The 80953-nt window shown below is 51.3% G+C and carries 77 protein-coding genes and 1 tRNA gene (1 of these 78 running past the window's edge); 19 read left to right on the forward strand and 59 right to left on the reverse strand.

Annotation, left to right across the window (positions count from 1 at the left end):
* From LKD70_RS04920 to rho, 11 genes are all read right to left on the reverse strand, one after another.
* A protein-coding gene (locus LKD70_RS04920) for a PolC-type DNA polymerase III (RefSeq protein ID WP_227706922.1) crosses the window boundary here: on the reverse strand, positions 1 to 2324 show its 5' portion. The gene continues 2260 nt to the left of window position 1, outside the view; the window shows 2324 of its 4584 coding nt (coding positions 1-2324); its start codon is at positions 2322 to 2324; the stop codon falls past the left edge of the window.
* Positions 2325 to 2350: 26 nt separating this feature from the next.
* Positions 2351 to 3406, reverse strand: coding sequence for a flavodoxin-dependent (E)-4-hydroxy-3-methylbut-2-enyl-diphosphate synthase (gene ispG, locus LKD70_RS04925; RefSeq protein WP_227706923.1), 1056 nt, complete (start codon positions 3404 to 3406; stop codon positions 2351 to 2353).
* 220 nt (positions 3407 to 3626) lie between these two features.
* Positions 3627 to 4031 carry a hypothetical protein gene (locus LKD70_RS04930; protein ID WP_227706924.1) on the reverse strand — a complete coding sequence of 135 codons (405 nt, stop codon included), beginning with the start codon at positions 4029 to 4031 and terminating at the stop codon, positions 3627 to 3629.
* A gap of 162 nt (positions 4032 to 4193) precedes the next feature.
* Positions 4194 to 5258, reverse strand: coding sequence for a histidinol-phosphate transaminase (hisC, locus tag LKD70_RS04935; RefSeq protein ID WP_227706925.1), 1065 nt, complete (start codon positions 5256 to 5258; stop codon positions 4194 to 4196).
* Between the two features lie 130 nt (positions 5259 to 5388).
* Complete coding sequence (locus LKD70_RS04940) at positions 5389 to 6576, reverse strand: pyridoxal phosphate-dependent aminotransferase (RefSeq protein WP_227706926.1); 1188 nt, start codon at positions 6574 to 6576, stop codon at positions 5389 to 5391.
* A gap of 5 nt (positions 6577 to 6581) precedes the next feature.
* Positions 6582 to 7481 (reverse strand): DUF2156 domain-containing protein, encoded by a 900-nt coding sequence (locus tag LKD70_RS04945; protein ID WP_227706927.1) that lies wholly within the window; start codon positions 7479 to 7481, stop codon positions 6582 to 6584.
* 57 nt (positions 7482 to 7538) lie between these two features.
* Positions 7539 to 8612, reverse strand: a complete 1074-nt coding sequence (gene prfA / locus LKD70_RS04950) for a peptide chain release factor 1 (RefSeq protein WP_227706928.1) — start codon at positions 8610 to 8612, stop codon at positions 7539 to 7541.
* A gap of 50 nt (positions 8613 to 8662) precedes the next feature.
* Complete coding sequence (gene prmC / locus LKD70_RS04955; RefSeq protein ID WP_227706929.1) at positions 8663 to 9583, reverse strand: peptide chain release factor N(5)-glutamine methyltransferase; 921 nt, start codon at positions 9581 to 9583, stop codon at positions 8663 to 8665.
* Complete coding sequence (locus LKD70_RS04960; protein WP_227706930.1) at positions 9580 to 10494, reverse strand: DUF1385 domain-containing protein; 915 nt, start codon at positions 10492 to 10494, stop codon at positions 9580 to 9582. The genes prmC and LKD70_RS04960 overlap by 4 nt, the downstream gene beginning before the upstream one ends.
* A gap of 94 nt (positions 10495 to 10588) precedes the next feature.
* Positions 10589 to 10789 carry a 50S ribosomal protein L31 gene (gene rpmE / locus LKD70_RS04965; protein ID WP_072525822.1) on the reverse strand — a complete coding sequence of 67 codons (201 nt, stop codon included), beginning with the start codon at positions 10787 to 10789 and terminating at the stop codon, positions 10589 to 10591.
* Between the two features lie 90 nt (positions 10790 to 10879).
* Complete coding sequence (gene rho / locus LKD70_RS04970; RefSeq protein WP_227706931.1) at positions 10880 to 12229, reverse strand: transcription termination factor Rho; 1350 nt, start codon at positions 12227 to 12229, stop codon at positions 10880 to 10882.
* 239 nt (positions 12230 to 12468) lie between these two features.
* On the opposite strand from rho, the gene LKD70_RS04975 reads away from it, so the two are divergent.
* The 3 genes from LKD70_RS04975 (at position 12469) to LKD70_RS04985 (ending at position 15140) form a co-directional block, all read left to right on the forward strand.
* Entirely contained in the window at positions 12469 to 13617 is a 1149-nt protein-coding gene (locus LKD70_RS04975; protein ID WP_227706932.1) for an NAD(P)-dependent malic enzyme, read from the forward strand.
* Between the two features lie 67 nt (positions 13618 to 13684).
* The gene (locus tag LKD70_RS04980; protein ID WP_227706999.1) at positions 13685 to 14635 is read left to right on the forward strand and encodes a TIGR01212 family radical SAM protein; all 951 of its coding nucleotides are present in this window, start codon (positions 13685 to 13687) and stop codon (positions 14633 to 14635) included.
* Entirely contained in the window at positions 14628 to 15140 is a 513-nt protein-coding gene (locus LKD70_RS04985; protein WP_227706933.1) for a DUF4364 family protein, read from the forward strand. The genes LKD70_RS04980 and LKD70_RS04985 overlap by 8 nt, the downstream gene beginning before the upstream one ends.
* Here LKD70_RS04985 and LKD70_RS04990 read toward each other — a convergent pair.
* From LKD70_RS04990 to LKD70_RS05000, 3 genes are read right to left on the reverse strand one after another with little or no spacing between them, the layout of a single operon-like run.
* Positions 15117 to 16433, reverse strand: coding sequence for a replication-associated recombination protein A (locus LKD70_RS04990; RefSeq protein ID WP_227706934.1), 1317 nt, complete (start codon positions 16431 to 16433; stop codon positions 15117 to 15119). The two genes, LKD70_RS04985 and LKD70_RS04990, sit on opposite strands and share 24 nt — an antisense overlap.
* Positions 16434 to 16444: 11 nt before the next feature.
* A complete protein-coding gene (locus LKD70_RS04995; RefSeq protein WP_227706935.1) occupies positions 16445 to 17257 on the reverse strand; it encodes a tRNA threonylcarbamoyladenosine dehydratase in 813 nt (270 codons plus the stop codon).
* Positions 17254 to 18096, reverse strand: a complete 843-nt coding sequence (locus LKD70_RS05000) for an AraC family transcriptional regulator (RefSeq protein ID WP_227706936.1) — start codon at positions 18094 to 18096, stop codon at positions 17254 to 17256. Before LKD70_RS05000 ends, LKD70_RS04995 begins: the two co-directional genes overlap by 4 nt.
* Before the next feature lie 221 nt (positions 18097 to 18317).
* Between LKD70_RS05000 and LKD70_RS05005 the strand changes: the two genes are divergently transcribed.
* The 4 genes from LKD70_RS05005 to LKD70_RS05020 all read left to right on the forward strand — a co-directional run bounded on the left by LKD70_RS05005 (position 18318) and on the right by LKD70_RS05020 (position 23459).
* Complete coding sequence (locus LKD70_RS05005) at positions 18318 to 19487, forward strand: galactokinase (protein ID WP_227706937.1); 1170 nt, start codon at positions 18318 to 18320, stop codon at positions 19485 to 19487.
* 73 nt (positions 19488 to 19560) lie between these two features.
* On the forward strand, positions 19561 to 21051 hold the full coding sequence (gene galT, locus LKD70_RS05010) for a UDP-glucose--hexose-1-phosphate uridylyltransferase (protein WP_227706938.1): 1491 nt from the start codon (positions 19561 to 19563) through the stop codon (positions 21049 to 21051).
* 150 nt (positions 21052 to 21201) lie between these two features.
* Positions 21202 to 21477 carry a metal-sensing transcriptional repressor gene (locus LKD70_RS05015; protein ID WP_227706939.1) on the forward strand — a complete coding sequence of 92 codons (276 nt, stop codon included), beginning with the start codon at positions 21202 to 21204 and terminating at the stop codon, positions 21475 to 21477.
* Positions 21478 to 21590: 113 nt separating this feature from the next.
* Positions 21591 to 23459 carry a heavy metal translocating P-type ATPase gene (locus LKD70_RS05020; protein ID WP_227706940.1) on the forward strand — a complete coding sequence of 623 codons (1869 nt, stop codon included), beginning with the start codon at positions 21591 to 21593 and terminating at the stop codon, positions 23457 to 23459.
* Between the two features lie 15 nt (positions 23460 to 23474).
* Here the strand turns inward: LKD70_RS05020 and LKD70_RS05025 are convergent, their stop codons facing one another.
* The 9 genes from LKD70_RS05025 to LKD70_RS05065 all read right to left on the reverse strand — a co-directional run bounded on the left by LKD70_RS05025 (position 23475) and on the right by LKD70_RS05065 (position 29871).
* Positions 23475 to 23930 carry a DUF5684 domain-containing protein gene (locus tag LKD70_RS05025; protein WP_227706941.1) on the reverse strand — a complete coding sequence of 152 codons (456 nt, stop codon included), beginning with the start codon at positions 23928 to 23930 and terminating at the stop codon, positions 23475 to 23477.
* Positions 23927 to 24619 carry a YkgJ family cysteine cluster protein gene (locus LKD70_RS05030; protein ID WP_227706942.1) on the reverse strand — a complete coding sequence of 231 codons (693 nt, stop codon included), beginning with the start codon at positions 24617 to 24619 and terminating at the stop codon, positions 23927 to 23929. The genes LKD70_RS05025 and LKD70_RS05030 overlap by 4 nt, the downstream gene beginning before the upstream one ends.
* The gene (locus LKD70_RS05035; RefSeq protein ID WP_227706943.1) at positions 24616 to 25098 is read right to left on the reverse strand and encodes a S24/S26 family peptidase; all 483 of its coding nucleotides are present in this window, start codon (positions 25096 to 25098) and stop codon (positions 24616 to 24618) included. The genes LKD70_RS05030 and LKD70_RS05035 overlap by 4 nt, the downstream gene beginning before the upstream one ends.
* Positions 25099 to 25989, reverse strand: coding sequence for a hypothetical protein (locus LKD70_RS05040; RefSeq protein WP_227706944.1), 891 nt, complete (start codon positions 25987 to 25989; stop codon positions 25099 to 25101). It abuts the gene before it with no gap.
* Positions 25990 to 25992: 3 nt separating this feature from the next.
* Positions 25993 to 26328: a hypothetical protein gene (locus LKD70_RS05045; protein ID WP_227706945.1), complete on the reverse strand. Its 336-nt coding sequence runs from the start codon at positions 26326 to 26328 to the stop codon at positions 25993 to 25995.
* Positions 26325 to 27443 (reverse strand): radical SAM protein, encoded by a 1119-nt coding sequence (locus LKD70_RS05050; protein ID WP_227706946.1) that lies wholly within the window; start codon positions 27441 to 27443, stop codon positions 26325 to 26327. The genes LKD70_RS05045 and LKD70_RS05050 overlap by 4 nt, the downstream gene beginning before the upstream one ends.
* Entirely contained in the window at positions 27440 to 27742 is a 303-nt protein-coding gene (locus LKD70_RS05055) for a PqqD family protein (RefSeq protein WP_227706947.1), read from the reverse strand. Before LKD70_RS05055 ends, LKD70_RS05050 begins: the two co-directional genes overlap by 4 nt.
* Positions 27743 to 27811: 69 nt before the next feature.
* Positions 27812 to 28828, reverse strand: a complete 1017-nt coding sequence (galE, locus tag LKD70_RS05060) for a UDP-glucose 4-epimerase GalE (RefSeq protein ID WP_227706948.1) — start codon at positions 28826 to 28828, stop codon at positions 27812 to 27814.
* Between the two features lie 122 nt (positions 28829 to 28950).
* Positions 28951 to 29871, reverse strand: coding sequence for a nucleotidyltransferase family protein (locus LKD70_RS05065; protein ID WP_227706949.1), 921 nt, complete (start codon positions 29869 to 29871; stop codon positions 28951 to 28953).
* A gap of 278 nt (positions 29872 to 30149) precedes the next feature.
* Here LKD70_RS05065 and LKD70_RS05070 point away from each other — a divergent pair, with 278 nt between their 5' ends.
* A complete protein-coding gene (locus LKD70_RS05070) occupies positions 30150 to 30995 on the forward strand; it encodes a DUF368 domain-containing protein (RefSeq protein ID WP_227706950.1) in 846 nt (281 codons plus the stop codon).
* Positions 30996 to 31120: 125 nt separating this feature from the next.
* Positions 31121 to 32647 (forward strand): MerR family transcriptional regulator, encoded by a 1527-nt coding sequence (locus tag LKD70_RS05075; RefSeq protein WP_227706951.1) that lies wholly within the window; start codon positions 31121 to 31123, stop codon positions 32645 to 32647.
* A 71-nt stretch (positions 32648 to 32718) separates the two neighbouring features.
* Here LKD70_RS05075 and eno read toward each other — a convergent pair whose 3' ends face one another.
* The 3 genes from eno to LKD70_RS05090 all read right to left on the reverse strand — a co-directional run bounded on the left by eno (position 32719) and on the right by LKD70_RS05090 (position 36707).
* Positions 32719 to 34017, reverse strand: coding sequence for a phosphopyruvate hydratase (gene eno, locus LKD70_RS05080; RefSeq protein ID WP_227706952.1), 1299 nt, complete (start codon positions 34015 to 34017; stop codon positions 32719 to 32721).
* A 300-nt stretch (positions 34018 to 34317) separates the two neighbouring features.
* A complete protein-coding gene (locus LKD70_RS05085) occupies positions 34318 to 34947 on the reverse strand; it encodes a flavin reductase family protein (protein WP_227706953.1) in 630 nt (209 codons plus the stop codon).
* A gap of 80 nt (positions 34948 to 35027) precedes the next feature.
* On the reverse strand, positions 35028 to 36707 hold the full coding sequence (locus LKD70_RS05090; protein WP_407690906.1) for a putative manganese-dependent inorganic diphosphatase: 1680 nt from the start codon (positions 36705 to 36707) through the stop codon (positions 35028 to 35030).
* 342 nt (positions 36708 to 37049) lie between these two features.
* Here LKD70_RS05090 and LKD70_RS05095 point away from each other — a divergent pair, with 342 nt between their 5' ends.
* On the forward strand, positions 37050 to 37802 hold the full coding sequence (locus tag LKD70_RS05095) for a S1 RNA-binding domain-containing protein (protein WP_227706954.1): 753 nt from the start codon (positions 37050 to 37052) through the stop codon (positions 37800 to 37802).
* A gap of 129 nt (positions 37803 to 37931) precedes the next feature.
* Here the strand turns inward: LKD70_RS05095 and LKD70_RS05100 are convergent, their stop codons facing one another.
* From LKD70_RS05100 to LKD70_RS05155, 10 genes are all read right to left on the reverse strand, one after another.
* Positions 37932 to 38213, reverse strand: a complete 282-nt coding sequence (locus LKD70_RS05100; RefSeq protein WP_227706955.1) for a DUF2325 domain-containing protein — start codon at positions 38211 to 38213, stop codon at positions 37932 to 37934.
* Positions 38214 to 38385: 172 nt separating this feature from the next.
* Positions 38386 to 38703, reverse strand: a complete 318-nt coding sequence (locus tag LKD70_RS05105) for a hypothetical protein (RefSeq protein ID WP_227706956.1) — start codon at positions 38701 to 38703, stop codon at positions 38386 to 38388.
* Entirely contained in the window at positions 38675 to 40819 is a 2145-nt protein-coding gene (locus LKD70_RS05110) for a M56 family metallopeptidase (protein WP_265104754.1), read from the reverse strand. Before LKD70_RS05110 ends, LKD70_RS05105 begins: the two co-directional genes overlap by 29 nt.
* 5 nt (positions 40820 to 40824) lie before the next feature.
* Positions 40825 to 41190, reverse strand: a complete 366-nt coding sequence (locus tag LKD70_RS05125; protein ID WP_227706957.1) for a BlaI/MecI/CopY family transcriptional regulator — start codon at positions 41188 to 41190, stop codon at positions 40825 to 40827.
* A 181-nt stretch (positions 41191 to 41371) separates the two neighbouring features.
* Complete coding sequence (locus LKD70_RS05130) at positions 41372 to 41779, reverse strand: YolD-like family protein (RefSeq protein WP_227706958.1); 408 nt, start codon at positions 41777 to 41779, stop codon at positions 41372 to 41374.
* A complete protein-coding gene (locus tag LKD70_RS05135; RefSeq protein WP_227706959.1) occupies positions 41776 to 43290 on the reverse strand; it encodes a Y-family DNA polymerase in 1515 nt (504 codons plus the stop codon). Before LKD70_RS05135 ends, LKD70_RS05130 begins: the two co-directional genes overlap by 4 nt.
* A gap of 143 nt (positions 43291 to 43433) precedes the next feature.
* Positions 43434 to 44321: a DMT family transporter gene (locus LKD70_RS05140; RefSeq protein WP_456115009.1), complete on the reverse strand. Its 888-nt coding sequence runs from the start codon at positions 44319 to 44321 to the stop codon at positions 43434 to 43436.
* 151 nt (positions 44322 to 44472) lie between these two features.
* Positions 44473 to 44943 (reverse strand): hypothetical protein, encoded by a 471-nt coding sequence (locus LKD70_RS05145; protein ID WP_227706961.1) that lies wholly within the window; start codon positions 44941 to 44943, stop codon positions 44473 to 44475.
* The gene (locus LKD70_RS05150; RefSeq protein ID WP_227706962.1) at positions 44874 to 45260 is read right to left on the reverse strand and encodes a hypothetical protein; all 387 of its coding nucleotides are present in this window, start codon (positions 45258 to 45260) and stop codon (positions 44874 to 44876) included. The genes LKD70_RS05145 and LKD70_RS05150 overlap by 70 nt, the downstream gene beginning before the upstream one ends.
* Before the next feature lie 82 nt (positions 45261 to 45342).
* Positions 45343 to 45546 carry a hypothetical protein gene (locus LKD70_RS05155; protein WP_227706963.1) on the reverse strand — a complete coding sequence of 68 codons (204 nt, stop codon included), beginning with the start codon at positions 45544 to 45546 and terminating at the stop codon, positions 45343 to 45345.
* A gap of 352 nt (positions 45547 to 45898) precedes the next feature.
* Here LKD70_RS05155 and LKD70_RS05160 point away from each other — a divergent pair, with 352 nt between their 5' ends.
* Positions 45899 to 46816, forward strand: a complete 918-nt coding sequence (locus tag LKD70_RS05160) for a LysR family transcriptional regulator (protein WP_227706964.1) — start codon at positions 45899 to 45901, stop codon at positions 46814 to 46816.
* A gap of 10 nt (positions 46817 to 46826) precedes the next feature.
* On the opposite strand, the gene LKD70_RS05165 is transcribed toward LKD70_RS05160, so the two are convergent.
* Together LKD70_RS05165 and LKD70_RS05170 are read right to left on the reverse strand one after the other, a co-directional pair.
* Positions 46827 to 49124, reverse strand: a complete 2298-nt coding sequence (locus LKD70_RS05165) for an adenosylcobalamin-dependent ribonucleoside-diphosphate reductase (protein ID WP_227706965.1) — start codon at positions 49122 to 49124, stop codon at positions 46827 to 46829.
* A gap of 259 nt (positions 49125 to 49383) precedes the next feature.
* Complete coding sequence (locus LKD70_RS05170) at positions 49384 to 50433, reverse strand: ATP-binding protein (RefSeq protein WP_227706966.1); 1050 nt, start codon at positions 50431 to 50433, stop codon at positions 49384 to 49386.
* 284 nt (positions 50434 to 50717) lie between these two features.
* Here LKD70_RS05170 and pepT point away from each other — a divergent pair, with 284 nt between their 5' ends.
* Entirely contained in the window at positions 50718 to 51935 is a 1218-nt protein-coding gene (gene pepT / locus LKD70_RS05175) for a peptidase T (RefSeq protein ID WP_227706967.1), read from the forward strand.
* Between the two features lie 292 nt (positions 51936 to 52227).
* Here pepT and LKD70_RS05180 read toward each other — a convergent pair whose 3' ends face one another.
* The 4 genes from LKD70_RS05180 to LKD70_RS05195 all read right to left on the reverse strand — a co-directional run bounded on the left by LKD70_RS05180 (position 52228) and on the right by LKD70_RS05195 (position 56175).
* Positions 52228 to 53181 (reverse strand): acyl-CoA dehydratase activase, encoded by a 954-nt coding sequence (locus LKD70_RS05180; RefSeq protein WP_227706968.1) that lies wholly within the window; start codon positions 53179 to 53181, stop codon positions 52228 to 52230.
* Positions 53178 to 54260: a 2-hydroxyacyl-CoA dehydratase gene (locus tag LKD70_RS05185; RefSeq protein WP_227706969.1), complete on the reverse strand. Its 1083-nt coding sequence runs from the start codon at positions 54258 to 54260 to the stop codon at positions 53178 to 53180. The genes LKD70_RS05180 and LKD70_RS05185 overlap by 4 nt, the downstream gene beginning before the upstream one ends.
* Positions 54244 to 55185 (reverse strand): acyl-CoA dehydratase activase-related protein, encoded by a 942-nt coding sequence (locus LKD70_RS05190; protein WP_227706970.1) that lies wholly within the window; start codon positions 55183 to 55185, stop codon positions 54244 to 54246. The genes LKD70_RS05185 and LKD70_RS05190 overlap by 17 nt, the downstream gene beginning before the upstream one ends.
* A 132-nt stretch (positions 55186 to 55317) precedes the next feature.
* On the reverse strand, positions 55318 to 56175 hold the full coding sequence (locus tag LKD70_RS05195) for a C39 family peptidase (RefSeq protein ID WP_227706971.1): 858 nt from the start codon (positions 56173 to 56175) through the stop codon (positions 55318 to 55320).
* Positions 56176 to 56570: 395 nt separating this feature from the next.
* On the opposite strand from LKD70_RS05195, the gene LKD70_RS05200 reads away from it, so the two are divergent.
* The 5 genes from LKD70_RS05200 to LKD70_RS05220 are packed head-to-tail and all read left to right on the forward strand — an operon-like array spanning position 56571 to position 60106.
* Positions 56571 to 57437 carry an ABC transporter ATP-binding protein gene (locus LKD70_RS05200; RefSeq protein ID WP_227706972.1) on the forward strand — a complete coding sequence of 289 codons (867 nt, stop codon included), beginning with the start codon at positions 56571 to 56573 and terminating at the stop codon, positions 57435 to 57437.
* Positions 57434 to 58180: an ABC transporter permease gene (locus LKD70_RS05205; RefSeq protein ID WP_227706973.1), complete on the forward strand. Its 747-nt coding sequence runs from the start codon at positions 57434 to 57436 to the stop codon at positions 58178 to 58180. Before LKD70_RS05200 ends, LKD70_RS05205 begins: the two co-directional genes overlap by 4 nt.
* Before the next feature lie 4 nt (positions 58181 to 58184).
* Complete coding sequence (locus LKD70_RS05210) at positions 58185 to 58559, forward strand: GntR family transcriptional regulator (RefSeq protein WP_227706974.1); 375 nt, start codon at positions 58185 to 58187, stop codon at positions 58557 to 58559.
* 33 nt (positions 58560 to 58592) lie between these two features.
* Entirely contained in the window at positions 58593 to 59456 is an 864-nt protein-coding gene (locus LKD70_RS05215; protein ID WP_227706975.1) for an ABC transporter ATP-binding protein, read from the forward strand.
* Positions 59453 to 60106: an ABC-2 transporter permease gene (locus tag LKD70_RS05220; protein ID WP_227706976.1), complete on the forward strand. Its 654-nt coding sequence runs from the start codon at positions 59453 to 59455 to the stop codon at positions 60104 to 60106. Before LKD70_RS05215 ends, LKD70_RS05220 begins: the two co-directional genes overlap by 4 nt.
* A 262-nt stretch (positions 60107 to 60368) precedes the next feature.
* Here LKD70_RS05220 and LKD70_RS05225 read toward each other — a convergent pair whose 3' ends face one another.
* The 7 genes from LKD70_RS05225 to LKD70_RS05255 form a co-directional block, all read right to left on the reverse strand.
* Entirely contained in the window at positions 60369 to 62492 is a 2124-nt protein-coding gene (locus LKD70_RS05225) for a heavy metal translocating P-type ATPase (protein ID WP_227706977.1), read from the reverse strand.
* Positions 62493 to 62498: 6 nt separating this feature from the next.
* On the reverse strand, positions 62499 to 62819 hold the full coding sequence (locus tag LKD70_RS05230) for a DUF6110 family protein (protein ID WP_227706978.1): 321 nt from the start codon (positions 62817 to 62819) through the stop codon (positions 62499 to 62501).
* Positions 62820 to 63140: 321 nt separating this feature from the next.
* The gene (locus LKD70_RS05235) at positions 63141 to 63539 is read right to left on the reverse strand and encodes a Fur family transcriptional regulator (RefSeq protein ID WP_227706979.1); all 399 of its coding nucleotides are present in this window, start codon (positions 63537 to 63539) and stop codon (positions 63141 to 63143) included.
* Positions 63540 to 63551: 12 nt separating this feature from the next.
* Complete coding sequence (locus LKD70_RS05240) at positions 63552 to 63929, reverse strand: heavy-metal-associated domain-containing protein (protein ID WP_227706980.1); 378 nt, start codon at positions 63927 to 63929, stop codon at positions 63552 to 63554.
* A 73-nt stretch (positions 63930 to 64002) separates the two neighbouring features.
* Positions 64003 to 64377, reverse strand: a complete 375-nt coding sequence (locus LKD70_RS05245) for a FeoB-associated Cys-rich membrane protein (protein ID WP_227706981.1) — start codon at positions 64375 to 64377, stop codon at positions 64003 to 64005.
* Positions 64378 to 64467: 90 nt separating this feature from the next.
* Positions 64468 to 66465, reverse strand: a complete 1998-nt coding sequence (feoB, locus tag LKD70_RS05250) for a ferrous iron transport protein B (protein ID WP_227706982.1) — start codon at positions 66463 to 66465, stop codon at positions 64468 to 64470.
* A 116-nt stretch (positions 66466 to 66581) separates the two neighbouring features.
* Positions 66582 to 66794, reverse strand: coding sequence for a FeoA family protein (locus LKD70_RS05255; RefSeq protein WP_227706983.1), 213 nt, complete (start codon positions 66792 to 66794; stop codon positions 66582 to 66584).
* A gap of 251 nt (positions 66795 to 67045) precedes the next feature.
* Here LKD70_RS05255 and LKD70_RS05260 point away from each other — a divergent pair, with 251 nt between their 5' ends.
* Positions 67046 to 67405, forward strand: coding sequence for a metal-dependent transcriptional regulator (locus LKD70_RS05260; protein WP_227706984.1), 360 nt, complete (start codon positions 67046 to 67048; stop codon positions 67403 to 67405).
* Positions 67406 to 67499: 94 nt separating this feature from the next.
* Here LKD70_RS05260 and LKD70_RS05265 read toward each other — a convergent pair whose 3' ends face one another.
* Positions 67500 to 68450 (reverse strand): L-lactate dehydrogenase, encoded by a 951-nt coding sequence (locus tag LKD70_RS05265; RefSeq protein WP_227706985.1) that lies wholly within the window; start codon positions 68448 to 68450, stop codon positions 67500 to 67502.
* Between the two features lie 260 nt (positions 68451 to 68710).
* On the opposite strand from LKD70_RS05265, the gene LKD70_RS05270 reads away from it, so the two are divergent.
* Entirely contained in the window at positions 68711 to 69223 is a 513-nt protein-coding gene (locus LKD70_RS05270; protein ID WP_227706986.1) for a ferritin, read from the forward strand.
* A gap of 67 nt (positions 69224 to 69290) precedes the next feature.
* Here the strand turns inward: LKD70_RS05270 and LKD70_RS05275 are convergent, their stop codons facing one another.
* From LKD70_RS05275 to LKD70_RS05315, 9 genes are all read right to left on the reverse strand, one after another.
* Complete coding sequence (locus LKD70_RS05275; RefSeq protein ID WP_227706987.1) at positions 69291 to 70817, reverse strand: sodium:solute symporter family protein; 1527 nt, start codon at positions 70815 to 70817, stop codon at positions 69291 to 69293.
* 227 nt (positions 70818 to 71044) lie between these two features.
* Positions 71045 to 71521, reverse strand: coding sequence for a methylglyoxal synthase (locus tag LKD70_RS05280; protein WP_227706988.1), 477 nt, complete (start codon positions 71519 to 71521; stop codon positions 71045 to 71047).
* A gap of 48 nt (positions 71522 to 71569) precedes the next feature.
* Positions 71570 to 72241 carry an acyltransferase gene (locus LKD70_RS05285; protein WP_227706989.1) on the reverse strand — a complete coding sequence of 224 codons (672 nt, stop codon included), beginning with the start codon at positions 72239 to 72241 and terminating at the stop codon, positions 71570 to 71572.
* Positions 72242 to 72246: 5 nt separating this feature from the next.
* On the reverse strand, positions 72247 to 74340 hold the full coding sequence (locus LKD70_RS05290) for a DNA topoisomerase (protein WP_227706990.1): 2094 nt from the start codon (positions 74338 to 74340) through the stop codon (positions 72247 to 72249).
* Between the two features lie 36 nt (positions 74341 to 74376).
* Positions 74377 to 75426 carry an aldose epimerase family protein gene (locus LKD70_RS05295; RefSeq protein ID WP_227706991.1) on the reverse strand — a complete coding sequence of 350 codons (1050 nt, stop codon included), beginning with the start codon at positions 75424 to 75426 and terminating at the stop codon, positions 74377 to 74379.
* Between the two features lie 139 nt (positions 75427 to 75565).
* Complete coding sequence (gene ppk1, locus LKD70_RS05300; RefSeq protein ID WP_227706992.1) at positions 75566 to 77686, reverse strand: polyphosphate kinase 1; 2121 nt, start codon at positions 77684 to 77686, stop codon at positions 75566 to 75568.
* Positions 77687 to 77781: 95 nt separating this feature from the next.
* Positions 77782 to 78663 carry a patatin-like phospholipase family protein gene (locus LKD70_RS05305; protein ID WP_227706993.1) on the reverse strand — a complete coding sequence of 294 codons (882 nt, stop codon included), beginning with the start codon at positions 78661 to 78663 and terminating at the stop codon, positions 77782 to 77784.
* A gap of 225 nt (positions 78664 to 78888) precedes the next feature.
* A tRNA-Ser gene (locus LKD70_RS05310) sits at positions 78889 to 78974 on the reverse strand.
* Between the two features lie 129 nt (positions 78975 to 79103).
* A complete protein-coding gene (locus LKD70_RS05315; RefSeq protein ID WP_227706994.1) occupies positions 79104 to 80738 on the reverse strand; it encodes an ABC-F family ATP-binding cassette domain-containing protein in 1635 nt (544 codons plus the stop codon).
* Positions 80739 to 80953 lie beyond the last annotated feature (215 nt).

An 80953-nucleotide genomic window follows, 5' to 3' on the forward strand; every position in this document is an offset into this window, starting at 1 on the left:
TCGCTCTCGATCATAAACCGGTTGTTTCCCACCGGCTGGATCTCATAGTAATCATAAAAATCCGCCAGTCTGGCGATCTGCTGTGCCGAACGCTTTTCCAGTACGGCCTGGTAGAGTTCTCCGGCCTCGCAGGCGCTTCCGATGAGAAGTCCCTCCCGGTGTTCGTTCAGAAGGCTTTTGGGAATACGCGGCCTCCTTCCGTAGTAGGTCAGATGGGACTCTGTAATCAGGTGATACAGGTTGTATCGGCCGATGTCATTTTTTGCCAGAATAATAATATGGTGGGTCGGCATCTTCCGGATCGCGTTCACATTCCGGTCGCCGTAGTGATTGACTTCCTTAAGCGTCGTGATGCCGTCCTTTTTCAGCATCTCCACAAATTTTACGAAAATCTCTGCGGTTGCGCCCGCGTCGTCCACCGCCCGGTGGTGATTCTCAAGGGAGATATTCAGCGCTTTCGCCACAATATTGAGCTTGTATTTGGACAGCGTCGGAAGCAGCACTCGCGCAAGCGCCACTGTATCCACATAGACAAAATGATCGTCAAGTCCCAGGCTGCGGCAGTTCTGCTCGATAAATCCCACGTCAAACCCTGCGTTGTGCGCCACCAGCACGCCGTCTCCGATAAACTCGAGAAACTTCGGCAGCACCTCCTCGATGGGAGGAGAATCCATAACCATCTCGTCCGTTATACTCGTCAGATTCGTGATCTCAAAGGGGATCGGACGTTTCGGGTTGACAAACGTACTGAACCGGTCTGTAATCTTTCCGCCCTCCACCCGGACCGCTCCGATCTCTATAATCCGGTCCCGGATGCTGCTGAATCCCGTCGTCTCGATATCGAATACAATGTACGTGTCATCCAGATTTTCGTCTCCCGCATTCACCGCAATCTCGGTCAGGTCGTCCACCACATAGCCTTCCACGCCGTACAGAATCTTAAACGGGTCGTCCTTGTCCAGCGTCTCTATGTAATGGTTTGCGTCAGGAAACGCCTGGGCCACGCCGTGATCTGTGATTGCGATGGCCGGATGGCCCCAGTCGTGGGCCCGCTTTACAATATTCTTCACCTCAGAGACGCCGTCCATATCGCTCATCTTCGTATGGCAGTGAAGCTCCACCCGCTTGACCGGGCTTAAGTCTTCCCTTGAGACAGTAAAGTCCCCGATCTTCTTAATTCCGGTCACAGATCCGATCGTCAGCTCTCCGTCAAACTTGTCGATGGTGGTGATTCCCTTGATCTTGACAAAAGCTCCTTTTTTCAGCTCGCCCAGTATCTCCGGGAGCTGATCGTTCCTGGTGAACATCTTTACCGTGATCGTATCCGTAAAATCCGTCACCGCGAACATGACGATGGTCTTCTCATTACGGATCTCCCGCGTGTCAAAATTAATAATCTTTCCGTGGATGGTGATCTCCCCCATCTCCGTCACAACCTGATCAAGCGTAATCGGCTCATCGTCAAAGTTTCTTCCGTAGATCAGGTTTGGATCATCTCCCACCTTGACCGGGCGGTAAAAGTCTTTCTTCCGGAACTCTCCCTTTTTCCCGAACTTCTTCCCCTGTTCTTCCCGGCCTGATTTCGCCCCCGGCGTGCTGCCCGAAGCGCTTCCCGCCTGGGAGGGAGCGGCAGACGAACCGCGGGAGACGCCGCCCTTGACCGATACGTTCTCTCCGGATGCATCCCCGTCCTCCGCCGGGCGCTCTCTCACCTCTTCGCCCCGCTGTCTCGCGCGCCGCTCAAAGATCGCATTGATCTCCTGCTGGACTCTCTGCTCGTCATATTCCCGGCTGCTGCTCTTTTCCGGCTTTCTGTAGGAGATCCGGATATCCGCCGGGATATGGAACCGTTTGGAAAAAATCTCATCCAGAAGACCGATAATCTCTTCCTTCCGCCCCTCGGATACGATCGTGTCGAGCAGTTCAAGAATGATCACACTGTCCTTCTCGTAGCTGATCTCCGCGTGAGCGAACATGCTCGACGCCAGCACGCTTGTCTCCTTGAGTTCCTCGATAATACTTTCCCGGTACTCATGCATGAGCGCCTTCGCCGTGTACTGCCCCGAAAGAGTGTACTCCTCCACAATACGGACATTCACCGCCACTGTTCCGAAAAGCTGTTCCTTGATCCGGTGTTCCATCATCCGGATCTGCTTTTTCTGAATCAGATGCCTGCTCAATATATGTACGCGGAGAAAATCACGGTTCGAGTTCGTCGTGATTTTCTTTACTTCCACATCCGCGAAAAGAATCTGTATGTCATCCTCCACTTTCAGAGTAGGGAATACATTGAAAAAAACTTTGCTGTTCTGTACCTGTTCCAATTCAAAGGCTCCTGTCTTGTTCGTTGTCAGTCATTCCAGTGCAGAAGTTCCTCCCTGAGCGTGTCAAGGAGTTCTTCTTCCTTTACCTTCTTAACGATCTCTCCCTTGCGGATCAGAAGTCCCTCTCCGACTCCTCCCGCAATTCCGATATCCGCTTCCTTCGCCTCTCCGGGGCCGTTCACCGCACATCCCATCACCGCGACTTTGATATCAAGCGGAATATCCGCGACCATCCGCTCCACCTCATTCGCAAGGCCGATCAGGTCGATCTTTGTCCGTCCGCATGTGGGACAGGAGACAACCTCGATTCCGCCTTTCTTAAGTCCAAGCGTCTTCAGGATCAGTTTCGCCGTGCGGATCTCCTCCACCGGGTCTCCCGTCAGAGAGACGCGGATCGTGTTTCCGATTCCCTTGTTGAGAATAATCCCGAGACCCACCGAGGATTTCACGTTTCCGGACCAGACCGTCCCGGACTCTGTGATTCCCACATGAAGAGGATAGGGACATTCTTTCGCGATCAGTTCATGGGCCTCGACGCACATGAGAACGTCGGAAGACTTGATGCTCACCACAAGGTTGTCATACCCCATGTCTTCGATCATATGCACTTTGTCCAGGGCGCTCTCCACGATTCCCGCCGCGGTCACGCCGCCGTACTTTTCGAGAAGCGGTTTCTCCAGGGAGCCGCTGTTTACTCCGACACGGATCGGAATCCCATGCTCTTTTGCACTGTCAACCACTGCTTTCACCCGCTCTTTTGAACCGATATTGCCCGGGTTGATCCGGATCTTGTCCGCACCGTTTTCTATTGCGGCGATGGCAAGCCGGTAGTCAAAGTGAATGTCCGCCACAAGCGGGATATGGATCCCCTTCTTTATTTCCCGCAGCGCCTCCGCAGCTTCCATTGTCGGAACCGCGCACCGGACGATCTCACATCCGGCCGCTTCAAGTTTCAGAATCTGGGATACCGTAGCCCTGACGTCCTCCGTCTTCGTGTTCGTCATGGACTGAATCGCAACCGGATTGTTCCCTCCGATTTTCACACTGCCGATGGCAATCTCTTTTGTCTGATTTCTGTACATTTTGTCTCCTCTCCTCCCTTTTCTTCCGCGTCTTTCCTGCAGTCTCTTCATCCGCTTCACATATTCCGCGCATTATTGCAGGCTCTTCATTCGCCGCATACTGCAATGATAAAATAAATCATCCCAGATGCAGGAGCGGGGCCAAATGTATGTTCCTCAGAACCCCACTTGACCCCTTTTTGATCACTACGTATTTTTATAATTCATTCCGCGTCTGCTGTCACTCTTCGCGCACAAACACCATCTGGTCTCCGTATTCGCGCTCGGTGAGCGTCAGCGTATCCTGCTCCACATTATAGTCGTAAGAGCCGGAAAGCACACCTTCCGCCTGACCGTATGCCTCCGTCTGGATAGTAAAGATCTTGTTCTTCGTGTCCACGAAATACTCCGCGGTCACATCCTGCTCCGTACCCTCGGCATCCATTCCGGTCATGGTCATCTCTCCGTCATCGCCGATCTCAATCATCGCGCCGCTGTCCTCGCTCACCCACGTTCCTTCCAGAGGATTGGAGGTGAACAGCTTAATAATAAAAAATGCTGCCACAATGATGATAATCACCGAAGAAACCGTGAGAACCGTTCTCCACAGCGTACTTCTTTTTTCTTCGTTATTCTCAAGAATCATATAATATTTCCCTTCTTTTCCTGTCTTCCATTATACGGAATTCATCCGGCACTGTCAACCGTGCGGAGCTCATCCTGTGCAGAACCCGTACCGGCTCCGCATGTCCTCACCCGGGAGTCGCTGTCCCTCTAAAAAAGGCCGGATGAGGCCGAAAAAGCAGGGTTACGACTGAAGTCTGCGCTTCAGGCAGTCGAGCAGAACATTCATCTCCTCGTCGGTACCGACGGTGATTCTCAGATACTGACCGATCTTCTCATCGTCCCAGTGTCTCACGTAAACATTCTCCTCTTTCAGCTCCTCAAACAGTCTGCCCGCATCATACTCCGGGTGGCGCGCGAAAAGGAAATTTGCCCTGGAATCCGTAAGGAGAAACCCGAGCTTTTCCAGTTCTCCCTTCACCCGCTCCCTTGTGGTTACTATTTTACGGACATTCGATTCAAAATATTCCCGGTCCTTCACAGCCGCAGCCCCGCATACCTGTGCCGCGCGGCTCATTGTGTAGGAGTTGAAGGAATATTTTACATGATTCAGACATTCGATCAGTCCCGGACTGGCCATGGCAAATCCGATTCTCATTCCTGCCATGCTTCTTGACTTTGAAAACGTCTGGGTCACAATCAGGTTGTCATAGCGGTCAATCAGCTCAGCCGCCGACCGTCCCGCAAAATCCACGTACGCCTCATCCACAATCACAATGGTATCCCTGTTGTGATGTAAGATATCCTCCACAAAGTCAAGTTCCTCATAAACCGCGGTGGGGGCGTTCGGGTTCGGGAAAATAATTCCCCCGTTCTCCCGGTAGTAGTCTTCTTTCACAAGACGGAAATTTCTGTCCAGTTCGGGACACTCATAGGGAATACCGTAGAGGGCGGCCCACACCTTGTAAAACGAGTACGTGATATCCGGAAAGAGAACCGGTTTCCCCGAATTGAAAAAGGTCAGAAAGCAAAGCGCCAGCACCTCATCCGATCCGACACCCACAAAGATCTGATCTTCACCCACTCCGTAGTTTTCCGCCAGCGCGCGGGTAAGCACACCTGACGCCGGATCCGGGTACAGTCTGAAATCGGCTGCATCAAGGTTCGCAAGCGCCTCCTTCACCCCCGGGGCCGGAGGATACGGGTTCTCGTTGGTGTTCAGCTTGACCACGCGCTTCTGGGGCTGTTCCCCCGGCACATACGGTTCCACATTCCGAATATTTTTAAGAAGTTCTGCTCTGACTGTCATGATTCACATTCTCCATTTCCGCCCAAATCTGCAGGTTTATTTCGCACTGCCGTCTTTCCTGCGCTGCCTGCATGCTTATTTCACGCTGCAGTCTTTCCTGCGCTGCCTGCAGGTTTTCTTTCACATCCGTCTATCTGTAGTTTGCCGCAAGCTCTGCAAACTTCGGCAGGGAGTTCACAATCGTCTCATAGGAGACACAGTATGCGATTCTCACGTAACCAGGGCACGCAAAGGAGCTTCCCGGCACGAGAAGGATATTGTACTCTTTCGCCTTTGCGCAGAATTCTTTTTCATCCGCCACCGGAGACTTCACGAAGAGATAGAACGCTCCCTCCGGCTTGATGCACTCAAACCCGAGTTCTTTTAATCCGTTGTAGAGGGTCTCTCTGTTTCTGTCGTAGAACGAAATGTCTGTCTTCTCGTTTAAGCACGCCTTTACAACTTTCTGCTGGAGTGTCGGAGCGTTTACAAATCCGAGGATTCTCGTGGCAACGTTGGCCGCCGCAATCACATTTTCACTGTCCGCAGCCTCATCCGGAATCACAAGGTAGCCGATCCGCTCTCCCGGAAGTGAGAGAGATTTGCTGTAGGAGTAGCCGACAACCGTATTTGCATAATATTTCGTCAGATACGGCACTTCAATCCCGTCGTAGGCCAGCTCTCTGTACGGCTCGTCCGAGATCAGATAAATATCCGTTCCGTACTCTTCCTGCTTTTTCTCCATCACAGAGGCCAGTTTTTTGATCGTCTCCTCTGAGTAGACAACACCGGTCGGGTTGTTCGGAGTATTCACGATGACTGCTCTTGTCTTCGGCGTGATCTTCTTCTCAAACTCATCCAGTCTCGGCTGGAATGTCTCCGTATCCGGGGAAATCTCCACAAGAGAACCGTCGTAATTGTTCACATAGCTTCTGTATTCTCCGAAATAGGGTGCGAACACGATCACCTCATCGCCCGGATTGATCAGCGCCTTGAGAATCACATTGAGTCCTCCGGCAGCCCCTACGGTCATGGTGATATTTCTCGCCTTAAAATTCGTTCCGAACCGGCCGTTTAACGACTCCGCCACTGCCTCACGCACATCCTCATATCCGGCATTGCTGTTCGTGTAGCCGTGGAGGACAACCGGATCTTCCCTGTTTAACAGTTCGATGATCGCATTTTTCACAGATTCCGGCGCCGGAACGTTCGGGTTTCCCAGGCTGAAATCAAACACATTCTCTGCCCCGTAGATCTTTGCCAGGCGGTTTCCCTCCTCAAACATCGCGCGGATCGCGGAACTGTTTGCCACCATGTTTTCCATTTTCTTTGATATCATTGCTGTCACTCCGTTTCTTTTACAAATCCTTTTTCTTCCAGGAAGGCCGGCCTGTATGAGAGCTTCGCCTTTCTCAATCCCTCCGCTCCCGTGTCGTCCTCTCTGTTGACGTATTTATAATTCATGCACTCATGCTGCACAAACTGCTGGTTAATCATCGGATAGGCACCCTCAACATCCGCATATGCCTTCTCGATATGCACGACAAACGTATCATCGCAAAGCGGTTCTCCCACCGTAAACGCGGCAATTTTCCCGTTCACACGCAGTACGCCGCCTGTCATGCCGAGTTCTTTGTAAAGCCGCAGCGAATTTAACGCCACGCACATCTCGGCATTTTTCTCCGGGTCGTCTTCACATCCGTTGTCGTTTCGCCACTGAAGCGCCATCTGGAAGCACTCTTCCACATTGTCATCGGAGAGCGTCTCATAGCTCCAGTCCGGATAGAGCTTCATGAATTTGTTGATATGATTTCTCTTGCCGTGGAGTTTTTTCCCTGCAAGAGTAGCCAGCTTCTCTGTCTCATACACGTAGTCCGCGTAGTCGCGGTTGTACTCGATGGAGAATCTGCCCGGATACCACTTCTCTAGCTGATCGAACATCTCCGGCGTCACATTATACAGGGCAAACGGACAGTTCTTCTCCCTGCAGTATTCCATAAGCCATTCCAGCGCCCTTCTGACATTTTCCGGCTTTCCCGCCGGATAAGAGTAAGCGCATCCGCCGCTTTCATTGCGGAACACAAGCGAGTCCTCGATTACGGCAAACTTCACATTATAATGTCTGGACCAGAGATAGCAGTTCACAAAACTTCTCTCGCAGCTCCGGCTCGGAGCCTGCTTAAAATACGATGAAATAAGATCTCTGTCCTCCAGTTCAGGCCGCTTAAAATCTGGTTCTGTCATTTTCGGTATCTGCCTCCGTCCTCAATTCTTCCAGTATTTTCCATTCGTCCATTTTTATTATTCCTCTTCCATACCGCTTAACCGCGCTGTCTGATCCGCCGCGATCAGACTGTCGATGATCTCGTCCAGATCTCCGTTTAACACGGAGTCGAGCTTGTGGAGAGTAAGCTTTATTCTGTGGTCCGTCACACGGCCCTGCGGGAAGTTGTAAGTCCGGATCTTCTCGGAGCGGTCTCCGGTACCGATCTGGCTTCTTCTCGCCTCGGCCTCAGACGCCTGCTGCTTTTCAAGTTCCAGATCATACAGCTTGGAGCGCAGCAGCCGGAATGCCTTCTCTTTGTTCTGAAGCTGAGACTTCTCTGTCTGGCTGTAAATTACGATTCCGGTCGGGAAGTGAGTCAGACGCACCGCTGAGTCCGTCGTGTTGACGCACTGTCCGCCGTTTCCGGAAGCTCTCATAACGTCGATCCGGATGTCCTTCTCATCAATCACCACATCCACTTCCTCGGCTTCCGGCATGATGGCCACAGTGATGGTGGACGTATGGATTCTTCCGCCGCTCTCCGTCTCCGGCACCCTCTGTACGCGATGCACGCCGCTTTCGTATTTCAGACGGGAGTAGGCTCCCTGTCCGGTAATCATAAAGACACACTCTTTGAAGCCGCCGATTCCGTTCTCATTTAAGGAAATCATCTCGGTTTTCCATCCCCGGCTGTCCGCGTAATGCACGTACATGCGGTAGATCTCCGCCGCAAAGAGCGCGGCCTCATCACCGCCCGCACCCGCGCGGATCTCCACGATGACGTTCTTGTCATCGTTGGGGTCTTTCGGGAGGAGAAGGATCTTCAGTTCCTTTTCCAGCTCCTCGATCCGCTTCTTTGACTCGTTTAACTCTTCCTTCGCCAGCTCGCGCATCTCCTCATCAGATTCCTCCTCGAGAAGCGACAGGCTGTCCTCCATATTCTGTTTACAGTTCTTATACTCGTTGTAAGCCTCTACGATAGGAGCGAGATCGCTCTGCTCTTTCATCAGCTTCCGGAACCGCACCGGATCGTCTGCCACGCCCGGCTCCTGCAGCTCTCCCATAATCTCCTCGTATCGGATCAGCAAATCATCCAATCTGTCAAACATGTTCCTCTGTCCTTTTCTAAAAAAATAATCTGGTGTCCAAATCTATATTCTCAACTATATCTTCCAAAAACTACCCGGTCAAGCCCTGCCAGGTCTTTTTTTACTTCAATGTCCAGGAAGCCGCCCTTTCTCATCAGATCAGCCACGTCCTCCGCCTGATCGCATCCGATCTCAAACATCAGATATCCGCCGTCTGCCAGATGCGGCCGGCACTCTCTGACAATCCTCCGGTAGAAGTAAAGGCCGTCCTCTTTTCCGTCCAGCGCCTCTCTGGGATCGTAGAGCCTGACCTCATCCTGGAGACTGTCCAGTTCCGCCGTGCGGATATAGGGCGGATTCGAGAGGATCAGTCCGAAGCTTCCCCGTACATTCTCAAACAGGTCTCCCTGCACAAACTCTGCCGGGATCTTCAGTTTCCCCGCGTTCTCTTTCGCCACGCCAAGCGCCCTCTCCGAGAGATCCGATCCGATTCCCCCGACCGGCATTTTCCCGCCGGATCTGCCGTTTTTCTTAAGCCAGTACAGGAAGCTTAAAAGTATGCATCCCGATCCCGTACACAGATCCAGCACGCGCAGGGTCCCGTTTTCCGTCGGCACAGCGCCGCTTCCGGCCGCCTTAAGCGCCTCCTCCACAAGGACTTCCGTGTCCTGCCGGGGAATGAGTACATCCCCGCTGACCCGGAACTCAAGTCCCATAAACTCCTGCACGCCTGTGATATGCTGCAGTGGAATACGTGCGCAGCGCTTCCTGATACACGATTCATATGCCGCGCTCTGGCTCTCTGTCATCTCCTGTCCGGGCCTTGCGTAATACAATGCCCTGCTGACTCCGGTCACAGATTCAAGCAGATACCACGCGTCCAGATCCGGTTCCGGCACTCCGGCCGCTTTCAGGCGCTCACGCCCTTCACTGTACGCATCGCCAAGTTTTTTCCCTGTTTTTCTCTCTTCGCATTTCTCAGAAGGCCTCATAAGTTCTCCTTCTGCCATGTTCGCCAGTCGAACACTTCCTCAACAGCCCGGATTCCCACTTCAATCATGCTGTCGTCGGGCTCTTTTGTGGTCATGTTCTGCACCCACATTCCCGGGCGGCTTAAGAGATTGATCAGTGCATTGTCGCTGTTCCCCGCCAGGCGGATAATCTCATAGGACACTCCTGCGATCAGCGGAAACAGCGCAATCCGGATCAGCACTCTCGCAATCTGGGACTCTGCTGTGATGAAGAAGCAGAAGACAATGCTCACAATCATAACGAAGAAAAGGAAGCTTGTCCCGCAGCGCTTGTGCTGCTTTGAGCTTTTTCTGACATTTTCCACGTTCAGTTCCAGGCCGTGTTCAATACAGTTGATACACTTGTGCTCTGCCCCGTGATACATAAATGTGCGTTTGATATCCTTTGTCCTTGATATAAGGAAGATATACAGCAGGAAAATCACGACGCGGATCACGCCCTCGAAGATTGTCATGAACGCTCTGGATGACGTAAGCCGCTCCACGAAACTGCTCAGAAAATAGGGAAGTACCATGAAAAGCCCCACTGCGATGATGACAGCGAGCACGACCGTCAGATTCATCAGAATCCGGTCCCGTTTTTCCTGCTTTGCAGCCGCCTCTTCGGTAAGTTCTTCCTCTTCCTCCTCTTCAAAGAAGGAAGCAGAATATGTCAGTGTCTTCATTCCCAGCACAAGGGAATCGATAAAGTTAAATATGCCCCTGATAAAAGGGATTTTAAGCGGTGTCTTCCACGGAATTACACTGTGGTATTCCTTGACATCCACGGCGATATCTCCGTCCGTTTTGCGGACAGCCACGGAATACTTTCCTCCGTTCCGCATCATAATGCCTTCGAGAACCGCCTGTCCTCCTATGTTTGATGACTTCATTGTCCCTCCAATTTTGTAAACCCAGGCTGCACTGCAGTCTGGGTTCATACAAACAGGCTGAGATGCTTCCACCTCAGCCTGCTGTGTTTGTTTCCTATTTAATACCGTATTTCTTGTTGAACTTGTCAACACGGCCGCGTGCCTGTGCAGCTTTCTGCTGTCCTGTGTAGAACGGATGGCACTTGGAGCAGATTTCAACGTGGATGCTCTCCTTTGTGGAACCTGTCACAAATGTGTTTCCACAGTTGCAGGTCACTGTAGCCTGATGATACTCCGGATGGATTCCTTCGCGCATGATATTCACCTCTCTATTTCAAATTACTTATTATTATCTCTAAACAGCTTAATCATTGTAACACAAGATATAGTGCTTTGCAACTGTTTTTTATATAAACTTCTGGCGGATCACCTGGTGCACGAGTTCCGCATTTGATTTTGTTCTCGAGAACATATTCAGAAGATTGTCAACCGCTTCCTCTGCTTTCATTCCGTTCATGGCTCTGCGCATGATGTAGATTGCTTCCTGCTCTTCCTTATTAAGAAGCAGGTCCTCTCTTCTCGTTCCGGACTTTGGAATATCGATGGCCGGGAATACTCTTCTCTCCTGAAGTTTTCTGTCCAGGATCAGCTCCATGTTGCCGGTTCCCTTGAACTCCTCGTATACCACGTCATCCATCTTGCTTCCCGTATCCACAAGCGCTGTTGCGAGAATCGTAAGGCTTCCGCCCTCTCTCATGTTTCTCGCGGCACCGAAGAACCGCTTCGGACTGTAAAGCGCAGCCGGGTCAAGTCCTCCGGAAAGTGTTCTTCCGGACGGCGGGACAATCAGGTTGTACGCGCGGGAGAGTCTCGTGATACTGTCCAGAAGAATCATTACATCCTGCCCATGCTCCACCAGTCTCTTTGCTCTCGCAATCACCATTTCAGACACTCTCTTGTGGTGCTCCGGCAGCTCATCGAATGTGGAATGAATCACTTCCACGTTGGGCCCTGAAATTGCCTCCTTGATATCTGTCACTTCCTCCGGGCGCTCGTCAATCAGCAGAATGAGCAGATGCATATGAGGCTCCGATTTCTGCACGGAAAGCGCCACCTCTTTCAAAAGCGTCGTCTTGCCGGCTTTCGGAGGAGATACGATCATTCCTCTCTGGCCCTTTCCGATCGGGGAGACCAGATCCATGATCCGCATCGCCGTGCTGCTTCCGGAATTTTCAAGGCGGATTCTCTTGTTCGGGAAGATGGGCGTCAGATCCTCAAAGTTCTTTCTCTTCATGGCCTCCGCCGGGCGCAGGCCGTTGATCGTTGACACATAAAGGAGTGCGCTGAACTTCTCTCCCTGCGTCTTTACTCTTGTGTTTCCTGTCAGGATATCACCTGTCTTCAGTCCGAATCTTCTGATCTGTGCCGGGGACACATATACATCGTTTTCTCCCGGCAGATAATTGTCGCTTCGTATGAATCCGAAGCCGTCCTGCATGACCTCCAGAATGCCGTTGGCCGTGTATCCACTGTCCAGATGCTCAATGTCTGTCTCAGCCTTCTTCTCCTTCATCTCTTCACGGACTTCCTCTTTTGCCTCCGTCGCAGCTTCTTTCTGCTCTTCTTTCTCGTCAAGCGCAAGCATCGCATCGATCAGCTCACTCTTTTTAAGTCCGGAAACGCCTCTCATTTTTCTCGCCTTCGCAAGCTCTTTTAATGTTGCCAGAGGCAGTGATTCATACTTCTCTCTCGTCATAAAAATTTTCCTTTCACAAAAATCACAAAACAAATAAAGTCAACGTATATCAAAATGCTTCGGGAATTTTCGTCTGAACAGACATAAAATCGATAATCTGCATCAAATATGCAATAATTATACATTTCCGAACCGCCCTTGTCAAGTCGGGTATGAAAGTGATATGATAAATAACAGTTCAGCTGCGGCCCTGAAAACGGCACAGGCTGAACTTCACTTCACAAAGAGAGGTATGGAAAATGTCAAACAGCGAGAAAGCACTTAAGATGCATGAACAGTGGAACGGGAAACTTGAGACTGCGGCAAAGGCACGCGTGAACAGCCGTGAAGATCTCTCCATCGCCTACACCCCCGGCGTCGCAGAGCCCTGCAAGGTCATTGCGGAGAATCCCGGTGCCGCATATAAATACACAATCAAGGCAAACACCGTCGCCGTTGTCTCCGACGGAAGCGCGGTTCTGGGACTTGGAAATATCGGCGCGCTTGCCGCCATGCCGGTCATGGAAGGAAAGGCAGTCCTTTTCAAGGAGTTCGGAGGCGTCAACGCCGTTCCGATCTGTCTGGACACTCAGGATACGGAGGAGATTATAAAGACCGTCGTCAACATTGCCCCGGCGTTCGGCGGGATCAACCTGGAGGACATCTCCGCTCCCCGCTGTTTTGAGATTGAAAACCGGTTAAAGGAGCTCCTTGACATTCCGGTTTTCCACGATGACCAGCACGGAACGGCAATTGTCGTGCTCGCCGGCATCATCAACGCCCTGAAAGTGACCGGAAAGAAAAAAGAGGAATGCCGGGTTGTCGTAAACGGTGCCGGAAGCGCCGGTGTTGCGATAACGAAGCTTCTTCTGACATACGGATTTCCTCATATTACAATGTGCGATATCAACGGAATCATCTCAAAAGAATCCGAAGGACTCAACTGGATGCAGAAAGAGATGGCTGAAGTGACAAACCTTGAAAACAGAACGGGCACGCTCTCCGACGCGCTTAAGGGTGCCGATATCTTTGTCGGCGTCTCCGCCCCGGGCATCGTATCCCAGGAGATGGTCTCTTCCATGAACCGCGACGCCATCCTCTTCGCCATGGCGAACCCGGTACCGGAGATCATGCCGGATCTGGCAAAGGCAGCCGGCGCGAAAGTCGTCGGAACAGGACGCTCGGACTTCCCGAACCAGGTCAATAACGTGATCGCTTTCCCCGGCATCTTTAAGGGAGCTCTGGAAGGCCGTGCCGCGCAGATCACCGAAGAGATGAAGCTTGCGGCCGCAGAGGCGATCGCAGGGCTCGTACCCGACGAGACGTTAAGTGAGGACAACATTCTCCCCGAAGCCTTTGATCCCCGCGTGGCCGAGACGGTAAGCAGGGCCATCCGGGAGCGGATCTGACATGACCTCTTCCGCAGACGTAAAAACGCAGAGTCCGCAGCTTAAGGCGCAGAGCCCGCAGCTGAAAATGCAGAGCCGTCTGACGCCGGGACAGACCCGCTGGGGCGAGAAGCGGTATCACTCCCTTGACTGGTTTCTCCGGAACAGGTTCGGGGAAAAGGTATACCGGATCGCCCTAAACGGAGGGATGACCTGCCCGAACCGTGACGGACATATCGGCACCGGAGGATGTATCTTCTGCAGTGCCATGGGTTCCGGGGATTTCGCCGGAGATGTGCTTCTTCCGATCCGCACACAGCTTGAAAACGGGAAAAAGGAACTTCAGAGCAAGCGCCCTGTCCAGTCGTATATCGCATATTTTCAGGCTTTTACGAACACCTATGCGCCTGTGGAATATCTGGAGAAGATTTTCACTGAGGCACTCGGCGATCCGGATGTGAAGGCACTTTCCGTCGCCACGCGCCCCGACTGTCTCGGTGATGACGTGGTCGGACTTCTCGGACGGCTGAACTCGATTCGTCCCGTATGGGTGGAGCTCGGACTTCAGACAATCCACCCGGCCACTGCACAGATGATCCGCAGGGGGTATGATCTTCCGGTGTTCGACTGTGCCGTGCGCAGGCTTCGCCGGGCCGGGATCGACGTGATCGTCCATGTCATCCTCTTCCTTCCGGGGGAGACAGAGGAAGACATGCTTAAGACCATAGACTATTTAAACCGCTGCGACATTCAGGGGATTAAGCTTCAGCTTCTCCACGTGCTCAGGGGCACTGATCTTGCAGACGTGTACGAAAGGGAACCGTTTCACGTTCCGGATCAGGATGAGTATATCCGCACGCTTGCGCGCTGTGTCTCTCATCTGCGGCCGGACATCGTAATTCACAGACTGACAGGGGACGGACCGAAAGACCTGCTCATCGCTCCCCTCTGGACCGGCGCGAAACGGACGGTTTTAAACCGGTTTCATCAGTATATGAAAGAAAATGACATATGGCAGGGAAAGGAGTACCATGGCTGAAACTTTCACGCTTTACAAACTGATCATCTTATACATGCTCAACAAAGTGGATTTTCCGCTCACGACCTCACAGATATCAGAATTTGTGCTGGACAAAGGCTATACGACATATTTTAAGCTCCAGGAAGCGCTCTCGGAGCTGGCGCAGTCCGAACTGATCCGCCCTGAGATGACGCATAACCGGACGCTGTATCATCTGACCGAAGAAGGCGGCGAGACGATTCACTATTTCAGCAACAAGATATCCCCGGCCATCCGGAAGGATATCGATGATTTTCTCCGGGAAAAACAGTACGATCTGAAAGAAGAATCTTCTGTTAAGGCTGACTATTATCTGAACACAGAGAGAGAGTATGAAGTCCGCTGCCAGATCGTGGAGAACGGGTCCAGCCTCATTGATCTGAAACTCACGGTTCCGACCGAGAAAGAGGCTGAGACGATCGCTCACCACTGGAACGGGAAGAGCCAGGAGATCTACGCGCTACTCCTGTCGAATCTTCTTTAAATACTCACCGATCTCTTTTTCGTGACCGAGGACGCCGGGTTCATAGAATCTGGCGTCTTTTATTTCGTCCGGGAGATACTGCTGTTTCACGTAGTGCCCCGGATAGTCATGGGCATACTTGTATCCGGTTCCGTGCCCAAGCTTCTGCGCCCCTTTGTAGTGGGCGTCCTTCAGATGGACCGGCACGCTCGTCTGGTATTGTTTCACCGCCTCATCTGCGGCAAATATGGCGTTTGACGCGGAATTGCTCTTCGGAGCGCAGGCGATGTACGTCACTGCCTGGGAGAGGATGATCTGGGCCTCCGGCATTCCGACCCGCTCCGCCGCCTGCGCTGCCGAGACCGCCACAACAAGGGCCATGGGATCTGCATTTCCCACATCCTCGGACGCGCAGATCATAATCCTTCGGGAGATAAACTTCACATCCTCCCCGGCATAAAGCATTTTCGCCAGATAGTAGACGGCGGCGTCCGGGTCAGATCCTCTCATGCTCTTGATGAAAGCGGAGATGATATCATAGTGGTTGTCCCCTCTTTTGTCGTAGTTCACCACTCTCTTCTGAATACACTCTGAGGCCACGTCCAGGGTAATGTGTATGATTCCGTCCGCGCTCCGCTCTGTCGTAAGTACCGCAAGCTCAATCGCATTCAGCGCGCTCCTTGCGTCCCCGCCCGCCATGTCGGAGAGAAAATCAAGGGCGTCGTCGTCGATCTGCGCCCGGAAGCTTCCCATCCCTTTTTCCGTGTCCGTGAACGCTTTTTTGAGAAGCGACCGGATATCCGCTTTTTCAAGAGGCTTCAGTTCAAAAATGCTTGACCTGGAGATCAGCGCCCCGTTCACCTCAAAATACGGGTTCTCTGTGGTCGCCCCGATGAGGATTACCGTGCCGTCCTCTACAAACGGAAGAAGGTAGTCCTGCTGTCCTTTGTTGAACCGGTGGATCTCATCGATAAAGAGGATCGTCTTCTTTCCATACATCCCCCTTAAGTTTTTTGCCTCCTGTATGACCTCCTCCATGTCCTTCTTCCCGGCGACAGTGGCATTGATCTGTTTAAACTCAGCGCTTGTCGTGTTCGCGATCACTTTTGCAAGTGTTGTCTTCCCTGTTCCCGGCGGGCCGTAAAAGATCACCGAGCTCAGCTTATCTGCCTTGATGGCCCGGTAGAGCAGCCTGTCTTTTCCGATAATGTGCTGCTGTCCGACTACTTCATCCAGCGTCGCCGGCCTCATCCGGGAGGCAAGAGGTGATTCTTTCTCCTGGTTTGTCTCTCTCATATAGTCAAAAAGATCCATTTTTCTTCCTCCTATTCTCCTGTTCCCGCCAGAGTGCGGATCACTTCCCCGGCAATCATCAGCCCCGCCGCAGGGGGCACAAAAGAAACGCTCCCCGGAGTCGACCGGCGTTCCCGCTGCGCCGCCCCCTTTTCTTCCCCGCCGCGGCTCTGCATGTCCGCAGCGGTCCCGTTCCCGCTGCCGCTGTGTACCACACACTCTCTGTTCTCACCGTTCTGCACGGTTCTCGGTTTTTCTTTTGAATATACGACTTTCAGATGCTCAATCCCTCTTTTTTTCAGCTCCCTGCGCATAACCCGGCACAGGGGGCAGACACTGGTCTCTGAGAGATCCGCGATCTCAAAAAGCTCCGGATGAAGCTTGTTTCCGGTTCCCATGCTGCTGATGATCGGAATCCCTTTCTGCGCCGCAAAGACAGCCAGGGCGATTTTCGCGCTCACCGTATCGATGGCGTCCACAATATAATCCGGCATCACCGGTCCGAAAACCGACTCGATATTGTCCGGAAGGACAAACGTCTCATACGTCTCTACTTCGGTATCCGGATCAATATCCCGGATGCGCTCCCGCATCACTTCCGTCTTGAACCGCCCCACTGTGCTGTGGTATGCGATGGACTGCCTGTTGATGTTTGATGCTGCCACCCGGTCACTGTCGATGAGCGTCAGTTTCCCCACTCCGCTTCTCGCCAGCGCTTCCACGCAGTGAGAGCCCACGCCTCCCACGCCGAAAACGGCAACCGACGACTGCCTGAGCCGGGAGACGCCGTCCTCCCCGAGCAGCATCCGCGTCCTCGTATCCTGTTCTCTGTTCTGTATCGTCATACTGATCTCCTCTTCGCCTTCCGGTACTCGGAAGGACTGATTCCCTTCTGTTTTCTGAATGCCTTTGAAAAATACAGGTTGTTCTCAAACCCTACCGAATATGCAATCGCCGACACGGACAGGCCGGTCTCTCTCAGCAGCCGGCACGCCTGTTTGATCCTGTATTCCGTCAGATACTCTTTCGGAGACTGGCGCAGGTAACTCTGAAAAGAGCGGAACAGATGGCTTCTGCTGATTCCCACATAGGCGGCAACATCTTCCACTGTAATCGGATAGGAATAGTTGTTGCCGATATAGCTCTGCGCCCGCTCCACATAGGTCTCCTGAGTGTCCGTCTGCCGGTCTTCCTTCTCCGCATACTGCATGAAAACGGCCAGCAGGCTGTACAGAGCCCCCGCCATCGCCACCGCGGACTCATAGTTATTCCCCTTCGCGCGGTAGATATTCCCGATTCCTTCCCGGATCTTCTCCCCCGGCACCCTTCCTTTAAGAATGTAGGGCGACTCCCGGCTGAATTCCGTATTCCGGATAATGGACGCCGCATCCGCTCCCATAAACCCGGCCCAGCCGTACTCCCATGGTTCCTCGCTGTCCGCCTGATACTCAAGCTCCACCCCCGGAAACAGGATGAACGTATCCCCCGCCTTAAGGCGGACCGAAATCTTTCCCGTCGTGTACGTCCCGCTGCCGGAGAGAATATGGTGGATACAGTAGTGGTCTCTGATTCCCGGCCCCCACTGGTAGTCGGGTTCACACTTCTGATACCCCACATTGTAGACAGCCAGAGAGTTCAGAAAATTTTCTCCCATTTTATATGAATGCTTGTATGTATCCGGCATACCGCACCTCCCTGTGATCCTGAAATCCGTCCTGTTTCTTTGCTCCGCCTGTTTTCCTCACAGCACAGTCTATATCAGTATACACCATAACCGCCCTCCGCGCATCTGTTTCTCACAACATTTTTACATATGTTTGCACGTATTTTGTATGGACTTCAACATCTGTCCGGGCTATATTAGCAGTAGATTCAATCAAGATTTCACACAAGGAGGTTCATCAGATGGAACAGAAACTTTTTGAGAAATTTGCAGAACTGTTCGGTGACGCGGACGGAGCACGCTTTTACTTCTCCCCCGGACGCGTCAACCTGATCGGAGAACATACAGACTACAACGGAGGACATGTATTTCCCTGCGCGCTTACCATGGGAACCTACGCGGCGGCACGGGCGCGCAGCGACCGCAGAATCCGTCTCTACTCCATGAACCTTAACCGGTTCGGCGTTGTGGAAGCATCCCTCGACGATCTGACAAACAAAAAGGAATACAACTGGGCCAACTACCCGCTGGGCGTTGTCTGGGCGTTTAAAGAGAAAGGACATATGCCGCCTGCAGGCTTTGACATGGTCATCTGGGGAAATATCCCGAACGGTTCCGGGCTTTCCTCCTCCGCATCCCTGGAAGTGCTCACAGGGGTTGTGCTCTGCGATCTCTTCGGAATCGACAGCCTGACGATGACTGACCTTGCGCTGATCGGACAGTACTCGGAGAATAACTTCAACGGATGCAACTGCGGGATCATGGATCAGTTCGCTGTGGCTATGGGAAAGAAGGACAACGCCATCTTCCTCGACACGGCGGCCTTAAACTACGAGTATGCCCCGATCCGTCTTGAGGACGCGAAGATCGTCATAACGAACAGCAAGGTAAAGCACAGCCTTGTGGACTCTGCATACAACGACCGGCGCCGCGAATGCACCGAAGCGCTCGCCGCCCTGCAGGCAGAGCTTGACATCCGCTCTCTCGGGGATCTGACTCCGGAAAAATTCGAGCAGAACAAACATTTGATCAAAGACCCGGTGCAGTTAAAGCGCGCAAAACACGCGGTATATGAAAACCAGAGAACGATCGACGCGGTGGCAGCTCTTCGCGCCGGAGACATTGAGAAATTCGGAAAACTGATGAATCAGTCCCACGTCTCCCTGCGAGATGATTACGAAGTGTCCTGTCCGGAGATCGATATTCTTGTAGATCTCGCATGGCAGATCCCGGGAGTCATCGGTTCCCGCATCACCGGCGGCGGATTCGGCGGATGCACGGTCAGCATCGTGAAAAACGAGGCTGTAGATCCGTTTATCGACACGATCGGAAAGACCTACCTTGAAAAAGTCGGACACGAGGCGGAATTTTACACCGTAGACATTGGAGACGGCGCGTCCCGCATCCTGTAGGGTGCCGGCATACAGCAAGTGTCAGCTGCAGCAGATCAAATCGCTTACAGACAAAAAACGGAGGGAAAGAGCTATGCTTTATGAGTCAGTAAAGAAACTTGTCCAGTACGGAATCAACGCCGGTCTCACACCGGAATCCGAGCGGATCTACACGACGAATCTTCTTCTTGATGTGATGAAGGAGGAGGAATACGAGGACGTGGACTGCGATCTTGAACACATCGTGCTCGAGGACGTGCTTAAGGATCTGCTTGACGAGGCAGTAAAAAGAGGGCTGATCGAAGACAGCGTCACATACCGCGATCTCTTTGATACGCGCCTTATGAACTGCCTGATGCCCCGGCCGGCACAGGTCCGCCAGACCTTTTTTGGCAAATATGAAACATCTCCGGAGGAGGCAACAAAATGGTATTATAAGTTCAGTCAGGACAGCGACTATATCCGCCGCTACCGGATCTGCCGCGACCGCAAATGGACTGTGGAGACAAAATACGGGACGCTGGACATCACCATCAACCTGTCCAAGCCCGAAAAAGATCCGAAAGCCATCGCGGCTGCCGGAAAGGCAAAGTCCGCCTCCTATCCGAAGTGCCAGCTCTGTATGGAAAACGAGGGATATGCCGGACGCGCGAATCATCCGGCAAGGGAGAACCACCGGATCATCCCCATAGAGATCCAGGGGAAGGAATGGGGATTCCAGTACTCTCCCTACGTGTACTACAACGAGCACTGTATCGTATTCAACGGCGAGCACGTCCCCATGAAGATCGACCGGAACACCTTTGAGAAACTGTTTGACTTCATCCGGCTGTTCCCGCACTATTTCCTCGGTTCCAACGCTGATCTTCCGATCGTCGGCGGATCCATCTTAAGCCACGACCACTTCCAGGGCGGCAACTACACCTTTGCCATGGCGAAGGCCCCCATAACCGAGAACTTCACTGTGCCGGGGTATGAAGACGTGACAGCCGGGATTGTCAACTGGCCCCTCTCCGTCATCCGGCTTCAGGGAAAAGATCCGGAGCGGATCATCGACCTTGCGGATCATATTCTGCGGAAATGGCGCGGCTATACAGACGAAGAGGCGTTTATCTTCGCGGAGACGGACGGCGCGCCCCACAACACGATCACGCCTATCGCACGGCGCCGTGGAGATCTCTTTGAACTTGACCTGACGCTGCGCAATAATATCACTACCGAAGAGCATCCGCTGGGCGTCTATCACCCGCATGCGAAGCTTCATCACATCAAAAAGGAGAACATCGGTCTGATCGAGGTCATGGGCCTGGCTGTTCTGCCCGCCCGTCTGAAAGATGAGATGGAACTTTTGAAAGAGTATATTCTTGAGGGAAAAGACATCCGCGGCAATGAACAGATCGCAAAACACGCGGACTGGACGGAAGAATTTCTTCCTTCCTATGACGAAGTGAACGGGAATAATATCGACCGCATTCTGGAACAGGAAGTAGGAAAAGTCTTCTGTCAGGTGCTCGAGGATGCCGGTGTATACAAATGTACGGAAGAAGGCAGGGCAGCATTCCGCAGATTTATCGGCGTGCTGTAGAGCCCCCTGCACGCCGCCTGGAATACTGCCCTTTTGCAGCCGGTTTTTGCCGGCTGCTTTCTTGACAAAACCTCTTTGATGACAGATAATATCTGTGAAATTCAGCAGAACTGCAGACTTTTCAATTTCACGTAAGGAGGCAACTGATATATGAGACAATGTATGGATTCTGACAATCTTCACCGCCGCCTGAAAAAGATTATCGGTCAGGTACAGGCCATTGACCGTATGATAGACGAGGATATTCCGTGTGAAGATATCCTTTCCCAGATCAATGCGGCCAAGTCCGCCCTGCACAAAGTCGGGCAGATCGTTCTCGAGGGGCATATCAATCACTGTGTAAAAGACGGCATCGAACACGGAGACGTGGATCAGACAATTGCCAGTTTCACCAAAGCGGTAGAACGTTTTGCAAACATGAAATAAATTATCAGTAAGATTCTCTTCAATATGTTTCTCATTTCTTGACAACCCATACCCCTATAGGTATATAATATGGTCAGTGATCTGCCAAACAGAATCAGGAAAGGGGTCTGGGAATGAAAAAATTAGAAGAACTTCTTGAATGGGGCGGGACAAAAAGAGATATCGCCTTTCTTGTCATATCAGGCGCGGCTCTCCTTATGAGCATTTTTGATCTCTCCCCGTTTCCTTTTGACATGGCATGGATTGCCATTATTCTCTGTGGTATCCCGATTATACTGGAGGCGTTCATCGGTCTTGTGACCGCCTTCGATATCAGGGCAGATGTGCTTGTATCCATCGCCCTTGTCGCCTCCGTCATTACAGGTGAGGATTTCGCTGCCGGGGAAGTTGCTTTTATTATGCAGCTCGGAGGCCTTCTCGAAGATCTCACTGTCGCGAAGGCGAGAGCCGGCATCGAGAAGCTTGTCCATCTCACGCCCCGCACTGCAAGACGTCTCACAGGCGGCTCAGAGGAAGTGATACCGGCTGAAGATGTTAAGATCGGCGATGTTCTCCGCGTTCTTCCGGGTGAGACAATTCCCGTGGACGGCGTCATTCTCTCCGGAGAGACGTCTGTAAACCAGGCAGTCATGACCGGGGAATCGCTCCCTGTCGACAAGGCGCCCGGAGACGATGTCTCCAGCGGAACAGTCAACCAGTTTGGCGTCTTTGAGATGAAAGCGGTAAAAGTCGGGGAAGACAGCTCCATCCAGCGCATGATCCGGCTTGTACAGTCAGCGGATGCGGGAAAGGCTAAAATCGTCGGAATTGCAGACCGGTGGGCAACGTGGATTGTCGTGATCGCCCTCACTGCAGCAGCTCTGACCTGGCTCATCTCCGGTGAGATCATCCGGGCTGTAACGATCCTCGTTGTCTTCTGTCCCTGCGCGCTTGTTCTTGCCACTCCCACCGCAGTCATGGCGGCTATCGGAAATGCCACAAAACACGGCTTCCTTGTGCGCGAAGGAGATGCGCTTGAACGTCTCGCCGCGGTAAAGAATATCACGTTTGACAAAACCGGAACCCTCACCTGCGGAACCCCGGAAGTGATTGCTGTGGAATCCTTTCTTACAGAAATATCGGACGCAGAACTGTACAGATATGCTGCAGGCGCAGAACTGCGTTCGGAACATCCGCTCGGGAAAGCCATCGTCCGCTGCTTCAAAGACAAAGCCCCGGCCGCTCCCCCTGATCCTGATGAGTTCCGCATGCTGCCGGGCCGCGGGGTGAGCGCCATCGTAAATACACGCCAGATCCTTGCCGGAAATCCCGAACTGCTGTCCGAAAACGGGATTGCGCTCCCGGACGCTGTCCGTCAGAGAGCCAACCTGTACCGCGAGGAAGGATGTACGGTCATCTATCTCTCCGCAGACGGGGAATGCGCCGGATTCCTTGCGCTCTCCGACACACTGAGGGAAGATGCGGCCGACACGATCGACGGGGTCAAAGCTGCCGGCGTCACGCCTGTCCTTCTGACCGGAGACCACAAAAACGCAGCCGAGCACATCGCAGGCCTGCTCCACATAGACGAGGTTCACTCCGACTGTCTGCCGGAAGACAAACTGAACTGGATCGACACTTATGAAAAAAAGAAACGGCCTGTATGCATGATCGGCGACGGCATCAACGACGCACCGGCGCTTAAGAAAGCCTGTGTGGGAATTGCCATGGGAAAAATCGGAAGTGACATTGCCGTAGATGCGGCGGATATTGCCCTTGTAAACGATGATATAAGAGAGCTCCCCCATCTGCTCCGTCTTGCCCGGAGAATGATGACGACAATCCGCATCAACCTTACCTTTTCCATGACGCTGAATTTTATCGCCATCATCCTGGCCATCACAGGAATTTTAAATCCTGTCGTGGGTGCGCTCGTCCACAATGCAGGGTCTGTACTCGTAATCGTCAATTCCGCCCTGCTCCTGAGCTGGAAGAAATCATAACCGGCGAACCGCTGTTTACCAGTATCTCTTCTGGTACTGTGCAGAACCGAAGCCGAGAATCAGTGTGAACAGCGGTTCAAAGATCCACAGCCCGATAGCAAATGCAGTTCCCTTCCCGAAACTTTTTGCAAGATTCAGGCTGTAAAAAAGCGCAATCAGGACAGCCGCCGCCTGGCAGAGCGTGCCGGCCGCAGCGATGATTCCGATGCTGCTGTCCTCCAGCATGTTTCCCGCAAAATAAAAGATCAGATAGAACCAGAACATGTTTGCCGTCCAGGCAATCCGGTACGATATATAGTCGCTGTAGATCGGGATCACCGACTTCCATCCCGGCTGTCCTGCCTTTATAAACACCATCCATCTTGCAATCACGGTGAGCACAAACCAGAGCAGAAGCACGCTCAGGTAAACGATGCTGCCCACTGCGGAAAATACCGCTCCGAATATTGCTCCGATCATTGCTCCAATCATATCTGATTCCCCTCCTCATCCATTCCAAGCTTTTCTCTCACTTCTTTCAGACGTGCGAAAAACACTTCATAAAACGCGTTTTCATCCTGCGCCGGATATGCTGTCTCATAAAATCTTCTCAGCACATAGATCGTGAGAACATTTTTCTGCTCGTCCTCCAGACCGCCAAGCCCGTCTTCACAGCCGTTCAGAAAATCATGCCAGCTCTGTATATATTCCTCATACGACTTCAGATTCGGAATGCCGAGCCACTTCTTTATCTTCACTTTTCCCCGGTCCTGCTTCCTGCATTCATGGATCTGAATAAAATATCGAAATCCCTTTTCCTCATAATATCTGCCGAGAGGGAACAGACGGCACAGCCCCGGTCTGTATCCGTGAACCGAACAGCGCCCCTGCTCATTTAAAAAGCGGCAGGAATCCCTCTCCTTATCCATCTTCAGATTCGGGAGGATCATGCCGTCCGCAATGCCAAGCTCAATATATCCTTCTGTCATCAGTGCGGCAAAATCTTTCTTTATCCCTCTCTGAAGACGCCAGATATCCATCGGATCCAGCAGGATGGAGCTTCCCATCCCGCGGCAGCAGGCGGAACATCCCTCGCAGTCACGGCAGTCAGCCTTCACCATATCGCCGGAAGAATACAGTCTTCCGTCTGAAATCTCATTTAAATCCACATTTCGTTTCATAACCGTTTTTTCCTTTCCGAAACCGCCTTCCACCCTGTCCGCATGATCTTCAGAAGAATCCCCCTCACCGGAAAGAGTGCCATCCAGAACCGGAAGATCTGTTTCCACACCGCACTGCCGCAGTCGATCTCCTTTCCGTTCCGGATCAGCTTCACAGCGCGCGCCCTCACGCAACTTCTCGGAAACCAGCCGTCATAGTGACAGTTTCCGTCTCCCGCTGTCTGAAACTTCTCCGCCGTGATCCCGGTGATCCTGTGGAGCACATAGTTTCCGATGGCTGTTCTGAACAGGATAATATCGCCTCTTTTCAGGCTCTCCGGAGCGCACGCTTCAATCACGGCCTGATCGCGGCCGTGGCAGAGAAACGGCCACATGCTCATGCCGGTCACAGTAAAAACTGCCTGCCGTCCTTCGGCAAGCAGCTCTTCCACTGCAGAAAAGAGATTCTCCGAAGAAATCCACTGTTTCTCTTCTCTCAACTAAATCTCCTCCAATGCTCTTTCCAGCACTTCCACAGCCTCCTCATCCGGCCTGCATCTCAATCTTAAGACCGGTATTTCACCTGCAAAACCGCTGAGCAGATCCAGCATTCTCTCCGTCCGTCCCGCGTCCCAGGCCGGGCACTGTACACCGGAAAGAAGAGAAATCAGCGCCTCTTCTGCTCCAACCCGGCAGACTTCATTTTCCTCTCCCCGCTCAAGCTGAACAAACGCCCTGATCTGCACACTTCTGTTTATCTGTTCGCCGCTTGTTCCTGACCAGGGAAGCCCGTACCCGGTCCATCTTCCTTCCGTCTTTCTGCAGGATGCCCGGTCGCCGTTTAATATCAGCGCCTGCCTGCAGTCCCGCCACAACCGGGCATGTGTAGTCTTCCCCGTCCCCGAGGCGGCTGAGAGAATAAAGCCGCACCCGCGGTGCTCCACAAGCGCTCCGTGAAAAGTGAGCACTCCGCCGCTCAACGCGCAGGCAGGAAAAAGGTGCGTCAGATATTCAAACGCCATCTGCCCCGAACTCTTCGTGCAGTCTGACAGCAGCGCAATCTCATCCCACGCAGGACTTACGGAAAACGAAAGAAGACTCTCCCCGTTCTTCCTCCTTACATAGCGCCAGAGTGTACCATCGTCCTCTCTGCGGAACACCTGCCGGAGAAAAAATCCGTCCTGCACGCAGGACAGCTGTTCTCCTGCAGTATGCACGTTCTCCGCAGGGCGGTTCAGAAAGGTAAGTGCGTACGACGCATAAGGGGGCCTTTCATCCGGAATAAGATAAGGATCCAGCTTCCACTGCCAGCTGTCGCAGAAAGTACTGGATCCGAAGTTTTCAAATCTGCATTTCAGTCCTGCAAAGGACACCGTACATGAGGCAGCCATCCGTTATGACCAGTCCCCGGGGCCGCCTTCGATGACTGTCGTCCCTTCTCCCCGGAACGGGTTGCCGCTCTCTCCGCCCGCCGACTCAAGAATGCCGGTCAGCTGGGAGATCTGATCCGCCGTGGCAGGAGACTGATTCCCCAGACCGTCGTAATAGGTGACGTTAATCATATTCAGTGTGCAGGACCCCGCCGCGATCTGGAACGAGCAGTAGCCCTGTCCCGGCAGATCACAGTAGAGCACTGTTCCTGTGCCGTGATGTCCCCAGCATGTGTTCGCTACCTGCTCCTCATTTCTCATTGTCACGAATGTCATTGTCGGTTTCTCATATTTTTTCACTGTTTTCTTTCCCTCCTTAACAGTCTGGCCACTGCTTTTGTATCCCGGCAGACATATTCCGGGCAGCCTCCCGGATCGCCTGTCTCGGCATACCTGGACGCACAGCAGCAATTGCATATATTCCGGTCTTCACATGTACCGCATTTTTCATTCATCTTGGGAAGTCTAACACCGGCAGGAAAGTCCCTCCACGCTTCGGAAAACCCTTTCGCGAGTACGTCCTGGGAAAAAAGTCCCATCATCTGACAGCCCAAAAGCTGTCCGTCCCAGGAGATCGTGTAGCTCTGCATTCCCGCGTCGCATCCGAACAGAGAAACACGGGGATTCCGTGCTTTTTCCTGAGGACTTTCCTGATAGACGGCCCTCAGATTCTTCTCGTCAAAGGACTCTCCGACCTGCTCTCTGATTCTGCGGATTCCTCTGTGAAACGCAAGCTTTACATTTTCTTCCGGGGCAAGCCTGTGCGAACGCACATCCGCGCAGCCTCCGCGCACCGACTGAGTGATGATCCTTGTCTGTACTACATTATATCCGATTCCGAATTCTTTTTCCACTAATTTACAGATATTATCGAAATCCGAATAATTTTCCCTGATGATCGTTGTCCGGAATTCCATTGCCGAGGGAAGCTCTGCAAGGCGTCTGGCACCTTCCAGCACTCTCTGAAATGCATCCCCGTTTCCGCACACTTTCCTGTAAGTTTCCGGACTGGCTCCGTAGATCGTCACGCCGATTCTGTGGGGCGGATATTTTTTCAGAGTCCGCATCACACGGTCTGTCACAAGAGAAGCGTTTGTGTAGAGTGTAATCAGAAATCCCTGCCGGTATATGCCCTCCCATATCTCGCAGAAATCCGGGCGCAGCATCGGCTCTCCGCCGGTGATCAGAAGGCTTAACGTTCCCGCGTCCGCTGCCTGCTCCGCCATGTCGATCCACTGTTCCGCGCTCAGCTCTCTCCGGATGATCTCTTCGTTTTCCGAATCATCGTGCCGGAACAGGCACATTTTGCAGTGAAGGTTGCACCGCACCGTCAGTTCAAACGTCCCGTCCACAGGGCAGCGCTGCGGCATCTCGCTGAGAATGGCCGGATGCTCCTTTCCGGTCAACGCGCTCATCGCTCTTCCTCCCGCTTTACGATAACCATACCGTTTTCCACAAGCTCTCTTAAAAAGCTCTCCGCATCCTCTTCCGCCTCTTTTTCAGGAAGCCCGTAGTTCTCCGTCAGAGTCCGGGCCAGCTCCTCCCTTGTGCACGGCGAGGAGAGCTTTTCCCAAAGGCAGAGCGCGCTCTCATTGATCCGGATATACCCATTGAAATTTGCGATATTTCCGCCGATCGAAATGAGAACTTCCTGTCCTGCCACAGTCCTGTGTATGTAGTTTTCTTTTCGCTGAAATGTCTCTGTATGATTCATCTTTTCCCGCTTTCCCAAAAACACCGGTACACGGGAGTGCAAAACCGCACTCCTGCGCACCGGCACAGTTTAGTCATTATATCCGTTCGGGTTCTGGCTCTGCCATCTCCATGCGTCCTCGCACATCTCTGCCAGTCCTCTCTCAGCCACCCAGTGAAGCTCTTCCTTCGCCTTTGTTGCATCGCAGTAGCATGTCGCAATGTCACCGGCGCGGCGCGGCTTGATCTCGTAGGGGATCTCCTTACCGCATGCCTTCTCGAACGCCTTCACCATGTCGAGTACGGAATAGCCGTTTCCTGTTCCCAGATTGTAAATGGATACGCCCGCCTTTTCTTTCAGCTTCTCCACGGCGCGCACATGTCCGACAGCAAGGTCAACCACATGGATGTAATCGCGAACCCCGGTTCCGTCCGGCGTGTCGTAATCGTTTCCGAACACGCCCAGGCGCTCAAGCTTGCCGATGGCTACCTGTGTGATGTACGGCATCAGGTTGTTCGGGATTCCCTTCGGATCCTCACCGATCAGGCCGCTCTTGTGGGCTCCGATCGGATTGAAGTAGCGAAGCAGCACCACATTCCACTCCGGGTCCGCCGTGTGAAGATCTGTAAGGATCTGCTCCAGCATCCACTTTGTCCATCCGTACGGGTTCGTACACGTCCCTTTCGGACACTCCTCTGTGATCGGGATAAACGCCGGATCCCCGTATACGGTTGCAGAGGAGCTGAAGATGATGTTCTTCACACCGTGGTTTCTCATCACGTCGCAGAGATTGATCGTTCCTCCGATATTATTCTCGTAATATTCCAGAGGCTTGTGTACAGATTCGCCGACCGCCTTGAGTCCTGCGAAGTGAATGACAGCCTCCACATCCTCTTTGTCAAACACTTCGCTTAACGCCTCTCTGTCACGGATGTCAACTTTGTAGAATCTCAGGTCCTTTCCGGTGATCTCCTTCACCCGCTCCAGTGATTTCTCGGATGCGTTATAGAGATTGTCCACGACTGCCACGTCATATCCCGCATTTAATAGCTCCACGCATGTATGGCTGCCGATGAACCCGGCTCCGCCTGTTACTAAAACTGACATATGAAATTCCTCCTTAAAATGAAAGCTGTCTTTTTCGTTTCTGTGCACATTATAGCACCCGGCGGCTCAAATAGCTTTATACTTTTCACTCATATTTTAGTAAAAATGTTGCATGCCAGCTACTATTCCCACAGCTTCTGCGGATAAACTCCTTCCTCTTTTAATGACTGAACCGCAGCCACAACGACCGGCTTGTCTTCTTTGTATGTCACGCCGTACCACTTGTCCTCGGATTCGAGCACTCTTACGGCTGCACGGTCTTCTGAGAGCAGATCGCTTACCACCGCCGGAAGATAATATTCGCACTTCATCGGGTTTTCTTTGATTCCCTTCTCAAGGAACGCCGGGAATCCCGCCCTGATCTCATCCAGCATGCTGCGGGTGAATCCCCACATGTTCATGGACACAAGCGTCTCGCCGTCGATAGGAGTCCATGTGCTGCCTCCGTCCTCGGAGTAGGCGATTCCGCCGTCTCTCTTTTCGATCCGCGTGCGCTCTGTCACGCTTACAAGCTCCCGGTCCGCATTCAGCTCGCAGATTCCTCTGGAGACATACCCGTTGTCCGTCACTGTATTTTTCAGACGGTAGCCCACCATCGTATAGCGGTATTTGTCATCGTCCTCGTGTGTGGTCAGATACTCGTAGATCGCCTCGAATGCGTGGCGTCCGTAGTAATCATCCGCGTTGATCACCGCGAAAGGCCCGTCGATCTCATCGATGGCACTCAAGACGGCATGCGCGGTTCCCCACGGTTTCACACGTCCCTCCGGCACTTCAAACCCGTCCGGAATATTGCTGATATCCTGGTACACATATGCGACTTCCATCACTTTCTCGATCCGGTTTCCGACAGCCTCCTTAAAGTCCGCCTCGTTTTCTTTCTTGATGATAAATACGACTTTCTCAAATCCTGCGCGTTTCGCATCATAGATTGAAAAGTCCATAATAATATGTCCCTCGCTGTCCACGGGATCGATCTGTTTGAGTCCCCCGTAGCGGCTTCCCATTCCTGCTGCCATAATGACCAAAGCCGGTTTCTTCATGATTCTCTCTCCTCCTGTGAATCCTTCTTTTTCCGTACGGCATGTATCCCTGTTTTCAAACAGCGGATTTTCACACCGGTGCTCTTATTGTAAGATAAACAAAGTGAATTGTAAAGAAGAGTCTCCTCGTTTTCCGCTCCGCCGTCTCACTTCATACTTGAAAAAAAGAATAAAAAATAGTATAAATAATATGTTTGAGATAACGGGATTTTCAAATATGAAAATTCACTGCTGAAAAAGGAAAGCAAAAACAACTGTATGAAAGGATATCTGAACATATGAATCAAAACAAGAAGAAAAATGGAAACCCGCTCCTGTTCGTCTACCGCATTCTCCAGGGTGCGCTGATCGGGCTTGGCGCCGTACTCCCGGGTATTTCCGGCGGTGTGTTAAGCGTCATTTTCGGAATTTACAAACCCATCATGGAACTTTTATCTAATCCGTTTAAGAACTTCAGAACCCACGTTCCTCCGCTTATTCCGGTCCTGATCGGCGGCGCGGTGGGATTTCTGGGCGTGGCGAACATCCTGTCCTTTTTCCTCGAGAAATACCCGGATCCTTCGGTCTGCGTGTTTATCGGACTGATTACGGGTATGCTCCCGTCTCTGTTCCGCGAGGCCGGGGAACAGGGCCGCAGCAAAGGCTCCTGGATTTCACTTGCCGTCTGCATGTGTGTAATCTTTGCAGTCCTGATCGGCCTGCAGCTGACTTCCATCGAAGTGACGCCGAATTTCGGCTGGTATCTGTTCTGCGGATTCTGCCTTGCCTTGAGCATTATCGCCCCCGGCATGAGCTTTTCCACGCTCCTGATGCCGCTCGGACTCTACACGCCGTTTGTGGACGGCATCGGACACTTTGACTTAAGCATCCTTATTCCGGCAGGAATCGGCGCACTGGCAACGGTAATCTGCCTTGCAAAAGCGATCAACGCACTGTTTGAAAACTTCTACTCTATCGCCTTCCACGGCATTATCGGCATTGTCATCGCTGCAACGGTCATGATCATTCCGGTATCCGGCTTCACAAACCCGGGAACCGCTGTGGTGAATGCGGTCTGCATCATCGCCGGCATTGTCATCGCACTTGCCCTTGACAGGTTCAACAGCAGAGTGACGGTGGAGTAATATCTGCAGCGGATTTACAAAAATTTAACACGCCAGCGCTTGACTGTAAAGTTTCTTTACCCCCTATAATTGTATCAGAAAGCCGACCAAAGAGGCAGGTTCATTACGATTGCAGGGGGTTTTTTATGACTGTAAAAGAGATCGAAGAGCGCCTGGACATTTCCAGGGCGAACATCCGCTTCTATGAGACAGAGGGGCTCATCCACCCGTCCAGAAAGCCCAACGGATACCGGGACTATTCGGAGGAAGACATAAGGACGCTTGAACTGATCCGTCTCCTCCGTGCCCTCCATGTGGGGCTTGGCGAAATCCGGGGCATTGTCTCCGGGGAAGTATCCCTTTCGGACGCCCTTCTCGCTCACATGAAGCATCTGGAGCATGAAAAGGAAGACATGTCTGCCTGTCTGGAAATCTGCCGGCAAATCTGCGTGGACGCCCCGTCCCGGGACAGCATCGATACCGGGCGGTATTTCCATATGCTCGGGCCGTCAAAGCTTGCCGGATCACCGGAGCTTACGGAAGATGCCGTAGAGAAAGTGAATGCCCCTTTCCGGCGCTTTTTTGCCCGTCTTTTTGATCTGAACCTCTATATGCTTGCGTGGAACGCGGTGATCTCCCTTATCTTTCACCTGGGCAGTTCAGATCCGGGCGTGATCCGTGCTGTCCTCTCCATTCTGTTTCAAATCGTCTCTGTAGTTCTTGCCGAGCCGGTTCTGCTTTCACTGACCGGCACAACGCCTGGCAAATGGATTCTCGGGCTGAAGGTCACAGCTCCGTCCGGCGGAAAGCTGAGTTATAAAAGTGCCAGAGAGCGGACGTGGGGAGTAATCCGGTACGGATACGGCTTTTTCCTTCCCGTGTATGATCTGATCTGCCAGTACCACTCATACCGTACATGCAGAAACTCGGAATATCTCCCGTGGGAGGACCGCTCTGTCCTTCTTCTGAAAGTCTCAGGAAAAGCCTCGGCAGGACGTCTGCGCACAGCCTGCTATATCGGCTGCATGACACTGGTTGCGGCGGCGGATTTTCTCATTGGCCAGTCCGCTGCTCTTCCGCCGTACAGAGGGGATATCACAGTGGAAGAATTCACGGAAAATTTCAATCACGCCCAGAGCTTTTATGGAGTCGATCATCAACTCAACCTGCCGGAGACTGGCCTTACCAACGGAGGAATGCCCGCCGACTCGGCTCTGTTTCTTAAAGAAGATGGAACATGGGAGAAAGTGCAGGGAAGATCCTACATGGGGGCGAAGCCATACGCGTCGCTTCCGGAACTTGAGTTTACCGAAGAAAACGGCATTATGACCGGGATGGAATTCTCCGTGTCCTGCTCAGGCGAGGATCTGACCGTCTCCTCTTATGGAGACCTGATGGCTCTGTCCGCCATCTCCTTTGTCTGCGCCCGGGATACGTACTCACTTTTCTCTGTCCTGCCGGAGCGTCTGTATCGGGAAATCACCCGAAATGGGGATGATTTTTCCGGCTTTTCCCTGTCTGAGGCGGGCATAGATATATCGTGCTGCATTGAATTTTCCGGATATAACATCACGCCGGTACGGTACGGCACCGGGGATGTTCTCGTACCGGCATACGGGGAGACACCGGAGTTTCATCTGACGTTTACGATGGGAAAAGAAAAATCAGAGTAATTTATACAGATGTATATTATTGGGGACGTAGCAAAATTGAATTTTACTACGTCCCCAAATCGCACATTTTATTACTGTCTTTTCACATTAAACGCCCCAAAGCCCGGATATACCGCGCTCTCTCCCAGCTCTTCCTCGATTCTTAAAAGCTGGTTGTACTTGGCCACTCTCTCGCTCCTGCTCGGCGCGCCGGTCTTGATCTGGCATGTATTGAGCGCAACTGCCAGATCCGCGATCGTCGTATCTTCCGTCTCGCCTGAACGGTGGGATGCGATCGCCGTATACCCCGCCTTGTGCGCCATCTTGATCGCCTCCAGTGTCTCGGATACTGAGCCGATCTGGTTGAGCTTGATCAGGATCGAATTGCCGCATCCCATGTCAATTCCCTTTTTCAGTCTCTCCGTATTTGTCACGAACAGGTCATCGCCCACAAGCTGAACCCGGTCTCCCAGCTCTTTTGTCATCATCTGCCATCCCTCCCAGTCTTCCTCGTCAAGACCGTCCTCGATGGAACAGATCGGATATTTGTCCACAAGAGATTTCCAGTGTTCCACAAGCTCTGCGGACGAGAATTTCCTGCCGCACTTCGGGAGCACATACTCTCCTTTCGCGCTGCCCTTCCACTCACTGGAAGCCGCGTCCATGGCAAGCACAAAATCTTTTCCCGGCTCATATCCCGCCTGGCGCACCGCCTCGAGAATGTACTCGATGGCTTCCTCGTCACTGGCAAGATCCGGAGCGAAACCGCCCTCATCGCCGACCGCGGTTGCAAGGCCCTTTGCCTTTAACAGTGACTGAAGCGCATGAAATACTTCCGTGCACCACCTTAAGCCTTCCCGGAAACTTTCCGCCCCGACAGGCATGATCATAAACTCCTGCACATCGACGGTATTCGCCGCGTGTGCCCCTCCGTTTAAAATATTCATCATCGGAACCGGGAGACGGCTGCCGTTTATTCCTCCAAGGAAGCGATACAGCGGAATATCAAGAGAATATGCCGCCGCCCTTGCGCATGCGATGGAAACTGCCAGAATCGCGTTTGCACCGAGTTTCGACTTGTCCTTTGTTCCGTCAGCCTCAATCATCGCCCTGTCAACCGCGTAAATATCTGACGCGCTCATTCCTTTCAGTGTATGGCTGATCACTGTATTGATATTTTCCACTGCTCTGGAAACGCCCTTTCCGCCGAATTTTGTCTTATCGCCGTCGCGCAGCTCCAGCGCTTCAAACTCACCTGTCGAAGCTCCGCTCGGCGCGGCTCCCAGCGCCACGGTGCCGTCCGCCAGATGTACTTCCGCTTCCACTGTGGGATTTCCTCTTGAGTCAATGATCTCCCGTCCGATTACCTTTTCAATCTGCAAATAATCCATACCTTTTTCCTTTCTTATGCGGAACGTCCTTTTGCCCCGGTTCAGGGATTACGGAGCAAAGGAGTTCGCATGATTCATTCACATATAGTTAGCTTTAACTAACTATATGTATCATACCAGAAGAGCCCGCGGCATTCAACTCTTTTATTGAAATTAATTCTCAATTTCCTCGTTCTTCAGCATATCAACCGACAGGATTTCCGGAAGGCCCGGACTTCTGAATCGCCGGTAAAAAATAAAACGGGATACACCGCGGCAGGTGTTTTTCTCCTGTCACAGTATATCCCATTCTGGTAAATCCTATGCTCCGTTGTTTTTTCCCCGTTTTCCTTCTGTCTTTTTCCCCTGTCTGCGCCGGCCTGTCTTTTTCTTTCTCACACTGTACCCGAACGTACCGAGTTTTTTCCCGAGATCCAGGTACTCTCCATGAGAATAAGCGATCAGCCCGGTGCCTGTAAGGTCAAACCTTCCATTTTCATCCATATATTTCTCATCCGCCTGTACGGCAGTCACTTCCGCGAGAAACATATGATGGCTCCCCAGTTCCTGGATGCTTTTTACTCTGCACTCGATATTGACAGGGGCCTCGGCGATCACCGGCGCATATTCAAGCGAAACGGCCTTCTCCGCTGTCAGACCGCATTCCTTCCACTTGTCTGTGTCCCGCCCCGAACGAACTCCGCAGTAATCAGCCGCCCTTGTCAGCTCCCGGGTCGTCAGGTTGATTACGAACTCTCCTGTCTCTTTTATCATATGGTAAGAATATCTCTCTGGTCTGACAGAGATATAAACCATAGGAGGATTTGTACAGACAGTTCCGGTCCACGCAATGGTCAGAATATTGCTCTCTCCGTTTCTGTCCGCCGCGCTCACCATAACGGCCGGGAGGGGATAAAGCATGTTCCCCGGTTTCCATATCTGTTTTGCCACAGTATTCCCAGTCTCCTTCCTTCATTCAGGTTCCATCCCGCAAATCCCGTACTCACACGGGTTCCGTCTCTTAAAACTTCTTACTGCTGGAGCGCTCCCACAAGGGTAGGCACAAGCTGTTTCTTTCTTGAGACAACCCCTCTCAGCATGATCGCGTCCGTATCATCCGGAAGATCAAAGGCCGTCAGTATTTTTTCACGCGCCTCCGGCCCGCAGCAGAGCAGTTCCGAGGACTCTGTGATAATATTGGTCAGCATAAAGAAAATCATGTTCAGTCCGTGGCCTGTTCTTGCCTTTTCCAGATGCGGCTCCACAATTTCCCGGATCTCTTTCAGTTCGTCCGCGCTCATGGAATTCACCTGTCCGACGCCGAATACGGTGTCGTTGACTGTAAACTGCTTGAAATCGAGGAAGCAGATCTCCTCCGCACTCTTGCCCTTCAGGTTGCTTCCCGCATTGAACATCTCCTGTGCCAGCGGTTCGATCTCGATTCCCGCGATCTCTGCCAGTTTGCGCGCGGTGTTCTCGTCCATCTTTGTGCATGTCGGGGAACGGAACATCAGCGTGTCCGATATGATCGCAGCACAGAGCAGCGCGGCATTGGTCGGATCAGGGGTAAGCCCCGCCTCCTGATACATCTGATAGATAATCGTTGCCGTACACCCCACCGGCTGGTTGCGGAAGAAGACCGGCCCCATCGTCTCGATACTGCTCAGTCTGTGGTGGTCAATAATCTCAAGAACATCCGCTTCCTCAATGCCTTCAACCGCCTGGCTTTTCTCATTGTGATCCACAAGAATCACCTGCTTCTTTCTCACATTGAGAAGACGCCTGCGGGAGAGCAGTCCGACAAATCTGCCTTTGCCGTCTATAATCGGGAAGTCACGGAAACGCTTTCTTGCCATTACTTCCTTCACGTCGTCTACATAGTCCTTCATGTTAAATGTCACAAGATTATTTCTTGTCATAAAGTATTTTACCGGAATACTCTGATTGATGTGCTGCGCCGCGGTGAATGTATCATGATGCGTCCGGATAATCACGATCTGCTTCTCCTCCGCCTGGCGGATAATCTCCTCGGAAACCGGCGCGTTCTGGCACACAACCATGCAGCTTGCCTCCATGTCAACCGCACACTGCTGCGCATCCTTTCTGTCACCCATGATAACCAGATCATCCTTGCTTATAAAGTCCGACATAAGGATTCTGCTGGACGCCGCGATCGCCACCTTTCCGTTCAGGAGATAGCTGTGCTCATTTCCCGTAAGCACCTCGCCTTCCACTGCTCTGGCGATATTTCTGTACTGCGTCCTTGCCTTGGAAATAATCGTGCTGTCGTAGACTTCCATATACGTTCTCGCGATATCGCCGAGGGTGATGACACCTTCCAGTTTTCCGTTTCTTGTCACCGGAAGTGTATGGATATTAAACTCCCTCATCTTCTCCCATGCAGTCCGGATCGAAACACTGTCTTTTAACCCTTCCACTTCCTTCAGTTCAAGATCTTTTACCTGCTCTCTTAAATCCGACAAAAGCTTCGGCACCTTCACTCCGAAATGCTCCAGTACAAACTGCGTCTCCTCGTTTAACTGTCCTGCTCTTCTCGGCTCGTGCGTCTGTCCGGTCAGCTTCGTCTTAAGCGCGGCATATACGATGGCGGAGCAGATTGAATCCGTGTCCGGATTTTTATGCCCCACCACATAGATTTTTCTTTCTTTCTCTCTGGCCATATTTATCAGCTCCTGTAAGTAATACTTCATACTTGTCCCGCCTGACGCGGAACCCGTTAAATAAAGCTTGCCATTTTTTACCCCTTTCGTCAACTTGTTTTTATTTTCATACAATGTCTTGACATGAGCAGTTGTTTTTTTTCCCTTCTTTATGGTATACTAGTTGCATTGAAATACGTAACAGTTCAGCTCGCGCCATTCGCAAAGCCGCACTTTCGTGCTTACTGCGGCTACGCCGCTGCTTTGCTCATAAACTGGCGCTCAGCTCATAGAACTGCCCGCTCGAAAAATCATGCAAGCATGATTTTTTCTCCCGGGCGCCCCTATGGCTGAACTGTTACTGAAATACTAAGTAAGTTGAGGTGCGGTACAATGAGTGAAGAAATCAAAGAAGAATTACAGACAAATGAAACTGTTGAGGAGCAGGCTTCTGAAGCTGCCGGTTCCGCTGCTGCAGAATCTGCTGAAGCGGAATCTGCGGAGACAATGGCTGATTACGAGGATCATTTTGATGATGCCAACCCCTGGAACAGGGTCACAGAATATATGGAAAATCAGACCGTTCTTCCCGTAAAGGTAGAAGGAGTCGTAAACGGCGGCGTCATCGTTATGGTAGAAGGCCTGAGAGGATTCGTTCCGGCATCCAAGCTCTCCCTCTCCTACATCGAGGATCTTGAGACTTACCTCCTGAAAGATATCGAGGTACAGGTTATCGATGTGGATCAGGCGAACAACCGTCTCGTTCTCTCTGCGCGCGAGCTTCTCAAGAAAAAAGAGAAAAGAGCCCGCGAGGAACAGATCGCGAACCTGAAGATCGGAACCGTTCTTAAGGGAACTGTCGAGACACTTCAGAACTACGGAGCTTTCGTCAAGATGGAAAACGGCCTGTCCGGTCTGGTTCATGTATCCCAGATCTCACAGAAGCGCGTGAAAGTTCCGTCAGACGTCCTGAATGTAGGCGATGAAGTAGACGTAAAAGTCATCGGCATCAAAGACGGCAAAGTGAGCCTCAGCATGAAGGCACTTGAGGAGCCGAAGGAAGAGCCTCAGGAGAAAGTCGTAATTCCGAAGAGCGAAGAGATCGGCACAAACCTCGGAGATCTTTTCAAAAACCTGAAGCTTTAATTATGACAGATAAAAGGTACCCGCATGGGATGTCAGATTCATTCCGTGCGGGTACCTTTTTTTACCGTGCAAACAAAAAGAACGCCGTTTCAGGCGTCCCTCACAGTCTCTCTTATGTATCTCTATCTCTTACACACATACGCTTCCGAGGATCTCTTCCAGCGCATTCTTGCTGCTCGTGTGGCACCGGACCACATCCGCATTGCACCGCCCCGCCTCTTCCACAGCACAGCGCACCATCTTGTGCGAAACCGTGTTTGTAAACAGCACAATCAGATCCGGGCTTCCGATCTGTTTTGCCAGACTGGCCGACATCTGCGTGAACACTTTTGCCTTACAGTTAAACCGCTTACAGATTTGCTTATACTGGCAGACCATACGGTCGTGGCCGCCGATAATGACAACACTCATATGAAACCTCCTGAAGCATGATGTTTTATTATTTTTTCGATTAGTTGCATGTACTTTTAGTTAGCTTTAACTAACTTATAGGTATATAATACACTATGGCAAACAAAAAGGCAAGCAGTTTTTTCCTGCCGCATCTGTGATTTTCCAATCATGGATGCGGCAGTTATTATCTCTATGCTTCCGGCACCTGAAATCCATCGAAAAGGATCTCGCACCCTTTTCCGACCCGGCTGAATATATTTACAATCCGTGTCATGACATCCGGATATTTCTCTTTTGCCGTCACAACAAGAATCTTTGTGTTTTCCTCAGCAAATTCTGCTTTTTCCACATCTTCCATTCCGAGGATTTCTTTGAGTATGTCCTCTGCCATCTTCTCAGTAATTTTCTTCGTTAACCGATAGTATCTTCCCATTGCAATGCCCTCTTTCTCTCTTCTGATATTTTCTGTTCCGGCCTTATTATAGCGCTCCCGCGGTATATCTGTCAAAGAGCTTTGTTCCCGCCGCGCACATCCACAGATCCGCAAGCATCTGCGCGTCATCTGCACAGGACTTGATATCCTCTGTCCCTGTGATCTCCTGCGCCGTTTCAAGATCCATCATGCCGATTGCCGTCTGAATCTCTCCGTTCTCCGTTTCTTTCGGATATGTCCATCGGATCTGCTCTGCATTATCGATAAGGGCCAGCAAAAGCACTGCCTTTGTCTGCATTTTCTGATTCCACGCATCCGGATCAGCACACTCCTCCTGGAATGCAAGGGTCAGCCCGTAAGGCTCGCTCTCTGTCTGAAGGATGAGCTCAAACGCGCCCAGCTCCTGCACATATACAGCATTTAAGGCATCCATATCCGCCGCGTTGTCCCCGATATAAGGGGTTGCCGCTTCCTGCATGATTTTCACCGCAGGCGGAACTGCATACGCAGCTTCCAGCTCTTCCGCCGTGCGCTCTGACACTGCCATCCGCCAGATCAGTTCGCCGCCGTTTGTCCGCTGCAGGTCATTCTGCCAGTAAGCTCCGCTGTTCCTGTCTGAGAGTTCTTCCGCAGAGACACCGTACACAGAGGCCGTGCCGTCCGGATAATCTCTCGCCAGATGAAAGGCCGCAAGGACAATATCATCCTCATGAGAAAGCGCACGTTTTTCCGCTCTTTCCTCCACACAGAAATCTTCCATGAATCCGCCCGGCTCACTGCCCGACAGGCTTACACTTCCGATTGTCCGTGAAACACCGGCGGGGAATCCTGCAACACTAAGCCTTGTGTCCATCGCCCAGCGGGCCGTATCCTCCAGATCAAGCGTACGTTCCAGGACAAACGTTCCTTCCGCGGGCAGCCGGTTTTCTCCGTCTCCGATTTCAAACACATCGATCAGTCTGTACCCGGCCAGTTCCCCATCGACCCACAGTTCACAGTAAAACGCTGCGCTTTCGCTTCTCCGGTCCATGCGGTAATCGATTCCGGCAGAAAGCTGTTCCGTAGGGTTCTCCAGGCTTCCGCTTCTTACATATCCTCCGTAGGACAGTCCGGAGCCGGGCCCCGTTCCGTTTGTAACCAGCACTGCCAGAAGTACAATCCCGCACACTGCCGTCGTCCGCCGCACAAAACCGCTTCTCTTCCGGAACCGCAGGATATTCTTTACTCTCGCTTTCACCGCCGACTCTCCAAATGCCAGTATCCCTGCGGACGGCTGCCTGTTCACGGCAAGCCCCAGAAGACACCGGCTGTACTCTTCCTTTGATCCGGTACCCATCCGCTCCATCACGCAGTCGTCGCAGCTCATTTCCATATCGGCAGACATAAAACGGAAGGCCGCCCACACAAGAGGATGGAACCAGTATACGGCAAGGAGAAGCATGGAAACAAACTTGACGATATGATCCTTCCTCCGGATATGGCACCGTTCATGGAGAAGAATCATCGTCCGCTCCTCGTCTGACAGGCCAAACGGAAGATAGAGCACCGGACGGAAAATTCCCATGACAAAAGGCGAGGGAATTGCGTCGCACTCGTACACGTCGTCTTCAAAGCGGACTGCCTGGAATGTCAGCCTCCTGATCCTAAGCCAGCAGACCATCTCGTACCCGAGGAAAGCCACAGTTCCGGCAATCCACACAAGCGCGAGAATGTCCAGAGGAGATGCCGGGAATCCTGTCCCGGACGCCGCCTCTGCCTGATCCTGCCGCGCAGCCTGCGTCTGTTCCTCTTCCGGCTGCCCCTCCTGTGCCGCCTGCACCTGTGCCTCTCCTGTCTGATCTTCCTGTGCTGCCTGCGCCTGTGTCTCTTCCGGCTGGCCCTCCTGTGCTGCCTGCGCCTGTTCCTCTTCCGGCTGATCCTGCTGCTCTAACATCTGCTCCGGCACAAGCCATACCTGCGCGTTTCCCTCCGTCTGTACGGGTTCAAACACCTCCATGTTAAACAGGCTGATCCCGCTCTCCACAGACCACGGGCACACGAGCCGGAAGGCTGCCGCGAGCCAAAGCGCATACAGATACTTTCTCGGTGTCTTTCTGAACAGCAGCCTCAGAAGAAGAATCACAAGTATAACGATCCCCGCAGCCACGGACATGTTCAGTATTGTAATGAATATTTCACGGAGCAGTTCCATCTTCTTCACTCCCCTTCCCGATGGGAATCGATCAGTCTCTGTATCTCCCGCGCCTCCTCGTCAGATATCTTTTTGTCCCCGAGAAACGCCGCCAGAAATTTCGGCAGCGATCCGCCAAATGTCCGGTTTACAAAGTAATCCGACTCCACCGCCTGGCATCTGTCCTTTGACACAAGCGGACTTACGACGGAATCCTCATTTTTCAGAAATCCGCGTTCCGAGAGCTTTCGGATCACTGTGTAGGTGGTTGATTTTTTCCATCCGAGGCGTTCCCCCGCAAGGCGCACAAGCTCTCCGGAGCGCACCGGGGCCGCCTCCCATACAAGAAGCATAAAGCGGTATTCGCTGTCGCACAGCTTCAGATCTTCCATAAATCATTTCCTCCCTGTTTTTCTCAGTCACCAAAAGTTGCAAAAGGTCTATTGTTATAAACCTCTTTTTCTTTTAGTTTATAACAATAGACCTTTTCTGTCAATCACAGAATATTTTTGTTCACATCCAGCCAGTATCGGCAGTACCGGCTGATGAAAGATATTCTCTGAGCCGGGCGCCTTATTCGGGGCTCTCAATCTCCGTCACATCCTCAAGAAGAATCTCTCTGCCGTCTTCAAATTTCATGACGCCCTCCGTCCTGTCAATCCGTTTCAGGCGCCCGGTAACCGTCACAAGGGCGCCGCCCGCTTTCCGCGCATCCGGGCGGAAATAAGTGACCGCCGCTTCCGGATGTCCCCCGGAAGCGGAACAGAGCTGATGCAGCTTTCGCCCCAGTTCTTCCTTCACACTCTCACTCAGCTCCGGCCTTTCGTCTGTAAGCCGCTCTGTCTCCCGTATCACATCCGCGTATCCGGTCAGCGCCATAAACGGCATGAACTGGGCCGCCCGCTCTTCCCTGGACATGCGGGGCCGGCGGGGAGAGACATGATGGGGCATGTCTATGATATCGTCATATTTTCCTTTCATGCCTTATGTCCTCCGATCTGATTGTTCCGTTCGATGGCAGTGGCTCCTTCCTCCAGGCTCATACCTTTCAGGATCGCATTCTTCCCGTACTTTTTCTTGATATCCAGAACCGCTTTCTGCCACTTTTTCTCTTTTTCGAGTTCCCTGTTTTCCCTCTCTTTTTCTGCCTCAAGCGCCTTATAGTCTGTAAAGAGATCCATCTGCTCAAAGCGGTCCTTCTCTTCTGCCGCCGATTCATCCGCCACACGGGAGGCGGTCAGATAGAGTCTGCGCACCGAGAGCTCGTGATCCACAATCCGGTCGTACAGATCTGTGGCTGCTTTCACGATTTTCTTTGCAGAGGCCGTGTACCGCTCCAGATTCTCTGTCCCGTGCGCGTGTTTTGGAACTGCTCTTCCGTACCGGTCAGCAGTGATCTCCCCTCTGTACGATTTCTTCGGATCTTTCAGATTGTTCCGGTCGTACCCCACAGTGAGGACGAGCTGATCTGTCAGAAGCCCCCGGTCCGTCAGATCGAGAGCGAGCATGTCCGCCATTTCCCGCACCACAATTCTTGCCCGCTCAAAAGAATATGCACAGGCGAGCACCTGGCCCGCTCCGACACTTGTGGACGCCGGTTTAAACGCCTTGATGTCCGCGATCGTACACGGTTCCCACCCCCAGGCATGGTCAATCAAAAGCTCTGCGTTGACTCCGAACAGCCGGTACAGAAGATCTTCATTATAGTAGTCCGTATCTTTTCCAAGAGAACATCTGGCAATATCGCCCATCGTAAAAAGTCCGTGCTCTTCCAGCTTCTTTTGGTATCCGCGCCCGATCCTCCAGAAGTCAGTCAGCGGACGGTGCGACCAGAGCGCCCTCCGGTAGCTCATCTCATCAAGCTCGGCCACACGAACTCCGTTTTCGTCCGGCGCGGTATGCTTCGCCTCGATGTCCATAGTCACTTTGCACAGATAGAGATTCGTGCCGACCCCTGCGGCAGCCGTGATCCGCATCACCTTCTGCACTTCCCGGATAATCTCGGAGGCAAGCTCTTTTCCTGTCATCTGATACGTGTTCAGATATCCGGTCACATCCATCATAACCTCATCGATAGAATAGACGTGGATATCCTCCGGAGCGATATATTTTAAATAAATCTCGTAGATCCGGGCGCTGTACTTCATATACAGCGCCATCCTGGGGGGCGCCACCACATAATCCAGCTCAAGAGACGGATCCTGCTTCAGCTCTGTGTCATCCCAGGAGGAACCTGTAAACTCCTGTCCGGGAGCTCTTGTTTTCCGGAGAGCATTTACTTCTTTTATCTTGCGGACCACTTCAAACAGTCTGGGCCGCCCCGGAATACCGTATGCTTTCAGAGAGGGGGATACGGCAAGGCAGATCGTCTTTTCCGTACGGCTCTCGTCCGCCACAACCAGATTCGCAGTCAGAGGATCCAGCCCGCGCTCAATACATTCCACTGACGCATAGAACGATTTCAGGTCGATTGCCAGATATGTCTTCTCCACGTTTTTCCTCCTCTCTTTTCTGCTGCCCTTTACCACAGCTTTTTTACAACGCTCTCCCGCATTCCTTTTCCGCAGTCTTTTTTGCAGTCTTTTCCGTATCCCTTCTCCACAGCTTTTTGCAGCCGGTGCTTCTGACTGTCCTCTCACCTGCGGTCTTTTTTCTGAGACAGGAACAATCCTGCCATCGTAAGAACCGTTCCGGCTGCAGTCATCCACGTAAACGGTTCATGGAGAATCAGAAACGACGTCACTACCGTAATGACAGGCACCATATAGATATAGACGCTCGTTCTGACAGCGCCCAGATACTTTACCGCCGAGTTCCACGTCACAAAACACAGCGCTGAAGCGCCGAGACCGAGGAAAAGCAGATTCATAAGAGCGGCCGGGTCTGCGAACCGCTCCGGCCCAAACCGAAAGTCAAACAGAAAAAGCGCAGGTACCATAAGGAGAATCCCGTAGAAGAAAATACGTCTTGTAGTCAGGATCGTGTCGTACCCGTACTCACTGATCTTCCTTGTCAAAATAGAATAGCACGCCCAGACAAAAGCGGCAAGGAGCGCCAGCACATCTCCCACCGGATTGAGTTCTAGGGCAGAGCCGTTGAAGCTGATCAGCGCGATGCCCGCCATGGAAACGGCAAATCCGATAAAGAACCGGCCTTTCAGTTTTTCTTCCTGCGCAAGAAAAATCTGGGACATAATCGCTGTAAAGAGCGGCGCCGCGGACACGATCACCCCTACATTCGACGCCATTGTATATGTGAGCGCAATATTTTCCATCAGGTAATACAGGCATACACCGCAAAGCCCCGCCGCCGCAAAAGCGAGTTCCTGACGGAGATCTGTCCCCTTAAGAATCCTCGGCCGCACGATCAGAAGCGCCGTAAAGCCCAGGACAAACCGGAAAAACAGAATCTCCACCGGCTGAAAATCATTGAGCAGCACCTTCGTCGATATAAACGTAGTTCCCCAGATTAGTATCGTGACAAGAGCTGCCGTATGTCCTTTCATTCTGTTGTTTTCTGTAATAGTATTCTTCATTCCGCTGTTTCCCATTCCGTTATGCTCCAATACTGTACCGTCAAAAGGGGAGACTTCCAGATTTTCCCTGGAAGTCTCCGTTCCTCTTTTTGCTTTTCTTATACTGCGTACGCCTTCTCCGGCAGCGGCAGTTTATCCCTTATCTGTCTGTTTCCGGCTGGCGCGATTCCAGTTCAGCTTTCAGGCGCTCGATTTCTCTTTTCTGCTTCTCGATTATATCCTGCTTCTGTCCAAGATCCTTTTTCTGTTCATCGATCTTATCCTGCATCTCATCGATCATATACTGCACTGTATTCCGGTCCAGTTCCTGCAATTCTTTGGAAAACATACCCATCACCTTCTCCGTGCTCAGGCACAGCTCGTAGATCTCCTCGTAGTATCGCCGGAACTGCGGGTACTGATCGATCAGCCGACCGATCCATTCCGGATCATCGATACTCAGAAACGTAAGCCATGCCTCCAGTTTTGTTCTTATGCCTTTATTGTGAAGAATGTTTCGGAAGTTGTCAAGCGGGATAAAGGCGAACTTCTTCCCCTCTTTCAGAAAGCCAGAATCCCTGCCAGCAGCAACATCACTCCGGGAACGAGATACTTCCGCGGATGATGCCACAGATCGCTCTCTATCTTCCATCCGCGGATCGGGAAGAACCATTCGAGAAGTACAGAGAGCACTGCGCTTAAGAAAGCGAATCCCAGTCCTGCTGCCGCCATGCCCGCACTTATGTTTCCCGCCTGCAGCTGCCAGCTTATCAGGAAAATACTGTCCGCAGCCAGGTTGCACAGGAAGAGAAAAAGAACGTACGGCACGCAGAATGCTTTTCTCTGCCCGGGCAGGAAACGGACCGCCTGTTCCAATGCCGGATCGCACGATAAAAGAATACAGAGCGGTGTATTCAGCGACAGAACCGCAAAACCCACAGGGATCATAAAACTGCCGCCCGCCTGCCTGAAAAGGAGAGGCAGCACACAGGCAGCGCCCCACATGATTCCTGTATTTACAAGATAATTTTTATGGAACCACAGATACCGGAAAAAATACCGCAGAACAGAATGGGTCCGGTGCGTTCTCAATGGTCTGCGCCGTTCTTTCCCCTGATGGAAGAAGCTGAAGCCGTCCGCGGAATACAGAATCCGCAAACACCGAGAGAAGCACCGCCAGCAACAAATTGTACATTGCATTCATGACAAGATCGATTTTTCTTTGCGTGCTCATTTTTCCCTCCAGATTATGAATTTGTTATTGCAGCATCAACATACGCCGGCGTAAAAGATCACGGTTAGCGGCTCAGAGCATTTTGCCCTTTGTGCACCGCCGCCAGCCTGTCCTTTGATAAAATTTTAACCGAAACCGGCCTTATACTGAAGTGAAGATCTGGAAAGCATCTTTCCAAAAAGGAAACGAGGTCAGAGGAGCATGAAAGGAATACCTCTTTAAAAAAGTAATTTACAGTCTGGGAAATGCTGGATTATAATAACGGAAACGGCAGTCTTTTGCTGCCTGCGTACCGGTACCGGACAAATAAAGCGCAATCTTCAAACCGGTAATAAAATATGGGAGAAAAATGATGAACAACGGAAATAACTGGAATATCTCCACACAGCAGATACAGATTTTTCTCAAGGCCGTGGAGCTTCGGAATTTCACAAAGGTAGCGGAATATTTCAATTTCACTCCTTCTATGGTCAGTAAAACCATCTCCACTCTGGAAGAAGAACTCGATCTTAAGCTGTTTGTCAGAAAGCCTCATGAACTGACGCCTACGCAGGCTGCCAGAATTTTATCGGACGAGTGGCGGCAGCTGATCGCTTCCATAGGGAACAGTATCTTAAAAGCGCGCGCTTCCCAGGACAAAGCCCTCTCAAAGATCGTCTTAAGCTTTGTGGATTCTTCCCTGAAAATAGACGAATCTATCAGCCGCTTTATTCTGGAATATAAAAAAGCCCGCCCGTCTGTACATATCATTGCCGAAAAGCACGATATGCACAGAGCAGTCGAACTTCTGAACCATGGAATGGTCGATATTGTTTTTACAAGCGCCATAGAACTTCCCTATCTTGAGGAGCACGGGCTTCTCTGGGAAAAAGCCTATGACACAAACGTTGCCGTCTATGTACCACAGGACAACCCGCTTTTCCAGAGGGACTCCCTCACTCTCGACGACCTGAAAGAGGAATCTCTTATCGCCTTTGACTTCACAATGCATCCTTCCTACAGGGAATGGCTGTATAAAATCTGCGGTGCGCACGGATTCATGCCCTATGTTGCGGCAACATTCCGCACTGTGCGCTCTCTTCTGTTTAATCTGAAGCTTAACAGTATGGTATTCATCGGGGAGACAGTTAACCGTGACTGGCAGGATGAGAACTTAAAGGAATTTATTCTCCCTGAAAAGTCCTTCTGTCTCGTAGGCTGGGGAAACGGCGCCGGCCGGGAAGTCCTCGCATTCAAAGACTACATACGCAGCCGGCTTGAAGAAATGTAACACGCGCCGCTCAGTGGCACTTGCTCCATCCGCAGCACTTACATATATTGCACCCTTCCTCAAACACAAGGGGCTCCCCGCACTCCGGACAGTACATCTTGTCCGTTTCAGCTTCCGTATTGACCGCCTTCGGCTTGGGAGCTTTCTCAATCTTTTTCGCGGTTTTCTCTGAGCCTGCGCCCCTTCGCTCCGCCAGTTCATCCTGCATCTCGTTGTACATATCCATCAGCGCGTTTCCGACTGCCATCGGGCAGCACGCGCCCTTGCTTGTATCCTTTCTGGACACCCGTCTCGCCGTGTATGACGGGCAGGAGCCGCTGGAATTAAGCTGATCCACGATCGTCTCAATATCGATTCCCCCTCTGGCGCTGATGGAGATCATACGGGACAGACCGACCATGAAGTTATTGCATCCTCCGGTGGAGCCCTTGCTTAAGTATGTCTCGAGCAGCGCTCCCGTGTGCGGATCAAAGAGCGCGATACAGTGCAGGCTTCCGCAGCCCGTCGTAAGCTTTCTCTTCTTTCCGACCACGTCATCTGTGACAAGCAGGATCTCTCCTCTTTTCAGGCCCTCTCCGGCAGAGATCTTTTTACTCTCTTTTTCCTTGCTCTCACTTGTGTTGAGAATACCGATTCTCTTGCATCCGTCGCGGAAGATCGTAATGCCTTTCAGGCCCTTCTCGTATGCATAAAGATAGAGATTTTCCGTCTCCTCCACAGTGAACCGGTTCGGCACATTCACCGTAGAACTGATGGAAGCGTCAATGTGCGTCTGCCATACAGACTGCATATCGATTCTCTGTCTGTAGTCCAGCGTCATGGCAGTGACAAAGTAATCCGGCAGATCCGAGTCGCTCTTAATCCCGTGCTGCTTCATATAGCTCTCCGCAATCTTTGTGTACACTTTATAATACACATCTGTTCCGTGGAGAGACTCTGTCTTTCTCTCATAGTAGTTTGCGTAAACAGGCTCAATCCCTCCCGATATGCCAAGCATCGTGGAGAGGGTTCCCGTGGGAGCAATCGTCAGAAGCTGGGAGTTTCTCAGACCATACTTGCGCGTCAACTCTCTTGTCTTTTCCGTAGTGTTCGCCTGGAAATACGGCGTGGACATGATCTCTTCTGTATTGCACGCGTCAAAAGGGCCTTTTTCTTTGGCAAGCAGTGCCGAAGCCGCAATTGCCGAGTCCGCCATGGCAAAGCCGATGTTGTCGCACATTGCCACCGCGTCTTCCTCACCATAAGTAAGGCCCAGTTTAATCAGGCAGTCAGCCAGTCCCATGATTCCAAGACCGATCTGACGCCATTTTGCCACGCTATCCTGCTGCTCCTTAAGCGGATGCAGCGGAAGCCCTTCATCCAGCACTTCATTAAGGGCGCGCACCGATATATCTACACAGTGTCTTAATCCCTCAAAATCAAACTGTGCATGATCTGTAAACGGATTCTGTACAAACTCCGAGAGGTTAATGCTTCCGAGAAGACAGCTTCCGCCTGCAGGAAGAGGCTCCTCCGCGCATGGATTGACACCTGCATAGGAAAAATCCTTTGTATTGCTTAAAAGGTTCCATCCTTCAATGCGGTCCCAGAACAGCGCTCCCGGTTCCGCGTAGTCCCAGTTCGTCTCTGCGATCCTGCGGAAAAGATCTCTGGCATTTACGGTACGCTCGATGACTTCCCCTGTCGCCTCTCTCGTATAATGGAGCAGATAGTCCTCATTTTTCTTGACCGCTTCCATAAAGTCCTCATGGACCCGTACTGAAATATTCGCCTTCGTCACCTTTTCCAGATCCGTCTTCAGATCTATAAATTCCTCCACGTCCGGATGAGAACAGTCGATGGAGATCATAAGCGCCCCTCTGCGCCCGTTCTGCCCGATCAGGGCCGTCACGAGAGAGTACAGCTCCATAAAGGATACAGATCCGCTCGTCTCCTTCGCGGCATTGTTGATTTTCGCGCCCCTGGGGCTCAGCTTTGAAATATCAACGCCGCAGCCCCCGCCGTAGCTGTACGTGCGGGCCAGCTTCTTCGCGCAGTCAAAAATGCTTTCAATATTGTCCTCCGGCGGATCTACCACGTAACAGTTGGAATATGTCACCTTGCGTCCCTGCTCATGGAGCCCTCTGTTGGAGAGGATTCTTCCGCCAAACAGAAACTTTTTCTGACGGATATAGCCGGCAATTTCTGTATTGCCCCCGCTGACTCTTTCAATCCACTCTTCGAAGCTCTCCCCTTCATTGCAGTATTTCTTCTCCCAGATGTCTGTTCCTAACTGGTTTTCCTCCCCCAGCCATTCTTCTACTGTCATTTTTCTGCCCTTCCTTCCGCGTTTTCATCTCAATTTCATTTTATTTTCCCTTCGTTCCCTGTCTGCCCGGATCACGGAAAACGCCCGGCTGATCCCGACATCATAGCAAATAAAATGTTATCATCGGAAGAAGTATATTTCAAGGCTTGACATATGGAAAAGAGTTGTTCCAACCACAAAATATAGTGTTTTTTTATTTTTTATCTACATTTCCTTGAAAAAATGCCATATTTTTCCAAAACAGGCCAAATGCCCGTTTTCAGGTGTTTTTCACATGCGCGATCATTCCCTGTATATCCCGGTTTGCATTGACAACGGTTATGCGGATATCCGGATGCGCGTTCTGAAATACGCGGAACACCTCGTCCGCAAATCCCTGTCCCATAAATGTCACATTGCGAAAGTCAAATACAATCTCCTGAAACTCATCAAGGCGAAGCAGAATTCTCCTGGCCTGGGAACGCGCCACTGGGTCTCCCAGCGGACACATCTCCCCTACCGGAATCAGCGTTTTTACAAAGCCTTTGTCCAGCGGGGCATATTCATCAAACACTTCTTTGACCCCTCTGGCTGTCTCGTTGGCAAGCTTCATCACTGCCATCGTACCAATCCCCCTCAGCCGGTTGTAATAAGCGATCAGATGGGATTTTACAAAATGTTCCCTGTCCTCACACCGCCACGAATAAACTGTCCCGTCGGACCAGAGCGCAAACTCGGTCAGCATTTTGGAGACAAAGAAAATGCCTTCTCCGGAGTGCCCCTCCGGACTGGTTGTAAGCCTGCCCTTGTAAAGTTCCAGAGCCGCCTGTTCCGCATCCATGTTTATCCCCATTTTATCCTGTACATATTCCTGTATATTCCGGAAGATTCCGATTCCATTATCCGTAACCGATATTTCTGTATACAGGCAGTCCTTTTTCACTTCAATGCTGATCCTGCTTCCGCGGGAATGCTCAATGGCATTGTTCATAATCTCCGTGAACGCGTAATACCAGATCTTTCCCGCATTCTGAGGAAATTCTCTCAGAAGCGGAGCAATATCCCGGAAATACACACTGTCTTCCTCCAGTGTTCCGTCGTTTTCATAATCCAGATGTACGGACGTCTCCTTCAGCCGGTAACCACATCGTCCCGTTTCATTCTTCTCTATCACCCCCGCATCAAGACATGCTGCGGCATATCTCCGCACACTCGTCTCCGATACACCAAAATTGTCGGCCGTCTTCCTGAGAAACTGGCTGTCATCTTCCCGGATCTTATTCAGCATATATTTTCGGATCGCTTCCCGTTTTTCTTCTGTAAATGACATCTTCCACCTCCTACTTTACGCTTTATTTCAACTATATTTTATATATTTAAAACTATAACAAAACTATATTAAACTGTAAATACCTTTTTTGAAAATATTTTTGGATTTTCGGATTGTCTTTCAGGACGTTTCCGGACAGGCTGGCTCAGGCACCGCATTCTGTGTTATACTCATTCTGGCAGATACCGGGGCAAAAAGTTCTAAACCCGCATGAGCTTTCCCATAAGCGGGTGACAGGCCTTGAAACCCGCCCCGATATGGCATAATCAGAAAGGAGGATTCCCATGAATCCATTAGAACGTTTATTAAAATACACTGTGATCCGGACTCCCAGCGATGAGCACAGCTCCACGGTTCCGTCGAGCAAATGCCAGTTTGAACTGGCCTGGCAGCTTCACCGGGAGCTTTTCACAATGGGGATCACAGATGTAACGGTAGATACAAACTGTTATCTCTACGCCCATATTCCGGCTACGCCCGGGTATGAAGACCGTCCGAAGCTGGGATTTATCGCCCATCTTGACACCGTATCGGACTTCTGTGATAAGCGCATTGTTCCCGTTGTCCACGAAGACTATGACGGACGGGATCTGCCCCTCGGCGTGAGCGGACGCATCCTCTCCCCGGAAATATTTCCCCACTTAAAGGATCTGAAAGGCCGGACACTTGTCACAGGCGACGGCACGACCATTCTGGGTGCGGACGACAAGGCAGGAATCGCCGAGATAATGACAATGGCGGAACGCATCCTCGAGGAAAATATCCCCCACGGCCAGATCTCCATCGCCTTTACCCCGGATGAGGAGATCGGGATGGGAGCCGCCCATTTTGATCTGGACGCGTTTGACGCGGATTTTGCATACACGCTGGACGGCGATACAGAAGGAGAGATCCAGTATGAGAACTTCAATGCCGCGAAGGCCGATTTTGACATATCCGGAGTCAATGTACATCCAGGCTCTTCAAAGGATGTCATGGTCAACGCCTCTCTTGTGGCAATGGAAATCAACGCACTTCTTCCATCTTCTGAAACACCTCGCAATACAGACGGTTATGAGGGATTCTATCACCTGACGGAGATGAAGGGAAATGTGGCGAATGCGGAGCTTCACTATATTATTCGGGATCACGACGCGGGAAAATTCGAACAGAAAAAAGAACTTCTCAAAGACATTGAAAAAAGAATGAATGACAAATGGGGTGCGGGCACTGTCCGCCTTGTAATCACGGATCAGTACCGAAACATGGCCGAGATCATTGCCGGGTGCATGCACCTTATCGAAAATGCAGAAAAAGCCTGTAAAAATGCAGGCGTAACACCGCTCATCCTTCCAATCCGCGGCGGCACGGACGGCGCGCAGTTAAGTTTCAAAGGACTCCCCTGTCCGAATCTCGGCACCGGAGGGCACGGCTATCACGGTCCCTACGAGCACATTACAAAAGAAGGGATGGAAGCGGCGTGTCAGGTGGCGATTGAGCTGGTGAAAATCTATGCGGAGTAACGCGGATTTGACGGAATGAAACAAGCAGTCTGAACTAATCCGTGCAGGACAGAGGGGATCCTGCACTGGGCTGCATCAGACCAGAAGGTTCCTTCCGGCAAATCGGCGGTTCATGTAAAAAAACAGCCGAAAGCGGAATCAAAATTCCATTCCCTCTTGCTGCCTGCTGCCGGTTTTCAGGGAAATCACCGGGCAGTAAAAAGGATGCGGAACTGCCAGATAAAACCTGCCGTCCGGAATCAGCTTCACGCACGGACTTATAGACAGACTGTTTTATCCGGCAGATCCTCACCTACTGCCGCACCGCTCCGTTATCGCACCGGTTTCCCCAGGAATCGATCAGCATCCCGTCCCGGTACACGCAGATGATCTCGCAGTGGTTCGCGCACTTGCCGCAGGTGATCTCCCGTGTCTTAAACTCCATCTCCGCGACATCGAAAGAGAACTCTCCCTCATCCTGCCGTTCCTTCGCGAGGATGGCGATTCCGAAAGCGCCCATGAGATGGCCCTTTTCATCCACAAGAACGGGCATGCCGAGCTGTTCCTCAAACATCCGCACCACGCCCGCGTTCTTGCTCACACCTCCCTGGAAGACAACCGGGGAGACGATCTTTTTCCCCTTTGCCACATTGTTGAGATAGTTGCCTGCCACCGCCTTGCACAGTCCTGCGATAATCTCCTCCTTCGGACATCCGACCTGCAGCTTATGCACCAGATCAGACTCCGCGAACACCGTACATCTGGCCGCAATCGGCGCAGCCTTCTTCGCCTTCAGAGCGATCTCTCCGAACTCCTCCACTTCCACGCCCAGCCGGTGGGCCTGGCTGGAGAGGAAGGCGCCTGTTCCCGCGGCGCAGAGCGTATTCATGGCGTAATCCACGGCCACTCCGTTCTCCACACAGATGATCTTGGAATCCTGTCCCCCGATCTCCAGGATAGTGCGCACATCGGGGTGAAGCGTCGTCGTGCCAACCGCGTGAGCCGTGATCTCGTTTTTGATCACCTGCGCCCCGATCATGCTTCCCACAAGCTTTCTCGCGCTTCCCGTTGTGCCTGACGCAGCGATCCGGTAGGCGTCCGCGTCAAACTGTTTTTCCAGTTCACGCAGTACTTTCTGGGTTGCCTGGGTCGGGTTTCCTTCCGTCCAGAGATAACATTCCGCGAGAAACTCATTTTTCTCATTTATAATTACGCCTTTTGTCGATATGGAACCGATGTCGATTCCAAGATAAGCCTTCTTTTTCATCTCAGTACCTTCTTCTTTCTCTCAAGCATGTCATAAAAAGCCTCAAGTCTTGTATCCAGTCCTGTATCACTCTCCTGCATGTCGTAGCTTAAATACAGAACAGGGATGTGATAGTCTCTGCTGATATTCTGAAGAATGGGAATCGCATCCATCTCCGGCGTGCAGCCGAAAGACTTCACATGGACAATTCCGTCATATCCCTGCTTCGCATAGTCAAGCGCAGCGTTCAGCGTCCAGGTCGTCGTCGCCCCCATGTTGTACTGGGCGTACTCTCTGACCCTCGGCCGCAGAACCGACTCTTTTGCCCGGAAATGACAGTTTGTCACATTCAGGAAACGGCTCACAGAGGCGCCGAGCCGCACCAGCTTCTCCTGCAGAAACAGGTTGGAGTACGGATCCATGGCCGTAAAATATTCTCCCACTACGCCAATGCGCACCGGATTTTCCGGGGTTTTCAGCTTCACATCATGGAATGCGCTTTTCGCCTCCTGATACCCTTCACGGATCTCATGCCAGTTTTCCGCATTCTGCATTTTCATGAGATACTGTCTGTATATTTTATCAAACCGGCCCTTTTCTGCCTCAAAGGCGGCGTCCCTGTAATAGATCTCTTCGATCTCGTCCATGAACTGCGCCATTTTCACACCTTCATAGACACCGGTTGTAAGCTGGGTCGGTTTCAGTTTCGGGCTCAGGCTTTTCGCCAGTTTCAGCCATGCGCTCTTCTTTCCGCCCATGTATTCCGCCAGGTTGACAAACTCGCACCTGTAGCCTAATTCCCGTATAATCTCCTTCTGGAGCGCCCCGTAATAATCCAGCCTGCACAGGCCGCCGGTCTCAACCAGCACGTCCGCCCCGGCTTCCAGAGCCTCTATCAGGCTTCCGAGCGTGTGTTTGAACGGCGCACACGCATAGTCCGGGCTGTATCTGCTCCCCAGCTCCGTCGTCTTCTTTGTGGGAGGCGGAAGGAGGACATAACTGGCCCCGATTCCCTGCTCCACGATATATCTGATCGCATAATTGTAGTGACTGAACCTCGGAAATGCGATCTTTTTTCTGCTGTCAATTCTGATTTCCATATCCGCCTGCCTTCTGATATCTGATGATGTCGATAAAACTTTCGATCCTTGTCTCCACGCCCGCCGTTCCGCTCTGCGCATCCAGCGTCAGGTTGAGAAGCGGTATGCCTTTGATCCGGCGTGTCAGCATGTCATTTACAAGGGCATCCGGGCCGCACGGATAGGCGCTCAGCAGGATGATTCCGTCCGCCTTCTTTTTAAGAAGAAGATCCGCCCCGGTTATCTCTCTGTTAATGAGCCACGGCATAACGTGTGAGAAGTCATAACTCTTCTTCAGCGCACTCTCCCGGTTCACGCAGTCAGAATAAAGAACCTCGGCTCCGAAATTATTAATAATCTGTGCAAGCTCACCGCCCATGTATGTATCATGAAGCACATAGGGGTGCCCGGAGAGAAGGACCTTGATCCTGCTGCTCTGAAGCGTCTCATTCTGGGCCTTTTCCCTGTTTTTAAGCCATGCATCCTGCTGCTTTTTCGCTTTTGCATACGCCTTTTTCACTTCTTTTTTCGGCTTTTCAAGCTGCTCTCCCAGTTCAAGAAATACTTTCTCTTCCGACGTGTCCATATCCCAGTCATAGCTCACGGTAAGGATATCAATGTGCTCGTCCCGGAAAATATTCCGGATCAGGTCCGGAAGTGATTCGTATCTGGTACACAGCTTTTCCCGCTTCTTATATCCGGCGGTTCTCGGAACAAAAACCGCGTCGCACTTTCCGATCAGCCATTCCACATGTCCCAGATACATCTTAAAAGGAAGGCATGTCTCATCCACTGCCCTCCTCATTCCTGTATCCAGTATATCTCTGTCGCTCTTCGGGCTGACCAGGCATTCAAATCCCAGATTGCCGAAAAACTCCTTCCAGAGAATCCCGTCCCGGTATGCCATCAGCCCCCGCGGGATTCCGATTGTATGTATTCTGCTCAAATTAATTCCTCCATGAAATTACTTCCCCACTGTCCGGCGTCAGTGTACAGGGATACAAAACGCCCTTGTACACTGACGTTTCCATGATAACATGTACTTTCTGCCTTTCACAACCTTTTTCAGAAAGTCACTTTATTCCAGTGTTACACACTGGTTTCCTCTGGATTGAAACACTGACTCAAATGCGGTTCTGCTGTACTCTGTCATGCCGGAGATAGGATCTGCAATCGTGACAGTATTCTCAGAGTAGCCGATCAGCACCGCCCCGTGGTCTCCGTGACTCCACTCCACATAATCCCCGCTCTCCGTATACCAGCCTTGTGTCTCACCTCTTGCCGCCATTCCGACCATCACCCACACGACAACCGGGATGTCCCGGCTCACAAGACCGTACAGCTCCTCACAGGATGCCCCGGTGCGGTCCACTGCCCGCATGTCGCTGCCTGCATCCGCAAGATATCCGTCTGCCGCCGTAATGATCGCTCCGGTGCCGCATATGATTCCTGCCGAGCTTGCAGGGTCTCCGACGAAATAATTATTCATGTCGGTTCCGTAAAGTCTTCCGTCCGCTCCGGTATAATAGACGAGAGGCGCTGTGGGCAGATAACTTTCCGCCATCGTCATTTTGTCCACCGGGAACCCATAGTAATTCAGCGCCATCGTGAGCGCCGTTATCTCACAGCCTGTAGGGAGTTCCGGCTCCTGATAGACAATACCGAAATTCCCGATCACATATTCATCCGGGACCGCGTTCTCCTCCAGTATCTGTACATAAGCATCCTCTTCCGGCATCCTGCTCTCCTCCGCCTGTATAAAAGCCGATACCGGCTCCGCCTGTTCCGGGAAAATATATCTCCAGGCTGAAGGCTCTTCCGCAAAGAGAAGAAGCGCCAGCAAAAAAGCAAGCGCGGCCGTCACTTTCCATCTGTTCTGCAAAAACAGCTCTTTGACATAATGCGCACTCTTTTTCACCCTTCTCTTCATTTTCATCCGTTCCTTCCTGCCTTGATTGTAAAGTAAATAACTGCCAGTGCCTCTGGCAAACCCGGGACAGGCCCCGCCATAGCCGCAAAGTCAAAAACGCCGTCTGTGAGAACGAATAGACAAAGCATTTCTTCACCCGTCATCCCCCACAGACAGCATCAAGATATCACGTTATAACTTTATTTACATAAATTGTAGGACAAAACGCCGCCGCTGTCCAATACCTTAATTCAATGGTTTTCGATACGCCTCAGCTATAACTGTTATTCCTGTGCGTCCATCCATTCATATATCCGTATATAAATTTTCCGAAACTGTACTTATTGCATATTGACAGTATGTACTTCGTGTGCTATACTGTACTCATCAAACAAGTACAGTATTGACAAGGAGTGAATTGTATGAAGTCAAAAACATCATCCGCTGAATATATATCAATCAGCCACCTTTCAAAAAAATTCGATAAGGACTTTGTCTTAAAAGATGTAAACGCTGTTCTCAACAAAGGAGAGATTCTCGGCTTCCTCGGTCCAAGCGGCGCGGGAAAGACAACGACGATCAAGATTCTCACCGGACAGCTCCGTCCCACTTCGGGGGATGCGGAAGTTCTGGGGATCAACTGCCGGAAGATCGACGAACTGATCTATGAACAGATCGGAATCGTCACAGACTCAAGCGGTGTCTACGAGCGCATGAGCGTCTACGACAACCTGAGATATTTTGCCCGCCTTTTAAACGCACCGATTGCGGACATCGATCCTCTCCTGAAGCGGATCGGCCTGTATGAACACCGGAAGAAACCTGCCGGAAAGCTCTCAAAAGGGCAGATGCAGCGTCTTGTCGTCGCAAGAGCCATTCTCCACAGGCCGAAGGTTCTCTTTCTTGACGAGCCGACAAGCGGTCTCGATCCGTCCACTGCCCTGGAGATCCACCGGATGCTTCTGGATCTGAAAGAGGAAGGCATGGCAATCTTCCTGACTACACACAACATGGAGGAAGCAACAAAGCTGTGCGATCACGTGGCGCTTCTGAATGAGGGAATTATCGTCGAGTACGGGACGCCCGAGGAAATCTGTCTGAAACACAATAAAGTAAAGAAATACCGAGTGCAGCTCACAGACGGCACAAAGCACGTCCTTCTTCAGAACCAGGACACTGCCGAAAAGATTTCACAGTGGCTTTACGAGAGCCGGATCGAGACGATCCACTCCTGCGAGCCTACGCTTGAAACCGTATTTTTAGAAGTAACAGGGAGGGAACTCAAATGAAAACAATCCAGTTAAAACCAGTCCATCTAAGAAAACTCGCCGCGATTACGGAAGTCAAGGGGCGCGCGCTTTTCAGCAAGAACTTTATTATCATGCCTATCTTTTCGCTCGGCTTTACATTCCTTATGGATCTGATCTACAGCAATATTACCGACGGGGCCGTGGATATGAGCGCTCTCGCGCTTGCCTTCGGAGTGCTCATGAATATCTCCATGACCGGCATCTACTGCGTCTCTGCCATGCTCGCGGAGGAGAAAGAAAAAAACACACTACGCACCCTTATGACCTCCTCGGTCAACGGACTGGAATTCTTCCTCGGAAGCCTGATTCCCGCCGTGCTTATGACCGCAGCAGTCAACGTGCTCTGCGTCCTGATCGTACGGGTGGAGATGAGTCCTTCCCAGTGGGGAGCCTACCTGGCGGTCACAACTGCGGCGTCAGTCATCTCATCGGTTGTGGGCATGATCTTTGGAATCTTCGCGAAGAATCAGGTGTCTGCCAGCACGATCACCACGCCGGGAATCCTCATTTTCATGATGATACCCATGTTTTCCAGTCTGAACGAACCGCTGGAGAAAGCCTCGGGCTGTCTCTTTACGGGAATCGCCCTTGACGCCATCGCAAATATACACGCCGGAAGACCGGCAGTCGGCACACAAGGGATCCTCGTTCTGGCCGCCGAACTCATCGGTTCTGTCGTCATCTTCCTTCTTCTCTACCGGAAGAACGGTTTTGAGAGGTGATTACATGGAAATTATTTTAAGCAGCGCCAGTGACCGTCCGATCTACGAACAGATCGTGTCACAGATCAAAGAAATGATTATGAAAGGAGAGCTCAGGCCCGGCGAGCCGATGCCCTCCATGCGCAGACTTGCAAAGGATCTGCATGTAAGTGTTATTACAACACAGCGCGCCTACGAAGATCTTCAGAAAGACGGGTTCATTGTCACGGTTCCCGCCAAGGGGACTTTTGTCTCAACGCAGAACCAGGACTTTATCCGCGAGGAGAATTTGAGACGGATCGAATCTCTCCTCTCGGATGCCGCTTCCCTCGGAAGAGAAAACGGCCTCTCACTGGACGACCTGAAAAATACACTGGACATTGTCTGGTCGGATGAGTGAATTTTACGCTTTTAGCTATGGAGGAATGACACAATGGAAAACGCCATACAGGTGCGGAACCTGACAAAAAAATATAAAGATTTCACACTGGACAACATCTCATTTACCCTGCCAAGCGGCACGGTTATGGGGCTGATCGGCGAAAACGGAGCCGGAAAATCCACCCTTATCAACGCCATTTTAGGCGTATCGGACGCTGAATACGATCAGGTTGCCCTTCTCGGGCACGACCTGCGCACACAGACAAAACTTGCAAAGGAGGACGTGGCCGCAATCTTCAGCGACTCTCACTATGATTACGGCATGACGCCGCTTGCTGTCGGCGAGATGCTCTCCCGCTTTTTCCGCAACTGGGATCAGCAGAAGTATCTCGGATACCTGAAACGCTTTCACCTGCCGGAGAAAAAACGTCTGAAAAAATTTTCCACCGGAATGCGGGTGAAGCTGGAGTTCGCCGCAGCCTTAAGCCACAATCCGAAACTTCTGATTCTGGACGAGGCGACAAGCGGCCTTGACCCTGTATTCCGCGATGAGATTCTCGACATTCTGCGGGAATTCACCGAGGAGGAGGATCATGCGGTGCTGATGTCCTCGCATATCACGAGCGATCTGGATAAAATCGCGGATTACATTGCCTACCTGCACGAGGGCAAACTGCTCTTCGTCAAGACATACGACGACATCCGCGACAACTACGGCATCATCACATGCGGCCGGCAGCTTTTTGACGCGCTCAGCCGGGACGACATATCTGCCTACAGGAAAGAAGCCTACAGCTACAAAATCCTCGTAAACGACAGAGCGAAACTGCGCCGGATCTTCCCTGATATCGAGATGGTTCCCGCTTCAGTGGAAGACATTATGCTGTTCTATGTAAAAGGAGAAAAAGTGAAATGAAAGGGATTATATTCAAAGACTTATACGACAATTTCGGCGTGTGGAAAAACCTTGCATCCTATATATTCTGCTTCGGAATCATCCTTTTAGTCAGCCTGTTCTCACGCTCGGAGTATTTCTACGGGCTGATGGTATTTATGACCGCTCTCGGCGGCTCTGCCGCTATCGAATCATCCACCGAACAGGATGAGCTATCAAACTTCAACCGGCTGCTGATCACATTTCCGGTGACAAAAACCGAAATCATCCGGGCAAAATACATACTGGCGCTCTGTTTTCTCGGCGTGGCAAATGTCTTTTCTTTTCTGATTCTTCTGCTTTATGTATATGCATATCGCGCGCTGACATTTACACAGGCGCTGCCCTACTGGCTGATCGGAGTCTGCGCATCACTGATACTGACTGCATTTTCCTACGTCATCTATTCCGTTTTCGGAAAGAGAAGAGGCACCATCTTCTACTGCATCATCGTTGCACTCCTTGCCTGTGCGTACGGGGCGCTCTGGTCGCTTTCCAGGATCGGTATGATCGGCGCTGCCGCAGGGTGGAATGTTCCCGTTATCCTGGGTATTTCATTCCCGGTGTCGGTTCTGCTCTTTTTCCTAAGCTATGTCTTTGTGATGTGGCTCTACAAAAAGAGGTATGCGTAATCTGTCTTTATCCGGAAGAGAAATCGCTGCGGAAACAAAAACAGATTTGTTTTCGGCAGGAAAGTCCCGGAACGTTTTCTTCTTCCGGACGAAAACTGTTTTGTCACAGGACAGCCTTCTGCTTTTGACGGGAACTTCTGTTCTCAAGAAGCAAGCTTCCACAAAATCATGTTGTGTGAGCGGCGAGTGGAGCGCTTTGCGCGACTTTGAGCAAGGGAACACAATCATGATTTTGCGGAAGCGAATGTTTATATAATCTGTGTTATCTGCAGGAAGGAGATCCCTGTGCCAAAGACAAATTTCTTCCTTCTTCGGGAAGGAGATTTTTCATGCTTCTTAAGCTGATCGCAAGTGTAGATGTATTATGCATAAGCGCGGATGTCGTCGGCTGGATCACTCCGGCTACGCCGAGTGCGATCAGTGAGGAATTGATTCCGACAATCCCCCGGTAATTGCGCTGAATCCGCCTCATCATGGCGTCTGCAAGGCGCTTCATCGTCACTACTGCCATCAGATCATCTGAAGCAATCGTAATGTCCGCGATCTCCCTTGCTATCTCTGCTCCGTCGCTCACCGCAACGCCCGCATCCGCGGCAGAGAGCGCCGGCGAATCATTGATGCCGTCGCCGATCATAATAACCTTATGCCCGGCTGCTTTCTCCGCCTCCACGAATCGTGCTTTATCTTCCGGAAGCACCTCGGAGTAATACTCGTCCACGCCTACTCTTTCGGCGATTGACGCAGCCGTTCGCTCGCTGTCTCCCGTCATCATGACAACTTTCCGAATCCCCTCTGCCTTCAGACTCTGCACCATGCCGCGTGCCTCTTCCCGGAGCGGATCCTCGATACAGATCACGGCCTCGAGACTGTTTTCAACGGCAAGGTACAAGTGGGAATACTCTCCCGGAAGAGCGTCAAACTTCTCCCGGAACGTCTCTCTCACTGTGCATCCCTCGTCTTCAAATACAAAATGGCTGCTTCCGATAATGACTTTTCTTCCGTCAATATAGGAGGAGATCCCGTGTGCAACCACATATTCCACTTTTGAGTGCATCTCCTCATGGTACAGCTTCCTCTTCTTCGCAGCGTCAACCACGGCTTTTGCCATGGAATGCGGGAAATGTTCCTCCAGGCACGCCGCAATACGCAGCAGTTCTTCCTCCGGATACTCTCCGAAAGAAACGACCTCCTTTACGGTCGGCCTCGCCTTTGTGAGTGTACCTGTCTTATCGAACACGATTGTGTCCGCCTCTGCCACTGCTTCCAGATATTTTCCGCCCTTCACCGTGATTCCGTGCTGTCCGGCCTCACGGATCGCTGAGAGTACCGCGATCGGCATCGCCAGCTTCAGCGCGCAGGAGAAGTCCACCATGAGCACGGAGAGCGCTTTCGCCGCATTGCGCGTGACAAGACCTACGATTCCTGTTCCGAGAAGCGTATACGGTACAAGACGGTCTGCCAGATGTTCCGCCCTGCTTTCCAGAGCGGATTTGAGTTTTTCCGAATCTTCGATCATTGTCACGATTTTTTCAAACCGGGTGGAGCCGGTCACAGCTCTGACTTCAATCTCAAGTTCTCCTTCCTCAAGAACCGTTCCCGCATAGACAGATTTTCCTTCTGTCCTTCTCACCGGCAGTGATTCTCCGGTCAGGGAAGCCTGGTTTACCATCCCCTCTCCGCCGCACACGACGCCGTCGAACGGAATCACATTTCCCATATGCACGACGATCACGTCTCCCGGCTGCACAGAGGAAGAACGGACAAGGACCTCCTGGTCTTCTCTCTTAAGCCACACTTTTTTCACGTTCAAAGACATACTTCTCGCAAGATCTCCGACTGATTTTTTGTGGGTCCACTCTTCCAGCAGTTCTCCGATGCCGAGCAGAAACATGACAGATCCCGCCGTGTTAAAGTCCCCCCGGATAACCGACACCCCGATGGCAGTCGCGTCCAGAACCGGCACTTCGATCTTTCGCTTCGCCAGGCAGCGGATGCCTTTCCATATATATTTCAGCGCCTTAAAAGTCAGCCACACTTTCCGGACCGGCATGGGGACAATCATCCTGCTCCCGTAGTGAAGAATCATCTTCGTGATCAGCTGCTCCCGGAAGCCGGAATTTAATTCCCGGCCCGAGCTTGCCAGGACATTGTCCGGAACATCTGCCTTTTCATAGCTGAACCCGCGGAGAATCCTCAGCACCTCTTCCCGGTCTCCCGTGTAACAGATAACGGCATCTGCGGTGCGCTCATAAACCTTTGCATCTGTCACAATATCCTGCTTTTCGAGAAACCAGCAAAGAGTATCCGCCTGCTCATACGTCATCCTTCCCTGGACGGCATGTATACGCAGACGGCCTTTTATCTCATGTTTTATGACAAATTTCATAGCCTGCTATACAGTCTCTTCCCGGAAATCTTCCGCACCGGCATCTTCTTCACTGCCCTGTACATCCGCGTCTTCCTGCACATTCGCAGCTTCCTCTGCAGCTCTTCTCTCATTGATCTGCTGTGCCTCTGCGAGAATGTCCTCCGCATTCTCCTGAACCGTTGTCGCTGTCTTCATCACACAGTCTTTCGCTCTGAGTGCTGCAGCTGTGCAGTTCGTATATACCTTCTTCGCATCTTTGCTTGAAAGGACCTTCACTCCGGCTGTCCCGAAGAGAACTCCCCCTGCGAAAAGTCCGATTTTTTTCATTGTTGAAATGCTTAACATAATTCAAGTACCTCCTTATTTGCATTTACAGCATGACTGTTTCCTGTCCGCAGTCGCCTATTTGTGTCTGTAGCCCGTATAAAATACCATGACAAAGCAAAAGACTGCGGCCCATGCCCAGAATCTGTGCTGTTTCATAACTACACCACTTCCTTTGTTAATAATATGTAAATCACCAGTTTCATGTGAAATGATAACAAGCCATATTGAAGTCAGTCAAATCTAACACACTTTACAGATAAATTTTATCATGTAAAAAGCAGAACAGGCATGCCGCGGCCCGGATCTCATCCCATCCATTCTGTTCCACTGGCATACCTGTCATTTCTGCAGCGTTATTTTCTCAACTTTCTGGTTTTTCAGATACCCGCACCGTTTCATCCCCTCCTGGACGACCCGGTTCCAGTTTCCCGCCGACAGCCGGCAGGTCGTGTTGTCATCCAGTGTGATCTCGCATGCCTCATCTTCCGAAAGCTCATCTGAATATTCCACTTTGTACATATTCTTTCTGCTGATCGCGCCGATCTCCTCAAGGGCATTGACCATGCGGTACACGGTCGCCACACCGATCCTGCTGTCAGCTTTGGACGCTTTATAAAATATCTCTTTGCAGCTTGAACATTCATTTTCAAGAATAATGTCGATCAGCATCAGACGCTGCTTCGTAATCCGGCATCCGTTTTCTTTCAGCTTTTCGATAATCTGTTCTTTCCTGCTCACAGTTTCCTCCCGTCATCCCGCGTGTGAAATGCTGACAACCGTAAATCCGGCATCTTCCACCGCATGTTTCAGATCCGCCTCATCGACCGCTCTGTCATATGACACTGCTGCGCAGCCCTCTTTCAGATCAACTTTGGCCGAAACCCCGTCTATCCTGTTCAGCGCGCCTGTCACACTGTTGACGCAGTTCTGGCAGTGCATGCCTGATATTCTGATTATGCTTGTTCCGACTACAGGGCCATCCAGCTTCTTTTTCTTCGGCTTCGGGCGCTTTCCCGTTCCGGAACCGCCTCCGCAGCACCCGCCTTCCCCTTTGAAATGTCTGATCGAGCCTTTGACCGCATACGCGAATATCACGATCAGAATCACTGCAATAATTGCATTAGTCATAGCAAACCCTCTTTCCTGCCGTCTTTCCGGTTATTCCTGTATCATCCTATTCCTGTATCAGACTGCACTCATATCAGGACATGCCCGTAACATGATACCCGATTTTCTCTACCGCGCTTTTCAGGACATCATCCGGTACTTCTCTGTCATAAGATATCTTTGCTGTGCCGGACGAAAGTCTGACCTCCGCACGGACGCCGTCGATCTGATTCAGCATTCTGGTCACATTCGCCGCGCAGTGTTCGCAGCTCATCCCCTCGATCTTCATCGTTTTCCGCCCGACCACCGGGCCGTCCAGCTTCTTTTTCGGCAGGCTTTTGCCATGCGGACAGCTTCCCCCGGCCGGACAGCCGATACATTTCACGCCGCTTTTTTTCGCTTTCACAATATATGCGACTGCACCGCCGATCAAAACCGCGAGAATAATAAGCGCAATAACATTTGCCATAGATCTCTTCCTTCTCTGTTTAAACGTACCGGACGGCGGACAAAGTGCATGCCCTTGCCCGCCTCCGTTCCTCTCTATTATACATGTTTTTTATGCATGCAGACTGTATTCCGCCGTAAATTCTCTGTCGGATTTGCGGATTCTCCATACAATGACTGCCGCGAATACAAGGATCGCAATCAGTCCCGGTACAAATGCCGTTCCAAGTGCTCCTGTCGTCGCAAGAGTTCCGATCTGGTATACAAGGAATGCGACCGTATATCCGGTTGCAAGCTGGAGGCAGATGCCGCCAAACAGCCATTTTCCGCTCTTCATCTCTGAATTCATCGCTCCGAGAGCCGCAAAGCACGGCGGTGTATAAAGGTTGAACATCAGGTACGCCAGCGCTGCCGCTTTTGTAAGTCCCATAACAGCGGCCACTTCATTTCCGCCGCCGACCAGAGCCAGTTCTTCTGTATCGATCAGATTTGTGATGCCGTAGACAACTGCCAGTGTACCGACCACATTCTCCTTTGCGATAAATCCGGTAACCGCTGCCGCCGCAAGCTGCCATACACCGAATCCAAGCGGGATAAACAGGATGGAGATCGGGTGCGCAATGCTTGCCAGAATGGATGTACTCTCTGCGCCCTCTTCCACAAGCTGGAACTGCCAGTTAAAGCTCTGCATAATCTGTACAGCAGTGTTGCACACGAGAATGATTGTTCCTGCCTTGATAATATATGCCTTGCCGCGTTCAAGCATGGAAACGCAGGCCCTCTTTAAGCTCGGAATCTTGTATTCCGGCAGCTCGATGATGAAGAAGGATTTGCGGTATTTCTGTCCTGTAATTCTCTTGACAAGCAGTGCTCCGAGAAGGACAAGAAGGATACCTACAAGGTACATCGTTCCTGATACCCACCATGCGTCTGCGAAGAAGGCTCCTGCAAACAGAGCGATAACCGGAATCTTTGCCCCGCACGGCATGAACGGAGTAAGCATTGCAGTCGTTCTGCGTTCTCTCTCATTCCGGATCGTCCTGGAAGCCATGACGCCCGGGATCGCGCATCCGGTTCCGATAACCATCGGTATTACGGATTTTCCGGAAAGTCCGACTCTCTTGAAAATCGGGTCAAGCACAACTGTCGCCCGCGCCATATATCCGCAGTCCTCCAGAAGGGCGATGAGGAAATACATCACCATTACAAGCGGAAGGAAACCGACAACCGCGCCGACGCCGCCGATGATACCGTCTACAAGGATCGCATACAGCAGCGGGTTTGCGCTTTCCATCAGTCCGCCTGCCCATCCCTGGAAGGTTTCAATCCAGCCTACCAGCCAGTCGGCGATCCATGTCCCGACTGTTGTCTGGGATATGTAAAACACAAGGAAAATAATGACAGCAAAAATCGGAATACCGATCACCTTATGCGTGATAATGCTGTCGATCTTATCCTGCATGTTTCTGTCTTTTGTAAAGACCTTTCTCTTTTCAACCTGTTTTACAATGCCGTTTACAAACTCGAAACGCTTTCTGTCAGCAGCCTCCACCGCATCTTTGTCATGAAGATCAATGTTCTTCTGTACATAAGGCGCCTTCTGTCCTTTTCCTTTCAGGGATACAGCCGCTGTCACAGCTTCTTTCAGTCCCTCATGGCCGGAAGATGTAGAAATTGTCTTGACGACCGGACACCCCAGCTTTTCCGAGAGAAGCTTTTCGTCGATCTTCGTCTGTTTCTTTTCTGTAATGTCGCTCTTATTCAGCGCCACAACTACCGGTACCCCCAGTTCCAGAAGCTGCGTCGTGAAAAAGAGGCTCCTGCTTAAGTTCGTCGCATCCACGATATTGATAATCGCATCCGGATGCTCGTTTTTAACATAACTGCTCGTAATGCTCTCCTCGGAAGTAAAAGGCGACATGGAATAAGCTCCCGGCAGGTCAACTGCAACAAGCTCCTCTCCACTGTCATAGTAAGCCTTTTTAATAAGACTTTCTTTCCGCTCTACCGTAACACCGGCCCAGTTTCCGACACGCTCGTTTCTTCCGGTAAGCGCATTGTACATGGTCGTCTTTCCGCTGTTCGGATTCCCTGCAAAAGCGATTCTCATTTACAAATCTCCTCCTTTATTTTTTTGATTAGTGCAAACTAACCCCTTTGCAAAAAAAATAGTAATCAGCTTACTATTTTTTATTTTATACTAACAGCATCGGCCAAATCCGAAAATCAAATTGAAATGGCTCTTGCTAAATCAGTATCGATATTATATCTTCCATCTTTGATAGAGACAGTACAGCCGCCTCTGACACGCGAAACTACGGTGATCGGCTCACCGCTGTAGCATCCGAGCGAAAACAGAAACGCTTCCAGCTCCTCGTCATCCGTCACAATATCTTTTATAATATACTCTTCGCCTTCTCTGGCATCCAGTAAATTCATCTCTTCACGACCTCTCACTGATTATCGCTCTGTATGATATCATTTTGATGGTAACCCAGGTATCATCTTTTCGAGCAATTGTTGCATCTAACACATGATAGTGTAGACTAACTTCCTTATTTTGTCAATCCCTTTTAAGATAAAATTTGCGAAATATTATCAATTTCTTCCCGGGCAATAATGATTTGCCGTCATGTCATGATTGTGATATACTGAGATAAATATCTGAAATTTTTAGCGAGGTGAATTATATGCATGGAAACGAGTCTGCCGAAAACTATCTGGAAACGATCCTTGTCTTAAGCCGGCGTCTCCCGGTAGTTCGTTCCGTAGATGTCGCAACAGAGCTGAACTTTAAAAAATCCAGCGTCAGTGTGGCGATGAAAAAGCTGAGGGAAAGCGGCCATATCATCGTCTCCCCGGAAGGATATATCAGTCTGACCGAATCCGGAAAGGAAATTGCAGACTGCATCTACGAAAGACATACACTTCTCTCCTCCTGGCTGAAACGTCTCGGCGTTGACCCGAAAATCGCTGCGGAAGACGCCTGCAGAATCGAACACGTAATCAGCGCGGAAAGTTTTGAAGCGATCAAGCAGCACATCAGATAAGCGGCATCCCTGTAAAGATGCCGCTTTTTGTAAAGCCGGCGAGCCAGGGCCTGTCCGAGTTCCTGGTGCTTCAGGCAATTGCAGGCGGCGACGCTCAGAAATCCTGACGGATCTGTCCAAGCACCTCTCTTAATTCGTCCGCGGAAGCCTTCAGTTTCTCCAGTTCTTCCTCTGAAAGCGCAATCTCCAGTACCTGCTCCGCACCGCCTCTGCCGACGATTGCCGGTATGCTTAAGCACAGGCCGCTCAGTCCGTATTCTCCGCTTAAGGAAACCGAGACCGGCATCACCGTATGACTGTCTCTTACAATGGATTCCGCGATTTTCGCCGCAGACATCCCGATTCCGTAATAAGTGGCTCCTTTACGCTCAATGATATCATAGGCACTGTCGCGTACCGCGTGATAGATCCCGTCCATCTCTTTCTCGAAATCTGCATACCCTTTCATCCGGGCAAACTCTTTTAATCCGATACCGTATATATTCGCGCAGCTCCAAACGGCGAGTTCACTGTCGCCGTGTTCCCCGGCGATAAAAGCGTGTACATTTCTGCTGTCTACTTCGAGTTTTTCACTGATCAAGTATTTCAGCCGCGCTGTGTCAAGCACCGTGCCCGAACCGATTACCCGCTCTCCCGGGAATCCCGATTCTGCCAGAGCCACCTGGGTCAGAATGTCAACCGGGTTGGAAACAATCAGCAGGATTCCTTCACACCCAACTCTTTTGATCTCACCGATAACCGATCTCATAATCCTGGAATTTTTCTGTACGAGGTCCAGACGGGTCTCCCCCGGTTTCTGGTTCGCCCCCGCAGTGATGATCACCACCGCGGCATCTGCAATATCCTCGTAGCTGCCCGCATAGATGTCCATCGCATGAGCAAACGGGAGGCCGTGGCTGATATCCATCGCTTCCCCTTCTGCTTTCGCCTGCACAGCGTCCAGAAGCACAAGCTCAGAAAAGGTCCCTTTCTGCATCAGCGTATAGGCAATCGTCGATCCCACAAATCCGCAGCCGATCACAGCGGCTTTCTGTATATTTACCATAATAGTTTCCTCCTTTTCACTTGCTTTTAATCCCTATCAAATTACTAGGAATTAAATTCAGCTTTATTGTACTATATTTTCCTGAAAAAGCAAGATCCTTCCAGGTATTTCTTTCCATACATTCTTTCTGCCGTATCAGTTCAGTTCCTGCCGCATCAGCTCTCTTTAAGCTGCATCTCTTCTTTCTGTTCCATTGCTTTTTTTACATAAATGAACTATATTATATAGGCAGACAGCACAACAGAAAGGGGATTTCACTCATGTTAAACGAAAAAGTAAGCGAACTTCTGAACACTCAGGTCAACAAAGAATTCTACTCCGCATACCTGTACCTCGCCTTCTCCAACTATTTCTCCGAAGAAGGTCTGGACGGATTTGCCAACTGGTACCGCATCCAGGCACAGGAAGAGCGCGATCACGCCATGCTCTTCGTACAGTATATGCAGAATAATGACGCAAAAGTAACATTCGATGCTATTGAAAAACCGGAATTTAAGGCGGACAGCCATAGGGATATCTTAAAAGCCGGACTTGCTCACGAGCAGTATGTGACCGGACTGATCAACAATATCTACGGCACTGCCTATGATATGAAAGATTTCCGCACCATGCAATTTCTCGACTGGTTTGTAAAAGAACAGGGCGAAGAAGAGACAAACGCAAATGATCTTGTCAAGAAAATGGAACTGTTCGGCTCAGATCCGAAGAGCCTGTATCTGCTTGATCAGGAGCTGGCGGCAAGGGTGTACTCTGCTCCGTCGCTTGTACTGTAACTAAGAGATCGGTCGGAAGCGGATCACGATGCCTGCGAGGGATATCGCGATCCGCTTCCGGCAATATCTACTCCTGCAGCGATCTCTTCCTCGATATCGTCACTTTCTCATCATAACATGCGAATATCTTATCCACTTTTTCCCTGTCAGGTTTCGGAGAGAGCAGGCTGACCAGGGGCACGACAATCAGTCCTGCAAGCATGGCCGCGGCTCCCGCGTTGATAGACGACTCGATGAATCCGATAAACATATTGGATACGGTCAGTCCCACTCCCACGATAAATCCGGCCCATACACCCGCGCGGGTCACGCCTTTCCAGTACAGCCCGTACAGAAACGGAGCCAGAAACGCTCCTGCCAGCGCGCCCCAGGAGATTCCCATAAGCTGCGCGATAAAGGTCGGCGGGTCAAGTGCGATCACCACAGACACAACGATAAAGAAAACGATCAGAAGCTGCATTGTAATGATCTGTTTTTTCTCGCTCATGTTTTTCATCACATTGTCCTTTAGAAGATCCAGCGTCATTGTAGAGCTGGATGTCAGCACAAGTGACGACAGCGTCGACATGGACGCCGAGAGTACAAGCACAACAACGATACCGATCAGAATATCCGGAAGTGACGACAGCATATGCGGGATGATACTGTCATACACAACCGCTCCGCCCGCATCGTAGATCTCCGGGCCGTCAAACAGGCGTCCGAAACCGCCCAGAAAATAGCAGCCGCCGGAAACTACGATGGCAAAAAGCGTAGATATTACCGTTCCCGTATTGATGGACTTCTCATCCCGGATCGCGTAGAACTTTCCGATCATCTGGGGCAGTCCCCATGTTCCGAGAGATGTGAGCACAACAACGCCGAGGAGGTTTAACGGGTCCGGTCCGAAGAAGGATGTAAACGCCCCCGGCTGTCCTTCTGTAATCGCCACATCACTTGGAATCTGCGCCATCTCCGAAATTGCATTCATAAAGCCGCCCTGTCCGTTTAATACCGCGGCGATTACGGCGACGATGCCGATCAGCATAATAATTCCCTGGATAAAGTCGTTGATTGCGGTCGCCATATATCCGCCCAGGATCACATACAGCGCGGTAAAGACAGCCATCGCGATCACGCACCAGGAATACGGAATATTGAACGCCATCCCGAACAGTCTGGACAGGCCGTTGTACACAGATGCCGTATACGGAATCAGAAACACAAAGACAATCACAGACGCCACGATTTTCAGGGCCTTGCTGTCATAGCGCTCCCCGAAGAAATCCGGCATTGTCTTTGAGCCGAGATGCTGTGTCATAACCTTTGTCCTGCGCCCCAGTACCACCCACGCAAGAAGGCTTCCGAGGAGCGCGTTTCCGATTCCGATCCATGTGCTGGCAATGCCGTATTTCCAGCCGAACTGCCCGGCGTACCCGACGAATACAACTGCGGAAAAATAGGAAGTCCCGTAAGCGAAAGCTGTCAGCCACGGTCCGACCGAGCGGCCGCCCAGCACGAAGCCGTCCACACTTGTAACATGCCTTCTGGAGTAGATCCCGACTCCCACCATCACAGCAAAAAAGATAACCAGCAGTATAATTTTGATCTCCATTTTTCCTTCCTCTACTTTCACGGTTTTCCGATATTGCTAATTTGCTTTAAAGCGTCACGCTTTAAACCGTTGCGCTTTAAAGCATTAAAGCGGATGAATATAGAATAACACGGGCAGGATGCCCGTGTCAATTCCTTTCCGTACTTTTCTGCATTTTTTGTAACTGTTCAGCCATCAGAAATGAGCAGGGTGATTTATGCTTGCATAAGAATCGCCTTTCCTAAGACTTACTTCATCTGCTCTACCCGGTCCTGAATCGTCTTGTTGAAGTTCTCGATCTTTCTGCTGTAGACTTCATCCATATATTTTGAGTTCAGCATAAAGTCCGCTGTCGCGAGATTATTTGCAATCGGAATGTCATACACGACTGCAATTCTCAAAAGAGCCTTTACGTCCGGATCATGAGGCTGCGCCTCCAGCGGATCCCACAGAAAGATCATGAAATCGATCTGTCCCTCGACGATTTTGGCGCCGATCTGCTGGTCGCCGCCGAGCGGTCCGCTGCAGAATCCTTTCACCGGAAGACCGGTGCGTTCCGCGATCAGTCTCGCCGTAGTTCCCGTGCCGCAGAGGAAATGCCCCTTTAATACTTCCTTGTTCCTGTCGCACCAGTCCACAAGCTCTTTTTTCTTTCCGTCGTGAGCCACCAGCGCAATGTGCTTCGTCTTGTCAATCTCCATTGTCACAAAGTTGTCATCCAACATCTTTTCACCCTCCTGTCTGTGAATAATTTTGTTTAAAATTTTTCTTTTTCAGTCTTCTCTCTTTTCTACCACTTCGCCCTGCCGCTTGTATATGCTCCCCGCCGGAACAAAGCCGCGCACAGAGGAGAGCGGATAAATATTCGAGCGGCTTCCGACCACAGTACCCGGATTCAGAACGCTTCCGCAGCCCACTTCCACTTCGTCGCCGAGCATTGCGCCGAATTTTTTCATTCCGGTCTCAATATTGCCCTCCGGCGTCTTCACAACAACCAGTTTTTTATCAGACTTTACATTAGATGTAATAGAGCCGGCGCCCATGTGCGACTTGTATCCGAGAATGGAATCTCCAACATAATTATAGTGCGGTACCTGTACTTTGTTAAAGAGGATTACATTTTTAAGCTCCGTAGAATTTCCGACAACCGCGCCTTCCCCGACAATCGCATTCCCGCGGATAAACGCACAGTGGCGTACTTCCGCGTCTTTTCCGATAATCGCAGGTCCGTTGATGAACGCTGTCGGCGCCACTTTTGCGGACCGGGCGATCCACACGTTCTCTCCACGCTTCTCATACTCCTCGCTGCTGAGCGTATTTCCGAGCTCAACGATAAAGGCGCTGATCTTCGGAAGGACTTCCCACGGATATGTAACTCCGCTGAAAATGTCTTTCGCGATTGTCTCATCAAGCGTATAGAGTTCTTTCACTGTCAATGCTTCCATTTATTTTACTCCTTTTCTGCCGTCTGACGGCCTTTTTTATAAAAACCTGCCGCTCTGTCATAGCAGGCCCTTAACTGGTACTGGTTGTTCAGTCCTTTCACGCCCTCTGTGCGGACAGTGACGAATCTGTCCAGCTTCTGCATATATTCGTCCGGCGTAATGCTTCCCTCCGCCACATAGGTAAGCCCTTTCTCCCAGCTTGCCGTAAGCTCCGGATTCAGGAGAGAACTGATGGAATGGTCTACCACGTCATATACCATCTCCCCCTGCAGAGTGGGCGTGATGATCTGCGTTTTTTTATTCAGTTTCAGATACTGGATATGAATCAGCTTCTTCAAAATTTCCGCCCGGGTCGCGCTTGTTCCGATTCCGCTTCCCTTGATCTGGGCGCGCAGTTCCTCGTCCTCGATCAGCTGTCCGGCATTTTCCATTGCAAGAATGATGGAACCGGAATTATATCTTTTCGGCGGTGAAGTCTCTCCTTCTTTGATATCAAGCGATGTCACCGGGAGAACTGTCCCTTTTTTCAACATCTTGATGACTTCAAAAAGCCCGGTGTCGAGCGCCTGCTCCTCTGTTCCTTCCGCCTCATCCTTTGCATCTGAATCCTGCTTTGCGATGTCCTCCTGTCCGCTTCCTTCGGCCGGAGCGTCTTTTGCCGTTCGCCCGGAACGTTTTCCCTGGGGGATTCCCGCTGCTTTCAGGTACCCCTCCTCCGCCAGCACTTTGAAACTGGAAAAGAAGCTTTCGCCCCGGATCTTCGAGACGATGGCCACCTTCTGGTATACGGCCGGGGGATAGAAAATGCTTAAGAATCTTCTCACGATCAGATCATACACTCTCTGTGAGGTGGCGGAGACGGATTTGAGCGCTGACAGCCCCTGTCCCGTCGGTATGATCGCATAGTGGTCTGTGATCTGCTTGTCATTTACATATCTCGTCTTTGCCAGTGTCTTATGGCTTCCGAATCCGAGAATATCCTGAAGATACGGAGCCGCCATCAGATATTTCGACAGCCCGTTTAAGTTCCGGCTGATCTCCTTTGCAACCGCGGTGGAAAGTACCCTGGCGTCTGTTCTCGGATAAGTCACCAGTTTCTTTTCATACAGTTCCTGCACAATGCGCAGTGTCTCATCCGGACTGATCTTAAAGCGCTTCGAGCAGTCGTTCTGGAGCTCCGCCAGGTTATAGAGAAGGGGCGGATTTTTCTTTTCCTTTTTCTTCTCCACCGACTCCACAGTGCATGTGACCGGCTTCTCTTCTGTCAGGTACCGGATCAGCTCCTCCGCCTTTTCCTTTTCTTTAAACCCGTTTTCCTTGTACAGGTCAAAAGACTCAAAATATTTCGATCCCTGTACGGCTCTCCACTCTCCCTCAAAGGAATGGCCCGATGCGTCGACCGTGGAGAGCACGCGGTAGAACGGCGTCTTCACGAACTCACGGATCTCCCTCTCCCGTCTCACCACCATGCCGAGAACGCACGTCATAACGCGCCCCACGGAGATGACGGCATATTTTGTCTTCAGATAGTTTGAGATGCTGTTGCCGTATTTCAGCGTCAGAAGCCGGGAAAAGTTGATTCCCATAAGGTAGTCTTCTTTTGCCCTCAAGTAGGCGGACGCGCTCAGGCTGTCATACTCTGAAAGGTCTTTTGCCTCCCGGATTCCTCTTAAAATTTCTTCCTCTGTCTGAGAATCGATCCAGACCCGGCGGCGCTCTTTTCCGGTCACGTGCGCCTCCTGCTCAACCAGGCGGTAGATATATTCTCCTTCCCGCCCGGAGTCGGTACACACGTAGATCCGTTCCACATCCTCTCTGTTTAAGAGAGAGCTGACGATCTGAAACTGCTTCGCCACGCCGGGGATGACCTCATATTTAAATTCATCCGGGATGAAGGGGAGCGTGTTCAGGCTCCACTTCTTCAGCGCCGGATCGTACGCCTCCGGGTAGCTCATCGTCACAAGATGGCCTACGCACCACGTAATGACCGCCTTGTCCGACTCCAGATATCCGTCTCTCCTCTTTGTGTTTACCTTCAGTGCCTTCGCGAATTCCTGCGCCACACTCGGCTTCTCCGCAATATATAATGATTTTCCCATAAAACGCTGTCTGCTTCTGTCCTTTACTGTCTGATCCTATTTTGTCAGGAAACGGTACGCGGTGCACGTCTCGTATTTCTCGCCTTTTCTGCACACCGGTCCGGGGAAATTATCATGATGGACAGCATCCGGATAGTACTGTGTCTCCAGGCACAGCGCGCTTCTCGCGCCGTATACCGCGCCGTCCTTTCCCTCCTCATGGGTAAGAAAGTTTCCCGTGTACATCTGAATGCCCGGAAGGTCCGTGTACACTTCCATGACAATTCCGCTCTCCTCTGACGTTACTTCTGCTACTTTATCAAATCTTCCTTCGTTTTTCAACACCCAGTTGTGATCATAGCCCCCGGCAGTGAGAAGCGGCTCGTAGTCCGCGCCGATCTCCTTCCCGAGCGCCTTCTTCTCCCGGAAATCCATAGGCGTCCCTTCGACACTGCGGATCTCTCCGGTCGGAATCAGTTTGCTGTCAGTGGGCGTAAAGCTGTCTGAGTAAATCACTGCCTCATGTTCCAGCACGCTCCCGCTTTTATGTCCGTTTAAGTTGAAATAGCTGTGGTTTGTCATATTGATGACCGTATCCTGATCCGGCACCGCCTCGTAACGGATCTTCACGGTATTCTCCTCGTCGAGCGAATAAGTCACATGCATGTCAAGGGCCCCCGGATATCCCTGATCCAGATCCGGGCTGTGAAGGACAAACGTGACTTCATTCTCTGTCCTGCTTTCCACATCCCATATGCGCTTGTTGTAAAAATTCATTCCGCTGTGCAGATTGTTGCATCCGTTGTCATTCTTATCCAGTTCGTAGACTCTGCCGTTTAATTCGAACGACGCGCCGCCAATCCGGTTTGCGTTTCTGCCCACCGTAGCGCCGAGGCTCTCCGTGCCCTTCTCATATCCCGAGACATCATCGTAGCCGAGCACAACATCGCACTCGTTTCCCTCTCTGTCCGGAACATACAGGCGGACGAGCGCCGCGCCATAGTCTGTCACGTACGCCTTCAGTCCCTTTTTGTTTTCCAGAGTATAAAGGCGTGCTTCCTTTCCGTCTTTTGTCGTTCCAAATCCTGTCACTTCACAGTTTCCCATTGTTCCTGTCCTCCTGGCAAATTCCGGCAGCCATATTCTGCCGCTCTCTTTTTCTGATTTTTGCTGAATTACAGCTTTTTCTCATTTCCTTTTCCGCTTCCTGTCCGGCTTGAAGCGGATTGTCCCCTGTACACCGGAGCTAGCGTCTGCGGAAGATGGAGCGGAGTCTCTGCAGCAGAGCCGCCTTTTCCTTCCTGCGCACCGGCGCGGACGGCCTTCTCGCGTTCAGCGCATTCTTCATAAAAATCTCCTGCGCGTTGATACTCTTTTCGCCGGCTTCCTTTTTCGTGTAAGTGCCGTCGCAGAGCATCCGTCTCGCCTTTACATTATCCGCAAGCATGACGTTTAAGTCATGCATCAGTCTTCTTTTGATCTCTTCGTCATAGATCGGGCAGGCCACTTCCACTCTTTTTTCCGTATTTCTTGTCATCATGTCAGCAGAGCCGATGTAGACTTCCGCCTCTCTCCCCGTGCCGAAAACAAACACTCTCGGATGCTCCAGATATCTTCCCACAATACTTGTCACATGAAGATTCTCCGTCCTCCCCGGCACTTCCGGGAGAATGCAGCAGATTCCCCGCACGATCAGATCAATTTTCACCCCTGCGCAGGACGCCTCGGAAGCCTTGCGGATAAAATCCACATCTGTGACGGAATTCATCTTCATGATAATCCGCCCCCGCTCCCCCTTCTTAATCTCCTCATCCATCAGGGCGAGCACCTTCTGCTTCAGGCTTGTGGGCGATACGATCAGATGATGGTAGACCCCGTCGAGATTTCCGATAGACATATTTTTAAAGAATACCGCCGCGTCCTCCCCGATCTTCTGATCCGCTGTGATCAGCGAATAATCGGTATACATTTTCGCGGTTTTTTCATTGTAATTTCCTGTACCGACCTGGGTAATATAGCGGATCTCATTTCTGTTTCTGTATGTAATCAGGCAGATTTTGGAGTGTACTTTATATCCTTCAAACCCATAAAGTACCCGGCACCCGGCCTCCTCCATCCGCTCGGACCAGTCGATATTGTTCTGCTCATCGAAACGTGCCCTCAGCTCGATGAGCACGGTCACTTCCTTGCCGTTCTCCGCCGCCGCGCACAGATATTCCACCAGTCTCGCCTTCTTTGCCAGCCGGTAGATCGTAATCTTGATCGTCAGAACGTCCGGATCTGACGCGGCTTCCCGGATCATCTGAAGGAACGGGTCCATGCTCTCGTACGGATAAGAGAGGAGCACGTCCTTTTTCTTCACCTGTTCCATCACCCTTCCGTCCGCCAGACAGGCACACGGCTGAGGTGTGAAAGGTTCATCGGTCAGCGTGCGCTTCATCACATCAGGAAGCTTGTCAGCGATAGCGAAGATAAACCCGAGCTTCATCGGCATCTTTGTCCGGAAGATACACTCCGGGGTGATCTTAAACTGATCGCAGAAATATTTTTCCATTTCCTTATTGAGCCCGGACGCAGTTTCAAGTCTGACCACTGCCATCCTTCTTCTCTTATGAAGCGTCTCCTGCATAATATGGCGGAAGTCATCGCTGTCCGCATAGGCTTCGTCGTCCGGGGAGATATCCGCGTTTCTCGTCACACAGACATAGTTCTTCTGGGATACCTGGTACTTGTCAAACACCAGCTCCAGATACTCCATAATCACTTTTTCCATCCGGATATACCGGATGTCATGCCCCGGAAGATAAAGAATATCTGAAATATACTGGGGCACAGGCACAATGCCGAGCATCACGTCGCTGCCCATCTTCAGATTCGCGACAACGTAAATCTCTTTGCTCAGCAGATGGGGAAACGGGTGGTTTGCGTCCACAATCTGGGGCGAAAGAACCGGGAGCACCTGTTCCTTAAAATATCTTTTCACATATTTCTTTTCCTGCTGTTCCAGCTCTTTAAAATCAAGGCCGCACACCCCGTACGGCTGGAGCTGTTTTTTAATCTCCGCATAAGTTTTATCTCTCTCCTTGTACAGAGGCGCCACCGCCTGGTAGATCGCCTCAAGCTGCTGCGACGGTGTCATGCCTGATCTTCCGTCCACCCTGGAATTATCCACAGCAGCCATGTCGTAGAGACTGCCCACACGGATCATAAAGAACTCATCGAGATTACTCGTAAAGATGGCGACAAATTTCATGCGCTCCATCAGAGGCACGCTCTCATCCTGCGCCTCCTCAAGCACTCTCTGATTGAATCTGAGCCAGGACAGTTCCCGGTTCTGTGCGTAATCCAGTATTTCAGATTTTTTCATTTCCACGATCCTCCCCCGCTTGTCTTCTTTGGCTTTATATGCCTGCATCTCATTGCTTCCCGCCTGTTCATATTGCTCCGGTCTTTTCAGAAATCTTATGCTTTTTCCGGGGTGCCCTCTTCCAGATATTTCATAAGATTATCCATCTGCCTCTCCATGTAGCTGTAGCCGTGTTCATAGAACGCCAGAAGACTCTCCCGGTTTTTCTCAAGTCTTGACACCGGTTTTACCTGCGGCCTGAGGATGAAAATCTCTCCCCGCTTTTCCATCTGGTCGAGACGGTTCATCAGCTTATTGTACTCAAAGCTCCGCCTGAGTATAGTGCGCACGAGATTCGGATAAGATTTATACGCTCTCCGGTACAGCTTCTGCATGGCGGACGACGGCACTTTCTTGCGGTACCCTCTGTTCTTTGTAAGGATCACCACAATCTTCTCATTCCCGAACTTACGCGCCCTGTCAATTGGAACCGAATCCGCAAGTCCTCCGTCCAGATAGGGGGTATCGTCCACGTTCACAATCGGCGTCAGAAGCGGCATGCTGCATGATGCCCGGCAGATCTTCATCAGCCGCTCCCTGTCGCTCTCCTCTGTCATATATTCCGCCTTTCCCGTGATGCAGTTGGTTGTCACAATCTCGCAGTGAATCTCCGAGCTGAAATACGTGTCAAAATCAAACGGGTACAGCTCATTTGGAAATTTGTCAAAGATCAGGTCCATGTTCATCAGGCTCTTTTCCTTCACAAACTTGCGGAGTCCGTAAATGTAGCTGTCGTTTTTATCTGCCGGGATAAAGCAGTCACGCGTCCTTCCCGGCTGCTTTGACACATAGTCCACTGCGTTGCACGAACCGGCCGACACGCCGATCACATGAGAAAAATACAGATCCTTTCCCATCAGGCAGTCCAGTGCACCGGATGTAAAGACCCCTCTCGTTGCGCCGCCTTCCAGTACAAGCGTTGCTTTTTTTATATCCATATTCAATAACCTCTTTCCTGTTGAATCCCTTCCAGTTTCCGGCAGCGCAGAGCTGATCAGCCGTCATCTCCAGAACACGCCGCCGTCTCTATTATATAACTTTTTTGCCGGTTCGTGAACCCGAACATAACAAGAAAATCGGGGAGAGCGAAAATCGAAACATTTTCAGAGAATAGTAACGGGAAGCTCTGAAACTCCAAAGCTTCCCGCAGAATAAAAAATGAGCGGAGACGGTGGGATTCGAACCCACGTGCCCCGGAGGGCAAACGCATTTCGAGTGCGCCCCGTTATGACCACTTCGATACGTCTCCTTTTTTCTGAATTTGCGCAGCAGATGCTGCCCATAACCGCTGCGGACAGTTCTTCCTGTCCGCAGCTTTTTTATTATAGCAGAGTTGCAGGAAAAAGAAAAGCCCTAATTTTAACTAGTCATTTTCTGACTAGTCATTTTCTTCTGTCTGTACAGAGTAGGACTGTCTCTTTCTCGCCATCTCGTCGCTTTCCAGGTACTCATCGTAAGTCGTGATCTTATCGATCAGATGTCCGCCCGGAATGATCTCCATAATACGGTTCGCCGTAGTCTGCACAATCTGATGGTCTCTGGACGTAAAGAGAAGAACGCCCGGGAACTTGATCATTCCGTTATTGAGCGCTGTGATCGCCTCCATATCAAGATGGTTCGTCGGCTCGTCGAGAATCAGGACGTTTGCGCCCGAGATCATCATCTTGGAGAGAAGGCAGCGCACCTTTTCACCTCCGGAGAGCACTTTTAACTTCTTCACGCCGTCCTCGCCGGAAAAGAGCATTCTTCCGAGGAATCCGCGCACATATGTCACGTCTTTTTCCTCTGAATACTGTGTCAGCCATTCCGTGATATTGTAATCACTGTCAAACTCTCCTCCGAAATCTTTCGGGAAGTAAGCCTGTGAAGTCGTCACGCCCCACTTGTACGTTCCCTCATCCGGCTCCATCTCACCGATCAGTATCTTAAAGAGCACGGTCTTTGCCAGCTCATTGCTTCCCACGAAAGCCACCTTGTCATCATGCCCCAGCGTGAAACTGATGTTGTCGAGAATTTTCTCCCCGTCGATTGTCTTGGAGATTCCCTCCACAGTGAGAACTTCATTTCCGATCTCGCGGTTCGGCCGGAAGTCAATATACGGATATTTTCTGCTGGACGGCTTGATCTCGTCGAGCTGGATCTTCTCAAGGGCACGTTTCCTCGATGTCGCCTGCTTCGACTTTGAAGCGTTGGCGCTGAACCGGGAGATAAACTCCTGAAGTTCCTTGATCTTTTCTTCTTTCTTCTTGTTCGCCTCTTTCATCTGACGGATCAGAAGCTGACTGGACTCATACCAGAAATCATAGTTTCCTGCGTAGAGCTGGATCTTTCCGTAATCGATATCCGCAATCTGCGTACACACTTTGTTTAAGAAGTAACGGTCATGGGATACGACAATGACTGTATTGTCAAAATTAATCAGGAACTCCTCCAGCCAGGCTATCGCGTCCAGGTCCAGATGGTTGGTCGGCTCGTCCAGAAGAAGAATATCCGGATTGCCGAACAGCGCCTGTGCAAGAAGCACTTTGACTTTCTCCGGGCCTGTCAGGTCTTTCATATATTTATAGTGAAGCTCTGTCTCGATTCCCAGTCCGTTTAAGAGAGATGCGGCGTCAGACTCCGCCTCCCAGCCGTTCATCGTGGCAAATTCCGCCTCCAGCTCACTTGCCTTGATTCCGTCTTCGTCCGTGAAGTCTTCCTTTGCATAGATGACTTCCTTCTCCTTCATAATCTCGTACAGACGGGCATTTCCCATAATCACAGTGTCGAGCACGGGATATTCGTCGTACTTGAAATGGTCCTGCTGAAGGAACGAGAGACGTTCTCCCGGAGTGATTGCGATCTCGCCTTTGGTCGGTTCAATCTGCCCGGAAAGGATCTTCAAAAACGTCGACTTTCCCGCTCCGTTCGCTCCGATCAGTCCGTAGCAGTTTCCCTCTGTAAATTTGATATTGACATCTTCGAAAAGCGCTCTTTTTCCTACGCGCAGTGTCACATTGTTTGCACTGATCATTATAATATCTCCTTCTTCGTGTTGCTTAAAATCCATGCATCAACGCTCATATTACCATGAATGACCAGTAAAATCAATGACTGGCTGCGCGGGAGTTTGACAGTTGAAGAATAAGAAAAATACTTGCAGGCCGCATAAAGCCTGTACTTTTTTTGTCAAATTTCTTATTTTATTATCTAGTAATATTTAGTGATATATGATATAATCAATACAGA

The organism is Ruminococcus turbiniformis (assembly GCF_020687545.1).
Lineage (GTDB): Bacteria > Bacillota > Clostridia > Lachnospirales > Lachnospiraceae > Mediterraneibacter > Mediterraneibacter turbiniformis.

Excerpts from the sequence above, each read along its gene's own strand:
- ispG (WP_227706923.1), bottom strand. The coding sequence starts at position 3,406 with ATGTACAGAAATCAGACAAAAGAGATTGCCATCGGCAGTGTGAAAATC.
- LKD70_RS04930 (WP_227706924.1), bottom strand. The coding sequence starts at position 4,031 with ATGATTCTTGAGAATAACGAAGAAAAAAGAAGTACGCTGTGGAGAACG.
- hisC (WP_227706925.1), bottom strand. The coding sequence starts at position 5,258 with ATGACAGTCAGAGCAGAACTTCTTAAAAATATTCGGAATGTGGAACCG.
- LKD70_RS04940 (WP_227706926.1), bottom strand. The coding sequence starts at position 6,576 with ATGATATCAAAGAAAATGGAAAACATGGTGGCAAACAGTTCCGCGATC.
- LKD70_RS04945 (WP_227706927.1), bottom strand. The coding sequence starts at position 7,481 with ATGACAGAACCAGATTTTAAGCGGCCTGAACTGGAGGACAGAGATCTT.
- prfA (WP_227706928.1), bottom strand. The coding sequence starts at position 8,612 with ATGTTTGACAGATTGGATGATTTGCTGATCCGATACGAGGAGATTATG.
- prmC (WP_227706929.1), bottom strand. The coding sequence starts at position 9,583 with ATGAGGCCTTCTGAGAAATGCGAAGAGAGAAAAACAGGGAAAAAACTT.
- LKD70_RS04960 (WP_227706930.1), bottom strand. The coding sequence starts at position 10,494 with ATGAAGTCATCAAACATAGGAGGACAGGCGGTTCTCGAAGGCATTATG.
- rpmE (WP_072525822.1), bottom strand. The coding sequence starts at position 10,789 with ATGCGCGAAGGAATCCATCCGGAGTATCATCAGGCTACAGTGACCTGC.
- rho (WP_227706931.1), bottom strand. The coding sequence starts at position 12,229 with ATGACGAGAGAGAAGTATGAATCACTGCCTCTGGCAACATTAAAAGAG.
- LKD70_RS04975 (WP_227706932.1), top strand. The coding sequence starts at position 12,469 with ATGTCAAACAGCGAGAAAGCACTTAAGATGCATGAACAGTGGAACGGG.
- LKD70_RS04980 (WP_227706999.1), top strand. The coding sequence starts at position 13,685 with ATGCAGAGCCGTCTGACGCCGGGACAGACCCGCTGGGGCGAGAAGCGG.
- LKD70_RS04985 (WP_227706933.1), top strand. The coding sequence starts at position 14,628 with ATGGCTGAAACTTTCACGCTTTACAAACTGATCATCTTATACATGCTC.
- LKD70_RS04990 (WP_227706934.1), bottom strand. The coding sequence starts at position 16,433 with ATGGATCTTTTTGACTATATGAGAGAGACAAACCAGGAGAAAGAATCA.
- LKD70_RS04995 (WP_227706935.1), bottom strand. The coding sequence starts at position 17,257 with ATGACGATACAGAACAGAGAACAGGATACGAGGACGCGGATGCTGCTC.
- LKD70_RS05000 (WP_227706936.1), bottom strand. The coding sequence starts at position 18,096 with ATGCCGGATACATACAAGCATTCATATAAAATGGGAGAAAATTTTCTG.
- LKD70_RS05005 (WP_227706937.1), top strand. The coding sequence starts at position 18,318 with ATGGAACAGAAACTTTTTGAGAAATTTGCAGAACTGTTCGGTGACGCG.
- galT (WP_227706938.1), top strand. The coding sequence starts at position 19,561 with ATGCTTTATGAGTCAGTAAAGAAACTTGTCCAGTACGGAATCAACGCC.
- LKD70_RS05015 (WP_227706939.1), top strand. The coding sequence starts at position 21,202 with ATGAGACAATGTATGGATTCTGACAATCTTCACCGCCGCCTGAAAAAG.
- LKD70_RS05020 (WP_227706940.1), top strand. The coding sequence starts at position 21,591 with ATGAAAAAATTAGAAGAACTTCTTGAATGGGGCGGGACAAAAAGAGAT.
- LKD70_RS05025 (WP_227706941.1), bottom strand. The coding sequence starts at position 23,930 with ATGATTGGAGCAATGATCGGAGCAATATTCGGAGCGGTATTTTCCGCA.
- LKD70_RS05030 (WP_227706942.1), bottom strand. The coding sequence starts at position 24,619 with ATGAAACGAAATGTGGATTTAAATGAGATTTCAGACGGAAGACTGTAT.
- LKD70_RS05040 (WP_227706944.1), bottom strand. The coding sequence starts at position 25,989 with ATGGCTGCCTCATGTACGGTGTCCTTTGCAGGACTGAAATGCAGATTT.
- LKD70_RS05050 (WP_227706946.1), bottom strand. The coding sequence starts at position 27,443 with ATGAGCGCGTTGACCGGAAAGGAGCATCCGGCCATTCTCAGCGAGATG.
- LKD70_RS05055 (WP_227706947.1), bottom strand. The coding sequence starts at position 27,742 with ATGAATCATACAGAGACATTTCAGCGAAAAGAAAACTACATACACAGG.
- galE (WP_227706948.1), bottom strand. The coding sequence starts at position 28,828 with ATGTCAGTTTTAGTAACAGGCGGAGCCGGGTTCATCGGCAGCCATACA.
- LKD70_RS05065 (WP_227706949.1), bottom strand. The coding sequence starts at position 29,871 with ATGAAGAAACCGGCTTTGGTCATTATGGCAGCAGGAATGGGAAGCCGC.
- LKD70_RS05070 (WP_227706950.1), top strand. The coding sequence starts at position 30,150 with ATGAATCAAAACAAGAAGAAAAATGGAAACCCGCTCCTGTTCGTCTAC.
- LKD70_RS05075 (WP_227706951.1), top strand. The coding sequence starts at position 31,121 with ATGACTGTAAAAGAGATCGAAGAGCGCCTGGACATTTCCAGGGCGAAC.
- eno (WP_227706952.1), bottom strand. The coding sequence starts at position 34,017 with ATGGATTATTTGCAGATTGAAAAGGTAATCGGACGGGAGATCATTGAC.
- LKD70_RS05090 (WP_407690906.1), bottom strand. The coding sequence starts at position 36,707 with ATGAAGTATTACTTACAGGAGCTGATAAATATGGCCAGAGAGAAAGAA.
- LKD70_RS05095 (WP_227706954.1), top strand. The coding sequence starts at position 37,050 with ATGAGTGAAGAAATCAAAGAAGAATTACAGACAAATGAAACTGTTGAG.
- LKD70_RS05100 (WP_227706955.1), bottom strand. The coding sequence starts at position 38,213 with ATGAGTGTTGTCATTATCGGCGGCCACGACCGTATGGTCTGCCAGTAT.
- LKD70_RS05110 (WP_265104754.1), bottom strand. The coding sequence starts at position 40,819 with ATGGAACTGCTCCGTGAAATATTCATTACAATACTGAACATGTCCGTG.
- LKD70_RS05125 (WP_227706957.1), bottom strand. The coding sequence starts at position 41,190 with ATGGAAGATCTGAAGCTGTGCGACAGCGAATACCGCTTTATGCTTCTT.
- LKD70_RS05130 (WP_227706958.1), bottom strand. The coding sequence starts at position 41,779 with ATGAAAGGAAAATATGACGATATCATAGACATGCCCCATCATGTCTCT.
- LKD70_RS05150 (WP_227706962.1), bottom strand. The coding sequence starts at position 45,260 with ATGATCCCTGTGGGTTTTGCGGTTCTGTCGCTGAATACACCGCTCTGT.
- LKD70_RS05155 (WP_227706963.1), bottom strand. The coding sequence starts at position 45,546 with ATGAGCACGCAAAGAAAAATCGATCTTGTCATGAATGCAATGTACAAT.
- LKD70_RS05160 (WP_227706964.1), top strand. The coding sequence starts at position 45,899 with ATGAACAACGGAAATAACTGGAATATCTCCACACAGCAGATACAGATT.
- LKD70_RS05165 (WP_227706965.1), bottom strand. The coding sequence starts at position 49,124 with ATGACAGTAGAAGAATGGCTGGGGGAGGAAAACCAGTTAGGAACAGAC.
- LKD70_RS05170 (WP_227706966.1), bottom strand. The coding sequence starts at position 50,433 with ATGTCATTTACAGAAGAAAAACGGGAAGCGATCCGAAAATATATGCTG.
- pepT (WP_227706967.1), top strand. The coding sequence starts at position 50,718 with ATGAATCCATTAGAACGTTTATTAAAATACACTGTGATCCGGACTCCC.
- LKD70_RS05180 (WP_227706968.1), bottom strand. The coding sequence starts at position 53,181 with ATGAAAAAGAAGGCTTATCTTGGAATCGACATCGGTTCCATATCGACA.
- LKD70_RS05185 (WP_227706969.1), bottom strand. The coding sequence starts at position 54,260 with ATGGAAATCAGAATTGACAGCAGAAAAAAGATCGCATTTCCGAGGTTC.
- LKD70_RS05195 (WP_227706971.1), bottom strand. The coding sequence starts at position 56,175 with ATGAAAATGAAGAGAAGGGTGAAAAAGAGTGCGCATTATGTCAAAGAG.
- LKD70_RS05200 (WP_227706972.1), top strand. The coding sequence starts at position 56,571 with ATGAAGTCAAAAACATCATCCGCTGAATATATATCAATCAGCCACCTT.
- LKD70_RS05205 (WP_227706973.1), top strand. The coding sequence starts at position 57,434 with ATGAAAACAATCCAGTTAAAACCAGTCCATCTAAGAAAACTCGCCGCG.
- LKD70_RS05210 (WP_227706974.1), top strand. The coding sequence starts at position 58,185 with ATGGAAATTATTTTAAGCAGCGCCAGTGACCGTCCGATCTACGAACAG.
- LKD70_RS05215 (WP_227706975.1), top strand. The coding sequence starts at position 58,593 with ATGGAAAACGCCATACAGGTGCGGAACCTGACAAAAAAATATAAAGAT.
- LKD70_RS05220 (WP_227706976.1), top strand. The coding sequence starts at position 59,453 with ATGAAAGGGATTATATTCAAAGACTTATACGACAATTTCGGCGTGTGG.
- LKD70_RS05225 (WP_227706977.1), bottom strand. The coding sequence starts at position 62,492 with ATGAAATTTGTCATAAAACATGAGATAAAAGGCCGTCTGCGTATACAT.
- LKD70_RS05230 (WP_227706978.1), bottom strand. The coding sequence starts at position 62,819 with ATGTTAAGCATTTCAACAATGAAAAAAATCGGACTTTTCGCAGGGGGA.
- LKD70_RS05240 (WP_227706980.1), bottom strand. The coding sequence starts at position 63,929 with ATGACTAATGCAATTATTGCAGTGATTCTGATCGTGATATTCGCGTAT.
- LKD70_RS05245 (WP_227706981.1), bottom strand. The coding sequence starts at position 64,377 with ATGGCAAATGTTATTGCGCTTATTATTCTCGCGGTTTTGATCGGCGGT.
- feoB (WP_227706982.1), bottom strand. The coding sequence starts at position 66,465 with ATGAGAATCGCTTTTGCAGGGAATCCGAACAGCGGAAAGACGACCATG.
- LKD70_RS05255 (WP_227706983.1), bottom strand. The coding sequence starts at position 66,794 with ATGAATTTACTGGATGCCAGAGAAGGCGAAGAGTATATTATAAAAGAT.
- LKD70_RS05260 (WP_227706984.1), top strand. The coding sequence starts at position 67,046 with ATGCATGGAAACGAGTCTGCCGAAAACTATCTGGAAACGATCCTTGTC.
- LKD70_RS05265 (WP_227706985.1), bottom strand. The coding sequence starts at position 68,450 with ATGGTAAATATACAGAAAGCCGCTGTGATCGGCTGCGGATTTGTGGGA.
- LKD70_RS05270 (WP_227706986.1), top strand. The coding sequence starts at position 68,711 with ATGTTAAACGAAAAAGTAAGCGAACTTCTGAACACTCAGGTCAACAAA.
- LKD70_RS05275 (WP_227706987.1), bottom strand. The coding sequence starts at position 70,817 with ATGGAGATCAAAATTATACTGCTGGTTATCTTTTTTGCTGTGATGGTG.
- LKD70_RS05280 (WP_227706988.1), bottom strand. The coding sequence starts at position 71,521 with ATGTTGGATGACAACTTTGTGACAATGGAGATTGACAAGACGAAGCAC.
- LKD70_RS05285 (WP_227706989.1), bottom strand. The coding sequence starts at position 72,241 with ATGGAAGCATTGACAGTGAAAGAACTCTATACGCTTGATGAGACAATC.
- LKD70_RS05290 (WP_227706990.1), bottom strand. The coding sequence starts at position 74,340 with ATGGGAAAATCATTATATATTGCGGAGAAGCCGAGTGTGGCGCAGGAA.
- LKD70_RS05295 (WP_227706991.1), bottom strand. The coding sequence starts at position 75,426 with ATGGGAAACTGTGAAGTGACAGGATTTGGAACGACAAAAGACGGAAAG.
- ppk1 (WP_227706992.1), bottom strand. The coding sequence starts at position 77,686 with ATGAAAAAATCTGAAATACTGGATTACGCACAGAACCGGGAACTGTCC.
- LKD70_RS05305 (WP_227706993.1), bottom strand. The coding sequence starts at position 78,663 with ATGGATATAAAAAAAGCAACGCTTGTACTGGAAGGCGGCGCAACGAGA.
- LKD70_RS05315 (WP_227706994.1), bottom strand. The coding sequence starts at position 80,738 with ATGATCAGTGCAAACAATGTGACACTGCGCGTAGGAAAAAGAGCGCTT.